Origin of the sequence: Glaciihabitans tibetensis, assembly GCF_003003265.1 — a bacterium.
Lineage (GTDB): Bacteria > Actinomycetota > Actinomycetes > Actinomycetales > Microbacteriaceae > Glaciihabitans > Glaciihabitans tibetensis.
Genome location: NZ_PVTL01000008.1, coordinates 57,132 through 170,237 on the forward strand (window position 1 = coordinate 57,132; position 113,106 = coordinate 170,237).

Genomic DNA, 113,106 nt, shown 5'->3' on the forward strand with positions numbered 1-113,106 from the left:
CGCGAGCACCGAGCGCGTTTCCAGATACACCCAGAAGGTCAGGGCGAACCAGAGAAAGCTCGTGGTGATGTTCGCGACAGCCGTGTTCACGAGCACCTGCGCGAAGGTGCGTGCACCGCCGGGCGGCGGCTCCTGGGATGCGACGGATGCCCCGGCGCGTGTCTCGGACTCGGCGGGTGTCTTGTCTCTCACCGCTGACTCGTCCGGGGCGGGTGTCTCGTCTGCGGTGGCCATGCCGTTCTCCAATCGACGCGCTAACGCTCGTAGGCTGAGGGCGAATGGGTAATGCCGGATCGACAGTCGCCGCAATGGATCGGACTGATGTCGTCCAGTGTAGGGAGATACCGCAGCCATGTGGAGCCGCCAAACGGACAGCGTCGTCCCATGAATGCGCCTCAGCCACGCGTGTCGGTGCTCGTCGCGCCGGATAAGTTCAAGGGCAGTCTCACCGCTGGCGAGGTGGCGCGCTGGATCACGGAAGGGCTCCTCGAGGGTCCGCACGGTCGGCTCCTGTCCTGCAGGCAGCTGCCGCTGGCGGACGGCGGAGACGGCAGCGTCGCAGCCGCCCTGTTCGCTGGATTCGAGCCTCTCGCCCTGACCGTCACCGGTCCGACCGGGCAGCCAGTCTCGACCACCGTGGCCCTGAACGGAACGATGGCACTCGTCGAAGTGGCGACCACCTGCGGGCTCAGCGTGTTGCCGGGCGGCCGCACGGACGCGCTCGGCGCATCCAGCTATGGTGTGGGCGAGGCTATCCGGGAGGTGGTCGCGCGCGGAGCGCGGCGGGTCGTGATTGCCCTCGGGGGCAGCGCGACCACCGATGGGGGAGCGGGGATGCTGGCGGCACTCGGTGCGCGGTTCCTCGACGCCGACGGCGCCACACTCCTTCCCTCCGGTGGCAATCTTTCGCGCGTCCGCTCAGTTGATACCGCCGAACTGCTTCCGTTGGCGGGGGTGGAACTCATCGGAGCCAGCGACGTCACGAACCCCCTCACGGGACCGAATGGCGCGGCGCACATCTTCGCGCCGCAAAAGGGCGCCGACCCGGCGACTGTGATCGAACTCGATGCCGGCCTGTCCCACCTGGTCACGCGTGTCGACACCGCCGGATTCCCTCAGGCCCGCGGCGCGGCACTCGTTCCCGGCGCGGGTAGCGCCGGCGGGTTGGGGTTCGCGATTGTGCTGCTCGGCGGCCAGCTCGTGTCGGGAGCAGACTTTTTCCTCGACCTGCTCGGGTTTGACGGTCATGTCGCCGCCTGCGACATCGTCATCACCGGGGAAGGCTCCCTCGACGCGCAGACATCCCAGGGAAAACTGGTCTCCGTCGTCGGCAAGCGTTCGGGCGGTAAGCCCGTCATCGCCGTAGTCGGACGCAGCGAGCTCGGCGAGGCAGAAGCGGGCGCTCTCGGGCTGTCCCGCGTGTATGCGCTCGCGGACCAGACCGGCCGGGACACCTCCCGCGACCCCGCACTCTCCGCCCGACTTCTTGTGCAGATCGGTCACACGATTGCGGCGGCGCTCGCCGCGTCCGCGGCTGACGGCAGCCCGCCGCGGTAGGGCCAGAAATCTTGTAACCCGCGAGAAACATGAGGGAAACACTCGCTCGAACTACGCGGTCTAGAGTCAGGATTCCTGCACCACATCAGCGCGTTGTCCCGATCACCACTTCGCCAGGCCGTATCGCTCTGCTCCTCGATCGTCCCCGGACGGCGCCGCGCACCGCGGTTATTCCGGCGCGCCCAGCCGAGACGACGGCGCTGTTCCGCGATGAAAGAAGGAATCCTCCCGATGCATCACCTTGCCCCGCGCCGGTCGCGCCTGCGTATGGCCACGGCGGCCATTGCTCTCGCCGTAGGCTTCACGATGGTGAGCGCCGGTTCGGCGTTTGCCGCTCCCGCCCCCGCGATAACGATCACCACCACCGCAAGCGCCGAGGTCGGCCAGCCCGTCGACGTAGCCGTCACCGTTACCGACACCACCGACGTGTTCAGCTACGCGATCACACTGAGCTACGACCCCGCGATCTTCGCGTACAGCGACAACAGCGCGACCGACGGCCCAGCCGGTGGTTTTGACAGCGTCGTAGAGGACGAGGGCGCGGTCACCCTGGTCCACAGTCGTCTCGGGACGTCGCCCGCCCTCGCGGGGAGCCTGCCAGCGTCGTTGTCCTTCACCACCATCGGCAGCGGAACGGGTTCCATCACTGCATCCGTAGCTCTCGTAAATTCAAGTGGTGCCGCGAGCGCAGCCGTTCCTGCTGTAACGAGCGCGCCCATAGTCGTCACGGCGGTGCCCGTGCCCGTGCCGAGCGACACGGCGTCGCCGACCGCCTCGCCCACCCCGTCTGCCGCGCCCTCTCAATCGCCTTCCCCGACTCCCACGTCGAGCGCCGCACCGGCTGCGAATGCCGCACCGACGGGCATCCTGGCCCTCACGGGTGTCGCCGGCGGAGCCTTGGTCTACGTCGCGATCGGAAGCATCCTTGCGATCGCCCTGGGTGTCGTCGTGTACCGCCGCCGAGTAGCGAGCGCCCGATGACCCACTTCAATCAGACTCCTACAACTCGTATCGGGGCCGTACGTCCCCCCTTCTCCGTGAGGAAAAACCCAGTGGCTTTACGTCGCACACGCACGACCGCGGCCGCAGCGACGGGCATCGTCTCGATGCTCGCCGTCAGCGCCTTCGTGGGAACACCAGCGGTCGCCGAACCGATCAACACGGCGGCCTCAACCGGCGTCTTCCTGGCGCCGTACTATACGGAGCTTGACCTCACGGGCGACGAGCAGGTGACTTCCGCGGATCTTGAACTTCTCGCGCAGGCTCTCGGCGCGACGGCGACATCACCCTCCTGGGCGGCCGTCTCCACCGCGGACGTCGATGTCGACGGAACTATCACTCTCACCGACATCGCGACGGTCTCCACCCGGATCATCTACGACGATGGTCCCTTCGACCTCATCGAGGCGACGACCATCGACATGCAGGCCGCGATGAACGCGGGTGTCACCTCGTCTGTTGAGCTCACCCAGGCGTACCTCGACCGAATCGACGCGTACGACCGCGTAAAGGTTGATCCCGCCACCACCGGACGGGCGCTGAACTCGATCATCTCGACCAACTCCACCGCGCTGGCAGCGGCGGCCGCGGCAGACGCAACCCGGGCGGCAGAGGGGATGACCAGCATGCTGCTCGGTATTCCCCTCGCCGTAAAGGACAACTACAACACGAAGGACATGCCCACGACCGCGGGCTGCAGCTGCTGGGACGGCAACCAGACCTCCGACGATGCGTTTATGGTCGAGGGACTTCGCGCTGCCGGGTCCGTCATTCTCGCCAAGGCGAGTCTCGACGAGTTCGCACTCGGGTTCTCGTCTGCATTCTCGTCGTTCCAGGAGCCCGGTGCGTCTCTGCTCGTCGCCAGCCCGTACAACACGACTCGTACCGCGGGCGGATCCAGCGGGGGAACCGGTGCCGCAATCGCAGCGAACCTCGCCGGGATCGGATTCGGCTCCGACACGGGCGGATCGATCCGTGTGCCGTCTTCGTACAACCAGCTCGTCGGCATCCGCCCCACGGTTGGTCTTTCCAGCCGCGACGGCATCGTTCCGCTCGCACTGACCCAGGACACGGGAGGCCCCATCGCACGCAGCGTCACCGACGCGGCGGTTGCACTCGACGCCGTCGTGGGAGTCGATCCCGCTGATCCGATCACGGCTGAGCAGACCGGGCTCGTTCCGGATTCGTACACGGAATACCTCGACCCGACTGCTCTCCAGGGCACCCGGATCGGATACGTGGCCTCCATGGTGGGCACCAACGCGACCGTGTTGCGCCTGTGGAACGAGGCGCTCGACAAGCTCCGGGCGCAGGGCGCGGAGATCGTGGTGATCCCGAGCTCGCCCACCCTCACGGCGACGCTCGACGAGAGCAGCGGAAGCACGAACGAGTTCAAACACGACCTCGCGATCTACACGCAGACCTACCTCAACCCGGCGGTCACGGCGCGGTCCATCCCGGAACTCCTCGCCTCCGGTCGGATGGTCCCTAACCGCAGCACCACGTACACAGCACGCGAAAACGTGACCGAAGAGGCGTACCAGAGATGGGCGGGGCCGACCGGTACACACACGGCCGCAATCGCGACGGGAAGCACCTTCGTGACGTCGTTGCTCGACGACAACAACCTGGACTCGATCATTTACCCGTCGACTGGCCAGTACACCACCATCAGCACCAACATGCGTCTGAGTCCCAATACCGGGATGCCCTCGGTGACGGTGCCGATGGGACAGTCGATACCCACTGACGCCGGTGCGGTCGCTGGCGCCGGCGTGAACCTGGAGTTCCTGGGACGCAACTACGACGAAGGAACGCTCATTGGGCTGACCTACGCGTTTGAGCAGGCCACGCACGCGCGCACCACTCCTGCGCTGTACGGAGCCCTGCCGACGAGGTAGCCCGAGCAAGTCGAATGCCCGCCCCAGCGCCGAACCGGTGCTGGGGCGGGCATTTTTCGTGGTCAGGGCTCGGATGGGGACGACGTGATGATCCCTCGATCCGGGCTATGTTAGATTAGCCTCACCTAACCTGGCGTCGGCCACAGCACCCGGTCCGTCGATCCGATTCCGCTCGGCCTCCCGGGTAGCGGCACGTTCTCCCTCACCGAAAGTCGAGTTTTCTATGCGTTCTCCCCGTTCCCTTGCCGTCACGGCAACCGCGCTCGCGGTCTCCGCTGTGCTCGGCCTCAGCGCCTGCAGCAGCACTGCCGACACCGCCTCTGACGACACGGCGACCGCGGAGGGGTACCCGATCACCATCGAGCACGCCCTCGGCACCACCACGCTGACCGAGAAGCCCGAGCGCGTCGCCACGGTTCAGTGGGAGAACCAGGAAGTGCCGCTCGCGCTCGGTGTCGTTCCCGTGGGAATGGCCGCGGCCAACTTCGGAGATGACGACGGAGACGGAATCCTACCCTGGGTGGCAGAAAAGCTGGACGAGCTCGGGGGCGAAGCCCCCGTCCTCTTCGACGAAACCGATGGAATCGACTTCGAAGCGGTCGCCGACACGAACCCCGATGTGATTCTCGCGGCGTACTCCGGCCTGACGCAGGAGGACTACGACACCCTCAGCGAGATCGCTCCGGTCGTCGGCTACCCGGACGCACCCTGGGCCACGTCGTGGCGCGACTCGATCAAGTTCAACAGCATGGGTATGGGCATGGCCGAGGAAGGCGAGCAGCTTGTCGCCGACATCGAGCAGGAAGTTTCCGACTCCGTTGCCGAGTACCCGCAGCTCGAGGGCAAGGCGACCATGTTCCTGACTCACATCGACCCGACTGACCTGAGCGAGGTCAACTTCTACACCGGTTTTGACACCCGCGGCGCGTTCTTCGAGGACCTCGGCCTGGCCACTCCCCAGAGCGTTGCAGATGCATCGGAAGACAACTCCTTCTCGGGCACGGTCAGTGCCGAGCAGGTCGACGTCTTCTCCGACGTCGACATCCTCGTCACCTACGGAGACGACGAGACCATCGCGCTGCTCCAGGGCGACCCGCTGCTCTCGCAGGTGCCCGCTATCAAGAACGGTGCGATCGTTGCGCTGCCCGACTCCAGCCCGCTGGGAACCGCAGCCAACCCGACCCCGCTCGCCATCTCGTGGGTCCTCGACGAGTACGTCGCGCTTCTTGCCGCGGCAGCCGACAAGGCTCTGTGAGCCTGACGCTGGCTCTGTAACCCAGATCACTCGGTAACCCAGACAACTCCGTACTCCAGACAACCCTGTGACCCAGACAATTCAGCGCCCCGATTCGGGCGTCGCCACCGTGCGACGCCCGAATCGCGTGCGGCTGTTGTGGCTGATTGCGGTGCTGGGGCTCCTCGCCGTCCTCGCGGTAACGTCGCTCGTTGTTGGCTCGCGGGATGTCTCGTTTGACGACCTTCTCGCCGGTCTGCGCGGGTCGATGGACAACCTCAGCCAGGCCGCCGTAGTGAAACGAATCCCCCGCACGATTCTCGCCGTGATCGTGGGCGCCGCGCTGGGGCTCTCCGGCGCGGTCATGCAGGGCGTCACCCGCAACCCGCTCGCCGACCCCAGCATCCTCGGGGTGAACATGGGCGCCTCCCTCGCTGTCGTCACCGGCATCGCCTGGTTCGGGCTGTCCACCGCCACCGGTTACCTGTGGGCCGCGATCGCGGGCGCGGCCGTGACCGCCGTCTTTGTCTACACGATTGGTTCGCTCGGTCGTGGCGGTGCCACCCCGCTCAAACTGGCGCTCGCGGGCGCTGCAACCTCGGCCGCGCTCGTTTCCTTCATCACCGCGGTGGCGCTACCCCGAGGCGACATCTCAGCCAACATCCGATCGTGGCAGATCGGTGGTGTGGGCGGTGCTTCCTTCGACAGCATCCAGCCCATGCTCCCGTTCTTCGTCGTGGGCTGCGCGATCAGTCTGATGTCGGCTCGAGGTCTTAATTCGCTTGCCCTGGGGGATGACCTCGCCGCCAGCCTCGGAGAACGAGTTGCCGTCGCCCGCGCTTTCGCCGCCGTCGGTGCGGTTCTGCTGTGCGGTGCCGCGACCGCTGTTGCGGGCCCGATCGGCTTCGTCGGCCTGGTTGTGCCGCACTTCTGCCGATTGTTGGTCGGCGTCGACCAGCGCTGGCTTCTCCCATTCTCAGCGCTGACCGGCGCGTGCCTGCTCGTCTTTGCCGACGTGATCGGGCGCATCATCGCTCGCCCCGCCGAGCTCGATGTCGGGATCCTCACCGCCCTCATCGGCGCACCGTTCTTCATCGCCATTGTTCGCCGCCAGAAAGTTCGTGCCCTATGACCATGCGTGCGCTATGACCGCGGGCACCGTCTTCGTCAAACCCTCCTCCACGCTCGACCTCGTCGTGCGGGGCCGTGCGCAGCGGGCATCCCGTCGCCGCCTCGTCATGGGGATTCTGGCTGCCTCGATTGTTGTGGTGTTCGCGGTCAGTCTGATGGTTGGCCAGACGTTGTACTCTCCCGCCGACGTGATGGGCGTTCTTCTGGGGCGGGATGTCTCGGGCGCCACCTTCACGATCGGGCGGCTGCGCCTGCCGCGCGCCGTGCTCGCGGTGGTCGCGGGGCTAAGTTTCGGCCTCGCCGGCGTGACCTTCCAGACCATGCTGCGCAACGCGCTCGCCAGCCCCGACATCATCGGAATCAGCGCCGGTGCGAGCGCCGCGGCGTCGTTCGCGATTGTGACCCTGTCGCTCAGCGGCGCCGCGGTGTCGATCTTCGCCATCGTCGCGGGACTCGGCGTTGCGTTGGCCATCTACGCCCTCTCGTACAAGGGCGGTGCGGCCGGCACCCGGCTGATCCTCGTGGGCATCGGAATCGCGGCGATGCTGGAGAGCGTCACGAATTACATCCTGTCGCGCGCGGGCCAGTGGGAGCTGCAGGAAGCGCTGCGGTGGCTGACCGGCAGCCTCAACGGCACCACCTGGCCGCAGGTGCTGACCGCGCTCATCGCCCTCGTGGTGTTCGGCCCGATGCTGCTCAGCCGCGCCGGGCTGCTCGGGGCGATGCAATTGGGCGATGACACCGCGGGCGCGCTCGGAGTACGGGTGGAGCGCACCCGCATCATCGTGATCTTCTCCGCGGTCGGGCTGATCGCGTTCGCCACCGCCGCGGCCGGTCCCATCGCATTTGTGGCGTTTCTGTCTGGGCCGATCGCATCGCGCCTGATCGGGCCCAACGGCTCGGTTCTCCTGCCGGCGTCACTGGTCGGGGCGTTGCTGGTGCTGGTTGCCGATTTCTGCGGGCAGTACGCCTTCGGCACGCGATTCCCCGTCGGGGTCGTCACGGGCGTGCTCGGCGCGCCCTATCTGATCTACCTCATCGTCCGAACGAACCGAGCGGGAGGCTCCCTATGACCTCGTCCCACACCCTCGTTGCCCAAGCCCTGACCCTGGGGTACGGCGACAGCACCGTGATCAACGGACTGGATCTCATCGTTCCGGGCGGCCAGATCACGGCCATCGTGGGCCCGAACGCCTGCGGCAAATCCACCCTGCTGCGGTCGATGTCGCGCCTGCTGGCTCCCCGCGATGGCCGGGTTCTGCTGGACGGAAAGTCCGTGCACAAGATCCCCGCGCGGGAGCTGGCCCGCACCCTCGGGCTTCTGCCGCAATCGCCGATCGCGCCCGACGGGATCACGGTCACCGACCTCGTCGGACGCGGGCGGCAACCGCACCAGGGGCTGTTCTCCCGCTGGACTCGCGAGGACGAGCAGGCCGTCGCGGACGCGCTCGACGCGACAGACACGGCGTCCCTCGCCGACCGTTCCGTCGACGAACTCTCCGGCGGCCAGCGCCAGCGGGTGTGGATCGCGATGGCTCTCGCCCAGCACACAGACCTGCTGCTGCTCGACGAACCGACCACGTTCCTCGACGTGAGCCACCAGATCGAGGTCCTTGACCTGCTCACTGACCTCAACCGCTCGCGCGGCACCACCATTGTCATGGTGCTCCACGATCTCAACCTGGCTGCCCGCTACGCAGACCACCTGATTGCCCTCGCCGACGGACGCGTGCATGCGGCGGGCGCACCCGCTGACGTGCTGACCGAGGAGTGTGTTCGCCACGTTTTTGGTATTGAGAGCAAGGTCATTCTGGACCCGACATCCGACAAGCCCCTCATGCTCCCCATCGGACGGCACCACATGAACGTGACGGTCTAAACGCTCAGTCCAGGACCGGAGAGACGCTCACACCAGGATCGGAAACGTCGCGAGGATGACGCATCCGGTCGTAGCCAGGGCGATCGCGAGCCCGAGGAGCACCCAGTCCACCCAGAGGAAACGGTTGCGGCTCGACATCGCGCTGAAGAACAGGACGAGCGCGAAGAGCACGGTCAGCAAAGAGTAGTTGTCGCCGCGCTGGTTGCTCACCAGCGCGCTCGCGAACTTCTGGTCGGCCTCGTCCGAGAACTTCTGCGCCTGCACCTGGCCCGCGGGCACGTAGGAGGGCTCGGCGAACGGCGACTTCGCCTGCTCGCCGTCCCGTTCCCAGTCGGCAAAGGCGACCGCGAACTCGGGGGTGAACCGTTCCTCAACGTAGGACTCGAGCGCAGTGTCGCCGGTGGCGCGGGCGTCGATCCACTGCGCGTAAATCGCCAGGTCGATCGAGCGTGCATCGCGGGCCTCGCTCGATGCGTCGGACGACTTGATGCGCGCGGCAGATGCCTGACTGAAGTTGATCGACATCTCGCCGCCCCACTTGGACGATTCGAAGCCGCACCAAGCCGTCAGGATCGCGGTGACGGACAGCACAAAGACGGCGAGGATCTCGCGGACCTCGGTGCTCCGTAGCTTCTCCTCGCGCTTTTCTGGCTTGGATGGGGATTTCGGTTCCGCCTGCACGACGTCTCCTTGGCTGACCGTTCGGCGGCGATCTCGTGCCCCGGCGTTCTCGTTCGGCGACGATCTCGTGCCCCGGCGTTCTCGTTCGGCGGCGTCAGTGGGTGAAGGTGGAGACGAGCCCCTCGGTGGGCATCGGCGACGTGAGGGCGTCGAGGTAGTCGACGGCGTCGCGAATGTCATGCATCAGGCTTTCTGCGAGGTTTCGGCTGAGCCCGTTGCGCACCACGATGCGCTGCACGACCATGTCGGCGAGGTCGTCGGGCATGGGGTACGCCGGTATCAGCCAGCCCTTGAGGCGGAGGCGCTCGGACAGGTGGTACAGATTCCACTTGTCTGTGTACTTCGCGGTCAGCTGCCAGGCGAAGACCGGGATGTCGGTGCCATCATTCCACAGGGTGAAGCACGGCGTGCTCGCAATCTCCCCGGCGAGGTAGACCGCGACATCCTGCGACGTCTTCTGCACCTTGTAGTACCCGTCCCATCCGAGGCGCAAAAACAGGTAGTACTGCAGCAGCACCTGCGCGCCCGGACGCGAGAAGTTCAGTGCGAAGCTCGGCATGTGACCGCCGAGGTAGGTGACGTCGAACACGAGATCCGCGGGAAGGTCGGCGGTCGTGCGCCAGACAACCCAGCCGAGACCCGGGTAGACCAGCCCGTACTTGTGCGCCGAGGTGCTGATCGAGGCCACGCGTTCGAGGCGGAAGTCCCAGACCAGTTCGGGCTGCAGGAAGGGCGCAATCATGCCGCCGGATGCCCCGTCCACGTGAATCGGCACGTCCAACCCGGTCGCGGCCTGAATGCGATCCAGCGCCGCCGCAATCTCGGCCACCGGCTCGTACATGCCCGTGTAGGTCACGCCCATGATGGCGACCACACCGATCGTGTTCTCGTCGACATACTGGTCGAGCGACGACCCGTCGAGAACCTTGTGTTCCTCGGAGATCGGCACGTAGCGCGGCTCGACATCCCAGTAGTTGCAGAACTTCTCCCAGCACACCTGAACGGCGCTCGACAAAATCAGGTTGGGCCGATCGGTCGGTTTGCCCGCGGCTTTGCGGTCCTGCTGCCAGCGGCGCTTGAGGGCGAGCCCGCCGAGCATGCACGCCTCGGACGATCCAATCGTGGAGGTGCCGATCGCTTGCTCCGCGTCCGGGGCGTTCCAGAGCGACGCGATCATTTTCCAGCATCGGGTTTCGATCGCCGCCGTTTGCGGGTACTCGTCCTTGTCGACCATGTTCTTGTCGGCCGTCTCGGAGTACAGCTTTGCCGCGTACGGGTCCATCCAGGTGCCGACGAAGGTCGCGAGGTTCAGCCGTGAGTTACCGTCGAGCATCGCCTCGTCGTGCACGATCTGGTACGCGGTCTCGGGCAGCGACTCCGTCGCCGGCAGCTCGTCCAGCGGAAAGTCGGTGGCTTCGCCCGCCCGCGCAAACAGCGGATTGAGCTGGTTCTGCGACCCGTCGCCCGTGAACCCGCGCGCTGTCTCGCCCGATTGCGCTGAAGCTGTCGATTTCGTCGCTCTCGATTTCGTCGGAGAAGTGGCCGAAGAGGTGGTTGTCGTCATGGCTTCGAGAGTAGGAATCGGCGGAGGGTGCGTCGTCATCCGAGGCGGGTGATGTACGGCGGATGCCACGGCGCCTAGCCTCGCTGCATGCCAGCCCCTCGAGCGCTACGTCTTCGTCGGGAGGCCTGGGGTTTCGCGATCGGCTCCGGTTTCTTCCTCGTGGGAGCCGTGCCCCTCTACGCTGACGCGGTCGGTCTAGTGGCCACCAACGTCACGTTCTTCGTGGGCGCGATCTTCTTCACCCTCGCCGCGTTCATCCAGCTTGCGCTGAGCGGGCGCCCGCCTGGCGGCGGGCGCGAACCTGGCGGCGGGCGCCAAGCGGGCGGCGGGTGGTCGAAGCCCGACCGGTACGACTGGTGGGCGTCTGTGGTGCAGTTCGGCGGCACCCTCTTCTTCAACCTGAGCACCACGCAGGCGCTGCTGATCGCGCTCAACCCCTCCACACGAGTGAACAGCGGGTGGCGGCCCGACGCGTTCGGCTCGCTGTTGTTCCTGGTCGCGAGCGTCTGCGCGGTGCTCGCCACGACTCAACGTGACGCGTTGTGGGATCCCAACGCGCGCGTCTGGCGGTGCACCTGGTTGAACCTGCTCGGGTCGGTATTCTTCGCAATCTCCGCCGTCGGCGCGTACGTCCTTCCTGCGAGCAAGGATCTCATCAGCCAGTTCTGGGCCAACGCGGGGACATTCTTCGGTGCCGCGTGCTTCCTGATCGCGGCGCTGCTCAGCCGAGCGGGGGCAACGGATCGGCGGGACGAGCCGCGCTCCGCCGCCTGAGCCGCGCGCACTGTCTGAACCGCGCGCACTGTCTGAACCGCGTACGCTGTCTGAACCGCGCACGCTGCGTGGACACCGCGCGTGACTCAGGCCTGGCTGTCGGCCCAGCCGGCGATGTCGACGCCGTGATTGTCCGGCGACGCAATTGTCCACCACTTCGGAGCTTCGCTTTCGTCGACCATTCGGCCTCCCGCTGCGATTGCGGCCTGCACACGCTGATGCGCCTGGTCGGCCGGCACCGAGATGTCGATGTGGGTGCGCCCGCGTCCGGGCCGAGGCGGTCGCACGCGATGGAACCACAGATGCGGGCCCCGCCGAAGTGGGTCCACGAGGTCTTCGTCTCCAACCCTCTGGTAGCCGAAGGCCGCTTCCCAGAATGGACGGGTGTCCACATCGGCATCCTGTGCGACGGCGATGCCCACAACCTGCACCGCACCTGGGTCGGGACGCAGCCCCAGCTTGTGCGCCGCGGCGCTGATCGCGACGGCAAGCTCAGCGTCTTTCCTGCTCAGCGCTCCGTCGGCACGGGAACAGCAACGAATCGTGACCCCTTCGGGCCGCAGATCCACGTCAGGATCGTGACTGACCACCGACGCTGCATCTGCGATCGCCGACACGAACTCGGCGGCTTGGGCGAAGGAACCCGTCCGGTAGAAGGCGTGTGCACCCCAGAACAGCACGCGCCAGTCCTCGACGCCCGGGGTTGCATGAAACTGCAGCGGCAGGAGCTGTTCGAACGCGGGCGTGGCGCCCGGTGCATCCGTTTCATCATCGTTCATTGCTTTTCTCCCTCGGGCTCGCGGGTCGGCTGTGGGGACCTCACACCCGAAAGAATGCCATGGGCGCAGCCGGCGAGCAGTGCCAGGAGGAGAATTTTGTGCTGGACGCCCGGATGCCGGTCCCAGAAACCCGGATCTCGCATCCAGCGACCCGGATTTCGCACAGAGCGACCCGGATTTCGCACCGAACACTCCGATTCACGCACTCAGCGGCACGATCCTCCGCCCACCGGACAGTTGTCGACTCGACGACCTCATCCAGACCATCGAGAGGCCAGCAATCGACCGATTCGAGAAGAAACTGCCACGGGACTGCCCGCTGGGTGAGACGCGGGATCGATAGGTGGCCGGTGGGCCGTGGGAGGGATCGAGAACTGGCCGGTCGGCGCTGGGAGGGATCGAGGTGGGCAGTGGGAGGGACCGAGAACTGGCCGGTCGGCGGATTGCCGCGATGGTCGGCCGCGCGGATCCGAGTTAGCCGGAGCGGGGCTCCGGGTGGAAGGCGCCGCGGTGGAGTTCGTACGCCCGGGCCTGCCCCGGAGAGGCGGGGTCGTCGGCGATCGGACGGTCGGCCATGAACTGGCGGATGACATTGGCCAGCTCGCCGGGGTTGCTGAAGTTGATCGCGTGGGCAGCACCCTCGATGATGACCAGCAGAACGTGGTTGCTGGTTCTGCTGGCGACCTCCTGCACGCGCGCGGGACCGGGCATCAGGGGGTCCCGGTCGCCGATGACCACGAGCGTGGGAATCTGCAACGCGAGCAGCCGGTCGAGAGAGGGGTACTGGGTCAGCGCATGGAACATCTTGAACGTGCTGGGGACGCCGAAACGGAGGTAGTCCGGTGCTGCCACACGGATCATCCGGGCGGGCTCGCGCATGCCGTCGACGGCGAGCTGACGCACGGCGCGAAGGAGCGGCTGATTGGTCACGCCGCCAGCCGGTGACACCAGCACCGCCCGATTGACGCGCTTGGGGTAGTGGTATGCGAACTCGCAGATGACCGGGCAGCCCATCGAGTTGCCGACCAGTGTCGCGGACGCCACCCCACGGTCATCGAGAAAACGGGCGGCCGCGTGGGCGAGTCCCGGCACGTCCAGAGGGCGCGGCGGGTTGCCGCTGCGACCGAACCCGGGCAGATCGGGAACGAGGGTGTGGAAATCGTCGCGGAGCAGCTCCGCAGTGGGGAGAAGGTAGCGGCCCGACAGGCCGAACCCGTGCAGGTGCACCATGGTCTCGGCCTGCGGTGGTGTGGGTGATTCCCGATAGAAGACCCGGATGCCGTCGACGGTCGTCCAGCGCTCGGCAAGGGCTGACGCGGGTTTGGCGGGATGTCGGCGAGTTCGAGGCACGAGGTCGAAAATAGTGCGGCGGAGCAGGTTGTGCATCATGCTGGCGGGGTGATGTTGCCCGCGTCACCCAGTGCAAGGAGTTACCCGAATGGCCACACCCATCCCCGCACCAGCCCAGGTAAACGATGCCACAGCGCTCGACGCTGCGGATCCGCTCGCAGAGTTTGTGTCGAGGTTCGTCGCGAGCTCCGACGTGGTGTCCTACCTCGACGGCAATTCTCTCGGGCGTCCGTTGCGAGCGACGGAGGAACGGTTCGCGTCGTTCATCCGGGCTCAGTGGGGTGGCCGCCTCATTCGCTCCTGGGATGAGGAATGGATGGAGTTGCCGCTCGTCGTGGGAGATCGGATCGGGGCATCCACCCTCGGAGCCGCCGCGGGCCAAACCGTCGTCGCCGACTCGACCACCGTCATGCTCTACAAGCTCATTCGCGCCGCGGTGGATGCACGCCCGGGTCGCTCCGAGATCGTGATCGACGACGACAACTTTCCGACCGACCGCTTCGTGATCGAAGGGATTGCCGCCGAGCGGGGACTGACCGTTCGGTGGATCCGCCCAGATAAATCCGCGGGGGTGACCGTCGAGCAAGTCCGTGACGCGGTCTCTGACTCCACCGCCGTGCTGGTGCTCAGCCACGTCGCGTATCGGTCGGGGTTTCTCGCCGATGTCAAAGAGATCACCGCGGTCGCCCACGAGAGCGGCGCGCTCGTGCTCTGGGACCTCAGCCATTCCGTCGGTGTGATTCCCACCGCACTCGACGAGTGGCGGGTGGACCTCGCGGTCGGCTGCACCTACAAGTACCTCAACGGCGGCCCCGGTGCTCCCGCATTCGGCTACGTAGCCCATCGCCTGCAGTCCGAACTCACCCAGCCGATCTGGGGGTGGATGGGAGCGGGCGATGTATTCGCGATGAGCGATGGCTACCGGCCCGCCGACGGGATGCGTCGCTTTATCAGTGGCACGCCGCCCGTCGTGGGAATGCTCGCGATGCAGGACATGCTTGACCTCATCGACGAGGCCGGGATAGACGCGATCCGCGCCAAGTCTCTGGCCCTCACCGACTATGCACTCCACCTGGTCGACCGCTGGCTCGCGCCGCTCGGCGTGGCCGTGGCCACGCCACTCGAGCACACCAGCCGCGGGAGCCATGTCACCATCACGCACCCCGCGTTCAAGGCCGTGACCGCGGAGTTGTGGAAGATCAACGTCATCCCCGACTTTCGCAACCCCGACGGAATTCGGATCGGACTGTCGCCGCTGAGCACGTCGTTCGAAGAACTGAACCGCGGGGTGACGGCGATTCGGAACGCCCTGGTCAGCCGGGAGAAGTAGTCGCAATTTCGCGCGCACGCTGCCCGACCGGGCGAGCGAATCGCTGCCCCGACCGAGCGAGCAAATCGCGGTCCCGCAAGTAAAGGCGTCGCCATAACACCCGGCGCAACATTGCCCGTTTGGGACCTTTGGCCCTGTGCCCCGAATGGGGGCCAAACGAACATCGCTGCTATACGGACGCAGTACCGATGCGTTCGAAACAACGATGTGGGGTCCCCGTGGGAAGACTGGTCTATGGTTTGGGTTCATTTGTCGCCGATTTCGACGACCGAGCCCTCGCCCATATAAAAGCAATCACACTGTCAAAGCTTCGACGCAACGAGAGTTTCGCGTTCACCTGTGAGATTCCGGTGGCTGCCGGGAGCGGGCATGTGTGCCTCTGGATGAACGCGGCCATACCGATCCAGTTCGAGTTTGTGGGGAGCAAGGAGCCCACACTCAACCGCGCCTGGCTGGAGGAACTCGTCCAGCTTTCCAACAGCCCAACGGGACTGCGGGTAACCCCAGAACCCGACCCCGTGCGTTCGGTGATGCACAGTCCAAAGCCGACCGACGAGAAGTTGCCCGGCGAACGAGTAGGTGCCCAGCGAGTGGGCGCAGGAAGGCTGAACCACTGAGAATCGTAATGTTCTGCTGAGTTTTTTTGCGTGTGACCTGACACGGGGGCTTAAGGGTGGCACGATCGATGTATGGCTGGAAAGCGGGTCGGCGCTGGTGTGCGCGGGGGGTCCTCGCGCGGCGAAGCTACGGGTAGAGCCGCTACGGGTAGAGCCGGACCGTCAGGCGGTATGCCGATGCCGGAGGAACCTCCCATGGACGCCGAATCCGGCTCTGCCGATGTCCCGAGGACACAGGATGTCTCGAGCACGCACGATCCCTTGAGTACGCACGATGCCGTGAACACGCAAAGTGCCCCCGGGCAACGAGACGCCTCCGGCACACAGCTCGACGAGCTAATAGAACGCCTCACCGATACCGGGGAGGCGGTGCTCGCCGCACAGGCCAGGCTGCGCGAACTGATTGTCGCCAACTCGAACGTCTCGAAACAGCTCAATCCCGACAATCTGTTGAGGGCCATTGCCGTGGAGGCGCGGAGGTTGGTGCGGGCAAAACATGCGGGACTCGGTGTCGTGGATGAATCGGGCCGGTTCTTTCGGTTCGTGAACGCCCACCCCGACTCCACCGAGATCGCCAGCACCGCAGAGGATGGTTGCGGGAGTGCAGCCCTTGGTCTCCTCGCCGACATCGACTTTCCCCTGCGGCTGGCCGACGTTCCCGAGTTTCTCGCGGCCGGATCATCCGCTTCGGGTCATCACCTTGAGAGCTTTCTCGGCCTCCCCATCCGGGTTCATGGCCACCTCTACGGCAGCCTGTATGTGGTGAACAGCATCGCCGGTGAATTCAGTGAGGAAGACGAGCAACTCCTCACCAACTTCGCCGCCAGCGCAGCGCTCGCCGTAGAAAACTCGCAGCTCTACCTCGAGTCGGAACGCCAGCGTATGTGGCTCAGCGCCTCCGCCGAAGTCACCGAGCACCTTTTCGCGCGCGACGGCTCGAGCCCTCTCGATCTCGTGCTCCACCACGCGGTCTCTGGGGCGAACGCCGACAGCGCGACGCTGGCCCTGCGCAATCCCGACGGGTCCTGGAGTGTCCATTCCGCAGCGGGCCAATGGGAGGCGAAGCTCGTCGGCCTCGCTCTCAACTCGTCCGACACCTTCATTGGGCGTGTTCTCGAGGGGGGAAAGCCGGCGCGAACGGATGATTACGGCCGCGACTATAGCGAAATCGTCGCTGCTCATGGCATTCCGCCACGTTACGGCCCGATCATGGGCGTGCCGCTGCGCACCCGCTCGGGCACCATTCTCGGAGCCCTCAGCGTGAGTCGGGGTCCGGGCAGTGACCCGTTCACCGCCGCCGACCTCGAGCATCTCGGCCGATACAGTGCCCACGTCGGCGTTGCGATGGAACTCGACCGTGCGCGCGACGCGGGCGAGGCGCGCCGCCAGGTGCGGGATCACGAGCGCATCGCCGCGGATTTGCACGACCATGTGATCCAGGAGCTGTTCGCGGCGAGCCTCGGGCTGAGCAACGTGGCCTCCACGATGGAGCCGGCGGAGCGTGTGCGGGTGCAGGTGTTCGCCGAGGCCGTCGACTCGGCCAGCACCCGCGTGCGCGACAGCATTTTTCACCTCAAAGCGCCCAAGCGCACGGCGGAGGGCCTGCGCCGAGCCCTGATGTTGGTTGCCGACGAAGAGTCACACGCGCTTGGTTTTACGCCGAGGGTCGCCTTCGCGGGCCAGCTCGACCGCGAAGTGAGCGGACAGTTGGCGGACGACGTTGTCGCCGTCGTGCGCGAGAGTCTCTCCAACGTGGCCAGGCACGCGCAGGCGACCGCGGCGAGCGTGCAGGTGGGCATCCTGGGCGACGAACTCGTCATCGACGTCAGCGATGATGGCCGCGGATTCGACAACGTTGAGCAGCTCGACAGCGATCCCGCCAGCAGTGGGCTCATCAATATTCGCCGGCGCGCAGAAACGCATGCTGGAACGATGCACATCAGGTCGGTGCTCGACGAGGGTACCCAACTCCATTGGACGGCCCGCATCGTTGCCGTCACCTAGGCGCCGGTAGAATCAGCCGGAGTTCGGTGGCGGATGTCGTGTGCCGAGACCATCTCCGGGGGACATCACTCTCCGGATGGCGCGAGAGGGGGACGCGTGTCTTCGTCCACCACGCCATCCGCAGGCCAGGCGGAAGGCGACGCCGCAGAGCGCGCGGCCGGACGGGAACGGGTCTACGAAGCCGCACGACGCATTAATCGCAATCCGTCGGTGCGCGCTGCGGCGCGTGGCGGACTGGCCGTTAACGGGATCGTGCACATGGTCACCGGTGCGCTTGCCGTCGGAATTGCCCTCGGCCTGGGCGGCAACGCCAACCAGGTCGGCGCGCTCGAGGCGATCGCGGCGACCCCGGGTGGACTGATCCTGCTCTGGTTCGCGGTTGTGGCGCTGTGGGGACTGGCGCTGTGGCAGCTCACCGATGCGGCGTGGATCACCGAACCCTTGCGTCGCACGCGGGTCGCCCGTCGGGTGCGCGACGGGGCGAAGGCGCTCGGTTTCACCGCGATCGGAGCCGCCATTCTGATCTTCGATGCGGGCGGCCGTGCAGACAGCGAGGAGGCATCCCGCGCGCTCAGTGAAAACCTGATCGCAACACCCGGGGGAGCCTTGCTCGTCGTCGCCGTGGGGATCACCATCGCGTCGATTGGTGGCACGTCGATCTACCGCGGGGTTTCGCGCACGTTCCGCGAGGAGTACACGGAACTGCGCGGCGCGCTGGGCGTGCTGGTCGAGGTGCTCGGCGTTTTTGGATACGTCGCGAAGGGCTTTGCGCTCATGGTCGTGGGTGCGCTCGCGATATTCGCGACGATCTACACCGACCCCGACCAGGTGGGAGGGCTCGACGGTGCGCTCAAGTACCTGGCGTCGCTTCCGTCGGGAACCGTGCTCTTGTTCGGCGTGGCCACCGGTTTCGTTTCGTACGGGTTGTACCTGCTCGCCCGGGCGGTGTACCTGCGCAAGGAACTCTGACCGGTCACCTATGGTTGCCGGTCACCTTTGGCTGCCGGTCACCCGACGGTCACCACACGGTCTCTTCGCGGTCATCGTCGAGCGGCGCAATGTCGTCGTCGCGATCCTCAAATCGCTCGTCCGGGTCCAGAGTTGGTGGGGGCGCAGCCGGTTCACCTTCGTCGCCGAAGTCAACGACCCGGTCGTCGTCTATGTTCGGTTCATACTCTCGCGCCATGACCGTTCCCTCCGTCACCGTCGGCTGCTCGCCGCATGTGTCCACCACGCTACGACCGGGCTAGGGCAAGTTCAATGGTTTGCACGCGACAGTGCCCGCGCGGCCGGAGGGCTGCGCGGGCACTGTCGTTTACCGAGGTGATCTTCGGGGAGTTAGTCTCCGAGGATCGAGCCGAGGTCGACGCTGTCGGTGACGTCGTTCACGATGCCGTCAATGTCGGCGATGTCCGAGATCTCCGAACCGAGGTCGGTGCCAACCTCGGGAGCGACATCAGAGCCAAGGTCCGTGCCGAGGTCCGCGGGGGCATCCACAACGTCAGAAACGTCGGTCGGGGCATCCGCCACATCGGTCACAACGTCGCTGACGTCGGCCGAGTTGCCATCGGCGGTGTTGCCATTCGCGCTGCCATTGCCCACGGCGGTGTCGTTACCCGAGCCGAGTGCGCTCTCGTTTCCCGAGGCGACGGGGGCGGTGACGGGCGCTGTGACCTCGTTGCCGGACGCGATCGGGTTGCCCGAGGCGACGTCGCCGACGGCAACGTCGCCGGTGTTCAGGTCGCCCGTGCCGATGTCGCCGATGCTCGGCGCAAGCACGAGCGGCGCGTTGGTGGTGAGGTCGCCGGCGCTGAAGGCGATGGTGCGCAGCGCCTGCAGGTCGAGGTCGTTCAGCTGCGAGACGCTGGAGTTGCTCGACTCGGTCGACGTGTCGCTGTCCGCCATGGCGGGAGCGGCGAATCCGCCGACGAGCAGTGCGCTGGCGGCGACGGTGGTGATTCCAAAAGCGGTCATCTTCGTGATGTTGTTCATAAGACTGAACTCCTTCATTCGGTTGAGCGGCCCGTGTTATCGGGCTGCAAGGAGTGGTCCGGAGTGTGTTGCCATTCGGTTTGGGTGGATGTCGTCAACGCGGGTCACCGGCGCGAGAACCTGTGAATGTCGTGCCGCTGCGATGCCTGCGGGCACGCGAAACTGGCCCCCGCGGCATCCGATTCCTGAGAAAAGTCGATTTGATCCCCGCGGGCGGCGGTGGTAGCGACGTCCGCTACGCGTCGGCTTCGGGGCGACGAGCGGCGTACTTGACGACGTCGTAGGCGGCGAGGGCCTCTTTGCGGGATGCCGCCAGGTCGACGATCGGCTGCGGATACAGCTCATCGCTGGGGATCCAGCGCGAAATGTAGGTGCGGCGCGGATCGAACTTTTTCTCCTGAAGAACCGGGTTGAAAACGCGAAAATAGGGCGCCGCGTCGGCGCCGCTCCCGGCTACCCACTGCCAGTTTGCCGGGTTGCTCGCCTCATCGGCGTCGACCAGGGTGTCCCAGAACCACTGCTCGCCGACCCGCCAGTCGATTAGCAGGTTCTTGATCAGGAAGCTCGCCGTGACCATCCGCACCCGGTTGTGCATGTACCCGGTCTGCCAGAGCTCGCGCATGCCCGCGTCGACGAGGGGGATGCCGGTGTTGCCGCTCTTCCACGCGGCGAGCTCCGTGCGGTGCGGCTCCTCATCGGGGTTCTCCCACGGGAAGGCGTCGAAGTCGGGCCGGTAGTTCGCTGTCGCCAGCGCCGGAAAGTTGTACAGGATGTTCCAGTTGAATTCGCGCCAGCCGACCTCGCTGAGAAACTTGGCGGCGTTGCTGCGCGCACCCGGGTCGAGGTCGCCGCGCACGCGGTGCCACACCTGAAACGGGCTGATCTCGCCGAAGCTCAGGTGCGGGCTCAGGTGCGACGTCGCCTCGTGGCCCGGCTCGTCCCGCCGGTGGTAGTCGGTGAGTACCTCGGCCGCGAAGGTGTCGAGCGTCTCGGCAGCGGAGGCCTCCCCGGGGATCCAGCGCTCGCGCAGGCCGCCCGCCCAGTCTGGTGCGGTCGGCAGCAGCGCCCACGAATCCAGCGTGTCGCTCGCAAACGAGGGCCCTCCCGTTTCCGTCGCGGGCGAGATGATTGCGTCCGGAGCGGGCAACGGTTGCCGCGGCTCTCCGGTTTCCTGGCAGGCTTTCCAGAAGGGAGTGAACACCCGATAGGGATTTCCCTCTCCAGTGGTTACCGTCCAGGGCTCGAACATCAGGTTGGCCTGGAAGCTGGTGACCTCGAGGCCCTCCCCGCGCAGCGCCACCTTCAGCGCTGCATCGATGTCGCGCGCGCCGGAGTACCGGCGGTTCCAGTAGACGGCACTCGCTCCCGTCTCCTTCGCGAGGCGGGGTATCTCGGTGTCCGCTCGCCCCCGCCTCAGTACCAGCCGGCCGCCGAGTTCGGCAATGGACAACGCCAGCGCGGTGAGGCTGTGGTGCAACCACCAGCGACTGGCTGCTCCCAGCGGCCGCACGCCCTCGCTCTCGTCGTCGAGGAGATAAGCCACCACCACGGCGCCCCGGCGCGTCGCTTCCAGCAGTGCCGGGTTGTCGGCGACCCTCAGGTCATTCCGAAGCCAGACGAGCGTGGTGGGAGTGGACACAGTTACCTCATTCTGGATTGCGCGGTGCGGGACAGCGACGCTGGCACGTTAACGGCTCGTCGCGTCGACGCTCCGGCGCAGTTTGTCGCTCAGCTCACGGAGAAGATTGAGTTCTTCAATACTCAGCGCGCCGCCGACGTGACGTGCGATCGATGCCGAGTGGCTGACAGCCACCTTACGAAATAATTCGTGACCGACTTCGGTGAGGCACACAAATGTTCCGCGTCCGTCACCCGGATCGTTCTCTTTACGAACGAGACCGCGCACCGTGAGGCGGTCTACAAGGCGACTCACGCTCGGCTGGGTCAGAAGCAGCTCGCGGTTGAGATCGCGGATGCGCAGCCTCCAGCCCGGGTGCTTTGTGAGGTTGAACAGCACGTCGTACTCGTTGAACGAGAGGTCGCCGTGCGGAAATTCAAGGTTCAACTGGCGTAAGACAGTCACCTGCGCGCGAAACAGGGCCTCCCATGAGGTGATTGCCGCGGTCGACTCTTTAGCCACACTCCACTCTAGGCAGTGGGGGCCGGTGGCGACCAATCGGTCGCCTTAAACAGGATTGAGGGTCGGATTCAGAGGCTTGAATCCGACCCTCTCCCTTGCACCAAGAGTGTCCTGCAATCACATTCCGCAGAAGCTGCCACAGCAAACAACTTCTGCCCTTGAAATATATAACGGGAAGGTAACGAAGCGCCAGTTATCGAAACGTTATTTTCCTGAAAGTTTGCCCGGCGTGCTTTTGAGACGGGTGAAGCAGGGGCTCCCGGCCACGCGGATCGGTCACTCCGCGCCGAGTTGCCGCTCGATCGGTACCGTTCGATCTGTTGCGACGTCGCCGGTGTGCGCGGTGGTGACCGTCTCGATCAGCACAATCCCGACCTCCTCGTCGGCGATGGGGTTGTGTCGAACGCCCTTCGGCACGATGTAGAACTCGCCCGCCGCCAGCGTGACCTCGCGACCGCCCTCGAGCTCGATGCGGAGGTGTCCGTAGATGACGAGGAACATCTCGTCTTCAGCGTCGTGCGCGTGCCAGACCAGCTCGCCCAGAAGCTTCGCCACCTTGACGTATTGGTCGTTGACCCTGCCGACGACGCGCGGAGTCCAATGCTCGGAGACCTGGTCGAGTTCGTGTCGGATGCGGGTCGGCTCAAGCAGGCTCATAGCTTCAGCCTAGGTGGCGGTGCACGTCCGTCCCGTCCGTCGGTGGACCAAGAACTCTACCGACGACGTGATGAATCAGTGCGGTTTCGTCTTGCCACGGGAATCCGGGGAGGGCTGGACGCAGGCTGGCTATTCCATGGAGGGCCGCGAAGAGAGCTTGCGCGTCACGCTCGATGAGGGATGAATCCGATTCTGTCTCACGGCTGGCGCGTTCGAGCGCCGTTACCAGCACACCGAACGCCTGGATGCCATCGGTATAGGCGTGGGGCGGGGAGGCGATGTTCCTGGTCGACCGTTCGAACAGAATCCGGTATCGCCCGGGAAATTCTCGGGCGTACCGGACGTAGGCAACGCTGATTGCCGCCACCTCACTCGTGCCGTCGGGGGCGGCATCGCCAGCGTCGCGACACGCTTGGGCGAGGTTTCGGAACGTGCGCGAGACCACTGCGTCCAGTATCGAGTCCCGGTCGGCGAAGTGTGGATAGATCGACGGCGCGGCGATTCCGGCTTCCCGGGCGATCGCGCGCAAAGTCACCGCGTCGCCGGGGCCGAACTCTGCGAGCAGGCGCTCGGCCGCCTCGATTATTTCTTCGCGAAGGTTTATGCCCAGCCCTCGCTTGTTGCTGACGCGTTTCGCCCGTGCCTCTTCGGTCATTCGCCCACTCTACCAAGCTCGGCCTAACACCTGTTAGCTGAAGTATGTATGCTGGACTTACATGTGTTAGCTGAACATGCCGCCGCAGAACGAGCCACCCACGCAGACAGGACCCCCATGAGAAAAACAATTGTCATCACCGGAGCCAGCGACGGAATCGGCGCGGCTGCTGCGCGCCGGCTCCACGCGAACGGACACGCAGTCGTTGTGGTGGGTCGCTCGGCAGAAAAGACTCGCCACGTTGCCACGGCAATCGACTCGCCCTACTTCGTCGCGGACTTCGCCAGCCTTGCGGCCGTGCGGGAGTTGGCGGCCGCGCTTCTGGATCGGTTCGACACAATCGATGTACTCGCCAACAACGCGGGTGGCGTTTTCGGTGACCGCCAGAAGACCGAGGACGGGTTCGAGAAGACCTTTCAGGTCAACCATCTCGCCCCGTTCCTGCTCACGGACCTCCTGCTCCCGACCCTGATCCGGAGCAAGGCGACCGTGATTCAGACCGCCAGCATCGCCGCCCGTCTCTACGGCAAGGTTGATGTTAGCGACCTAAACAACGACCGCCGATTCTCGGCGAACAAGGCTTATGGAGATTCGAAGCTGGAGAACATTCTCTTCACGACAGAGCTCCACCGCCGCTATCACCCCCAGGGAATCAATGCGGTCGCGTTTCACCCCGGCCTCGTCGAGTCGAGTTTCGCCTCAACAACAACGAGCTTGAGCATGAAGATGCTCTACGCGAACCCGTTCACAAAACGGATGCTGGTGACGTCGGAACAGGGGGCGGATCAGCTGGTTTGGCTCTCGGAAACTATGCCCGGGTCTGCCTGGCAGTCGGGGAGCTATCTCGAGAAGCGCTCGATTGCCACTCGTGTCAATCCGCAGGTGCGGGACGAACAACTTGGCCGGGACCTGTGGGCGGTGAGCGAGAAGATCACACGTTGATTTTCGCCCTCTCGGCGGATAGTTTTGGCCGGATAGGGGAGCAGTCCTTGGAGGTCTCGTGTGAACGTAACCCTCACGACCTGGTTGATCACGATCGCCGTGACCATCGCATTCTTCGTGTACGAGTTCTTCGCGCACGTCCGCACGCCACATGCGCCCTCCATCGGTGAATCCGCCCGGTGGTCCGTCTTCTACATCAGCCTCGCGCTTCTCTTCGGCGTGGGCATCGGGTTCGCCAGTGGGTGGCGCTACGGCGGAGAATACTTCGCCGGTTACCTGACGGAGAAGGCACTGTCGATCGACAACCTCTTCGTCTTCCTGATCATCATGACCGGGTTCGCCGTGCCCAAGGCCTACCAACAAAAAGTGCTGATGATCGGCATCATCATCGCGCTCATCCTGCGCGGAATCTTCATTGCCGTGGGTGCGACGCTCATCGAGAATGTGTCGTGGATCTTCTATATCTTCGGCGCCCTGCTGCTGATGCTCGCCTGGCGTCAGGCATTCAGCACCCACGAGAGCGACCCGGCGCACGGGCGCGTCGTCGGTCTGGCGCGCAAAATCCTTCCGATCACGGACGACTACCACCGCGATCGCATCATGGTTAAGGTCAACGGCAAGCGTTTTTTCACCCCGATGCTGTTGACCATCCTGACGATCGGCGTCGTCGACCTGGTGTTCGCCGTCGACTCGATCCCGGCGATCTACGGCCTGACCGAAGAGGCGTACATCGTCTTCACGGCGAACGCCTTCGCACTGATGGGACTGCGTCAGCTGTATTTCCTCATCGGCGACCTGCTTGAGCGTCTCGTCTATCTCGCCCAGGGGCTCGCCGTCATTCTCGCGTTCATCGGGGTCAAGCTCATCCTGCACGCACTCCACGTCAACGAACTGCCGTTCGTGAACGGCGGGGAACACGTGGAATGGGCGCCTGAGATCCCGATCTGGTTCTCGCTCCTCTTCATCGCCGCCACTGTCGCGGTGGCGACCATCGCGAGCCTGCGTAAGACGCGCGGTCTTGAGAATAAATCCGTGTAGTTCTCCGGTAGTTCACCCGGCGGCCGTAGTGGCTGCGCGGTCGGCACGCCAGACTGGGCGCAAGCGGTTCACGGCCGGCAACACGTGCGGTCTGTTCCATTCACGATCGGCACGGGGCGGGGAGCAGATGCGTATTCTGGGGATGTCGTGCATGGTGGTCACGGCAATCACATTCCTTCTGGGAATGGTCGTCTTCTTCGTCGGCTACGACATCGGGATTCTGATACTGATCTTCGCGTTCGGGGTGATGACGTTCGGTACCGGTGCGTTGGCCGCCGACCGCCGGCTGTAACACGCCACAGTTCCGACCGGTTGCGAGTTCACGACCGCGTCATGAATCGGCTACCTGAGTGAGCGGTGAGCGTTTGCTAGCATGTGCTCATTGCCGCCGATTCAGTGCTTCTGGGCCGTACCGTCGAGTTGAGAACGCTCGGCCACCTTGTCGCGTCCGCGCGAAACGGACTCAGCAGTGTTCTCGTGGTAAACGGCGAGCCGGGCGTCGGTAAGACCGCACTCTTCGATGCCTTCGCGAGCGGACTTGTCGGTGCCAAGCTCGTGCGCCTGGCGGGCGTGGAGTCGGAAGCCTCGCTCTCCTACGCGGCCGTGCATCGGCTGGTTCTCCCCGTGCAATCCGCGATCGCCGACATTCCACCGGGCCAGCAAGAGGCCCTGAACATCGCGCTCGGGCGTGCTTCGGGTTCACCTCCCGACCGGTTCCTGGTCGGGCTCGCGGTGATGTCCCTGCTTGCGGCCACGGCGGGTGATACGCCCCTCGTCGTGATTGTCGATGACATCCAGTGGCTTGACCCGGAGTCCTTGTCCGCGCTCGCGTTTGTAGCCAGGCGCCTGCAAGCCGAGGCCATCGTGTTCCTGTTCGGCCTGCGCGACAACAGCGTCGACGAGAGCGAGCTCGCCGGTCTGCCCCGACTGGCCGTGTCGGGCCTTGGCGACAACGACGCGCTTTCTCTGCTGCACCGGGCAGTGACGACACGGGTCGAGCCCCGTGTCGCGCGCCGCATTGTCGCGGCGACCAAGGGAAATCCGCTGGCACTGCTGGATCTGGGGGCAGAACTGACCGAGGGGCAACTCGTTCTCGGCCCACTCGGCGTCGAGCCCGGCCCGATCGGAACGCACCTCGAGGCACACTACCTGCGCCAGACGCGCGAGCTGCCTGCCGATACGCAGCTGTGGCTGCTCGTTGCGGCCACGGAAACGCGGGGACATATGGAGACGGTGGATGCCGCGGCGGCGGCACTGGGCCTGCATCACAGCGCGGGGGATGCGGCGGAGCTCCATCGGCTTGTTGTGCTGTCATCAAGAATTGACTTCCGCCACCCGCTGGTGCGCTCGGCGGTCTACGGCGGCGCGGCGGACGCCGACCGTCGTCGGGTGCACCGTGCGCTCGCGACCGTGCTGGTGACGGCGCAGGACGAAGACCTCTGCGCCTGGCATTCCGGCGCGGGTACCCGAGGGCAGTCCGAGTCGGTGGCGGCACAGCTCGAGGCCGCGGCCAATCGGGCGGGGGAGCGCGGAGGGTTCACCTCTCGAACAACGCTCCTGGTGCGGGCGGCAGAGCTGTCGCCACCCGGCCGCGCGCGTGAGGCGCGGGTCATCGCCGCGGCCGAGTCCGCGGCGATGGCCGGAGCCGTCACCCTCGCAATGGCGCTGATTGAGCAACTGGTGCCGGAATTTCTCGACGATGTCACCCGAGGGCGCGCGCTTATGGTGCGGGCCTCGACTCGGGCGCTGAGCGGTGTGCGCGCGGCCGTCACCGAAGGACCCGCCTTGTATCTCGAAGCCGCCGCGGCGTTCGAGTCCGCGGGCAGCGATCTGGCGGCGTCCGCGGTGCTGCGCGCGGTGGAGGGATCCATGACCGCTCACTGGGCGATGCGCGACACAACGCTCGGCGAAATAGGGGAACGCGCGCTAGCGATAGCGGCGGAGGCGACGTCTCTCGAGGCAACGGTGCTGCGCGCCATCGGGCTGTACATCCGCGGACCGATCGAGCAGGCGGCGCCCGCGCTGCGCGAGGCTCTGCGCAGGATCCTCGACCCCGACCTCGCCGACACCGACCTGCTGCGGTTCGGATTTGTTGCGGTTGTGGTCACCAACGGGCTATGGGAAGAGAGGTCCTGGCAGCAAATCCTCCGGCGGGCGGTGGCCGTGGCGCGAGCGGCCGGCGCGCTGTCGCTGCTCGACTCGTTCGCCTACATGCTGTCGCTCAGCCACACCCAGCTGGGCGAGCTCGGCCTCGCCGAGGAGGTGATGCAGGAAACGAATGAGGTGCGCACCGCGCTCGGTTTCACCACCGAACAGCTCGAGTTCTTGCAGCTGGCGGAGTTCCTCGCCTGGCGCGACGGCTCGAGGCAGACAATCGAGCAGATCGAGCGATCCGCCGCCGCCGCCGCCCAGCTCGGGTTTGGGGGTTCGCAGACTCTGGCCGACTTCGCGCTCGCCATGATCGCGCTCGCCGACGGATCTTACGACCGCGCCTACGCTCTGCTCGAGCCGATCCGAGCCGAGAACTTCATCCAGGTGAGCGACCGCACACTCCCGCACATCGTCGAGGCCGCGTGGCGTTCCGGGCGCACGGACGAAGCGCGTGCGGCCGAACGCCAGATGGCGCGTATCAGCGCCGCCACCGGATCGCTGCGGGCACGCGGTCTGTCCGCGCGGTCCGCGGCCATCGTGGCGTCCGATTCGCAGGCGGAGGGCCTGTACCTCGATTCGATCGCCCTCCTCGGCGGACTCGACGCGGCGCGTTCGCGGCTACTCTACGGCGAGTGGCTGCGGCGGATGCGCCGGCGGCGGGAGTCCCGCTCCCACCTGCGCCAGGCACTCGACGCGTACGAGCAGATCGGTGCCGCACCTTTTGCCGACCGGGCCAGGCGCGAGCTCGCGGCAACAGGCCAGCTCATTACTGCCCGGACGAGGGCCGCTTCCGACCTGACACCCCAGGAGGCCGCAATAGCCCGTCTCGCGGCATCCGGTTCAACAAATTCCGAGGTCGGCGCCGCCCTGTTTATCAGCCCGAATACGGTCGATTACCACCTGCGTAAGGTGTTCAGAAAGCTGGGAATCACCTCGCGCCGCCAGCTTGCCGCCGCGCTCGATGCGGGCAGCACGGAGTCGTAGCGCGCTCATGACTACGCGCACCACGTGATTCGGCCGCCATAGCCTGCCGGTCACACTCGGATCGAGAGATCGAGAGATCGAGACACCGAGATGAAAGGGCGGCGGTATGAGCTTCATCACAACGGAAGACGGCACCCAGATCTTCTACAAGGACTGGGGAACCGGCACACCCGTGCTTCTCAGTCACGGTTGGCCCCTCAACTCCGATGCCTGGGAGGCGCAGGCGCTCTTCCTCGCCGAGCACGGGCACCGCGTGATCGCGCACGACCGGCGAGGCCACGGTCGTTCGACCCAGAGCTGGGACGGCAACGACATGGACACGTACGCCGACGACCTGGCCACCCTCATCGAGACCCTGGACCTGACGAACCTCACCCTGGTCGGCCACTCCACCGGCGGTGGCGAGATCGTGCGGTACATCGGCCGGCACGGCACCGCTCGCGTCGCGAAACTCGTACTCGTGTCAGCGGTTCCGCCATTTATGCTCCGCACCAACGACAACCCCGAGGGGCTGCCGATCGAGGTGTTCGACGGCATCCGTGCGGGGGAGGCATCCGCGCGGGCGCAGCTCTACCGCGATCTGGCCGACGGCCCATTTTTCGGCAACGACGGCGCCGGAACCGTGCCGCAGGGCATCCGCGACGCATTCTGGCTGCAGAGCATGGCGGCTGGCCACCGGGGCGCGTTCGAATGCATCGCGGCGTTCTCCGCGACCGATTTCCGGCCTGATCTTGCCGAGGTGGATGTCCCGACACTCGTGATTCACGGCGACCACGACCAGATCGTGCCCTTCGACGTCGGAGGAAAACGGTCGGCCCAGCTGGTCAGCGGAGCCCAACTGAAGGTGTACGAGGGTGCACCCCACGGCATTACTGACACCCACAAAGACCAACTCGCGAACGATTTGCTCGCGTTCATCGACTCCTGAGCCCCCGGCATCCCCCTACCGAAAGGAAAAAAGCCATGTCACAGAATCCCGTCACGCCCGACACGATAGTGCTCATCCACGGACTCTGGATGACTCGCAGAAGCTGGGAGCTCTGGGTGCCGTACTACGAGGCGCAGGGCTACAAGGTCATCACGCCGACGTATCCGGGCTTTGAGATCGAGGTGGAGGCTCTTCGCGAGAGCCCTGACCTCATCGCGCACCTCACGGTGCCCGAGACGGTCGACTACATTGCCGCGGCCATCGAGAAGCTCGACCGCCCGCCCATCATCATGGGGCACTCCTTCGGCGGCACCCTCACGCAGCTGCTCGCGGCCCGGGGGCTCGGCGCCGCCGCGGTGGCGATCAACTCCGCGCCCACCGAGGGTGTCTACGTGACGCCGCCCTCGCAGATCAAGTCGTTCATTCCCATCATCGCGAACCCGGCCAAACACCACGGGGCCGCCGGGTATACGGCCGACGAGTTCCACTACACCTTCACGAATACCCTCACGAAGGAAGAGTCAGACAAGGTGTACAACCGCTACCACATTCCCGCGCCCGGCAACTGGGTCTGGGCGTACGGGGTGCTGGCAAACTACACGCCGGGCAAGCAGGAGACATGGGTCGACTACTCGCTCGACGAACGAGCCCCATTGCTGTTCATCGCCGGTGGTGCCGACCACATCATGCCGCCCGCGGTCAACAAGGCGAATGCGAAGCACTACAAGAAGTCCGCAGCCCTGACCGAGTACCACGAGTTTGCGGGTCGGTCGCACTGGACCTGCGGCGAACCCGGCTGGGAGGCCGTGGCCGACTATGCGCTTGAGTGGGCGCTGAAGCACGCCAGCACCGCACACATCGCCGCGCGCGAAACCGCGTGAGTGCGGCCGCGCGAAACCGCGTGAACTCGGCCGCGCGCAAAACCGCGTGAGCTCCGCCGTTCGGCTGTGGACACACGGCCGAACGGCGGAGCTGGAGCGCTGGATTTCCGCGTTAGCGGCGGGCGGCGGTGCGGCTACCGAAACGCAGCCAGAGCAGCAGAACGATGATTGCGCCGATGATCGATCCGATGATGCCGGCGGGCTGGAAGAAGCCGTCGGTGGCGTCGGCGTTGAACAGCAGGAAGCCGAGGAACCCGCCCACGAACGAGCCCACGATGCCGATCAGCAGGGTCATTCCGAGTGAGATGTTCTGGCGTCCGGGTACCACGAGCCGGGCGATTGCTCCGGCGATGAGGCCGACAACGATGATGCTGATGATGAGACCGATCATGGTCCGCTCCTTTGACTGATGCACGTCTATGACATGCGGTGCACGGCCCGGAATTGGGCCGTAAGTCGACTCAACCACCCGTAGGGGTGTGCCACTACACCCCTACGGGTGAAATACTCGGGGTATGACCGAACCCGATGAACGCCCCGCGCTGACGGTCGCGCTGGTGGACGACTACGACGTCGTGCTCATCGGCCTTGCGCACATGTTCGATCAATACCGCGACAGGGTCGTCGTCGCCGAGATCGACGCGAACTCCTCGCTCAGCGACACCATCGACATCGTGATGTACGACTCGTTCGCCCAGCCAGAGTCTGACCACGAACAGATCGCCGAGCTGGTCGCCTCCCCACGCGCGGCCAAAGTCGTGGTCTACACCTGGAACTTCCAACCCGCCCTGGTCGAGCACGCGCTCGAGCAGGGCGTGCGCGGCTACCTGTCGAAGACTCTCCCGGCGCGCGACCTCGTCGCGGCGCTGGAGGCGGTTCACAACGGTGAACTCGTGGTGAGCGAGCCGCCGCGCCGCACCAGCAGCGCGATGGGACTCGACTGGCCCGGCCGCAAGGAGGGCATCACCGACCGGGAATCCGAGATTCTCGCCCTCATCACGCAGGGCAAGAACAACGCCGAGGTGGCGACGCTCACCTACCTGAGCCCCAACACGGTCAAGTCCTACATCCGCAGCATCTACCGCAAGATCGATGCGTCGAGTCGCACGCAAGCGGTGCTCTGGGGAGTGGGGCACGGCTTCACGCCCGACCACCACCGCATCGACCACTGGCGCGGCGGCCCGTAAGGTCCCCGGAGCGTTTACCGGGTGCGTCTAGCGGGCATCCGGCTCGAGAGCCAGGACGACCCAGCCGTGCGGGGGAGTGTCGAGCGTTGTTCCAGCGGGATGCCGCGTGGCCGACGCTTCACCCGCGACGATGTCACCGTGCTCTGGCAGCTGCAGCGTGCCCGCGGCATCCCCCAGATTCAGACTCACCACCAGGCGCTCATGCCCGTCGGTGAGCTCGTAGACATAGTTTTCGTTCGTGAGTTGCAGCGTTCGCGCGGCGGCGGTGTGTAGCCAGGGGTGGCGGCGGCGCAGGCCGATGAGTTCCTGGTGCACGTGGAAGATCGCCCAGCCCTCTGGCGCGAGATCGCCCCTGCCGCCCGCAGGAAACTCCGGGCGGACCGCGTCGTCCCCGCCGGCGCGTTGCTCTTTGACGCCGACAAACGCCTGCTCGTCGCCGTAGTAGATGCTCGGCGTGCCCCCGACGGTGAACAGGACGACGAGCGCGTGCGGGAGGTGGCGCGCGTCGCCGATCGCCGAGGCGATGCGCGTGACGTCGTGATTGCCGACAAAGGTCAGCGGGGTGAAGCTCTGCAGGAACTCCGAGTGGCGGTCCAGCGCCCAGGCCAGTTCGAAGAAGTTCGCCTCGCTGACCGCGCTCCAGATCGCCTTCCAGAGTTCGTACTGGGTGACGGAGTCGACGCCGGATTCGGCAACGAAGGCCGCGTAGTCGCCGTGCAGCACCTCGCCGACGATGTAGGCGCCCGGGTGCGCCGCGCGAACCCGGGGGAGCACGGTCGCCCAGAACTCGGGTGCCACCGCGTACGCCGCGTCGAGGCGCCAGCCGTCGGCTCCGAGGCCGAGCCAGTGGGTCATCACGTCAACGACGAAGTCGACGACGGCCGGCTCGAAGTGATTCAGCTCGACGAGGGCAGAGTGGCCCTCGAACGACGCGAAGCCGCCGTTATGGGCGTCGACGTCGGAATCAGTGCGGGTGAACCAGTTGCTGGCGGCCGTGGCATCCGCCCCCTCAAGCACGGCCTGGAACCGGGGAAAGCCGCGCCCCACGTGATTGAACACGCCGTCGAGGAGAACCCGCAGTCCGCGTGAGTGCGCCTCAGCGATGAGGCGGCGAAAGTCGGCGGTGTCGCCGAGGCGGGAGTCGATCGCGAAGTAGTCGGTGGTGTCGTAGCCGTGGGTTTCGGACTGGAAGATCGGCCCGAGTGCGATTCCCGAGGCACCCAGCTCGATCGCGTAGTCGAGCCAGTCGGTGATGCGGTCAAGCCGATGCTCGCTGACGTGCTGCGCGCCGTTCGGGCCAGCATCCTGCTCGCCAGCAGCCTGGCTCTGCGGCGCGCCGACGAAGCCGAGGGGGTAGATCTGCCACCATACGGCGTGGGTGACCCAGTCCGGTTCGGTGCGTTCCGCAACGGGCGAGTTCAGCTCAGCGTCAGTCATGGGGGCCTCTCGTCGTCGGCGTATTTCGTCGGGGGGGTATCCGACGGGGTGTGTCCGACGTGAAGAAAAGTCTTGCAGACCGAGATGAGAGGCGGGGTCAGGAGAGTGTGATCCGGGCTCCGGGCTCCGGGCGGCGTGCGCGGAGCTGCGGGTCAGATGAAGTCGGGCGACGGGGTGCTGGCCTGGCGGATGGAGACGTCGGCGTGACGGTCGAAGCGGTAGCCGACCCCGCGTACGGTGCGCACGATGTCCTCATAAGCGCCGAGCTTGGAGCGCAGGCGCCGAACGTGCACGTCGATCGTGCGCTCGTTGGGGATCTCGTCGTCGCCGGCGGCCCAGAGCGACGCGATCAGCTCGGAGCGGTCGATGGTGCGACCCTCCCGCAGCACCAGGTACTGAAGCAGTTCGAACTCCTTGTAGGTGAGCGCGGCCGGCTCGCCGTCGAGCACAACGCGCTTGCGGGAGATGTCCACAACCACGCCCTCCTTGACGGTTGCGGGGGCCTCGTCCGCCTGGCGGTGCTTGGCGAGGGCGGCGGGGTCCTGCAGCGCGAGGCGCACGACGTCGACGTCTCGTCCACCGGCGCCGCGGGGTGCCAGGGCGACGGCGGCGTAGGTCTCAGACGACGGCACCAGCTGAGCGGCGAGGCTCTTCAGCTGCTCGACGATGTGGCCGAGGTCGGTTCCGGCATTCGCCGCCTTCAGCTCGTCGATTCCCACGTAGAGCACAAAGCCGCGGGCCTCGGTGCCGGTGGGAACCGCGCGAAGGCGGGGTGCCTCGGTGGGTGCGGCCGGGCGGGGTGCCTGCACTACGCGGGGGGCAAAAGCGGCGGCGGTAGAAGTGGCGGTGGGACGGTCGAGGGTTGCGAGTGACATTGGAGAGTCCTTTGGGGTGCGAAGGGCCTCGGAATCGAGGGGGAGATCCTTCGGAGAGGGTGGTGCGATGTGTGTGGTGTGGGACCGGCGATCTGCGCGATCTAAGATCTGCGCGATCTGAGATCTGAGCGATCTGCGGGTCCGGGAGTCGCGGCGTTTTCAGTCCGACACTTCGCGAAGGAAGCGACGGAATCCAGCGGAAGCGGGGCTTCTAGCTAGGTGAAAAGCGGGGACTCGGCGAGAGTGGGGCGCTTAGGCACACATTCGGCAACACATGACGGTACGCGTCGGCATCATCATGCCGGCAGTCCCAGGGGCCTCGAGGGAGGTCAGGGGGTGCGCGTGAACGGTCATGCAGCAACTATCTTGCACACACGCTCGCCCTGTCAAGTCTCACGGGCAAACTGGTACGAACTGGGAACTGGGAACGGGAACTGGGAACTGGGAACGGGGAACTGTGAACGGGGAACGGATAACGGGCCGGGCGCGGCTGGCCGTGGCGCGGTGTGGCGCGGTGAGGCGCTGCTCACGCCTCGGTGATGGCGCCGCGCACGGCCGCCGATTGCGTGGATCAGACGAGCCCGTACAGGCGGTCTCCGGCGTCGCCGAGACCGGGCACGATGTAGCCGAGCTCATTGAGCTTCTCGTCGACCGCGCCGAGCACGATCGTCACGTCACGACCGGCCATGGCTTTTTCTACGGCCGCCAGACCCTCGGGGGCGGCGATCAAACAGACGGCCGTGACATCCACCGCACCGCGTGCAAGGAGGAAATCGATCGCGGCGATCAACGACCCACCCGTGGCGAGCATCGGATCGAGCACGAAGCACTGGCGGTTCGACAGATCATCGGGCAGGCGCTCGGCGTAGGTCGTGGGCTGCAGGGTTTCTTCGTCGCGCACCATACCGAGGAATCCGACCTCGGCCGTGGGAACGAGGTTAACCATTCCCTCGAGCATGCCGAGCCCGGCACGGAGGATCGGAACCACCAGCGGGCGCGGCGAGCTGATCGCGAGTCCTGTGGCGGTGGCGACGGGGGTCTCGACCTGCACGGTTTCGACCCGCACGTTGCGGGTGGCTTCGTAGGCGAGCAGCGTCATCAGCTCCTCCGCCAGCGCACGGAAGGTCGGCGACGGAGTGTTCTTGTCGCGGAGCACCGTGAGCTTGTGCGTGATGAGCGGGTGGTCGGCTACGTGTACTCGCATAGGCTCAATCTATCGGAGGGGACTGGTGACTCAATACGAAAAGTGGATGCGCGCGGCGATTGCCGACGCCCACCTCGCGCTGGCGACCGGCGATGTTCCCGTGGCCGCGCTCGTTCTCGCCGCCGACGGAACCGTCCTCGGCCGCGGCCACAACGAGCGCGAATTGCACCAGGACCCCACCGCGCATGCCGAGGTGGTCGCGATTCGGGCAGCCGCGCGCGCAACGGGCGACTGGCACCTCACCGGGACGACCCTCGTGGTCACCCTCGAGCCCTGCGTGATGTGCGCGGGGGCGATTCTGTCCGCGCGTATCCCGCGGGTGGTGTTCGGCGCGTGGGACGAGAAGGCTGGCGCCGTCGGCAGCGTCTACGACGTGCTGCGCGATCGTCGGCTCAATCACTCGGTCGAGGTCGTTGCCGGGGTTGAGGCGGATGCCTGCGCGGCGCTGCTGCTCGAGTTCTTCGAGGTCCGTCGGTAGCTGGGCGCGTCGTGGCCGCCAGCGGTCTCACCGAAGGCTGGCACAGGGGGAACGGCGGGCGGATCGCCGCTGACCGGACACCAGTCGATGGTCACCCCGCTGCGGCCGCGTCGAGCGGCCAGTCCCGGCGCGTTTCGGTCGCGATCGGGCTCAGAGCTGCCCGGTCGGCGAGGCGGGAAATCGGCTACTGTCCGGTCGGCGGAGGTCAGCGACGGTTGCTGTCCGGTGGGCACGTGCGAGGCTTCGCGAGCGCGTCGCAGCACTCGCAAGCGTGTGTTCGCCGGCACGCCGACACCCGCTGGCTGGCGCTTGCCAGCCCCGCGCGTCCCGGTAGCGCTAGTCGGCCGAGCGGATCACGATCGATTCGGTCGGCGTGCTTCCCTCGCCGGGCGTGACGTACACGTCGGGCTCGATGTAGATGATCCGCGCTACGGGGACTACCTCACGGATGGCCGCTTCGACCGAATTGATCGACACAGCGACATCCGTCAGTCTGGCCGTGCTGGCAAAGGCAACCTTCGCGCCGACCAGCAGTTCCTCAGGGCCGATGTAGAGAGTTTTGATGTGGATGAGCGCCTCGACGTCGGGGTGCGCGTTGATGGCATCGCGAATTGCGACGATGTCGGTGGTGCTCGCTCCCTCACCCACCAGCAGGCTCTTGGTTTCGATTCCGAGGACTATGGCGACCAGGATCAGCAGCACACCGATGCAGAGGGTGCCGATCGCGTCGAAGACGCCGTCTCCGGTCAGCACGGTGAGGCCGACTCCGAACAGCGCAAAGACCAGACCGATGAGGGCCGCGAAGTCCTCGAGCAGCACGACGGGAAGCTCGGGGGCCTTGGCGCGACGGATGAACTCGATCCAGGACTGCTTGCCCCGCACATGGTTCGATTCCTTCATCGCGGTGCGGAACGAGAACGATTCGGCGAGGATCGCGATGAAGAGTACGAGCACCGGCAGCCACCAGTTTTCGAGCGGGTGAGGCTCTGCGAGCTTCTCGATTCCTTCGTAGATGGAGAACACACCACCGACCGAGAACAGGATGATCGAGACCACAAACGCGTAGACGTAGCGCTCGCGACCGTAGCCGAAGGGATGCGCGGCGTCTGCGTGCTTCTTCGCCTTGCGACCGCCCAGCAGCAGGAGGCCCTGATTGCCTGTGTCGGCGAGCGAGTGCACGCTTTCGGCGAGCATCGAACTCGATCCGGAAAACACCCAGGCGATGAACTTCGTGATCGCGATGGCGAGGTTTGCGAGAAGTGCCGCAATGATCGCCCGGTTACCGCCTGCTGTGCTCATGCGTCAATCCTAGGATGTGCTTATGGCTACGCTTCCCACAATCGCGATACTCGGTTCCGGCTCGATGGGCGGTGCGATTCTTAGCGGGCTCGTACAGCCAGGAGTGAGTGTCACCGGCGACATCCGGGTCACCAATCGCACCGAATCCAAGGCGGAGGCGCTGGCGGCTGAGGGCGTGCGTTCGCTGTCGCTCGAGCGTGACCCCGACGCCAATCTGATGGCAATCGATGGTGCTCGGATAGTGCTCGTCGGGGTGAAGCCGGCCATGGTCGGCGACCTGCTCCGTTCCATCGCCGGGCACCTCGCGCCGGACGCTTTAGTGATTAGCGTCGCAGCCGGCGTGCCGATCGCGGCGATGGAGGCGCTGGTGCCCGGAGCCGTCGCGCGCGCAATGCCCAACACCCCCGCTGTCGTTGGACTCGCGGTGACGGGTATCTCCGCGGGCACCCGCACCACCGCGGACGACATGGCGCTCACCCGCGCGCTGTTCGAAACGGTGGGCTCGGTTCTCGAGGTACCGGAGGCGAAGGTCGACGCGTTGAGCACGATCAGCGGATCAGGGCCCGCATACGTCTTCTACCTAATCGAGGAGTTAACGCGCACCGCCATCGATCTCGGGTTTACTCCGGAGGAGGCCGCGGTGATGGTCAACGGCACCTTCCGCGGCGCCAGCGAGCTGCTCGCCGCAGGCGATGTGCCACCCGAGGAACTGCGTCGCCGGGTAACCAGCCCGGGCGGCACGACCGAGCGGGCGATCGCGGAATTCGTTGACGCCGACCTCAAGGCCACGTTTGATCGGGCGACCGCGGCGGCGCTCGCGCGGGCTAAGGAGCTTGCCGCGGGCTGAGCTGCTGAGGCGCCCTTGACGTGTTGACGCGCCCTGGTGCTGAGGTGCCGACGCGCCCTGGTGCTGAGGTGCCTTCAGCGGTCGCCCTGTCCTTTCTTACGGAGTTCATAGCCCGCTTGGGGATGCTGGCTTCATCCGGCGGCGCCAGTCCGCCCCACTGACGGAATCCGCCCGCCCGCTGACGGAGCGATCCGCCCCATTGCGAAAGGACGCATGCCATGGCCTCCACCGACGGCTCACGTAACGAAGACACTGCTACGGCGCCTCAGCCAGACGCCGCGGCGCCGACCGCGCCCAACGCCGCTCCAGCAACGAGTGTGCCGACCGCGCGGACCGCGCCGAACACTGCTGCGCCGGCGTACGCTCTGCCCGCACCCGTGCGCACCCCTACACAACGGCGGATCACTATCGCCGCCCTCGGTGTGGCCGCCTTGATCGTCGCCGCGGAAATCTTAGGTGGTGGCGTGGCCCTCGGGGTCTACGCCAACTGGAACAACCCCAGCCAGAGCGTCACGACCGGCGAAACTCAAAACGGCGTCCCTCCGTGGCGCGGAGACGGCACCGCCCCATCCTTCCCGGGCGGTGGGCGCTAGCCGCACGCCGGCGCTGTTCGCGGAGTAACTAAGCGCAATGCAATCCGACGTGCTCCTCGATCACCATAGTCATTCGCACGCGTTGGTCACCATGGTCATTTGCACGCGTCGGTCGACGGCCATGGCCGCTCGAGCCACAACACGGGTGCCCGCGCTCGCCCTGCTCAGTCGACAGACGCTGCCACTCCACTTCGCTGCGGGCTCGCTGCGAGAACTCCGCGACCTCGTCCCGGCCATCGGTACCGCCGAAGGGACTCAGTGAGGCGCGCGGCATCAACTCGGGCCACCGACAAATAGTGACACCTCGCGCCCGCGACTGCAGCGCCCGTGCTGAGGTGGCGCAGGTGGTCGCAACTCGCGAAAGCGTTGCGACAACTCGTGACACGTCGGCGTGGACAATCGACGAATCGTGACACCTCAGCCAAGTCACTTCGACGAAAGGTGGCACCTCGGTTTTCGCGCAGCAACACATCATGACACCTGAGGCAATGTCACCCCGGCCGGCGCGATAGTCACCCCGCGCACGCACTGTCAGAGACGAATGGCGGCACTTCGTTTGGCCCGGCCGCCGCTCGCCCAGTAGCCGGCCCCTGCCCAGTGGCCCGCTCGTGCAGTAACCGGCCCCCGCGGCGAGCGATCGAGGGTCGAGCCGAAGGTAGCCAGGCGGTCCAGCTAACTCTGCAGCGCCGCGAATTTCTCGATATTCGCTGAGGTTCCGCTGACGATGATGAGGTCGTGGTTCGAGACAACGGTGTCCCCTTCGGCGTAGGTGAAGTCCTTGCCCGGGGCCTTCACCCCGACGACCGTGACGCCGTATTTCTTGCGAACAAGCGAATCAGACAGCGGGATGCCGCGGATCGGCTTGGGCGGAAACATCTTGACCAGCGCAAAACCATCGTCGAACTCGATGAAGTCGAGCATCCGGCCGGACACAAGGTGAGCGACGCGCTCGCCGGCTTCGGCCTCCGGGTAGATCACGTGGTTGGCGCCGATGCGGGCCAGGATTTTCCCGTGGGACTGGCTGATTGCCTTCGCCCAAATCTGCGGCACCTTGAGGTCTACCAGGTTTGCCGTGATGAGCACGCTCGCCTCGATGGACGAGCCCACGGCGACGACGGCGATGGCGAAGTCCTGGGCGCCCACCTGACGCAGCGCCTCGATATTGCGTGCATCGGCCTGCACGGCGTGGGTAATGCGCTCGGACCACTTCTGCACGAGTGTCGCGTCCGCGTCGACGGCGAGCACTTCGCGGCCGAGTCGGTCGAGTTGTCCCGCGGTCGCCGCGCCAAACCGTCCCAGCCCGACAACGAGCACTGGTGCGTCGTGGGGAATCCTGTCAACCAATGAATGGCCTCGTTTCTACCGTTACGGAGATGGCGGCGAAGACCCGGTGAATGGCGTCGCGAGGGTCACTGTATCAACGCAACCGAAAAACCAGCGCAACCGAAAAAACATGGTGCCCGATTGCCGGTGTGCTGCGAGAGGATGCAGCCACGGCCTCGGTAACCTGAAACCATGGCTGACATCTTTGACGTAGTTGCGGATCCGACTCGTCGCGACCTGCTGTCCCTCCTGCTTGCCCGCTACGTCGCGACGGACTCGGACACCGGAGAGCTGCGTGTCGGCGAGATCGTCCAGCTGCTCGGCACCAGCCAGCCGACGGTGTCCAAGCATCTGAAGGTGCTGCGTGACCACGGCCTGGTGTCTGTGCGGGAGGAGGGCCAGCACCGCTATTACAGCCTTGAAGCGACCCCCTTGGAGGCGCTGGAAGACTGGCTGATCCCGTTCTTGAGCGCCGATTTCGATCCTTCGCGGATCGATCCCGATGACGCGGACGCGTCCCCCGCATTCACCGCGTGGGCCGGCGCACGGGTGGGCTCGCAGGTCGGCCGCACGGTTGCTGATCGGTCCTACAAAGCGACGACGGCACTACACAATGCGCAAGACCGGCTATCTCATGGATTGCGTCGAATCACGCGAAGGTAGACGGCGAGTCGTCCAACGCTCTATATTTACGAGTCACTCCCGTAACATTTTTGAGTGAAATTTCGTAAGAGCAAGGGGGCGCGAGTGTCGCAAGGTCTGATCGACGTGCGTTTCCTCACGGTGGCCGAAGTCGCCGAGATGATGCGGGTCTCCAACATGACCGTGTACCGCCTCGTGCACTCCGGTGAGCTCCCCGCTGTGCGGTTCGGACGGTCCTTTCGTATCCCGGAATCGGCCGTTCTTTCCGTAATTGGCGCTTCCGTCCCCAGAGTGGGGTAATCTTAGGAGTTATGTTTTTCCGCGGTTCTGATCGGACCGGTGGTCCAATCAGCATTCAGCGAGGTGATTTATGGGTTCCGTCATCAAAAAGCGCCGCAAGCGCATGGCGAAGAAGAAGCATCGCAAGCTGCTTCGCAAGACGCGTCACCAGCGTCGTAACAAGAAGTAGACCTCGAGTCCTCACAGACTTCGAGTCGTAAAAAGCGTTGGGCTCTCGGGCCCAGCGCTTTTTTATTTGCCCCTTCTCGCCGGACGCGCCACCCGGGCCTCCCGGCGCACCGTGCGCTGCGCGTCACGGATGCTCGATCGTTTGAGCTGCAGAATCGTCCAGCCCGCCGCCTTGGCGTGTTTGCTGAGCGCGGCGTCGGGGTTCACGACGACCCGGTTTCCCACGGCGGTCAGCAGTGGGATGTCGTTGCTCGAGTCCGAGTAGGCCCAACAATGGGCGAGGTCAACGTCGGTACCCGCAATGAGGTCTCGTGCCGCGACGGCCTTCTGTTCACCATGCAGCACGGGGCCGTCGAGGCGTCCCGTAAACATCCCGTCGACCGTTTCTGCGCGGGTGCCGAGGGCGCCGGTGAGGCCAAGTCGATCAGCGATCACCTGCGCGACGATCTGCGGCGAGGCGGTGATCAGCCACACGGAGTGCCCCTTGCGCAGGTGCTCCCGGGTTAGCTCGACCGTCTCCGGCCAGAGCCGGGGCTCGATGTCGCGGTCGAAGACCTCGTTGGCGATCACGACCAGCTCGGCCGCGGAGTAGCCGCTGAGCAATTCCAGGGCGCGATCTTTGATGGATGCCATGTGCCGCTTGTTCTCGCCCACCGACAAGAACGTCGCCTGATGCCATCCGAAGCGCACGATGTCTCGGACGCTGATGAGTCCCCGTCGACGCGCGGCCTTCGCGATGTGGAAGATACTGGCGCCGCGGAGCAAGGTGTTGTCTACGTCGAAGAACGCGACGATCGGTGCATCACCGGGCAGTGGACGGTCGGCATTGGGCATCTCGCCAAGTGTAGGGACATCGGCTGGGCGCAATCGGTGAGCGGCGCGACATCCACCTGCACGACATCCTCGTATAGTGCGCACGGAGTGCCCGTAGGCTTGCGGGGTGACCACAGTGACCCTTTTGACTCGGCCGGGCTGCCACCTCTGCGATGCGGCTCGTGGCGTTGTTGCCGGCGTGCTCGAGTTGTTTCCGGCGGTGAGCTTCGTCGAGACGTCGATCATCGACGACGCCGCGCTCACCGAGCGCTACGTCGAGGAGATTCCCGTGGTGCTCATCGATGGCGCGGTGCACAACATTTGGCGGGTCAACGCCGACCGCCTCGCCGCGGCGCTCAAGGAGAAGACGCAATGATCAAGCACATCGTGACCTGGAAGCTCAAGGCGGCCGACGAATCGGCCAAGGCCACGTCACACACCGCGGTTGCCGGCGCTCTGTTGCCGCTGGCTTCGAGCGTGCCCGGTGTGCTGGCGCTCACGGTCGCACGCAATGCGGCGTATCCGGAGTCCAACTGGGACATCGTTCTCGTCGCCGAGTACGCGACGTTCGACGACCTCGAGGCCTATCAGGTGCACCCTGAGCACCAGGCGGCGGCCGCGATTGTGCGGCAGCACGTGGCAGAGCGCGCGTCGATCGACTTCGAGTTCTAGTCGGGCGGCAGAACGCTACTTCTTGTCTTTGCCCTTGGGCTTGCTGGCGAGGGCATCCCGCTCGGCGACAAGTGAGGCGACGGTCGACGGCTCGAGGCCGTCCTGCCACAGCATCGGGAACGAGCTCTCGATGCCGGTCTTGGCCTCGACGAGAGCGGAATAGTCGATGGCGGCCTGGTGTACCTCGGTTACGGCGCGCTGGGCCTTCTTCAGCGACACGGCGGTGCCACCAACAACGGCGGCATGATTCTTCAGTGCCTTTGTGAGGCGCTTGCGCGCTGCATCAATCTTTTTAGACATAACCCCATCCTTGCGCATTCCGGCCGCAGCCGCTGGGTTGGAGGTGGGGAAAGCTCTGGTTTCGGTGCTATCCCGATAGGCTGATGGCGACTTCTACGAAAGACGGGTTCCATGGGTGGGCAAAAACTGTCTGTTGACACAACCGCGGTTCAGAGCTTGGGGCAAAATCTGGCAACGGTGCGCAGCACCCTGGAAGGCGCGTCCGCGTCCAGCGAGGCATTGGCTGCGATGGTCGGCCAGCCGCAGCTCGCGGGTGTGATTTCCGACTTCTCCGGGCAATGGGACAACCGACGCGAGGAGCTCATGGCGCAGATCGACAGTTTGAAAGAGAAGGCCATTGCCGTGGCCGACGGCTTTGAATCGATTGATAACGAGCTGGCAAAAGCACTGACGGACGGGGCCTGACATGTGGGGACAACCTCAGGGTGCTGCAATAGCTGAGCTCCCGGGAGATCCGTCGGGCATTCGGGTCGAGGCCAGCAAATACACCGCGACCGCGCTCGCCGTGCGAAGCGCCGCCAGCGAGATGCGCCGCCTGGCCGCCGACAGCGCGATGGGCGAGAGCGAGGCAATAACTGCGCTCGTAGAAGCATCCGACGAAGTCGCGACTCGCCTCGAAACCCTCGATGGGCGGTACGACACCGCGGGATCTGCGCTGACCACGTACGCGTCATCCCTCGAAGCCGCCCAGCAGCTCGCGGCCACCGCGGCGGCGTCTCGGGACGCAGCGCAGGAGGCGGCTGCGACGGCGAACAACTCGGCCGAGGTCCACGAAATGCAGGCGATGTCGGCGACCACGCCGGAGGAGCGGGCAGAAGCTGAGGAAAAGCAGCGGGCGTATGAGACCTCTGCGACCTCCGCGGCGGGCGACCTTGCGTCCGCGCAAGCGATGTATGACCGCGCCGTTGAGATGCGGGACACGGCAGCGCAGATCGCCGCAGATTCAATCTCCGCCGCGATCAATAGCGATGACCTCAATGACAGTGCCTGGGACAACTTCTCTGGGTGGGCCGGCGACCTCTGGGACGGCGCCGTCGACTGGATCAACGAGAACGCCGAAATGATAGCGATATTCAAGGACCTGCTCAGCACCGCCGCAACTCTCTTCGCGATCGCGAGCATTTTCTTCCCCATCTTTGGCCTCGTGGCCCTCGTTCTCGCCGGTGTGACCGCCGTGGTGAGCCTCGCCCTGTCGGCAACGGGAAATCAGTCCTGGGCCGAATTCGCGATTGACGCGATCGGCTTTGCAACCGCGGGCGTCGGCGCAATCGCGGGCAAGGCGCTGACGGGCACCATGACCGGGCTTAAGGCGTCCCGGGTGCAAACCGTTGCCGCAGCGGGTACACGCTCGAACCCGCTGCAGTCGGTGACCAACAGCATGAACGCTGTCATTCCCAGTCGGGCAGGGCTCAGCAACAAGCTCTCGTGGGGACTGGACATGGTCATCCACGGAGGTCACGAAACCGCGGTGGCGGCACGCGTCCTGAAGAACTCGATGATGGGCGCGGGCGGTGCAGCCGACGACCTGATTGTGCAGGCAGGCACGCGTCTGGTGAACACTCAGGTGATTGCCGGCGCAACGGGTGCTGTTGTCGAATGGGGAAATAAGGCCCTGGACGACATGGGCGACCGTCTCAGTTCGTTTCCTTCTGCGATCTCCGATCGCGCTGCGGGCGTGAGTGAGTGGTACGGCGGCGTGAAGGACAGCACCACGTTCGGTTTCGGGGGACGACCATGACGCCGGCGGGTCGGCTGAAGGCCGAGAAGCTCGCGGGCGCTGCGTTCTGGTGCGCCGGAATTGTGCTCGTCGCGGTCACTCTCCTCCCAGTCCTCGTCATCATGGCCATTGGACTGGTTACCGGGACCACCCCCTCGGAAGACGAGGGAGGGATCTACGGTGTTGCCAGTGGGTATCCTGCCTTCGACCCGCAGGCATGGCTGATCTGGATTCCCGCCATCGTCTTATTGGCTTTTTCGCTTTTCACGATTCCGCTTCCCATGCGGGGCATGAGCGGGCGCGGTTCTGCGGGGCTGAGCCGGCCGGTACTGACCTACGTGACGCTCGCGTTGTTCCTGATGGCCTTCGTGAACGGCGGGGCGTTTGTTGGCGCCCCCGGAATTGGCCCAGCGGGGCTGTACGCGTCCCTGGTCGTGGGCCTGACGTTCGTTCTGCTCTTGTTGCGCACGATCGCTGGTGCACTTCGACTTGTTCCAAAATCGTGGCGGGAAGGTACGCCCGTGCAGCCACGTTCACCCGGGGAAAAGGACATCAACGTTGCCTGAAATCACGTCGTCCATGAGCGACCCGACGCTTCTGCCCGTCGCCCGCCCACGCTCGTACCGCATCATCATCCCGCCCACCTGGGTCATGATCCCTGTGGGTGACGGCACTGACAAGGCGATCGACACGCTACTCGAAGAGCGTTTTGCAGGCCTGCCCATGGACAGCTATGGCCCCCGTAAAACACGCGTTGCCGAGTCTCTCCGCAAAGGAATAGCTTCTGCTCGCAAGGCTCACGCTGTAGACGTCATCTTCCCCGTTGAGACCCCGTGGGAGGTTCCCCTCTCGGCCGGAATCGTCATGAGCCAGGTGCCCACCAACGCACCCTCTGAGGTGGCGGCAAAAGCGTTGATCAAGCACATGCACGCCGCTCGTCCTGGCTCGACCATTGTCGCGACCCGCGCGGGTGACGCCCTGCGCGAGGTGGTTGACCACCCCGATCAGGTAGCCGACCACCCCGATCAGGTAGCTGGCGCTGGCGAACCGGCCCCCGTCAGTGGCGATGCGCCGATCAGCGCGGTTCGCACGCTCTATTACTCGTGGGCAGTGCCCGAACGCAACAGCGGCACCCTTGTCGCGGTATGCAGCATCTCGGGTGGGCATAACGCTGAGTATGCGCCTATCGTCGAGGCGTTCACCGAACTGTTCGACATCATGATGGAGACTCTCGCGTGGTCGAGGGTGAGCGAGGACGCCCGATGAAAACGATTGTCGCAAACTTCGACCAGAACGCTTGGCTGTACCTGCCAGAATCATGGCCATCGGGGGATTTTGCTGACATCGACGCACTCTCCGGCACCGTCGGCCGGCTGATGGCCGAATACCACGGCGTCAAAGCGAAGGCGGGTGAGGCGCTCTCTGCCGGAATTCGCACCCTCGCGCTTGAACAGAGTGAGTTCGAGAGCCGGTTCGTCTATTTGGCCAGCCCTTTCGAGTACGTGTTCTTCGTGAGTGTGCTGCAGGCCGAGTCAGCGCAGGAACTGACACTCGAAGATCTCGCGGCGGTGGGTGATCCCGCGGTAGTGCGTCCCCCCGAGACAGATGTATTTGTTTCACCGACGCTCGGAGAGGGCATCCGCTCGATTCGCTACGCCGACACCGGCGGGGATGAGCACAGCATCGCCGTGACCATCCAGTACGCCTGGCGGTCAGAGGGACTAGACGTGGTCGTGATCGCATCGAGCTTCGACGTTGTGCAGTTCATCGAATTGCGTCCGATCATTGACGAGTTCGCCCTTTCCATCGCCATAGTCGACGCGTAAGCAACCGAGTCACAAGTAACCATGACGCGACCCGCCCGCGCCACCGGTGCCGCGCTGCGTCAGCGCAGACGAGAATCAATCGCCCACGGTGTCTACACTGCGGCCGGAGTATTCTTCGTAGTGGTGTGCATGCTCCCCGTCGCCATCGTGATGATCATCGGCCTGGCGACGGGAACCGCCCCGACTGAAGCACAGGGCGGCGTATTCGGAGTAGCCGACGGATACCCCGCGTTCAACCCGCAGTCCTGGCTGCTCTGGATTCCTGCAGCTGCCATGATCTTCCTCGCGATCTGGACAGTCCCCCTCCCCATGCGTTCAAGAGTGGGATCGGGTCGAGCCGCCCTGGCAAACACGTCGCTTGTGATGTTCTTGATCTCCCTTTCACTCGGCATCGCCTTTGAGGGTGCTCCGGGCATCAACAATCAGGGGGTGTTTGCGGCCTTGATAATGGCGGTCGCGTTCGCTCTATTTCTGCTGCGGGCGGTCGCGGGATTAGTGCGCTTGGTACCGCGCGCGTGGCGCGAAACCGCTGTGGGCGAGGTCTGACGGTCATGGCGTTCACTCTGACTCGCGCCAAGGCACAGACGGTCACCGAGGTGCTCTTCGTGGGCGCGGCAGGGTTCTATTTTGTGGCACTTTTTGTTCCGCCGCTTGTGATCATGCTCATCGGGCTTTTCACGGGCACAGTGCCGACAGAAGCCCAGGGCGGCGTGTTCGGATTCGCAGACTCCTACCCGGCGTTCGATCCCCAGTCGTGGCTCATGTGGGTTCCCGCGGTGGTCATGCTCTTCCTCTCCATCTGGACGATTCCCTTGCCGCTCGCGAAGTTCCCCAGCATCAGCCGCGCCTCGCTGCTGAACGCCACCGCGCTGATGTTCTTTTTCGGCCTGATTTTCAGCACCGCGTTTGTGGGTGCGCCCGGCATCGAGGGCGAATCGGTCGTTGCGGTCATGGCCTTCGTTGTGGCGTTTGCGCTTCTATTGCTGCGCGCAGTGCTCGGACTATTCCGACTGGTGCCCCTGTCATGGCGGGAGGCGGCACCCGCTTCCCGCAAGAGCAAGAGCAAGAGCAAGAGCAAGAGCAAGAGCAAGAGCAAGAGCAAGAGCAAGAGCACGAGCACGAGCAAGAGCACGAGTGGGTCGAAGACCATTCACCTGGACTTTGACCGCGATGTGTGGCTGTACGCGCCGGAAACGTGGCCGTTCAACACGTTTGCAAATGTCGACGAGTGGGCAGACACCACCGGCAGACTCTTTGCCGAGTCGGCCGGTGTGGACGCGAAGGTGGGCGAGGCGCTGGCTGCCACGGTCCGTTTCATCGCGGTGGACACTCCCGATGATGAGAGCCGCTTTATCTACATGGGCGACGCGTTCAACGAAGTGCTCTTTGTCAGCATTGTCCAGCTGGCGACTGACGAGTCGCTCTCCCTCGAAGACCTGGCGTTGGCGGACGACGCACCCGTCGCTCGCCCGACCGAAGTTTTGACCCTGCACTCCCGGGGCATGGGTGACGGCCTGCGGTCGTTGCGCTACGTCGACTCCGGCGACAACAGCCATTCCGTCATCGCTATCGCCCAGTACGCCTGGCGCGCAGACGGACTCGACGTGGTGATGATCGCCTCGAATTACAACGTGGAGAGCCTGCTTGGTCTCCTGCCGGTCATCGACGAGCTCGCGCTGTCGGTCTCGGTCGTCACCGTCTAATCGATCGGTTAACGTACTCGACGACGTACCCACGAGCGGGGCACGTCGTCGAGAGTGCGTTTATTGATGAAGGGGGATGCCGCGCCCGCAGTTAGGGCAGCAGGCGAGTCGGCCCGCGGAACAGGTAGGTCGCCTCGCGCAGGTTCGGCAGGTGCAGCATCAGCATCAGCACGCGGGACAGGCCCATGCCGAAACCACCGTGCGGCGGTACTCCGTACCGGAAGAAGTCCAGGTAGAAGTCGAGCTCTTCCGGCTCGAGTCCCTTGTCCTTCGCCTGCTCGATCAGCACGTCGACGCGGTGCTCGCGCTGGGCGCCGGTAGAGATTTCCACCCCGTTGAAGATGAGGTCGTAGCTGTTGGTCAGCGCCGCGTCATCCGCATGCCTCATGTGATAAAACGGGCGGATGCTCGAGGCATAGTCCGTCAGGAATACAAACTCGTGGCCGAAGGTCTCCTTGACGTAGGCCGCGATCTGGCGCTCGCCCTCGGGGTCCATGTCGTCGTCGGCGCGGGGCACCTCGTAGCCACGCTCGGCGACGATGCGCTTGGCCTCCGCAAGGGGGATGCGAGGGAACGGCACGGTCGGAACCGTTACCTCGACGTCCCAGAGCGCGAGGATCTCGGCGCCGTGCTTGTCCTTGACAGCCTGGAAGCCCGCGACGAGCAGCTCCTCGTGCAGTTTCATTACGTCTTCGTGGCTGTCGATCCAGCTGATCTCGGAGTCGACGCTGGTGAACTCCGTGGCGTGACGGCTGGTGAATGACGGGTCGGCGCGGAACGCGGGCCCAACTTCGAAGATCTTGCCGAAGCCGGCGGGCTGCGCCATCTGCTTGAAGAACTGGGGGCTCTGCGCGAGGTAGGCCTTGCCATCGAAGTAGTCGACCTCGAACAGCTCAGCCTTGGACTCGGAAGCGCTGGCCATGAGCTTCGGGGTGTGCAGTTCGATGAAGTCGTTTTCGACCCAGTAGGTGCGCCACGCGTGCTCGAGTGTGGTCTGGATCTTGAATATGAGGGCGTTCTTCGGTACGCGCAGGTCGAGGAAACGCCAGTCCATGCGCTTGTCGACGCCGCTGTCGTCGGCGATCGGGGTCTCGGGGATGGCGCGCGATGCAACGTCGATCGACTCGACCTTGATTTCGACGCCGCCGAGCTTCACGCGCTCGTCGTGCTTCAGCTCGCCGGAGACGGTGAGAAAGCTGCCCTGGCTGAGCGAGGAGATCTCGTCGGCGATGGGGTCTTCTGCGGGGGTCTTGTCTTCGTTGAACAGTCGGGGGTGAACCAGCTGCACCGCGCCCGACTCGTCACGCAGTACAACGAACTGCACCTTCTTCTGATCTCGGACCGTTTCAACCCATCCCGAGACGGAGATCGGCCCGTCGGTGGAAGCGGCAAGGTTCTTAATCAGGGTGCGTGTAGTCACGAGTGACGAGTTTAGTCGTGCGCGGCGATTCTTCCGCTGCGAGTGAGCACCATCAGTCCCGACCGCGTCGGTCCCGTCCACTCGAGCAGCGGGCAACTTCTACGGACGTGCGAAAAGTACACTGGAAAGCGTGCCTGCCTCCCTCATTCATCTCGTCCGCCACGGCGAGGTCCACAATCCCACCAAGGTCCTGTACGGCCGCATCCCCGGGTTCGGGCTGAGCGAGCTCGGACACCGGATGGCGGCGGCTGCGGCCGAGTCCCTCGCCGGACACCCGATCACCCGCGTGTATGCCAGCCCGCTGCAGCGCGCGCAGGAGTCTGCAGAGCCCTGGGCGGCCGCGTTCGGCCTGCCGATCCACACCGAGGACCGCATCATCGAGCCGACCAACAAGTTCGAGGGGCAGAACTTCGAGTTTGGGCCGAAGGTGCTGACCCGCCCGAAGTCGTGGCCGTGGGTTCTCAACCCGCTCCGCCCGAGCTGGGGCGAGGCCTACGAGTCAATCGCGGCGCGCATGCTCGCTTCGATGGAGGATGCGTGGGATGCCACGGACTCAGGTGAAGTCGTCCTGGTCAGCCACCAGCTGCCCATCTGGACAACGCACCGCAAACTCTCCGGCGCGAAGCTGTACCACGACCCCCGCAAACGACGCTGCACGCTCTCCAGCATCACCACCTTCGAGAAGCGCGATGGCCGCTTCGTTGAGGTTGACTATCAGGATCCTGCGCGAGAGTTGGCTCAGAACGCCACCGATCTGGGAGCAGTGTGACCACAAGTACGAGGCAGCCGCGGGCTAGGCAGCACCCGCGGGCCGCGCGTCCGGCGCGCGCCGGACGCCGTTCGCGGGCCGTAGTTATAGGTGCCGCGATGCTCGCCGCGGTCGCGATGCTCGCTGGGTGCTCGAGCGACCCGCTCGCCGAGCAGTACGCCGACGGCACCGACACGAACTACATCTCCGGCGACGGCGTGTACAAGGAGTACGCGCCAGACGAGCGCGGCGAGCCGGTCAGCTTCGAGGGTGTGAGCGACGAGGGCGCCGCCATCTCGAGCGAGGACTACGCCGGCTCTGTCTACGTGGTCAACTTCTGGTACGCGGGCTGCCCGCCCTGCCGCCTCGAGGCCCCCGACCTGCAGCAGCTCTCGGTGGACAACGCGGAGGCCGGCGTCAACTTCCTCGGGGTGAACACCTACGACCAGGAAGCCACCTCGCAGGCCTTCGCCCGCAAGTTCGAGGTGACCTACCCGTCGATCCTCGACGCCAACGACGTCGCCGTGCAATTCGCGTTCGCCGAGAGTGTCGCGCCCAACGCCGTACCGACCACACTCGTGCTCGACCGCGAGGGACGGGTCGCCGCGCGGTGGTCTGGCCTGCTGTCCGAGCCGTCGATCCTGCAGTCCATGATCGATCGCGTGCTCGCCGAGGAGAGCTGAGTGGGCTCGATCGGCGAGATCGTTCTCGACGGTAACTTCGCCCTGGCTCTCCCGATCGCGCTCCTCGCGGGGCTGGTCTCGTTCGCGTCCCCGTGCGTCCTCCCGCTCGTGCCGGGGTACCTCGGTTACATCGGCGGGTTCACCGGCGACGGCAAACCTCAGGACCGCCGCCGCCTGCTCGCCGGGGTTGGCCTGTTCATCCTCGGGTTCAGTCTCGTGTTCGTGGCCACCGGGGTGCTCTTCGGAACGGCCGGGCTGCTGCTGCGTTCCTGGCTCGACATCATCACCCCCATCGCCGGCGTGGTCATCATCGTTATGGGGCTGGTGTTCGTCGGCCAGTTCACCTTCCTGCAGCGCACGCTGAAACCGCAGTGGACCGTGGCGACCGGCCTGGCCGGCGCCCCGCTGCTCGGTATCGTCTTCGCCATCGGCTGGACACCCTGCCTCGGCCCCGTGCTCATCGCCGTCAACGCGATCGTGTTCGACAACGGCGACCCCTGGCGTGGCGGCATCCTCGCTCTGGCGTACTGCATCGGGCTCGGGGTGCCGTTCCTCCTGGTTGCGCTCGGCGTCAGCTGGTTTGCCGGTTCGGTCGCGTTCCTCAAGCGCAACGTGCGTACCATCAACATCATCGGCGGGTCCGTGCTCGTCCTCATCGGTGTGCTGATGGTCACCGGCCTCTGGCGCACCCTCATCTCAAGTTTTGGAGCGGTCATCAATGGCTTCGTCCCGGCCCTCTGACCACTTCGACTCGCCGGCCCCGGAGCCCGGCGTCGCGCAGCCGAAACTCGGCTTCGTCGAGTACCTCCGATTCTTCTGGCGCCAGCTCACCAGCATGCGCACGGCGCTTTTTCTGCTGCTGCTGCTCGCGTTCGCCGCCATTCCGGGCTCGCTGGTTCCCCAGACCACGTCGGATCCCAACGGCGTGATCCAGTACAAAGAGGCGAACCCCGACCTGTCGAAGGTGCTCGACTTCCTGCAGGTGTTCGACACCTACAGCTCGATCTGGTTCTCCGCGATTTACCTGCTGCTGTTCGTGTCACTGATCGGCTGCATCATCCCCCGAACCAAACATCACCTGCAGTCCCTGCGCACCAAGCCGCCGAAAACGCCCGCGCGCCTCGACCGCCTCGCCGGGTACGCGTCGACGGCCGTGGCGCCGCTCGGAGCGACCGCCGCGGCGGACGGGATCGCCGCCGCCCAGCGACAGCTCAAGCGCGCTGGCTACCGCACCCGCCTCTACGAGACCGCCGCTCCGGGTGGCGCGACCGAGTTGTCGGTGAGCGCCGAGCGTGGGTACCTGCGCGAGACGGGCAACCTGGTCTTCCACGCAGCTCTCGTTGGTGTTCTGGTGGCGGTCGGCATCGGGGGAGGCTTCTCCTACAGCGGCAACAAGGTGGTTGTCGAAGGCCAGTCGTTCACCAACGTGCTCTCCGGCTACGACTCGTTCAATCCGGGCCGGTTCTTCTCCGACGACGCCCTCGTGCCGTACTCGATCACGGTCGACAAATTCACGGCGACCTACGAAGAGACCAACCTCGACGCCTATGGGCAGCCGATTGATTACACGGTGGATGTCACGACCGAAGTCCCCGGCGAAGACCCAGAGCAACAGACGATCAAAGTGAACGACCCGCTGCGGATCAGTGGCAGCAGCGCCTACCTGCTCGGAAACGGGTATGCCCCCTGGATCACCGTCCGCGACGGAGACGGCAACATCGCCTTCTCCCAGCCGGTCGCGTTCCTGCCGCAGGACGCCAACCTCACCAGCGTCGGTGTCATCAAGGTGCCCGACGCCCTGCCCGAACAGCTCGGCCTGCAGGGGTTCTTCTACCCGACCGTCTGCAGCGACGACGTCTGCGGCGACGGAGCCCTGACCTCGGTGCACCCGGACCTCCGGGATCCGACGCTCACCCTCCAGGTCTTCACCGGCGACCTCGGCCTCGATGAGGGTGTTCCGACCAACGCGTACGCCCTCAACATCGACAATCTCACCCAGGTAGCCGGGGGCGATTCGGATGCTGCGGCGCTGCTGTTGAAGGTCGGTGACAGCATCGACCTCCCAGACGGGCTCGGAAGCGTCGAGTTCACCGGAGTGCAGCGCTTTGTCTCCCTCGACGTGCACCACGACCCGACGCAGTTCTGGGTGCTCCTGTTCGCGATCCTTGTGCTCGCGGGGCTCCTCACCGGGCTCTTCGTACCCCGCCGCCGGGTGTGGGTGAAGGCGCAGCACGGCGCAGACGGCACCCGCTTCGAGTACGCCGGCCTTGCCCGCGGGGAGGACCCTCTGCTGGAAACCGCGGTTGGCGACATCGCTCGCAAACACTCGGAGTCTCTCGGCCTGACAACGGTTGCCGCTCCGTCGGCCTCGCAGCCAATTCGGGTCCCCCGGGCTCGCAGCTAATTCGGGTCCCTCTGGCTTAAGATGACCCAATGACCGCAACCCTTGTCACGTTCAGCCTGGTCGCGATTTGGTCGGCGATGGCCATGTACGCCCTTGCCTTTATCGCGTTTACCTTCGACCTCGCCCGCCGGGCCACCCCCGACGCGCTCAGCGTGCCCGCTTCGGTGTCTGCCGCGGCCACGCTCGAGGCGCGGGCGGCGGCGCGACGCGGCGGCACGGCAGTCATCGAACGCACCACCTCCGCGGTCGACGGCGCTATGCGGTCGACCAAGTGGATTCGTATCGCGATGGCCTTCACCGTCATCGCCTGGGTACTGCACGTCGGCGGAACGGTGCTTCGCGGTGCCGCAGCCGGGCGCGTGCCGTGGGCGAACATGTTCGAGTTCTCCCTCACCGCAACCGCGATTGTTGTGGGTGTGTTCCTCCTGGTGCAGTTCTGGCAGGACCTGCAGTTCCTCGGCGCCTATGTCACCGCCTTCACGCTGCTCCTGCTCGGAGTCGCAACGGTCAACTTCTACGTCGACGTGGTGCCGCTGCCCCCGGCACTCCAGTCGGCATGGCTGGTCATCCACGTCTTCGTAGCGAGCCTCGGCACCGGTTTCTTCGCGCTCGGCGCCGGACTGTCCATCGCCCAGCTCCTTCAGGCGGACGAGCGCAAGAACAAGCTCCGCTTTTTGTCCACCCTTCCGGATGCCGTGCGCCTCGAGAATATGGCCTACCGCCTGATCGTCATCGGGTTCGTATTCTGGACGTTCACGCTCATCGCCGGCGCGATTTGGGCTGAGCATGCCTGGGGTCGTTACTGGGGCTGGGACACCAAGGAGGTGTGGACGTTCATCATCTGGACGATCTTCGCCGGCTACATTCACGCCCGCGCGACGCGCGGCTGGCGCGGCTCGCGAAGCGCGTGGCTGGCGATCATCGGGTTTGTCGCCGTGATCTTCAACTTCACGATCGTGAACCTGTTCTTCAAGGGTCTACACGCCTACAGCGGCCTCTAGACCCGCGGAAGGTTCTGCGCCCGCCGGCGCCCACTCCTTCATCTTGCGCCGGCTGCGCAGATAGGCGAGCGGTCCCCGAGGGTACGCACGCATTTCGCGGGTCATCAGTTCGCGCGGAAAGTGCGGGTCGAGTGCGGCAGGCTCGTGCGCGGCAGGCTCCTGTGCACGCAGCTTCTCCGCATTCTGGCGGCGCATCCGGAAGAACGCGCTGGGCACGCCCGCCGCCAGCGCGGCCACGTGACGTCGGTCGTGGATGAGGAGTGACGTCAGCATCGCGGTGAAACCTATCCCGTTGCCGTGCATCTGGCTGAGCAGCTCGTCCAACTCCCGGCGGTGGCGGTGATGCACCACGGAAGACGGCTCGTAGCCGATCCGGCCGCCGTTCCACAGCAGAGAAATGACGGTCGCGAGGTCTTCCCCGCCCCGCGCGGGAGTTCCGGTGCCGAGCGCGAGGTCGAATCCGCCGAGCCGCTCGAGGGCGCTGCGACGATAGGTCATGTTGGCGCCCGTGGCGAAAGCGCCCGCGCCGTACACGGAGAATTCACGGACGCTCTCGCCGGCCGTGTTCCATACGGTCATCACGGAGTTGCGAAGCAGCCCGGACTGGCCAGGGCGGGCCTGTACGCTCAGCGGGGCAAAAATTCGTTCGCTGTAGAAACCACCGTAATAGCGCTCGAAGTAGATCTGCGCTGGCCGCTCCAGCTCGGCGGGGAGAACCAGCCCGGTGACCGCGTCGAGCTCCGGTTCGCGCACGTAGCGACTTCCGATCGCCCGAAGCCAGTCGGGTTCGACACGCACGTCGTCATCGGTGAACGCGACGACGTCGCCCGTGGCCGCCGCAAGACCGGCGTTGCGTGCCGAGGAAATTCCGGGGCGCTCCGCGCGCACGATCCGCAGTCGGGGTTCTGTCGCGACCAGTGCAGGCAGGGGATCCGGGTGGGGAATCGAGCGGCGGTTGTCGACGAGGAGAAACTCGACCCGAGGGTACTCGAGAGCGGTGAACGCCTTGAGTAGGACGACCAGATCGTCCGGGCGTTCGAACATCGTGGGCACGACCACCGAGATCGAGGGAAGCGCGGCGTCGGGCACGGCCTCCGGGGTCTCGACCGATTGCGTGTCCGCCCGCAGAGCCTCGAGTTGCGCACGCACGACCGCCGGATCCTGCCCGAGGTCGACGGTCACCGAACCGCACGGAACGCCGTGCCGCCACCCGATCACCATTGCAGCGCGGTAGCGTTCGTCGGCGCTGAGCGTCGGGAGGGGGTCGTCGAGATCGATCTGCACGATCCTGGTCGGTCCGGGGGCTGGGCTGGATGTCGCTGTGGTCACGATTGGCTCCTTGACGGGGTGGGGCCACGACGGGCGCGGCGGAGAACAACGAAGAACCACGGCAGGCAGGCAGCCGCGATGACGAATTTGCTGATATTCCAGGCGTCGGTCTGCGGGAGCAGGAGCGAGGCCGCGGCCAGCAGGATGCTCGCGCCAATGGACGCGAGCAGGGGTGTTGGCGTTCCCACCCACGCCGGTGTGCGGGGTAGCGCGAAGCGCTGCAGCAGCGCGACCAGCAAGAACGAGAGCACGGTCGCGGCAGCCGCGCCCGCGATTCCCATCACGGGCACCAGAACGATGTTCAGGCCGATATTTACCACCGCGGCCGTGAGCGTGATCGCCGCCACGGGTTTGCCGCGGCGCAGGGTGATCAGCAGGCGGGCAGTGGCTCCCGACGCGGCGACCGGGTAGGCGGATAGAGCGACCAAAAACACCACGGGGAGCAGCGTCTCCTGGTCGAAGCTGGGCGGCGCAACCAGCCGCAGCGCGACCGGTGCGGCGAGGGTCACCGCGAAGACAACCGGAATCAGGAGCCGGTACAGTTCGTCGCGAGACTGCGCGCTGAGGAGCCAGCGCTCCGCTTCATCCCGCACCGCAGCAAACCGGGGAAGCCATGCCGAACTGGTGAAGCTCAGCAGCAGCACAACCGTGTAGCCCACGACGTACGCAACCTGGTACCGGCCCACCTCTGCGGGTCCGAGCAGGCTCTGGATCACGATTCGGTCGCCGGCGTTGAGTACGAAGTAACCGAGCCCACCAATCGCGAGCGGCGCACCCAGTTTGATGGCGCGGGACGCGACTTTCCAATCAAACAGGCCGCGCAGCAGGGGGCGGCAGATCGCGATGCCGATGAACATCGCGAGGAACTGGCTGACCACACCGCCCCACGCATAGGTCGTCGCATCTCCGTGCACGAAGAACAGCAGGAAAAGTCCCACGAGCTGGCCGCCGACGGCGGAAAGAGCGCTGACGAAGGTGAACGCGCGCAGGCGATCTTCCGCGACCAATAGCGCCAGGATCGCCTGAACGACGGCGCCCGGAGCGGTCCAGAGGATCACCGCGAGCACGAGCGGGGTGAATCCTTCAAAGCCGAGAGCGGTCGCCCAGAGCCCGCCCGTCGCGGCGAGTACCAGGGTCACGGCGAAAGACAGGGCTATGCCCACGGAGAGCAGTCCGCGCGCTGTGCGGCCGCTCGGGTCTTCTGCGCGTTGCAGCACAATCGCCTGGTCGAGCCCGAGCAGGGCGAGAACGCTGAGCACTTGGTGCAGCGCAATCGCCGAGGCCAACGCTCCGAACTCGGCCGGCCCGAGCGCGTAGGCGAGGATCGGCGAGACGACGGTGCCCGCGATCAGCTGCAGAGCCCACACCACCACGTAGAGCAAGCCCCGGCCGAACAGGTGGTTACTTTCGGGCTTCTCGATCACCTCGATGGCGGCCGGTCCAGCGTGTGCTGGTGGCGGCGGAAGCTGTGGCGGAGCGGGCTGCGCGGGGAGCGGGGGCGAAGAGGTCGCAGACGCAGTCGCGGACACGGACGCAGAAGCGGACGCAGAAACGGATGTCCCGGTGGCTGCGGACTCGGACGCGGACACTATGGAGGTCGGCCCGGTGAGCAGCATCGTGCGGGCTCTGGCGGGCTCCTGGGGGGAGTCGGCGGACTCTCGCGATGCGGCGTGCACCGAGCTGCGCCGCCGAGTATCGATGGCGTCGAGCAGTTCCGAGCTGCGCTCGCTCGAGAACTTGCGGGCGAATAGCCGGGGAAAGGTCTGTTCGCCGTACTGCCGCCCCTCCAACAGCTCGTCCCGCATCTCGCTCCCGAGCCACGGCGGGCTCTTGGTCGGCGGGTTGGTCCACCCGATCCACCAGGCGCTGGCGTTCTCGTGTTCCTCCTGCCAGCCGGGCACAAACTGGGGCGTGCTGAGGATGGAGGGCACGAAGGTCTCGTCAGGGATCCAGCTTCGTCGCCAGAACGCGACGAGGTCGGGTCGGGCCTCGGCGGCGGCAACCACCGCGGCGGCGTGGCGCCGGGACAGGATCTTCAGCTGGGAGCCCCCGGCCAGCACGATGTCGCGCGGAATTCGCCGTGGAATCGGGAGGCGGATCGTGTGTTTGCGGTACGCCCAGTGGCGGTACCTGAGGCGTCCGATGCCGCCGCCCATGCCCCAGTCTTCGAAGGGCAACAGGTGCAGGTTGGCGATGGACTTGTCGTGGTATCCGCCGAGGATGCTGGTAATCTCTGCGGAGGAGGCGAGGGGGTAATCCGTGCCGGTCAGGACGGCAATGTGGCTGGCGTCGGTTTCAGCGAGAGCCGCCCGGTAGCCGGCAAGTTCTGCCTCAACGTTGCCCCACCGGGCCCAGCCCGTGGGGTAGCGGTCGAGCAGTCGACACCGCTCCGGGAGGCCCTCCACCATGCGGGCGAAGGTCTCCGGCGGGGTCTTGGGGTCACAGTGCAGAAAAACAGGAAACGGGTCGACCGCCTCGATGAGCCTGCGCAGCTGTGCGGGGTCGGTGTGGGCGAGGATGACGCAGGCCACAGTGGCGGGGGGTCCCGGGCTCGCCGCGGCGCGCCGAATAGCCGTGGTGAGCGTGTTTGAATCGGCTCCAGAATGCACGTGGCCTCAGTTCGGGTAAGGCTTATCGGGTCAATCGGCGCGAGGGCAACGCGGTGCCGATCGGGATAGTAGGTGAGAGTAGCTGCGCCCGTTCGCCGCCGTCAACCGTCCGGGGCAACATTGGTCTGACGGGCCGTTCCGCCCCTAGAATCCACGCATGCCACAGGTATCCCGAAATACTGACGGCCATCCCTTAGGTGGCGCTTGCCCGCTCCCGGTCTCGCACGGCCGAGTCCAACGGAGTCTGCCGTGAGTGGCCGCGCCGACACGGGCGGGCGCACCGCGCTCGCCGGACGTGGCGCAGCGCGTTCCGCCCAGGCGGGCCAGGCTGGCCCAACGGGCGTGACCGTCCAGGCCGGCGTGACCGTCGACGTGGTCACCAGCCTGCGGCGCGTGGAGATTGTGCTCGCGGTTCTCGGCGCCGTCGCAGCTGCCTTCATCGCGTTAGACGTCGGCGGGCCCATCCGGGTCGTGATCGCGCTCGCCGCCTGGCTGCTTGTCCCGGGGTGGAGCGTGGTGCGGAGGCTCGACCCGCGTGATCTGCCGCTGGCGCTCGGGCTGACAGTTGTGGCGAGCGCCGCGATCCACACCCTCGTCAGCCTGGTGCTCGTGTGGACAGAATTCTGGCGCCCTCAGATCGTGGAGGCCGCCGTGATTCTCGCCGCGTCGCTGGTCATCGTGCTGTGGCCGCCGCGCAGCGAGACCGCAGGATCACCATTGCTGGCCCGCTCGCGGGCACGCCCTCTCGCCCTGCACCCCACCGACACCCTGCTGTGGCTTCCCCTGCTCGCCGCCGCGGTGCTGTGGCCGATTTCCCTCGCCCAGACCGACGTCGACAACCTGGGTGACTGGGGACTTTTGCCGGCGTATCCGCCGATCTGGTTCGTGTCCGTCGCCCTCGTGTTCGCCACCCTCGTGATCGGGTTGCTCGAACGGCGAATTCCGCCCCTGCGCATGACCGCCGGTCTCGTGCTGCTCGTGGCAATTCTCAACGGTTCTGCGAGCCTTCTGGAGAATGTTCCGCGCCTCCCGTGGGCGTACAAACACCTTGCCGTGTCTCGCTACATCGACACCTTCGGCAGCATCGACCCGTCCATCGACCTGTACAACCGGTGGCCGGGGTTCTTCGCCATGAGCACGGCGCTCGAAGACGTGCTGGGGCTGCAGTCCACCGTCGGCTGGGCCTCGTTCGCTGAGCTCGTCTTCGCGTTGGTCGACGCCTGCCTCGTACTGGCCATTGCTCGCACCCTGTCCCGCAACGCGGGCGTCGGGTGGACGGCCGCGATCGTGTTCACCATCTGCAACTGGGTTGGACAGAACTACTTCTCCCCGCAGGCTTTCGGGCTCACCATCTACCTCGCGGTGGCGCTGCTCGCCCTGCGGTATCTCGGCCGTACACCCGCGCGGCTCCCCGGCGCCGTCGAACGTCTCATCGCCCGGGTGCTGCCCGTGAAACGAGGCCGCCTCGAGGAGCTTCCCTCGACCGTTTCACGCGGAACCCGCATCGGCGTTGTGGCGGGCATCATCGTGCTGCAATTTGTGGTGACGGCGAGCCACCAGCTCACCCCGTACCTGATCGTGCTTGCGCTCGCCCCGCTGTTCATCATCGGCTATCTGCGCCCGTGGTGGCTTGGCATCGTGCTCGTAGCAATCCCCGTTCTGTATCTGCTGCCGCACTACGCCTACATGCAGGAAAAGTTCGGGTTGTTCACCGGGTTCAACCCCTTCACGAACGTCACCTATAAGCCGGTGACGGTCGATATCCCCACCGCCGCTGGCGCCCTGCAGAGCCAGGGTGTTGTGCTGCTTTCTGCCCTGACCATCGTGGTCGCCTTCGCCGGCTTCGTGCGGCGCATCTTCGCGGGCCAGGTGCGCACCACGCTGATCGTCGCCTGGCTGGCCATGGCCCCGGCAGTGACCCTTCTTGCCCAGAGTTATGGGGGCGAGGCGAAGTTCCGGGTGTTCCTGTTCGGGTTGCCCTGGTTCTCGATGGGTGTCGCCTGGTTGTTCTGGCCGGCGGTGCGACTGACGCGACGGGCAGCCGTCGCCCTTATCTCGACCCTCACCGTCATGCTCGCCCTCTTCGTGGCGACCTACTTCCAGCCCGAGGCCGACCTTCGGGTATCGGCGAACGACGTCGAAGCGTCGAACTGGATCGATTCGCGGGTGAAGTGGGGCGACTCCGTCGTCACCTTCGGACCTCCGTTTCCGACGCTGACCGGGCCAAACTACGGAGACCTGCTCGCCACCCCCCAGGGGCTCGCGGTGCTGTCCGACTTCGGCAGCGGATTTCCCGGCGGCCTCAACGCGAGTGCCGTGCTTGACTACGTTGACGTGTCCGGGGTGCGCGGCGACACCTACATCGTCTTCTCCGATAGCCAGGAAGACTACGGTGTGCGCCACGACGTCTACGCCGAAGGCCAACTGGACTCGGCCGAGCGGATGGTGCAGCGAGACATCGACTTCGACCCGGTGTTCGGCAACGCCGGCGTGCGGGTCTACAAGCTCACCGCGCTGCCCATGGTTGGCGATGCAGACGGCGACGAGTGGCTACCCGGCCAACAGAGCGTGGCACCGCTCGACCCGAGCAAGCCACCAAGCAGTACGTTCAGCGCTCGCCGCGTGGCGGTCGAGTAGCTCGTCGCTGACATCCACCCTCCGCACCTCGATCTGGCCGTCCACCGCGACCAGCGGCGCGTCGGTGACGTCGGCGGCGAGGAGCGCGGCCGTTCCGAGCCCGCAATCGAAGTCCAGCTCGGGCACACTCGCGGCAAGGAAGGCGCCCATCGACAGGCCTACGGACGTGTCGAGTGCGCTGGAGATGACCACCGGCAGGCCGGCATCCCGCACGATATTCAACGCCGCGGCGACCCCACCGAGGGGCTGGGCCTTGAGGACCAGGATGTTGGCCGCGCCAGCACGAGCGACCAACAGCGGGTCTTCTGCCTTACGGACGCTCTCATCTGCGGCGATCGGGATGCCCATGTACTTGACGCGGACACGAATCTCGGCGAGTTCCTCGACCGAGGCGCACGGCTGCTCGACGTATTCGAGGTCGTAGGGCGCGAACGCGTGAATCGCCGTTTCGGCCTCGTCCACGTTCCAGCCTCCGTTGGCATCCACCCGGATGCGTCCGTCTGGTCCGAGAAGCTCACGAACACGGGCGACGCGCGCGACATCATCCGCCAACAAGCCTCCGACCTCTGCCACCTTTACCTTCACCGTTCGGCACCCGGGAAAACGGGCGAGCACCGCCTCGACCTCGGACACCCCGACTGCCGGAAGCGTCGCGTTGACGTGGATGCGGTCGCGCAGGGGAGTTGGTGTGGTGCCCCAGCCGAAGTCGATCGCGGCGGCGAGCCAGGACGCGGACTCCGCGTCCTCGTACTCAACGAAGGGCGAGAATTCGGTCCAGCCATTCGGCCCGTGAAACAGCACCGCCTCCCGGGTGTCAATTCCGCGAAAACGGGTCACAAGGGGAAGGGATACCACTCGCGCCGATGCGAGGAGGTCGTGCAGTGCAGGGTTCATGCCCTCAGTTTGCCGCACAGACCCTACGCTGGCACTGTGGGAACCGGGTATTGCCAAACACCACATACTCCGGGAGGCAGACATGAGTGCAGGCGATGACGACGTGGTCGCGTCCGACGGTCGATTCAGGCCGGGGGATGACACGCTGCCCACTCACACGATGGAGTTCCTCCGCATCGAGGGTAACGACGCCCTCATCAAGTACGTGCCGGGCGAGTACGTGCCGCGGGGTGCCTTACCCGCGGAGCTACCCGAGGACGAATCCGCCCCCGGCATCCGGCCCAGGACGCGCAACCGCCGACCGACTCCCATTCATGCCCTTCTAGGAATACTCTTCTGGGCAGCGACCGTAGTGCTTACCGCGGTGGGAATGAACCTCGCTCTCGGCGGAGATTATGCAACGTCGCAGGTGATCGCGTTCATCGCCGCGGGATGTTCTGTACTGGGGTTCATCCTGGGCGGAATTGCGGTGTTGCTGCGCCGCGGCGACGGTCTCGGCATTGTCGCGATGGTGCTGTGTCTCGTGTCAAACCCTCTGCTGCTCGCGAAGGTGCTCGGCTGGCTGAGCGAGCTCACGCCGTAGTCTTAGCGGTATGACTGCTGCGGTTTCCGACCTGTTCGATCCGGCCCTGTGGGTCGATGTTCCCGGCTTCGAGAACCTCACCGACATCACCTACCACCTCGACACGGCCGGCCGAGTGGCCCGGGTCGCGTTCAACCGTCCCGAGGTGCGGAACGCCTTTCGCCCGCATACCGTCGACGAGTTGTATCGAGCGCTCGACGATGCCCGGCAGAATCCGCGTGTGGGAGTCGTGCTGCTCACCGGCAACGGCCCAAGCCAGAAGGACGGCGGCTGGGCCTTCTGCAGCGGCGGCGACCAGCGCATTCGCGGCCGTGACGGCTACCAGTACGCCGACGGCACCGCTCCGGCGGGCCAGTCAGCGCCGGTCGGCCCGTTCGGTTCGGCGTCGAACGGCCGCCTGCACATCCTCGAGGTGCAGCGCCTCATCCGCTTTATGCCGAAGGTCGTCATCGCGGTGATCCCCGGCTGGGCCGCGGGCGGTGGCCACTCGCTGCACGTCGTCTGCGACCTCTCCATTGCCAGCGCCGAACACGGCAAGTTCAAGCAGACCGATGCGGACGTCGGGTCGTTCGACGGTGGCTACGGCAGCGCCTATTTCGCCCGCCAAGTAGGTCAGAAGTTCGCCCGCGAGGTGTTTTTCCTCGCCCGCGAGTACAGCGCGCAACGAGCGCTCGAAACGGGAGCGATCAACGCGGTGGTTCCCCACGCCGAGCTGGAGGCGACCGCCTACGAGTGGGCGAACGAGATCCTCACCAAGAGCCCGACCGCGATCCGCATGCTCAAATTTGCTTTCAATGCGGTGGATGACGGGATGGTGGGCCAGCAGGTTTTCGCCGGAGAAGCCACCCGTCTCGCGTACGGCACGGACGAAGCAGTCGAGGGGCGGGACTCCTTCCTCGAGAAGCGCGAGCCCGACTGGTCGCCCTTTCCCTGGCAATTCTGACGCAATGTATTCACCGCTGCACTCGCCGGTGCTGACCAAGCTGCTGAACCCATGACGCGCGAGTTGCTGCGCCTCCCCGCTGAGCCCGAGACGGTATTCGCGGCGCTGCGGGATGCACTGAGCGGAAGCGGGCCGGCGGTGCTGCCCGTTCCCTTGGCTGGCGCCGTGGCATCCGCTGATGCGCCTCGCGTGGCCCGCCGTGTCGCGCTCGTGGTCGAGACCAGCGGCTCAACCGGGAGGCCAAAGCGCGTTGCTCTCAGCGCCGACGCCCTGCTGGCCAGCGCCACCTTCTCGGACTCCGTGCTCGGGGGCGCGGGGCAATGGCTGTTGGCGTTGCCGGTGCACTACATCGCCGGGCTCAACGTGCTCGTGCGGTCGATCGCGAGCGACACCTCGCCCGTTGTCCTCGCTGCCGGACCGTTCGATCCGCTCCAATTCGCCACGGCGGCCGAGACGATGGACGCGCCGTTGCGCTTTGTGTCCCTGGTGCCCGCGCAACTGACCCGGCTGCTTGATACGCCCGAGGCGCTGGGGGTGCTGCGCCGGTTCGACCGCGTTCTGGTCGGCGGTCAGTCCACCCCGGGGCCCGTGCTGCAGCGCGCCGCGGACCTCGGCATCTCCCTTACCCGCACCTACGGCTCGAGCGAGACCGGTGGCGGTTGCGTCTACGACGGGGTTCCCATCGGCAACACAGAGGTGCGGGTGATCGACGGGCAGATCGAGTTGTCTGGCCGGGTGCTCGCAGAGGGCTACCTCGACGAGAACTTCGAGAGCGACGACGAGCGCTCCGCCGCCGCGTTCATCACCGAGCATGGCCAGCGTTGGTACCGCACCGGCGACGGAGGCGAGGTCGTCGACGGCACGCTCACCGTCACGGGACGACTCGACGATGTGATCATCTCCGGCGGGCTGAAGGTATCCCTGGCGGCGATCGAGCAGGCCATCCGTGCGCTGCCCGGACAGTCCGCCGCCGTGGTGGTGGCGGCCCCGAGCGATCGCTGGGGCGAGGTTCCCGTCGTGGTCACGACCGCGGACGTGCCTCTTGACGAACTTCGAGAGCGGATGTCACGGCTCCTCGGCCCCGCCGCCGCGCCCGATCGCGTGGTGGTAGTGGGGCAGCTGCCGGAGCTGTCCTCGGGCAAACCCGACCGTCGTGCCATTCATCGATTGGCTCAGTAGACTCCTCCCGTGGCATCTCCCAAGCAGCAGCGCATCGACCCCAAACGTGTACCCAACCCGCCGAAGTCGGGTAAGAGCGGACGCCCCGGTGGGCGTCCGAAGGCCGCAGCCGCCGCGAAAAAGGCCACCGCGGCCGACTGGATCTCGGGTGCACGTCTGCGCACGCTGCCCCTGGGTATCGCGCCGGTGGCGCTCGGCACGGGAGCCGCGCACCTCCTCGACGACAATGGCTGGCACTGGGTGCGGGCATTGCTCGCGCTGGTTGTCGCCGTCGCCCTCCAGATCGGCGTGAACTACGCCAATGACTACTCCGACGGCATCCGCGGAACAGACAACCACCGGGTCGGTCCCGCCCGGCTCACCGGGTCGGGCGCCGCCGCACCGCGAACCGTCCTCATCGTCGCGCTGAGCTTCTTCGCCCTGGCTGCCCTCGCCGGCCTCGTGCTGGTGATCCTGACGGGTTACTACTGGCTGCTCATCGTGGGCGCCGCGGCCATCGTCGCCGGCTACTACTACACCGGCGGCAAACGCCCGTACGGCTACAACGCGCTCGGTGAAGTGTTCGTGTTCGTGTTCTTCGGCCTCGTCGCCACCGCCGGAACCACCTACGTGCAGGAGGGTGAAGTCAACGTCGAGAGCTGGCTCTCCGGTGTCGCGATCGGATTCATCGCCTGTGCCGTGCTGATGGTGAACAACATCCGCGACATCCACCAGGATCGCCTCGCTGGCAAGCGCACGCTGGCCGTCGTCCTCGGGGACCGCGCCGCCCGCATCGTGTTCGTGGTATTCCTGCTGCTGCCGTTCGTTATTCTCGGGTTCTTCGCGATGTTCTACCCGAACGCTTACCTGGTGTTCTTCACGCTGCTGCTCGCGCTTCCCACGGCCGCCATCACGCTCACGGCGAAGACGCCGCAGGAACTGATCCTCGCGCTCAAGCTCACCAGCGCGCTCGCACTCGCCTACGGCCTCGGCCTGGGAGCGGCGTTCGCGTTCTAGAGCGTTAGTTCGGCCTCGCGTCAGACGTTGCGGTCGAGCGCGTCATCCTCATCTTCGTCGGCGTTGATCTCGCCGCGCTCGCGTCGGACCGCGATGCTTTTCGCCAGATCGTCCCGCTGCGGCCGGAAGAAGATGTACGAGACGCAGAGGCCGACGACGGCAGCGATGATGGCCGCCAGCCAGGAGGGCGCGGGCGTGAAGAGCATCAGAATTGCCAGCACGGCGGCGAACAGCGCGATGCGGATGAGGGTGTATTTGATCCAGGGTCGCACCCGTCAAGTGTAGGACGGCTTGCTGCGAGCAAACATCACAGCCGCCTCCGGGGCACTGTTCAGCCATTGGTAATACACTCGACATATGGCCCGACTTTTGGTGGTGCTCGTAGGCGTTCTCGTCGCGTTCACCGTCTTCGCTCTGATTGATCTCCTTATGACGGAGAAGTCTCGGGTGCGCGCGCTGAACAAGCCGCTCTGGGCTCTCGTCATCATTGTGTTGCCCGCACTCGGTGGCATTCTGTGGCTCGCGCTGGGCAAGTCCCGCAACGGCCCGTCCACCGTCGCCCGCTCCACGGCTCCCGACGATGACCCGGCCTTCCTCAAGGGACTTGGCCGCGACAAAGAACAAGACGAGCGCATCCGCCGCCTCGAGCAGGAGCTGTCCGAGCTCGACGATGACTCCAAGTCGGAGTAGTTCCCCCGCCACCGATTTCTCGCTGGCCCTCTTCGACGAATACCTGCGGCTCGGACTGCGCGACGTAATCGTCAGCCCCGGGTCCCGGTCGCAGGCGCTGGCGCTTGTGGCTGCCGAATACGAACGGCGCGGACTGCTGCGCCTCCGGGTGCGTATCGACGAGCGTGTGGGCGGATTTCTCGCGCTCGGCCTCGCCGTGGAGACGTCCACCCCGGTGCTCATCATCACCACCTCGGGCACGGCCGTCGCCAACTTGCACCCCGCCGTGCTCGAGGCACACCACTCCGGAGTACCGCTGATCGTGCTCAGCGCGGATCGTCCTACCGAGTTGCGCGGCATCGGCTCCAACCAGACTGCAGACCAGACCGGCATCTTCGGCGCGGCGATCACCCGCAGCTGGGAGGTCGACGCTCCTCGTGGACATGAAGGGGAGCGGGATGCCGCGGCCGGCCTAGCGCAGAGCAGCTGGCTCGCCTCCATAGAGGGACACGGCGGCAGGCCCACCCCCGTGCACGTGAACATCGGCTTCCGCGAGCCTCTGTCCGGGCCCATCGAGTCTGGCGAACCCGGGCGCGGTGCCGAGGCCTACGCGTCCCCACCCCACGTGTCTCCACCCCACCTGCCCCCACCCCACCTGCCCCCACCCCACCTGCCCCCACCCCACCTGCCCCCACCCCACAGAACCGCGCACCCAGATTCGGTGCACGTGCTGCACCCGTCTCCCGGAACCGTCGTTGTCGCCGGTGCCGGTGCCGGGGAGCAGGCGGAGGCGGTCGCGCGCGAGCTCGGGGTTCCGCTGTTCGCCGAGGTCAGTAGTGGGGCGCACTTCGGCCCAAACCTCGTCGTGACCTACCGGCAGCTCCTCGCCACCGAGGGGTTCGGCGACCGCATCGCGCGAGTCATCGTGTTCGGGCACCCGACGCTCAGCCGCGAGATCCCGGCGCTGATTACCCGCGGCGACGTCACCACAACCGTGGTGCGCACCCCGGGCGCGGACGACTACAACCCCGGGCACCGCGTCTTTGACTTCGTTGATGCGGTGCGCGTCGCCACTGCCGACGAGATCCCGGCCAGCGGCCACAGCGCCCTCGACGGCGACCGCGCCCGCAACGGCGAGGAGCCACCAACAGGCGAACAGGGCTCGGTGCGCGAACACGCCCCCGCCGGAAAGTCGCCCGCCGTGCAGTCGCCCGCCGTGCAGTCGCCCGCGGGCCAGTCGCCCGCCGTAGAGTCGCCCGCGGAGGTGCGGGCGTGGCTCGGCCGGTGGGTCTTCGCCTCGCGGTCGCTGCTCGAGCCCGAGACGGACGCGTTCCCGGTCGACCTCAGCAACGCCGAGTTCGCGCGCCGCCAGCTTGCCATCGTGCGCGCCCCGGTCACCCGGCCCGCCCTCGTCGAGGCGGTCTGGCGATCGACCTGGCCGCATGATCGATTGGTGCTCGGCGCCTCCCGCCTGATTCGCGAAGCCGACCAGATCGTCACGGGAAAACGAATCCGCGTGCACGCCAACCGTGGACTCGCGGGAATCGATGGCACCATCGCCACGGCGATCGGCATTGCTCTCGCCAGCCAGAATCCGGTCACGCCTGAACCTGCGCCCGAACCTGCGCCCGCGGTGCCCGAACCTGCGCGTGCGGCGCCCGAACCTGCGCCCGCGGCGCTCGAACCGGGCGAACCCGCAGTCACACGCGCCGCAGTGGCTGGTGGCGTTGCTGGGGCTGCCGCCGCAGCATCCGACAGATCCGCTTCGGGAACGACCCGGGTTCTGGTCGGCGACATCACGGCGCTCCACGACGTGGGTGCGCTCCTGTTCGGCGCGGGGGAGCCCCGGCCGCGGATCCAGGTCATCGTGGGCAACGACGGCGGCGGCACCATCTTCGACGGTCTCGAGGTCGCTACGTCCTCAGAGACGGCACCAGCGACAGTCTCGGAGGCCGCGACCACCACGTCCGCGGCGCCTTCCGCCTTCGACCGGGTGATGTTCACCGCTCAAAGCGTCGACTTCGAGAAGCTGGCCGCGGCTTACGGCTGGATCTACCTGCGAATCACCACCGTGGGCGAGCTCGATGAGGCCCTCGCGGCGTGCCCCGGGCCGATGCTGATCGAGGTAGCGCTCGCTCGCTGAATTAGCTGAACGCTTCGACCACCGGACGAAACTTCATCTTCGTCTCGGCCAGTTCCATCTCGGCGTCAGACTCCGCCACGATGCCGGCTCCCGCGTACGCCGTGATGTCCCCGTCGACCGACACCTCCGCGCAACGCAACGCAACGGCCCACTCGCCGTCGCCGTCGGCACCCACCCAGCCGACCGGCCCGGCGTAGCGTCCGCGGTCGAACGGCTCGAGTTCGCTGATCAGGTCGAGGGCGGTACGGGTGGGCGTTCCCGCGACGGCCGCCGTCGGGTGCAGCGCCGCGATGAGGTCGAGCGAGGTGGATCCGTCGGTGAGCGTGCCCTCGACGTCGCTCGCGAGATGCCACAGGTTCGGCAACTTGAGGGTGAACGGCAGCTCACTCGTAGTGACATTGCGGCTGTGCGGCCGCAGTGATGTGAGCAGGCTCTGCAGCGCGTACTCGTGTTCGTCTTGATCTTTGGTGGATGTCGCCAGCGCCACAGCCGCTTCCTGGTCAGCCAGCGCGTCGGCACCCCGGGCGGTGCTGCCCGCGAGCACCCGTGCACTGACGGTGCCGTTGTCGGCCCGCACCAGCGTCTCCGGGCTCGATCCGATCAGCCCATCGACCGCGAAGGTGTAGCAATCCGGGTAGCCGAGGGCGAGCTCGGCCACTACCAGGCGCAGGTCAGCGCCGATGGGCAGGTGCCCGATCAGGTCGCGCGCCAGCACGACTTTGCTCACGTCGCCCGCGCGGATGCGGCCGACCGCCGAGTTCACCGCGTCGAGGTAACCGGCCGGGGTCAGCGCGCCGGGGCGCAGGGAGATGCGGTACTCGGCGCCGATCGGGGTGGACAGCGGAGTCTTCGGCGGTGTGGCTTCGGTGCTGCCCGTGCTGATCCGGGTGATCCAGCTGGTGCCGTCGCGACGGCCGATCACCACGGAGGGAACGATGAGCACGCTGGTCGCGGCGGAATCGTCGGAGAAGCTGAAAGCGCCGAAGGCGACGAGGCCGGTGCCGGGCAGGCCGAGCGGGTCTTCTACCGTGGCGGCTGCGGCGACGCGCTTCCATGCGGCCGCGGCATCCACCATTCGATTGGGGCCTGTAAATTCCAGACGGAGTGCCTCACCGACCCCGGCGATGCCCTGTCCGCGGCGGCTGAAGACCAGCGGATTACGGGGATCGACCAGCGGAACGAGCGGGCGAATGCTGTCGAGGGGCTGCGTCAGAACGTTTAGGGCGGGCACCTGGCCCCCGGTGTCTACCACCCGCCCAGCGTACTCCGGAGATCCTCAACCTTTCTCACTACACTTGACCCTCGTGAGCAAGGCGAATCTAGATAAGCAACCCGACCAGGTCGCGGGAATGTTCGACGACGTCGCGAAACACTACGACCGAACGAACGCACTGCTGTCGGTGGGCAACGCCTATCTCTGGCGGATGCACACGGTTCGCGCCGTCGCGCCCCAGGCCGGCGAGCGCATCCTCGACATTGCCGCGGGTACCGGCACCAGTTCGGCGGCGCTCGCGCGTTCCGGCGCCCGCGTTGTCGCGGTGGACTTCTCGGCAGGCATGATTGCGGAGGGTCGCAAGCGCCACACGAACATCGAGTTCATCGAGGCAGACGCCGAGAAACTTCCGTTCGGGGACGACGAATTCGACGCCGTGACCATCAGCTTCGGCCTGCGCAACGTCAACAACCCCAAAGCGGCCCTCGGCGAGATGTACCGGGTACTCAAGCCCGGCGGTCGCTTGGTGATCTGCGAGTTCTCCAGGCCGCCGCGCGCTCTGCTGCGAACCGGGTACTGGGCGTACCTCAAATACGTGATGCCGAAGGTCGCGAGCACCGCGAGCTCAAACCCGGCCGCGTACAACTACCTCATGGACTCGATCAAGGACTGGCCAGACCAGGGCCGGCTGAGCCAGTGGATTCGGGGAGCCGGGTTCACCCGCGTCGCCTACCGCAACCTCACCGCAGGAATCGTCGCCCTTCACCGCGGGCGCAAGCCCGTCGACGCCGCTGTCCTCGCGTCCGTTGCCAAGCGCAGGGGCAAAGTGTCACGCCCGGCTCCCGCACAGCCTTCGAAGCCCTAGCTTCCCTCAACGATTGGTCCTGTAGTGAATCCGAGCGTCCCCCTTGCTCGACGGAGCAACACGCTGAGCTCGTCGCTCGGCCTGGCGGAGAAACTCTTCTCCTCCACGGACGAGAAGCGCTTTGCGATTGCCGTCGAAGCTGGCCTCGACGCCGTCGAGATTGGCCTCCTGCGTGAGATGTCGTTTGCGGACAATCTGGCGGATGTCACGAGCCGCTACCTTCTGGATGCGGGCGGCAAGCGCGTGCGCCCGACCCTCACGCTGCTCACCGCCCAGCTCGGCAACGGCAACAACGACGAAGTGATCCGCGCCGCCGAGGTGGTCGAGATCACCCACCTCGCGTCGCTGTACCACGACGACGTGATGGACGAGGCGCAGATGCGGCGCGGCGTACCCAGCGCGCAGGCCGTGTGGGGCAACTCCGTCGCGATCCTCACCGGCGACCTGCTGTTCGCCCGGGCCAGCAAGCTCGTCGCCGACCTCGGCGTGCGCGCAATCAAGCTGCAGGCCGACACCTTCGAGCGTCTCTGCCTCGGCCAGCTGCACGAAACGATTGGGCCCCGCCCCGACGAGGATCCGATTGACCACTACATCCAGGTGCTCGCCGACAAGACCGGTTCCCTCATTGCCCTCGCCGCAACGATGGGTGTCATTTTCTCGCAGGCTCCGGAGTCGTACGCTACGGCGGCGGAGGAATTTGGCGAGAAGATCGGCGTCGCCTTCCAGCTCATCGACGACGTCATCGACCTGTCGCCGCGCTCGGAAGACACGGGAAAGCTCGCCGGCACCGACCTGCGCGCCGGCGTTGCGACCCTCCCGCTGCTCTACCTACGCCAGCTCGCGGTCACCGACTCGAGCGCGGCACTGCTGCTGGCTCGTCTCGAAACCGATGCCGGATCCCGTTTTGCCGGCATCGTCGACGGTGACCTTGGGGCCGACGGCGCCCTGACGGCCGTGACCGAGGTGGATGATGCGGACCTGACCGCCGCGATCGCCGAGTTGCGCGACCACTCGGTCACCGCTCGCACCCTCGAGGAGGCGCACCGGTGGGCCCGGGAAGCCGTCGCCGCGCTCGCCCCGCTGCCTGACGGGCCCGTCAAGAAGGCACTTACCCGATTCGCTGACACGGTCGTCGAGCGCTCCAACTAGCGCGTGGCCGTCAGGGCCGATCGTCGTCACGCACGTGCAGCACGTTCAGCAGGTTTCACCAGCGACTCGTTTCAAAACAGATTCGATTCACAACAGACAGGGATCTTATGACCAAGCTTCGTTTGGCCATCGTCGGCGCAGGACCAGCGGGAATCTACGCCGCGGACATCCTCCTGAAGGCGGAGAAGCAGTTTGATGTCTCCATCGACCTGTTTGAGCAGCTGCCGGCGCCCTACGGGCTGGTTCGCTATGGCGTCGCCCCGGATCATCCGCGCATCAAGGGAATTATCACCGCGCTGCGCGAAGTGCTCGACAGTGGCGCGATCCGCCTGTTCGGCAACGTGCTTTACGGTCGCGACATCACCCTGGACGACCTGAAGAAGCACTACAACGCCGTGATCTTCTCCACCGGCTCGATCCGTGACGCCGACCTGAAGGTGCCCGGCATCGATCTCCCGGGTAGCTACGGCGCTGCCGAGTTCGTCAGCTGGTTCGACGGCCACCCCGACGTGCCGCGCGACTGGCCGCTCGAGGCGAAGGAGATCGTGGTCGTGGGCAACGGAAACGTCGCGCTCGACGTCGCCCGGATGCTCGCGAAGCACCCGGAAGACCTGCTGCCGACGGAGATCCCCGCGAACGTCTACGACGGCCTCAAGGCGTCGCCCGTCACCGACGTGCACGTGTTCGGCCGCCGCGGCCCGATGCAGGTGAAGTTCACCCCGCTCGAGCTCCGCGAGCTCGGCGAACTGCGCGATGTCGACATGATCGTGGACGACGAAGACTTCGACTACGACGAGGGTGCCCGCACGGCCATCGCCACCAACAAGCAGGTGATGGTCATCGACCGCATCTTCACGCAGTGGCGCTCACGCGAGACCGGCGCAGCATCGCGACGCCTGCACCTGCACTTCTTCTCCAAGCCGGTCGAGGTTGTCGCCGACGAGAACGGCACGGTCGGAGCGTTCCGGTTCGAGCGCACTGAGCCCGACGGACAGGGTGGCGTTCGCGGCACCGGCAAGATCCGCGAGATTCCCGCGCAGGCGATCTACCGCGCGGTCGGCTACTTCGGCTCGCCCCTCGACGGGATCCCGTTTGACGAGAAGCGCGGTGTGATCCCGAACCGCGAGGGCCAGGTTCTCGATGATGAAGACCAGCAGGTGCACGGCGTGTACGCCACCGGCTGGATCAAGCGCGGTCCGGTCGGTCTCATCGGCCACACGAAGAGCGACGCCATGGAAACCATCAAACACGTCATCAACGACCAGCCGAACTGGTGGACCCCGACCCACCCCGAGGAGGAAGCCGTCACCGAGCTCCTCGCGAGCCGCGGTGTCGAGTTCACCAACCTCGACGGGTGGCACAACCTCGATGCCCACGAGCTTGCGCTCGGCGAGCCCGAGGGTCGCGTGCGCATCAAGGTCGTGGCGCGTGACGAGATGGTGAGCGTCTCGAACGCGACGACGCGCGGCCGCCACGCGCTGCCGGTCCCGGCCGAGTAGTCGCGCCGCCGCGGACGCGTGTGCCGCGTGCGCCAGTGTTGCGGCGTCCGCGCTTGTGCCGCGTGCCGATGAATGCTGCCGCAGAGGCGCCCAGGTAGAGCTGCCGCGGCCGCCCAGCGGCCAGGGTCGACGGCCTCGAGCTACTTCCCCGCGCCGAGAGGCCACCGGTCGACGGTCTTTCGCTACTTCCCGTCGCCGAGCGGCCACATATTGATGCCGGGCAGTATTTCGCTCCATCGACCGGGCGGTTGCGTCGTCTTCTCGGCCAAAAACCGTCGATTCGAGCCCGCTCGACGAGCACGATGATCGGTTTCTGTCCGGTCGAGCGGGCCTCCCCGGCGACACGTCCGGCGGCGCGCGGAACCCGGCTGGCTCGACTGCCGCACGCCGAGGCCGCAAGATCGGGCCGCAATCCCACCGCCGCGGTCTCGTGCGGCAAACCCGCAACGCATTCTCGCGCAGCAGGCCCGCCGCGGAAAGCTACTGCACGGCGGCGGTCAGGCGCGCGAGGTTGTCGAGCACCGCGCCGGGAACCGGACGTGTCATCCACTCATCCAGGGTCAGCTCCCGGGACTCGTTCCGGTACGACTGCTCCAGCTCCCGGATCGATTTCACGAAGTCGCGACCACGCACCATCACCGAGATTTCGAGGTTGAGGCTGAACGAGCGCATGTCCATGTTGCTTGAGCCGATGACGGCGACCTGGTCATCGATGGTGAAGTGCTTCGCGTGCAGCACCGTGGGCGCCTTGTAGAGCCAGATGCGCACACCGGCCTTCAGCAGCTCCTCGTAGTAGCTGCGCTGGGCGTGGTAGACGACGGGCTGGTCGCCGATCTCCGACACGAAGAGCTGCACGTCGAGACCGCTCTGGGCCGCGGTGGTGATGGCGTACAGCATCGACTCATCCGGCACGAAGTAGGGACTCGTGATGATGATGCGTTCCTGCGCCGCATACAGGAGAGAGTTGAACAGGCGAAGGTTGTTCTCACCCTCGAAGCCCGGGCCACTGGGCACCACCTGCGCGTCGAGCGGTGCACCGCTGAGGGTCAGCGGCTCCGGCTCGGTCTCGCGCAGCAGCAGCTCGTCGGTCTCGCTGTACCAGTCGGTGACGAAGAGGGCGTTGATCCCGGCGACGATGGGTCCCTCGAACCGCACCATGAGGTCTTTCCACTTGAGCCCGCGGCGCTTGTTTCCGCGCTTGTTGTAGCTGCGGTCGACCATGTTCTGCGAACCGGTGAACGCGACGACGCCGTCGAGGATGAGGAGCTTGCGGTGGTTGCGCAGGTCGGGGCGCCGCCACTGTCCACGCCAGGGTTGCACCGGCAGCATCAGGTGCCAGGAGACACCGATCTTTTTAAGCTTGCGGATGGTGCGCAGGTAGTTCGGGGCACGGAGGCAGGCCACGTGGTCGAGAAGTACCCGCACGGTGACGCCGCGCTTCACGGCATCCTCCATCGCATCAAAAAACGGGGTCGTTGTCTCGTCCCAGGCGAAGATGTAGAACTCCGCGTGCACGTACCGCTTCGCGTCGCGCACGGCCTGGGTCATCGCCGCGAGGGACTCCTCGTAGTGGGGATAAAGCTTGGCGCTGTTTCCCCCGACGAGCGGCATCGCACCCAGCTTGCGGTTCAGCTCAACGATCGGCTCAAGCCAGGACGGCCACGGGTTGTCCTGGCTGACCCTGTCGATGCCCTCGGTGGTCTCGATGATGTAGCGGTTGATCTCGAGCTGCTTCTCCCGCCGGCGTTTGGGCAGGCGACGGCTGCCCAGCACCAGGAACAGAAAGATGCCGACGTAGGGGATCAAAAAGATCGCCAGCAGCCAGGCCGTTGCGGTCTGTGGTCGGCGGTTGCGCGGCACAACGATCAGCGAAATTATTCGCACGATGAAGTCGATACCGGCAAGCACCCCCACCCAGGTCAGGGCGAAAGTCGGCCAGTGCCATTCCCATGGCCAGCTCAGGTCCCAGCTCATGGGCGCCCCAATCGTCTGCTCCGGTGGTGTCTACTCTGGCGCCGACGGCACCGCCTGTGACGGTATTTGACTGTGTTAGCTGAGGTCTAGCGGAAGTTCACGAACTGCAGCGCGACGTCGAGGTCTTTGCCCTTGAGCAGCGCCATCACCGCCTGCAGGTCGTCGCGGCTCTTGGACTGCACACGAAGCTCGTCGCCCTGGATCTGCGACTTGACACCCTTGGGGCCCTCGTCGCGAATGATCTTGCTGACCTTTTTCGCGTCTTCAGACGAGATGCCGTTTTTGAGCGACGCCTCGATGCGGTATTCCTTGCCGCTCGCGTAGGGCTCGCCGACGTCGAGGCTGCGCAGCGAAATGCCGCGCTTGATGAACTTGGCCTCGAGCACCTCGAGGACGGCCTTCACCCGATCTTCGGAGCTCGCCTTGAGCAGGAGCTTCTCGCCACTCCACTCAACCGAGGCGCCGATGCCCTTGAAGTCGTAGCGCGACAGGATCTCCTTCTGCGCTTGGCTGAGGGCGTTGTCCGCCTCCATCTTGTCGACCTTGCTAACGATGTCGAATGAGGAATCTGCCATAGGGGCAGTTTAACCGGAAATGCTGGTTCAGCCGCGCCGCGCCGTGCTCTGTCGCACAACCAGTTCCACCGGCAGCGGAACGTTGAGCGCCAGCGTGTCTCCCGTGCCGGGGTGCAGCTCCTCCATGAGCATCTCGACCGCACGGCGACCCTGCTCCTGGGGAAACTGCGCAATCGTGGTCAAACCAAAGAAGCTGGCGAGTTCATGGTCGTCGATGCCTATGACCGAGACATCCCCTGGCACTGCCAGCCCCAACTCGCGGACGGCCAGGATCGCCCCAATGGCCATCTCGTCAGAAGCCGCGAAAATGGCGGTCGGACGGTGGGGCTGTGAGAGCAGGCGCATCGCGGCGCGGTGACCGCTCTCGATGGTGAAGCTGCCCGCCTCGAAGAGGGAGGGATCAATGGGGATGCCGGCGTCCGCGAGGGCCGCCTCGTACCCGACCCGGCGGCTGGTGGGCAGGTGAAAGTCGCGTTCGGACTCCTGGCTGCCTCCGATGTGCGCGATCGAGTGGTGGCCGAGGTCGATGAGGTACTGGGTGCAGCGGCGGGCCACCTCCACGTCGTCGACAGACAGCGTGCGCACGCCGGGCAGGGGACCGCCGATCCCGACGATGGGGGTGTTCATCGCCAGCATCCGACTGACCTCGCTGGGGGTGAGCTCGAGCGAGATCGCGATGACCGCGTCGACGCGTTTACGGAGCAGGAAATGCTCGAACACGCTTCGGCGCTCTTCGCCGCCGCCGCTCAGGTTGTAGAGGGTGAGGTCGTACCCGCGCTGCAGCAGCGCCGACTCGGCGCCCTCGATCACCGAACTGTAGAACCAGCGGTTGAGGAAGGGGATCACGACGCCGACATTCTTCGTGCGTCCCGTGGCGAGCCCGGAGGCGTTCGATGAAACCACGTAGCCGAGGCGAGAGGCGGCGGCAAGCACACGGTCCCGTGTCGGTCCCGAAACGGACAGCTTGCCGTTCAGTGCGCGGGACACGGTCGCCGTGGAAACTCCGGCAAGCCGCGCGACCTCGTCGATTCCGGGCACGATGACTCACCTCCTTTGGCATCCCGATCCTAGCGCCGCAGCGCTTTCCGGCAAGATAACCGTGGGGTTGGTCACGAAGTGCTCCGGGACCTTGTATTCTTGTTCCGCGCCTCTGGTCAGGTGATCACACGTGGTCGGAAGCGCTCTGGCTAGTTACCCAAGCGGCCAAAGGGATCTGACTGTAAATCAGACTGCATCGCATTCGGGGGTTCGAATCCCTCACTAGCCACCAGAGTCCAGACTGGAAACAAAAAAAGCTCCGAGCCTCGCTCGGAGCTTTTCTTGGTTTCGTAGCGTTCACGTGGGTGTGCGAAGCTGCGCTGTATGACTGACGACCTGCTGACGCTTGCCCGGGACACCGCACTTGCCGCGGGGGAGTTGGTGAAGAGGCGCCGGGCCGAGGGAGTGACCGTGGCCGACCTGAAGTCGTCCCCGGTTGATGTTGTGACCAACGCCGATCGCGAGTCGGAGGCGCTGATCCGATCGATTCTCGCGCGGGCCCGGCCGAATGACGGTTTCTTCGGCGAAGAGGGAGCGTCGGGCATCGCCGAGCAGGACGCGGGCACCAGCGGGTTGACCTGGATCGTCGATCCGATCGACGGCACCGTGAACTACCTCTACGACATCCCGCACTACGCCATCAGCATCGCCGTAGTAGAGGGGACTCCGGATCCGCTCACCTGGACCGCGCTCGCCGGCTGCGTGTTGAACCCCGCATCGGGCGAGCTCTACACGGCGACGCCGGGCGGGGGAGCATTCCTCGGAGAGCAGCGTCTGGCCGTTGCCCCGGCCGTCGAGCTGTCCCAGGCGCTCGTCGGAACCGGATTCTCATACAGTTCCCAGACGCGCGCGCACCAGGGGCGGGTCGTGGCTCGGCTTCTGCCCGAGGTGCGGGACATCCGTCGTATGGGCGCCGCCGCGCTCGACCTGTGCGCCGTCGCTTCCGGTCGCCTCAATGCCTACTATGAACGGGGATTAAGCCCGTGGGACCACGCGGCAGCCGCGCTGATCGCGCGAGAAGCCGGCGCTCTTGTCGTCGGCGAAAACGGTCGCCCGCCGAGCAAGGAGTTCATTCTCGCGGGCGAAGAAAGTGTCGTCCGCGCCCTTGAATTACGCCTGCTGCACTTCGGGGTCTAAACCGAAAGTGGCCAAACGGGCCATCTTTGGCTAGGCTAGGGAGGTTCCGTTATCTGACCGTGACTTTTACCGGCCTGATTCCACCCGCAAATCGAATCGCCTCCGTCACGGAAGCTTCGTGTTTAGAGGAGATACAGCCTTGCCGTTACGCCCCTTTCGCTCCCCACTGAGCCGCCCGCTTCCGTGCGCGGCTGACGGAGCGCAGTAGGCAGTGACAGACATCGAACAGGCCCCCCTCACCCGCCGCGAGCTGCGTGAGCGTGAGCGCGCCGCAGAAGCTAAGCGCACACCCCGCTCCTCGCCCACGCCCCACACCGTGCTCGGGTCGCAGAGCGTGCCGGTTGCCGCGACCGTAGCCCCGGACGCCATCCTTCCCGAGGGCGTCCTGCCCGTCGTTGATCTGCCCACGGTCTCGGCCCCCACCATCCCTTCGGCGTCTGCCTCGGCATCGCCCAGCGCTTCCGCTACCGCGCTCAGCGGTAGCGCCGCCGCGACCAGCTCCGCCGAGACATCCGCCCCCTCCCGCCGCAGCGCGGCCAGTGTGCGTGTGCGCAAGGTGCGGGCGGCAAAGTCTGCGACGGCTCCCTCCGCCACCCGGGTGGGTGCGCCGTCCCGCCTCCGGGCGTTTGGTGCGTTGCTGTTCGCCGGTGCCATGGTTGTTGCCGTGACCATCCCGGCGGCCGCATTTATTGTGGATGCCCCCACCGCAGTCGTCGCCGACGATCTACCGTCCACGGGCGAAGGCCAGGTCGTCGTTGCAGATTCGGCCAACCTCACCGAGGTCGTCGAATACGACAGCTGGGACGTGGCAAGCCCCGCCGAACTCAAGCAGGCGTCCGCGATTCGTGGCGACTCGTCGTACACGGTTTCCAACGAGGGCGCCATCCGCTGGCCGTTCCCCATCGCTGTGCCGATCAGTGACGGCTACGGAACCCGCGTGTCGCCCTGTAGCGGATGTTCCACCCAGCACAAGGGAACCGACTTCACCCCGGGCTCCGGAGCACCGATCACCGCCATCGCCGACGGCGTCGTCAGCCTGAAGACCACGTCCTCGTGGGGATTCGGCTACCACGTCTACATCGACCACATCATCGATGGCCAGAAGGTCACCAGCGTGTACGCCCACATGCAGCTCGGATCCAGCGATCTCGAGGTGGGCGATGTCGTCACCGCGGGCGACTTCATCGGACTCGTCGGCCAAACCGGCGCCGCTACGGGCCCGCACCTGCACCTCGAGATCCGCGTCGATGGCGTGCAGGTCGACCCGTTCCTCTGGCTGACCGTCAACGCGAGCTAGTCGCTCGACGCCTCGCTCGCCCGATCGCGCGTCGACCGGCCAGTGACCGATGCCAGCCCGAACCGACCGGCCAGTAACCGATGCCAGCCAGAACCGACCGGTCGCCAGAACGGGCCGCGTCGCCGACTGGACGGTCGGCGCCGCGGCCCCCTGACGGGGTGGACCCCGGTCTGCTAGTCGCGGCGGGTGAGCCAGACGGTCGTGTCCGGCGGCAGCGCAGCCTCCGACAGAGCCTCGCTCGAAATGACGATGTCACCGACCGGTAATTCGACAGGAACGGCTCCCGTGTTGGCGATGACGGTGATGTCGCCATTGGTGAACGCGACCACGTCGTCACCGTAACCGTCGAGCCAGACCAGCGCTCCGGTGCCGAGTTTGTGCGTCGCACGCTCGCGCAGCGCGAGTGTGTAGAGCTCCAGCGTGCTCCCGGGCACTCCCACCTGCGCGTCGCGGGCGAACGGCGCCCAGTCGGCGGGCTGCGGTAACCAGCTCCGCCCGTCAGTGCTGAAGCCGTAGGCGGGTGCGTCCGCGGTCCAGGGGATCGGCACCCGGCATCCGTCTCGCCCATATTTTTCGCCATTGTGACGGAAGAAGGTGGGATCCTGGCGCGCCGAATCGGGCAGGTCGATGACCTCGGGAAGGCCGAGCTCCTCGCCCTGATACACGTACGCGCTGCCGGGCAGAGCCAGCATCAGCAGGGAAGCGGCACGGGCTCGGGTCAGGCCGAGGGCTTCGTCTGGCTTGACCGCGCTGAGGGGGCCGAGGCCCGCACCCTGTGGCGGCGGCGAGGCGAGACCAAATCGCGAGGTGTGGCGGATGACGTCGTGGTTCGACAAAACCCAGGTGCTCGGTGCTCCCACCCCGTGAAATGCCTCGATCGACTCGTCAATGATGGCGCGCAGCTCGGGCGCCGACCAGTCGGTTTCGAGGTAGCTGAAGTTGAACGCCTGCTGCATCTCGTCGGGGCGAACCCAGTTGGCCAGTTTGGTCAGCGGCTCGACCCATGCCTCAGCGCAGAGCACGCGGTTTCCCTCGAACTCCTCCAGAACGAGGTGCCAGTCGCGGTAGATCTCGTGCACGCCGGCCTGGCCCCAGTACGGAACATCCGCTGCGTCGCCGCCCATGGAGCCGCCGTCGCCGTCGGACTTCGGGGCGAAGTAGTCGGGGAGGCCCGCGGCCTTGATCATGCCGTGGGCGACGTCGACGCGGAAGCCGTCGACGCCGCGGCGGAGCCAGAAGCGCAGGATCTCGCGGAACTGTTCGCGCACCCATTCGTTGGTCCAGTCCAGGTCGGGCTGGGAGCTGTCGAAGAGGTGCAGGTACCACTGGCCGGGACGACCGTTGGGGTCGGTCGTTCTGGTCCACGCTGCGCCACCGAAGACGGACTGCCAGTTGTTCGGGGGCAGCTCGCCGTTCTCGCCCTGGCCGTCGCGGAAAAGGTAGCGAGCGCGCTCCTCGGAGCCGGGTCCGGCCGCGAGGGCGTCGACGAACCAGGCGTGGTCGCTGGAGGTGTGGTTGGGAACGAGGTCGACGATCACGCGGAGGCCGAGGCGGTGCGCCTCCCGCTCGAGGGCGTCGAAGTCAGCGAGCGTGCCGAAGATCGGGTCGACGTCACAGTAATCGGCGACGTCGTAGCCGGCGTCGCGCTGGGGAGAGGTGAAGAAGGGGGACAGCCAGACCGCATCCACGCCGAGGGTAGAGAGGGCGCCGAGCCGCTGCGTGATGCCGGGCAGGTCACCCACACCGTCGCCGTTGGCGTCGGCGAATGACCGGGGATAGATCTGGTAAATCACCGCGCTGCGCCACCATTCGGCGCCCGGAGCTGTGGTGACCTCCGGCAGCGGGGACACGTCGGTCGAATCATCTGCGACCGCGTCGGTGTGCTCGGGGGTGCGCTCAAGCGTGGAACCGTCAGGGGTCGGGAATTGGTTTTCGTTCGCGGTTTCGTCGGTGGGCAGCGACGATTCCGGTGTGCTCTCGAAAGTCATGCGCAAAACGATACGGCATGCCCCGTTGCGCGGACTGGGTCCGACCGGTAGAGAGGCTGGATCCGACTGACGTGGGGCCGACGTTGAGACTGACGTGAAGCCGACGTTGGGACTGACGTGGGGACGACGTCATAACGGCAAAACAACCCCCGCGCGGGTGCTAGTCTCTTATGGTGCCAAAACGGCGCCGCGCAGAAGTTCACCGCGCGGTTCAGGTGCGCACGCCCCCTTAGCTCATTGGTAGAGCACTTCCTTGGTAAGGAAGAGGTAGTGGGTCCGATTCCCACAGGGGGCTCCGTGCTCCAATCGGACGGCCTCAGGGCCAGCCGGCCGGAGAACGTGCGGCGGGGTAGCTCAGTTGGTTAGAGCACACGGCTCATAATCGTGGTGTCGCGGGTTCAATTCCCGCTCCCGCTACAAATAAAGGCCCTCCGACCAGGTATTACCTCGGTCGGAGGGCCTTTCTGTTTGGCAGTGTTAGTTCTCGTTGCCCACGATGATTCTTCTGATCGTTTCCATGGGCAGTTTGGGCACGCGATTGGCGTCGGTTAGTCCGTTCGTCTCCTGAAGCGTGTCAGTCAGCTGCGTGTAGCAAAATCCGGAGAGCATGCGGCTTCGACGGATGCTGCCCACGATGCCACCGACCCGACGTTCAAAGTCCTCGGCGCTGATCGCCGTTGAGTACCCCCACGAGTCCGCAGGGGCGTCGGGCGCGTAGCTCACTCCGCCAAACTCGGTGACCATTACGGCCTGCCCGTCGACCGGCCGCTCCACGAGCTGCAGCCTGCGCCCGGCCGGGCCAATGCCCTCGACGAGATCACGGATTGACGCGGTATCCCGATAAGACGCGTCAAGCTCGTTCGGGTCAGCCGAATAGTCGTGGATCGTGAGGATGTCCGACTCTGCGTGCTCCCAGCCGTCATTTGAAATGACGGGTCGGCTCGGGTCGAGCGCGCGGGTGAGGTGATAGAGGGATTGTGCGAACGCCAGCTGAGCGGCATCGTGCGCGATCTGCTGTACTCCCCAACTCTCATTGATGGGTACCCAGGTGACGATCGAGGGGTGTGAGCGGTCGCGGCGCACGACATCGGTCCATTCCCGGGTGACCCGAGACACCGCTTCGGCGGAGAACTCAAAGGTGCTGCCCATTTCACCCCAGATGAGGAGCCCGAGCCGATCGGCCCAGTACAGAAAGCGGGGATCCTCGACCTTTTCATGAATGCGGGCAGCGTTGAACCCGAGATCCTTGATCAATTGCACCTCGTCGCGCAGCGCCTGGGCAGATGGGGATGCGAGGTGGGACTCCGGCCAATAGCCTTGCTCGAGCACCGAACGCACGTAGTAGGGCCGGTCATTGAGCATAAATTGGCCGCCAGCGACCGCGACGCTGCGGAGCCCGAAATAGGAGCTGACCGAGTCGATCGCGGTGCCGTCCTCGGCGAGGATCGTGACGCGGGCGTCGATGAGGCGGGGATGCTCCGGGGACCAGAGCAAGTTTTCGAAGGCCTGGCCGTTGACCTGGTGCGCGATGTCGATAACCGTTCGCGACCGGGGACTCGCCGTTGCGTACGACTGACGTGCCAGAACGCGACCGTCGAACATCAGCTCGACCTGGATAGTCACCGCCTCCGCTGGTCGCGAGTACAGCTCCACCTCAATGGCAACGCTGCCGCAAGGCACGTTAGGGGTCCAGCTGAGCTGATCGATGTGCTGCGCCGACACCGATTCGAGCCAGACAGGCTGCCAGATTCCGGTCGTGCGGTGGTACCAAATGACGTGCGGATCTTCAAGCCAGTCCTGTTTGCCCCTCGGCTGCGCAACGTCGTGCGGGTCGTCCTCGGCTCGGACGACAAGTTGGTGGGGACCCTCTCCGGCGAGTGCCTGAGTGACGTCAAAGGAGAACGGCGTTTGTCCACCTTCGTGTGTGCCGATCAGGTGTCCGTCGATCCAGACCGTAGCGCGATAGTCGACCGCACCGAAATGCAGGAGCAGACGGCTACCGGGCTCCGCTTGTCCGTTGGCTGCGAGATCGGCTGCACTGAGGTCTCTCGAATACCAGACCACCGGGTGAAATCCCGGCTCGCCGACACCGGACATGGGGGATTCAGGAGGAAACGGCACCGTGATCGTTTGGCCGAACTGCGACGGGTCAGCGAACCACCCCGCGTCTTGGCCCAGGTCGTCGTCATCGTGCTCGAACCGCCATTGGCCGCCGAGATCGACCCAGTCAGGGCGGACCAACTGCGGTCGAGGATATTCGGCGCTGAGCGAGTGGGTGAAGGTCGACGAGTTCAACATTCCGCAATCATGTCGCTAATTTCTAGCGCTGTAAAGTGGTGGTGCCGAGCGACCGGGTTGCCGGGGATCGCTGGTTCACTCTCGGAGACGAGGCGCGCTGCCACGCATTGCGAGGGAGTGGCCGACGATCCGATGCCGACCGACGCCCTCGTAGCCGCCGATCCGCTCCTCAAGCAGGGTGAGCGCTTCGGTCGCGATGGCCAGCTTGTCCGGTGCAACCGAGGTAAGGGCGGGCGAGGTGTATCGGGCCAGCAGGGTGTCATCCCAACCCACGACCGCAACGTCTTCTGGTACCGACTTGCCCGCCGCCTGCAACGCCTTCAGCGCGCCGATCGCGAACTTATCGTCACGACAGACGACGCCGTCGAAGTGGAGGCCTCTTTCTAACGCGGCCTCTATCGCGGCGACCCCCGCTTCCGCGGTGAAGTCACGCGCGGTGAGTACCAGGTCCGGGCGAAGCGGTAGGCCCGCTTCAATCAGCGCCTGCTGGTAACCGAGAAGACGTTGGTTCGTGGAGCCGGTGATGTCGCCATCCATCACCGCGAGAAACGCGATACGCCGGCGCCCGGAGTTCAGCAGATGCCGTGTTCCGCCCAGGGCCGCGGCGACATTGTCGATCATCACGTGGTCTGTCATTACGGGCATCGCGGCTTCACCGAGCAGGACGAGGGGCGTGCCCGGTGCCAGTTTTGCGATATCGAGTGTGCCCATGCGCACCGGGTGAAAAATAACACCGTCGACGAGCCCGGCCTCGCGATCGCGCAGTACCGCTCGCTCGGCAACCGGATCACTCAGCGTCTGTTCAATGAGCACGCGATAACCGCGGCGCGTGGCTTCCTCGGCAATGTGGCGAGACAACTCAGAAAAGTAGGGGTGATCGATCTCCGGCATGGCGAGCGCGATCATGCCCGTCTTGCCGGTGGCGAGGCGCCTTGCCGTGAGGTTGGGGCGATAGCCGAGCTCGTTGATTGCGCTCTGCACTTTTTGTCTGAGTGCGGGCGCGACATGAGGGTAGTTGTGCACCACATTCGAGACGGTCTTCATCGACACGCCGGCGAGCTCCGCCACATCGATCAGTCGCACACGCGCCATCGTTATCCCATTCGGTCGGGTACATCCTATGCGGGGCCCATTGCGCGGACACGAGCCTGCACCTCTCCCAGCCCGGGGTGGACATCGCGTTTACAGCGCTGTACATTAACCGAACGTGTTCATCTCGCCGAGCAGCCGGGCGTAGTGGCACGTACACGGCGACGCGAGATGCCTGCGAAGCACAGTTTTCAATGAGGAGGACGACCATGACCAAGCCAAGAATGTCCGTCAGGCGCAGGTTTGCTGCTGCCACGGCACTCGGAACAGCAGCGATACTGGCGGTGACCGGATGCTCCGGTGGCACGCCAGAAACCGCGGGCGAAGCGTTTACCGGCGAGTACACCGGACCAGAAGTAGAGCTGTCGTTCTGGAACGGCTTTACGGGTGGCGATGGCCCCTTCATGGAGTCGATGGTCGAACAGTTCAACACCGAGCACGACAACATCACGGTGGTCTCGAACACTATGCAGTGGGTCGACTTCTACCAGCGCCTCCCTGCCGCGGTGACAGCAGGAGAAGGTCCCGACGTGGGGGTCATGCACCTCGACCAGCTTGCGACCAACGCGGCTCGCAGCGTCATCGTGCCGCTCGACGACCTCGCCGAAGAGCTCGAGCTGACCGCGGATGACTTCACCCCCGAGGTGTGGGACGCCGGTGTGTATAACGACGCCAGGTATGGGATTCCCCTCGACGTGCACTCCCTCGCGATGTATTACAACACCGAGCACTTCGCTGCCGCGGGTATCACTGAGCCGCCCGTTGACGCCGCGTCCTTCCAGGAAGCGCTCGACAAGCTCACCGCCGCAGGCTACGAGACACCGTTCTGGATGCCGACCAGATGGCCGAGCCACCTCATCGACCTTTCGCTCCTCTGGCAGAACGGTGGAGAGCCGTTCGGTGAAGAGGAGGCCACGTTCGGCTCCGAAGCGGGTATCACGGGTCTCGAGTGGCAGCGCGGCATTGTCGAGGACGGCTACAGCCCGAGCGACGTCGCGATCGACTCGCAGTACGTTGCGTTCAAGAACGGTGAGACATCCATCACCTGGGACGGCATCTGGCAGATCAATGACTTGACCCAATCGGGGCTGCCCTACGGGATGGCACCCGTTCCGACCATCGGTGAAAGCGAGGCGGTGTGGGCTAACTCGCACAACTTCTTCCTCGCGCGCCAGGCATCCGCTGACCAGAACAAGACTGATGCCGCCAAGGTGTTCATCGCCTGGATGAGTGAGCAGTCGGCCGAGTGGGCTGGATCCGGAATGATTCCGGCTCGCCAGTCCGTGCGCGACGCCGGTGCTCTCGACGGGCTCCCGCAGGAGCCGATCGCGGAGCAGATCGACGCGATGCGTTTCCTGCCGCCCATCCCCGGAATCGGAACCGTGGTGTCGGACACCCTCGAGATCGCCGTTGCCGACGGTGTACTCGGCTCGACCCCGCCCAGTGACGCGTTGACCGAGGCTGAGGGCAGAGCCACCCAGCTGATGGAAGACAACGCAGCATCGTTTGGTGGCTGATTAACAATGTCGACAAAGGCCAGCGCGGACGCTCTCCCCACCAGGAGGGCGTCCCGCCCCGCGGGCCGGCGCGGACAACCGGTAAAGCCCACCGCGCGTCAGCAGGGAGCGGCAACGCCGTGGCTGTTTCTCGCGCCGTATCTCCTTCTTTTCGGCGGGTTCGTCGTCCTGCCCGCCGTTCTCGGCGTGTGGATCAGCTTGCACTCGTGGGACTACACCCTCCCGCTCAAACCCTTCGTTGGTCTGGAGAACTACGTCTCACTCTTCCGCCCGGATTCCACGGTCTCCGGCCCTTTCTGGGGATCGATGCGGGCGACCGGAATTTTCACGCTCTTCAGCGTCCCCCTGCTCTTGACCATCCCCCTCGCGGTGGCGCTGCTGATGAGCAGGAAGTTCCCGGGAAGAAACTTCCTGCGCGCCATTTACTTCGCACCCTATGTGCTGGGCGTCGCGGTCGTCGCCGTGCTGTGGCGCTATCTGCTCGACAACAACATCGGGCTCGTGAACCACTACCTCGGCTTGCTCGGGCTGCCCGATGACACGGCGTGGACCACGTCAACACCCGCCGCCTGGGTAGCTCTGGTCGGCGTGACGGTGTGGTGGACCCTCGGGTTCAACGCGGTCATTTACCTGGCCGCGCTGCAAGACATCCCGATCGAGCTCTATGAGGCAGCTCGGGTGGACGGGGCGAACGCGTGGCAGCAATTCGTGCACGTGACCATCCCCGGGCTGAAACCCATTCTTTCCTTCATCACGATCATCACCCTGCTCGCCTCAGCGAACATGTTCGGCCAGTCCTATCTCATGACCCAGGGCGGACCGGGACGCGAGACGCGGACGGCGATCTACCAGATCGCGGAAACCGGACTCCGGAACTTCCAGATGGGGAGCGCCGCCGCGATGAGCTACGTCCTCACGCTGTTCCTTATGGCCGTCAGCGCGTTCGTGTTCTGGATATTCCGTGAAAAGAAAGAATCGACTGCAAAAGAGGCACGCTCATGACGACCGTTGAAAAAGTCGATAGCCCCGTTAGCGCAACCGAATCCCGTCCGGTCAGCCGTCGGGCCACCATCGCACGGGTTGTCATCCTCGGGTCCATCGCGATCGCATTCATCAGCCCGATCATCTTTATGGTGGTGACCTCGTTCAAGACTAGGGCGGAGGCGGCAGGGATCCCCCCCACCTGGATTCCCAACCCGTTCTCGCTGCAGGCGTACGAGTCGATCCTCGCGCCGGGCACCGGAACTCCCGTGTTGCAGTGGTTCGCGAACAGCATGATCGCCGCCGCGCTCAACGCGGCGCTCGTGGTCATCACCGCGTCGCTCGCCGCCTACCCGCTCGCGAGAATGCATTTTCGCGGCAAGAATGTCGTGTTCGCCGTCATCGTGGCAACGTTGTTGGTGCCGCCGGTGATCCTGGTGATCCCGAACTATCTGATCGTCAGCGAGTTGGGGTGGCTCAACTCCCTCCTTGCCGTCATCGTTCCGACCGCGGCATCCGCCTTCGGAGTCTTCTTTATGCGGCAGTTCTTCATCAGCCTGCCGGTCGAATTGGAAGAGGCGGCCCGGCTCGATGGAGCTAACCGGTTCATCATCTTCACGCGGGTGGTCCTCCCGTTGGCAAAGCCGGCGCTCGCGACGCTCGCGCTGCTGGCATTCCTTGGCAACTGGAACGACTTCTTGTGGCCCGTGTACGTGCTCTTCAGCCCCGAGGTGCAGACCCTGCCCGCTGGACTGTCGACGCTGCAGTCGGCTAACGCGGTGCGGTATGACCTGCTCATGGCGGGCGCGGTGGTAGCAAGTGTTCCGGTGCTCGCACTGTTCGTGTTCCTGCAGCGCTTCATCATCGAGGGTGTGTCGCGATCGGGCGTAAAGGGATGAGGCTGGGCACCGTCGGAGTGGCCGGCATGGCACTCGTTGTTGCCGCGCTGGGCCTCTCCGGTTGCTCCGCTGACTCCCCGCAAAGTGCGACGTCGACCGACCCGCAGCCCCCAGCCGACACGACCGGCACGGGTGCAGCGGTGCTCGATGCGAACTTCGCGGACCCGGATGTGCTCGAGGTGGACGGCGTCTACTACGCCTATGCGACGAACGACAACAACCGCAACGTGCAACTCGCGTCGTCAACGGACCTCCTCGAGTGGACCGTTCTTCCCGACGCGCTTCCGGATCTGCCCAGCTGGATCATCCCGGGCAAGACCTGGGCGCCGGAGGTCACCGAAATCACTCCCGGATCGTTCGCGATGTATTTCACCGCAACGAATTTCCAACCGACACTGCAGTGCATCGGGGTGGCGACGGCCACCGACCCCGCTGGCCCCTTCACCGTGCAGGGCGACAAGATGCTGATCTGCCCGGCAGACGAAGGTGGCGCCATCGACGCGAGCACGGCGATGATCGACGGCACGCTGCAGCTGCTGTGGAAGAACGACGGCAACTGCTGCTCACTCGACACCTGGCTGCAGGCCACTCCGCTGTCCGCCGACGGTCTGTCGACGGCTGGGGGCACAACGAAGCTCATCATGCAGACGGAAGAGTGGGAGGGTGACCTGGTTGAGGCCCCAACGCTCGTTGATCGAGGAGACCAGCTCGTACTTCTTTACTCTGCGAACGCCTACTCTGACGACCGCTATGCGGTCGGTGCCGCGACCGCGCCGACGCTGGGCGGGCCGTGGCTGAAGGAACCGGCCCCGATTCTGTCGACAGAGAATTCCGATGGCGCCTACCGCGGCCCCGGTGGCCAAGACCTGGTCGTCGGCCCCGATGGGGCGGACTACCTGGCCTTCCACGGGTGGGACGCGAACTACACCTACCGAGCGCTTTACGTCGCCCCGGTCGAGTGGGACGGTGACATCCCGCAGCTCGCGAACGCCGCGTCTACCCCTTGACCCCCACCAGAGCGGGAGCAACCCTGAGGGAACAACGAGGTGAGGGAGGCACGTGCGATGGAACAATCGCGCAACTCCAACTCGCAGCGCCTTGCGCCTTTTATGCTGCGCCAGGAGATCGAGATTGCAGCCCCGCTTGACGTCGTCTGGGACCTCCTGGTGCACGTCAACGAGTGGCCGAGCTGGCAGCCCGGCATCGAGGCGGCCACCCTCGACGGGTCGCTGTCGGTGGGTGCGCAGTTTCGGTGGTCCTGCGGCTGCCTGACCACCACGGCCATCGTCGACGCTGTCGCGCAGCACCGCCTGCTGCTGTGGCGCGCATCCGATGAGGGCGCCACCGGCGTGCACGAGTGGACCTTCGAGCCGGTGCGTCATGGCACCCGGGTCATCGCGACCGAGTTCCTCGAAGAAGCGGGGTGGCGGGATGATCTGGAGCCCAGTCACCGCACGGCCGACGAGTTTCTGTGCCTCTGGCTGGAGCAGCTCAAAGCAGAAGCCGAAGCGCGCACCTGACGTTCAGCCAGCGGCGGAACAATCCTCACCGAACTCGCAGGCGACACGCAGCCGAAAATTCTAGGCTGGAAATGCACACTAACGAAGGGGAGCACACCATGACGACCGTAGAACAGACCACCCACACCGCGAACGCGCCGGCCGACGCCGGGGCCCGCAAGACCAATCGCGAGAACGCCGAAAAGGGCTTCCAGGCGTCGAAGGCGCTCACCGACGCCCTGCAGAAGGTGCTCGTCGACCTGATCGAACTGCACCTGCAGGGCAAGCAGGCGCACTGGAATGTCGTCGGCAAGAACTTCCGGGACCTTCACCTGCAGCTCGACGAAATCATCGATGCGTCCCGCGAGTTCAGTGACGAAATCGCCGAGCGCCTGCGCGCGCTTCACGCCACGCCCGACGGCCGCAGCGACACCGTCGCCGCGACGACCACCCTGCCCGCTTACCCGAACGGCGAGATCGACACCATGGAGACGGTGGACCTGATCACCGCGCGCCTCGACACCACCGTTGCCCGCCTGCGCAAGGTACACGACACCGTCGACGACGAAGACCCGACCAGCGCCGATCTGCTTCACGCGATCATCCTCAAGCTCGAGCAGTACGCCTGGATGGTCAGCGCCGAGAACCGCGTCCCGGCAAAGAAGTAACCGCGACCGTGGCGACGACCGTCGCAGACCAGCTCGTTGCCCAGCTTGTAGACGCCGGTGTGCGGCACATCTACGGCATCGTGGGGGACAGTCTCAACCCGATAGTGGATTCCGTGCGCCGCACCGGAGGCTCCGCGAAGGGTGGAATCGACTGGATCCACGTGCGCAACGAGGAGGCTGCGGCGTTCGCCGCCGGGGCGGAAGCCCAACTCACCGGCCAACTCGCCGTGTGCGCGGGCAGCTGTGGCCCGGGCAACCTGCACCTCATCAACGGCCTGTATGACGCCCACCGTTCGGGCGCCCCGGTACTGGCAATCGCCAGCCACATCCCGACGCCGCAGATTGGCAGCGGCTTCTTTCAGGAGACCCATCCCGACCGCCTTTTTCTCGAATGTTCCAGCTACGCGGAGATGATCTCGTCGTCGGCGCAGGCGCCGCGCGTGGTGAATTCCGCGCTTCGCCACGCCGTTGGGCTCGGCGGAGTCGCGGTCATCACGATCCCCGGCGATGTGGCCGAGCTTGAGGCGACCGGCCCGACTCCCGCGTTTGTGCAGACGGCTCGTCCGACCCTCGTGCCGGATCCCGTTGCCGTACACGACCTGGCGAGCGCCATCAACGACGCAAAAACCGTCGCGATCTTTGCGGGTGCCGGCGTTGCCGGAGCTCACGACGAGGTCGTTGCATTTGCGGACCTCGTGGGCGCTCCGGTGGGGCACAGCCTGCGCGGTAAAGAGTGGATCCAGTACGACAATCCGTTCGATGTGGGAATGACGGGCCTCCTCGGCTACGGCGCGGCGCACGCGGGCATCCACGATGCCGACCTCGTTCTCCTGCTGGGAACCGACTTTCCGTACGACCAGTTTTTGCCGGACGGCGAGAAGGTGGTCATCGCCCAGATCGACTCGGACGTGTCCCACCTCGGGCGCCGCGCGAGCGTGACCTATCCGGTGCACGGCGACGTTCTGCCGACGCTGGCCGCCCTCACCGCGCTGGTGGAGAAAAAGGATGACCGCGCGTTTCTCGAGCGCACGCTGAAGCGCCACAACAAGCTTCTGACGTCGGTGGTCGGAAACTATACCGACGCCGCTAAGCGAGCCCCGATTCATCCCGAATTCGCCGCATCGGTACTCGATGACCTCGCCGCCGACGACGCGATCGTGAGCGCAGACACGGGTATGGGCAACGTGTGGCAGGCCCGTTACATCACGCCGAACGGCCGGCGCCGGCTGATCGGGTCCTACCTGCACGGGTCGATGGCGAACGCGCTGCCGCAGGCGATCGGTGCTCAGATCGCGTATCCCGACCGGCAAGTCATCTCGCTGTCCGGCGACGGCGGGCTCGCCATGATGCTCGGCGAGCTCGTGACCGCGGCCGCGTACAAGCTGCCGGTGAAGGTCGTGGTCTTCAACAACTCCACCCTGGGTTTGGTGAAGCTGGAGATGTTTGTGGACGGCATTCCCGATTTTGGGGTGGATGTCCCCGCGGTCGACTATGCGGCGGTGGCACGAGCACTGGGATTTCTCGCCGTGCGCGTTGAAGACCCGCAGGAACTTCGCGGTGCACTGATCGCAGCGTTCGAGCACCCCGGCCCCGCGCTCGTCGACATCGTGACCGACCCCACGGCCATGTCGCTGCCGCCGACGATCACGGCGGCGCAGGTGAAGGGCTTCGCCCTGGCGATGTCGAAGGTTGTGCTGACCGGCGGTGCTGGCGAAGCGATTCAGCTCGCGAAGAGCAACCTGCGGCATGTTCCCGGGCTCTGAGACGCGTCGTTACTCTCGTGCGCGTGACTCTCCTGCTCGCGCCGTCGCTCTCCTGCTCGCGCCGTCACGGCGGTGATTGGTCGCGATAATGCTGGGCCTCACCCGGAGGTGAGACCCAGCACCGGTCAGAGGCCGCCGAAATCCGGCTGGTAGGCGCTGTAATCCAGCTCCCTGACCGTGATCGGCCGGCCCTGGCGCGACAGCGACCGGATGCTCGCGCGCACTCCGCGCACCGCATCCTGAGCGCGATCTTCGTCCCAGGATCGGGATGGGTGAGCCACAACGGGCTCGGTGACCGAGAGCATGGCGCTCGTCGGGCTCAGCAGCAGCTGAGCGTGTCCGGTTTGGCCGTCGGGCAGCACAACCGGGATATCGATGGAAGTTGAGGCTCCCCGCGTGGCGACAACTTGAGCTAGATCCAAAATGGCATCCGCAATGTAATCCCCCGTGAGAACCGATCCGTTTGAGTAATAGATTCGTTTCACGTGAACAAACACTTCCTCACATTCCGCCGAACGATCTACCCCTGTTGCGCCAAGTAAGGGTGTGCTAAGACGACAGGTGTCGGGCTGCTTCTGCGCCGGAGGGGCTTCCGGATAAACTGTTCCGATGCCAGTGAACCCCGAACTGCAGGGACGCGTATTTCCCTCCACCCCGCCCTACCTCGTAGGTGTTGAGAAAGTGCGCGAGTTTTCGCGCGCCGTGTTTTCCTCCAGCCCGCTGAACTTCGACCGGGACGCCGCCCGCGCGGCCGGCTACGCCGATATCGTCGCGCCGCCGACGTTCGCCGTCGTCATCCAGGAAGCGACGCTCGCGCAGCTGCTCGCCGAGCCAGACGCGGGAATCGACTTCACCCGGGTCGTGCACGGCGACCAGCGGTTCACCTACACGCGTCCGATCGTCGCGGGCGACGAGCTCACCGCGACACTCACCGTCGCCAGCGTGAAGACGCTCGGCGGCCACAGCATGGTCACCGCCGAGTCATCCATCGTCGACGCAACCGGTGCGCACGTCGTGACTGCCATCTCCACACTCGTAGTTCGGGGCGACGAATGAATTCTTCAGCACGCGAAGCCAAAGCCGTTGACCTGACCGCCCTCGAGGTCGGTGAGGTCGTGGCGGAACGCACCTTCGGCCTCGAGCGCGACTCCCTCGTGCGTTACGCCGGGGCGTCGGGAGATTTCAACCCGATCCACTACCGCGACGATGTCGCCCAGAGCGTGGGACTCCCCGGCGTGCTCGCCCACGGCATGCTCACCATGGGACTTGCGGTACAACCCGTCATCGACTGGCTCGGCTCCGACGGCGAGGTGATCGATTACCAGGTGCGCTTCACCCGTCCCGTGCCCGTCGACGCCGTCGAAGGCGCAAGCCTCAGCGTCATTGCCAAGGTGGGTGTGGTGGATGCCGCGGGCGCCCGCATTGACCTGACCGTCACCTTCAACGGCGCAACCGTACTCGGCAAGGCGCAGGTGCGCGTGGGGGCGTCGGGCCTCGCGCCGGTCGCGCCGACGCCCACCGCATGAAGCTCGCTGAGCTGACGACCCTGCGCGTCGGGGGCGACGCTGCGACAGTACTCGCGCCCGAGACCTCCGAGCAGCTGGTCGCCACCGTTCGCGAGGTGTGGGCGAGCGGCGAGGACTGGTTGCTCCTCGGCGGCGGATCTAATGTTCTAATCGGCGATGACGATTTCGACGGGACCGTGGTGCGCGTTGTCACGCGCGGCATCGAGGCTGTGCAGGTGTCGAGTTCTCCCACTATCCATCTGCGGGTCGAGGCGGGCGAGCCGTGGGACTTCCTCGTCGAAACCGCCGTGGCGAACGGTTGGGCAGGCATCGAGGGTCTCTCCGGAATCCCGGGATCCTGCGGTGCAGCGCCCATCCAGAACATCGGCGCCTATGGACAGGAGCTGTCTGACTGCCTCGTCGCCATCGACTTCCTCGACTTCCTCAGCGGCGAGGTCGAGCGCATCACCGCCGCCGACCTCAACCTGGGCTATCGCACTTCCATACTCAAGCAGGGCCGTCAGGGTCTCGTGCTGGCGATCGAGCTGGAATTGACGGCGGATGACTCGGGCCTCAGTACCCCGATTCGCTACGCGCAACTGGCCTCGGCCCTCGGGGTGGAACTCGGGGCGCGTGTACCCCTCACGCAGGCCCGCGACACCGTGCTCGCTGTGCGCGCCAGCAAGGGCATGGTTCTCGATCCGGCCGACCCCGATTCCGTCAGCGCCGGGTCGTTCTTCACCAACCCCATCGTCACCCAGTCTTTCGCGCGCCAGCTGCCCGCCGCCGCACCGCGCTGGTCGCTCGCTCCCGAGGCCGCCGACGTGGTGGTGCCGCTGGATGCGCCCGCGGATTCAGGTGCGAGTCCACTCGCTGGCGGCGCCGATGACGGGGTGCCGGCGGTCCCGCGGCCCACGACCACTGCGGAGCCGACCCTGGTGAAGCTCAGCGCCGCGTGGCTGATCGAAAACGCGGGCATCACGCGAGGATTTTCGCTGCCGGGCTCGCGCGCGGCGGTCTCCTCCAAGCACACGCTCGCGCTGACCAACCGCGGCGGCGCGACCGCCACCGAGATCAGCGCGCTCGCGCGCTACATCCAGACCCGCGTGCTTTCGGAGTTCGGCGTGCGCCTGTACCCCGAGCCGGTAATGGTGAACGTGCAGTTCTAGGGCAGGTCAGGGCTGGGCAGGTCAGGCTGGGCGCCAGGTCCGAACGCGCCCAGCGCGACTGCGACCTAGCCCTGAGCGGCGAACAGGTCCGCGTAGCGCTCCTGTGGCGTGAGGGTCAGCGAGGACTTGGCGAACGTGGCGGTCTCGTCGGCGAGAACCTCGCTGGCGCCGGCTTCGAGTCCATCCAGCGCTGCTGTCACGAGTTCGGTCGGAGAGAGCTTCTCCGCCTCGTATCCCGCCGTCATGTCGGTGTCGACCAGTCCCATGTGGAGGCCAAGAACCTGGGTTCCCTGGCCAGCGAGTTCGAGACGAATGCCGTCGGTCAGGCTCCAGGCGGCTGCTTTTGTGGCGGCATAGACGGTGGCGCCCGGAGCGGAGAACCAGGACAGAGCCGAAACCACGTTCAGAATTGCTCCGCCGCCGTTGGCCGCGAGAATTGGAGCGAACGCACGGGTCATCGCCAACGGACCAAAGAAGTTCGTCTCCAGATCACGACGCACCGCGCCCAGATCGCCGCCGAGCAGGGTCGCACCCGACGAAACGCCGGCGTTGTTGATGAGTAACTGAACATCTCCCGCCAGCGCGGCCGCAGCTTCGACCTGTGTGTGGTCGGTGACATCGAGGGCAACCAGCTCGACGCCGTCCCCATCCATGCCTTCGATGCTGCGCGCGGCAGCGTAAATCTTGGCCGCGCCGCGGCGCTTCAGCTCGCGCACGAACTCCGCGCCGATCCCGCGATTGGCTCCGGTGACGAGGACAACTGATCCGTTGATCTGCATGACAAACCTTTCTGTAGTGAACGTTAGGTAATGGCTCACGAGACCGTAGCACAATTCGTAGTGGGCGTTATAGAATGGACGCACGATGGCAGGCAGACCCAGACAATTCGACCGCGAGGCGGCGCTCATCGTCGCGATGGAACAGTTCTGGCGCGACGGGTACGAGGCGACCACCGTCTCGAGGCTGACCGCCGAGATGGGAATCACGCCCCCCAGCCTGTACGCGGCCTTCGGCGACAAGGATCAGCTGTTCGACGCCTCCGCGAGCTGCTACTTCGATAACGTCAGCGCGCAGGCCGCCAAGGTTCTCGACCGGCCGACCGCGCGCGAGGCGATCACCGAGCTGATGTGGTCGACAGCCGCCGCGCATACCGACACGGCAACCCCACCTGGCTGTTTTATGCTCACCGAGCCCCGCCTCGCCGACCAGCGAAATCTTATGCGCCAACAGATTGCGCAGCGACTCGAGCGTGGCGTCACCGACGGTGACCTTCCGCCGCAAACGTCTCCCGGCGAGCTCGCAACTTTCATCATTGCCGTGATGGGTGGGATGTCGGCGCGCGCACGCGACGGCGGAACCCGGGAAGACCTGGGCGCCATAGTGAAGCTCGCGCTCGCAGTCCTGCCCGGCTAGCGTCAGACTATGGAACCCGGGGTGCACTTCATCACCTTCTCAACCCGTAGCCTCGACGCCGCGCGCGCCCTGTACGTGGATGGCCTGGGCTGGACTCCGCTGATGGATGTCGCGGGCGAGATCATCTTCTTTCAGGTAGCTCCCGGCGTGGTGCTCGGATTGTTCGACGCGGTGAAGTTCGCGGACGACCTGGGGGTGGACCCCGCGGCATCCACCGGTCTGAGCGGCGCAACGCTCTCGCGCAACGTGGGCAGCGCGGAGGAAGTCACCGCGCTCGCCGACGCGTTCGTGACTGCGGGTGCAACGATGCTCAAGTCGCCGCAGGCGGGAGCGTTCGGCGGCATCTTCCACGCGCACGTGCAGGATCCGAACGGGCTGATTTGGGAGATCGCGCACAACCCGGGTTGGCGCATTGACGAGGCTGGCACCGTCCACTTCGGATAGGTCCACGAATTTCAGTAAGCTCCGCCGCGTGCGACGCAACGGCTGGTTAGCATGTGACGGTGACGGATACTTCAGCGCGCACCTCGCTTCCGGCGGTCACCCGCGACTTTATGGCGCCGGCCGGCCGGATCGTCGGGTTCGTTGATGGTGACGTCGTGCGGGTGCTCGGGGTGCCGTACGCCGAAGCCGCCCGGTTCGAGCCGCCGCGACCCGTGGCTGTGAGCACGCCTGGCCCGTTCTTCGGCTTCCATAAAGCGCCGGCCTCACCCCAGCGCTCATCGCCCGTTCTCGACTTTCTGGTCGAGGGTGCCAACGACGGCATCACCTATTCCGAGAATTGCCAGGCGCTCTCGATCACGGTGCCATCCGACCTGGAGCCGGGCGAGCGGCTCCCGGTGATGGTGTGGATCCACGGCGGCTCCTACGTCACGGGCGCCGGCGACCTCGACATCTACGACCCGCGCGCGCTCGTTGCCGAGCAGCGAGTCATTGCGGTCAACGTCACATTCCGCCTGGGCATCCTCGGCTGGCTCGGGTTTGGCAACGGCTCCGCGCCCGCCAACCTCGGGCTGCTCGACATCATCGCCGCCCTGCGCTGGATCAACACCAACATCGAGGCGTTTGGCGGTGCGGCCGACGCGGTCACGCTGTTCGGCCAGTCCGCCGGCGGCGACGCCATCGCCCACCTCATGATCAGCGAGGGCGCCGCGGGGCTCTTCCAGCGTGCGATCGTGCAGAGCGCACCCCTCGGAATCAGTCGCGGTCGCTCCCGCATGTCCCGCACCATGGCCCGCGTGATCGGAACTCCGGCGCCCGGCGCCTCCGTCGACGCCCTGCTCGCGCTCCAGTCCACGGCCGAACGCGTGGCCCTGCCCTTCGGCCTGCGCGGCGGAATGCCGTTCGGAACCCAGTACGGTCACGCGCCGCTGCCCGCGGAGCGCGACCTCGACGCAGCCTGGTCGAAGGTCGCTCCCGCCATCGACCTGATGATCGGCACGACGGTCGAGGAGACGGGCCTCTACCTCGGCGCTGTGCCTGCGCTTGGCCGGTTCGTGCGGCTTCCCGGCATCCGCTCATCAATAAGGTGGATGCTGGTGCGCCCCACCACCCGCCTGACTTACACCCGCGACGCCCACCGCTTCGCTGCGCGGCACCGGGCCGCAGGGGGCAGGGCCGCGGTGTACGAGGTGACCTGGAAGCCGGTCGGCGCACCCGTCGGCGCGGTGCACATGATCGAGATCCCGCTGCTGCTCGGTTCCCGCCGGGCCTGGCAACGCACCTCGCTTATGGGCTCAACCCGCTGGGACGAGATCGACCGCCGCGGCAGGCGCGTGCGCGAGATCTGGGCTGACTTCGCACGCACGGGTCGGGTGCCGAGCGACGCTGCCGCGGGACTCGCCGGCACAATCCGGTTCGCGCGCGACTAGTTCGCGACTAGTTCGCGAGAACTTCCGCAAGCAGCGGGATGCGCTCCCACAGCGAGTCGATGATGATGTGCTCGCTGCGGGCATGTGCGCCGCCGCCGCGCGGGCCGAAACCATCAACCACCGCGATGTCGGAGCTGCCGAGCAGATTGGTGTCCGCAGCGCCGGCGGCCGGGGCGCACCCGACGGGGAGGCCGGCGGCGGTTGCGCCGCGCTCGCCTTCAGCCGCGCCACCGGAGATCGGTGCCTCCGCCGCGCAGCGCGCGATCAGTCCGGCCAATTCCTTGTCGGCAGCACGGGCTTTCCACGCGGGCCGATACGACAGCCGCGTCACCTCAAGGGTGGCGCCCGGGCGAATCACCTGCAGTGCCTCGATCTCGCCCAGCACCTCTGACTCGATTTCCGGATCGGAGAACCGGAATCCCAGTACCGCCGAAGCGCCGTCGGACACCACGTTCGCGAGCCCCGGCGCCTCGATCGAGCCGAGGTTGTAGAGCACGGTCGTGTCCTCGCGGGTGGCGGCGCGTTCCGTCGCCCGCGCGGCGATCGCGCGCACCGCGAGCAGCTGGTCGAGGATCTCCTCGGTCGCGGAGACGCCCTTGTCGGGGTCGAGCGCCGCGTGCGCGGGGACGCCGGTGACGGTCAGCTTGAGGCGGGTGCTGCCGAGGCGTCCACACTTGAGGTCGCCGTTTGGATGCGGCGACTCGAAGCCGATCGCGGCAGAACAGCCCACGGCGGTTGAGCGCAATAGCTCGGCCGAGCTGGGGGAGCCGATCTCCTCGTCGGCGGTGACGATGATGCGCACCGGACGGTGATCGGCGCCCGAGGAGCGCAGCAGTTCGAGCGCTTCCTCGATCACCACCAGGCCGGACTTCATGTCGTAGACGCCGGGGCCGGTGATGCGCGTGCCGTCGGTGGTCCACGGCACCTCGTCGGCGAGCGTGCCGCGAGCCCAGACAGTGTCCGAGTGCCCGATCAGCAGGATTGGCGGGGTGTCTGCCGCGGCGCCCCGTCCGGCGAGGTCCGCGACGAGGTGCGCGCCGCCGTCGACGTGGTGCAGCGTTACCGAAGCTCCGAGTTCCCGGTAACGGGCAGCGAGTTTCTCCACGAAGGAAACCAGTTCGTCGCGGTCGCCCGTGGGGGTTTCTTGGCGCACGTATGACTCGAGGCGGGCCAGTGCGCGGTCGCGTGCGGCGGCATCCCGCACCCAAAAATCGGGGTGATTCGTCACGCCTGCTCCGTTCCTTTGTTCGCGAAGATGCTCCGTGAACCAAAGATATGGTACCTATCTTTGGACTCTGTTCCCGTGATTATTCGTCTGCGCGTAACAATCAGGACACATCGGGTGCCTATGATTGGCGCAACACGCACCACAAACCCAAAGGACGCGAACCAGCATGGTCGACCCGCAGCTCACGGTGCAACCCACCCAGTCGCTCGCAGTGTTCCAGGCGGCGAACGCGCTCTACCTCCGGGTCTTCGGCTACACCGCCGCTGACCACAGCCTGAACCCGAAGCTGCTGTCGGCCATCGTGGGAAACGGGGGAGCGGCGGTCGCGGCGACCACCCCCGCGGGCGAGCTCATCGGATTCGCGTACGGCTTTGTCGGCTTCGACGGCGGCGCGCCCTACCTGTACTCCCAGGCGGCCTTCATTGATCCCGAGTACCAGGGACTCGGCATCGGGCGACTGCTCAAACAGGAGCAGGCGACCATTGCGACCCGTGCCGGCCTCACCTCAATGCGCTGGGCGTTCGACCCGATCCTTTCCCGCAACGCCCATTTCAATCTCAACGTGCTCGGAGCGGTCGGAGTGCGGTTCGCGCCGCACTATTACGACGAGCCCGACTCCGATCGCCTGATCGTGGAGTGGGGGTTGGATGCCACGGAGCCCAGCCACCCCGACGCCGCAGCGGCCACGCCCGCAGCCGCGATCGCGCCCGCCGACTGGGGTCACGCGCTGCCCGCGGACGCCGCCGGGGTGATTGCGGTGCCGATCCCGTCGGCCAGCCCGAAGTTGCTGGATCCCGCGCTGGTCGCAACGCTGCGGGTGAGCGTCGCTGACACTTTCACGGCCCTGTTCGCTCGGGGCTACACTGCGCAGTCCTGTGTGCGCGTTGACGACGCGACATCCACGTACCTCTTCGCGCCGCACCTCGCCGCGCCGCACCTCGCCGCGCCGCACCTCGCCTCGCCGGTCCACGTGGCGCCGGTCCACGTGGCGCCGGGAGTTCCCGGCGAAGGATTGGGCTCGCGATGACCGGCTCGAACAGCTCGCTCAGCAGCCCCGAGGACCGCTACGCCGCACGGCTGCAGAAGAAGTCGTCGTCGTCGGTGCTGCGCGCGCGCATCGTCGAGAGCGAGAAGAAGAACCTCGCCGAAACCTTCGCGCACCTGGGGGAGGACGACGCGCTGGTGCGTGCCCCCGCGCGCATCGTGGCTGCCCGCCGCCGCTACGTGCTCGGGTCGGGCAAGTCCTTCGCCTACGCCACCCTGTTCGCCTGGGACCTGTCGGCGGGCCTTGCGCAGGTTCTGCTTATCGACGAGGCGGCGGTGCGCTCGATCGAGGTGCTCAGTGACGTGCGTCCGACCGACGTGCTCGTGGTGTTCTCGTTCCGCCGCTACCAGCGGCAAAGTGTGCTCGTTGCCGAGAGGTTCGCAGCCGCGGGCGGTACGGTGATCGCCGTGACAGATTCGCCGGATGCCCCCGTCGCCGCCTTCGCGACCGAGACCGTCACGGTGCCCACTGCCAGCGCGAGTTACGCCGACTCGCCCACCGCTGTGGCCGCCGTCATCCACCTTCTCAGCACGCTCTCGATCGCCAGCGCCAAGGGTGCCCGGCGCCGGTTCGCCGAGCGGGAGCAGCTGAACCAGATTCTCAACAGCTACGTGGAGTAGGAGCATCATGAAAATAGTGGGCGTATCCCTGTTTGTGACCCGGCTCCCGCTGGTGCACGGCTTCGAAACCAGTTCGCATCGCAAGAGCCACCTCGACCACATCCTGGTGCGGTTCACCGACGAATCCGGCGCGGAAGGCTGGGGCGAGATTGCCTCGGCGACCGACCCGTTCTACTCATCAGAAACTGTCGACACCGCGTTGCTGGTGGCGAAGAAGTACATTGTTCCGGCCATCGTGGGCGTCGAGTTTGAGACCCCAGCCCAGCTCGCCACCACCTGGGCGCGGGTGCGCGGGCACGAGTTCGCCAAGGCCGGGTTCGACATGGCCGCGTGGAGTCTCTACTCGACCGTGCGCAACGAGCCCCTCGCCACCTCCCTCGGGGGTACCCGCACGGAGGTCGCCGCCGGGGTGTCGCTGGGCATCGAGGCATCCATCGACGCCTTGTTGGAAGAGGTCTCGCGCCACGTCGACGCCGGATATCGCCGGGTGAAGCTGAAAATCAAGCCGGGATGGGACCTCGAACCCGTGCGCGCCGTGCGGGCCGCTTTCCCCGATCAGGACGTGCACGTTGATGCGAACGGCATTTATTCAGATACGGATGCCACGACCGCACTCATGCGCAGCCTCGACGAATTCGGCCTCAGCATGATCGAGCAGCCCTACGCTCCGCGCAACTTCGTCGCCCACGCCACGCTGCAGGCGCGCCTCGACACCCCGATCTGCCTCGACGAAGCGGTCGTCGACCTCGACGACATCGGCACGATGGTCGCGCTCGGAGCCGGCAAGATCCTCAACATCAAGGTCTCGCGCATGGGCGGGTTGACGGTCGCGCTCGCCGCCCACGACCTGGCCCGCGACGCCGGGATTCCGGTGTGGTGCGGCGGCATGCACGAGTTTGGCATCGGCCGCGCGGCCAACGTCGCGCTGTCCTCCCTGGCGAACTTCAGCTACCCCTCCGACGTGTCCGCATCCGAAAAATACTATGAGAAAGACGTCATCTCCCCGCCCGTGACGGCGGAGGATGGGATGGTCACCGTGCCGGTGGCCGCGGGCCTCGGCTACACGGTTCTGCCCGACTGGATCGCCACCAACACCATCAGCCACGAGCACTATGGAGTCCACGCATGAGCACCGAAATGACCCACCCCGCCGGCACCCGTGTGCTGATCCTGCTCGATGACCCGACGGGGGATGATGCGTCGCGAACCCTCCCTCTCGCAGCACACCTCCGGCAGGTGGACGCCGACGACCTGCATGTGTCGGTGCTCGACCTCGGTGTAACCCGTGGCGACGGCATCTTCGAGACCCTCGACGCGGTGGAGGGATCCCCGCAGTCGCTCGAGCCGCACCTGGCCCGCCTGGCCAACTCTGCCCGCCTCCTCGACCTGCCCGCGCCGTCGCTTGACCTGTACCGCGAGGCGGTGCACCGCGCCATCGCCTTGTCGCCGTACCCGCGCATCTCGGTGAAGCTCGTGATGACGCGCGGCATCGAGGGCGCCGGCGCCTGCACCGGCTGGGTCTACGCGGAGGAGATCCCCGACTTCACCGCCGAACGCGAAAACGGAATTCGGGTGGTCACCCTCGATCGCGGCTACCGTCACGACGTGGCGCAGACGTCGCCGTGGCTGCTCCAGGGCGCGAAAACCCTGTCCTACGCGGTGAACAAATCCGTCTACCGGGAAGCCGCCCGCCGCGGGGCCGACGACGTGATCTTTCTCAGCCAGGACGGTTACGTCCTGGAAGGGCCCACCTCGTCCGTCATTCTCCAGTTCGGACAGCACTTCGTCACCCCCTCGACCGACCAGGGAATTCTCGCCGGAACCGCCCAGGCCGCGTTCTTCGAGTTTTGCGAGGCCAACGGCTACACCAGTGAGTACCGCCTGGTGCCCGCCGACGAGCTCGCACAGGCCGACTCCATCTGGCTCTCCTCGAGCGTGCGCCAGATTGTGCCCGTGCGGGAGCTGGACGGCACCGCCAGGTCGTTCGACGCCGAGGTGACGGCCGCCGCGCTCGAGCACCTGCTCGGCCGCCGCAGCTAGGTTTCGCCCGGCGGCTCGCCCGTCACGCGGTTTCAGTGCTTGCGCTTGCCGGCCTTCGCTTTCACGGTCGCCTGCACCCGGTTCCACAGCTCCGCGTAGGCTCGCGCCGCCTCGGTGGAGGGAGCGTAGCTGGCGAGAGGTGCCCGCGCGGTGCCCATCCGTTCGAGCTGCACCGTGGCGGGAACAACCACCGAGGTGACCGACTTGTGGGCACGCGGGAGTTGCTCAACCGCGTCCCGATGCTGCGTCTTGCGCCGGTCCACCATCGAGAGAAACGCGATGATGGGGGCGTGAGAGACCGAGGCGGCGACGAATTCTGTCACCTGCTCGAGCGACCGCATCGATAGCGGCGAGGGAACGAGCGGCACCACCACCGCGTTTGCGGAGAACACGGCGTTCTCGGCGACCAGCGAGGAGCCGGGTGGGCAGTCGAGGATGACCACGTCGTAGTCCCCGGACACCTGCTCGAGGATGCGCGCGACCCTCCTCTCCGATTTCTTGGAGTGATCGAAGACGAGGTCGAGGTCGCGGTAGCTGGCGTCGGCCGGAAGGACGTCAAGGTTGGGGTAGATGGTGCTGCGAATCGCGGCGTCGACCTTGGTATCTCCCGCGATCAGCGCGCCCACCCCACCCTTCACTTTGGGCTTGACCCGCAGCAGAAATGTCGCCGCGCCCTGCGGGTCGAGGTCCCACAGCAGCACTCGAAAGTCCTTCGCCGCCTCCCACGCCAGGTTGACGGCAGCCGTGGTTTTACCCACACCACCCTTGGTGCTGTAGACAGCGACTACCTTCATCGTGACGGCGACGAATCGAGCGCCGCGAGCAGCTCGGCCTTATTCATTCGGGAGTATCCGGGGATCTGTCGCTCCTTGGCCTGCTGGCGAAGCTGGATCAGGGTGGATGCCCCGGGATCTACCTTCATCGCCTTCGCAGTCACCCGATCGACCGACGTGCTGTGCTCCGCCGCCAGTTTCTTCGTCTGCTTCGAGAGCACGTGCGCCTTCTTCTGGAGCTTCTTGCGAGAGGCACGAACAGCCTTTTCGGCCGCTCGTACACTTTTTTCCGCGAGGGCGAGAGCTTTTTTGGCCTTCTTTTCGCCAGTTTTCTTGTCGCCCGGCTTGCTGCTCGGCTTATTGCTCGGTTTCTTCTTGCCCGGCGTCTTCAGGGCTGTCTTCTTATTGCTCGTGTTCGTCTTTGACACTGTGCACACCTCCATGAGTCGACCGCGATGGGCCTCTCAGTCCACCGTAGTGAACTTCAGCTGTCTACACGGTAAACAATTGGTGTGTCGCTCAGAGCGCGCCGGGCCCGAATCCGGGGAGAGAGGCGATGACGGCGGTGCCGTTGCCCACGGTCGAGACCACCGTAAGGCTGCCGTCAGCCAGATCGAGAACATCGCGCAGCGCATGCAATCCGTGGCCGGTCGCGGTGGTGCTGTCCCCGCCGGCGCCCCCGGCGGGCCGTTCGGCGGCGTGCTCCGACAGAGTGCCCGCGGCGAGAGCCGAGGTGTCAAAACCGCGTCCGTTGTCCGCAACTCGCAGAACCACGGTGCCGTGGGTGGTGCTGACGGTGATCGATGCCGCCGTCGCTTCGGAATGAATGTGAACGTTCGAGAGCGCGACTTTCGCGGCGCCGAGGAGCAGCGCCTCGACGTTCGGGTCGAGGCTGGCGGTGCCTCGCGCGCGCACGGTGACCGAAATGCCGGTGTCCCGCTCAAATGCTTCGCCGAGCTCGTCGAGCGCGATGGTTAACCCACCCTCAACGCCGACCGGCGCGCCGGAGGCAACCATCGCCCGCGTCTCCTTGAGCGACCGGCGCAGATTCTCCTCGAGAATGTTGAACTGCTTCGCCGCGCCCGGTGCATTGCCGGAGCGTAGTTCGCGACGGCCACGCTGGACGGCGAGCACCAAACTCGTCAATTCCTGGGCGATGGTGTCCTGGATGTCACGTGCGAGACGATCGCGTTCGTCCCCAGCTCCCACCCCCTCGGTAAGAGCCGCAACGCGTTCTTCCGCGATGCGCAACTCGTTCGCCAGGCGGTCCCGTTCGGCAAACAGAGCGATGCTCTCTCGCGAGCGTCGCCCGACATCCCACCATCGTTTTGTTTGCATGCCCCTATCTTGCGCGCTGCGCAGCCGCGACGCCCCAGCCGCGCCGGATTAATCGAGCACGCGACCGGCGCCGCGACGGTGAGGCGCGAGCAAGCGAACCGAGCAGGCGAACCGAACAGACTAGCCGAGCAGGCTGACGGCACGCGCGATGACCAGCGCGAGGATCACGAAGCCCGCAAACGATTCCAGCCCCATCAGCGCCTTCGCGCGGTGAGACAGCGGCATCGCGTCGGTGGGGCTGAACGCCATCGAATTCGACAGCGAAAAGTAGAGATAGTCGACGTAGCCGGGGGCCCAGTCACTCTTCGCCGACGACCGGATCGCGACCTCCGTGATTGCGTCGTGGTCCTCGTCCTGGGGAAAGCGGAAGTCCGCCGGGTCGAGGTCGCGGCGCTCCTCGTGTCGCCGCGCGACCGGGCCACCGCGGTCGATCTCCCAGTAGATGAGCGCGAACACAATGACGTTGGTGACCCACACTTGCACCGCCGCGATGAGCAGCGACGGGCCATCCTGCTTGCCCGCGTTCACCAGCAGGTAGACCAGCTGCACTAGGGCAATCTGATTTGCGGCGCCCAGCAGGAATGCGTTACTCACCGACAGCACCCGCGACCACCGCGTCTGTCTGGTCAGCCGGGCCGGGTTCAGAATCAGCACCGGAATCAACAGCAGGATGGCTATGCCGACGACGCCGTACCGGATCCCCGGGAGAAAGGTACTGGGCAATAGTGCGTAGAGAACGAGAACGATGACGATTGCGATGACGGCCGGCAGGCGATGCTCCGCGCGAACGACTCGTTTTGGTTCAGTTGCCATTGCAGCGAGTGTAGTTGCAGCCCGCTCGGTTCGTTGTAGGATTGGACGTCGTTGTTTCGGGTAACCGAAGCCGCGGGCCTTTAGCTCAGTTGGTAGAGCGCCACGTTTACACCGTGGATGTCATCGGTTCGAGCCCGGTAGGGCCCACCATAGAAAGCCCTGGTGGAAAGGCAGTTCCCGTTCTTTAAGCTGTTGTTGCGGCGAAAGCTGATGCCGGAGCGCCGGTGTGGCGCCGGTGTGTGGTTTCGAGATTTCATGCCGACGGATGAGTTCAGCAGGTCCACAAACGACGCCACAGGGTCAGCGGCGGCTGCGCGGTGGGTCGCGACAGCGTGAGCTGCCGAGCTGCTCTCGCTGTGGGTTTCATCGCTGGCGAGGATGCCAGACGAGGGTGCTTTTCGGGTCATGAAGAGCCCGATTTCGTGACTAGCGTCAACTACGTAAGCGTTGGCATCTACGGGTTGTTTGCCACCGGGCCGTATAATTTGGAGCGAGCACGCACCGACTTTTCCAATTGGGGTCCAACTGCCGTGTCCCATCACTGCAACTGGGGATGATCCGGCTGAGAGTGGTTGATCGATGAAACGTCTCTGGGTGTGGTTTGCTGCGCTGGCGGGCATCGGACTGCTTGTCGTCATTGTGCTCACGGTCATATCGGGGGCGCAGTATCGCTCCACGGAAGAGCAAGGCTTAGATCCCATCTACGCCGCCGATTGGATTGTCGCGGGGACCTACGCCGGCATGGCCCTCTTCGCAGTGGGTCTGATCGCACTTGCCGTTACCGGCATAGTCGCCTTTGTGCGACAGCGGCGTTCTGATGATCAGGCGGAAACGGGCCACTGAACACCATCCAGATGAACGCCCCGCAATTCACAGTTGGGGGGCGTTTGTCGTACCCGGGAGGCGATTGAAGCGATCACCTTTGCGGCTTTCACCGCGGTCGGCAGCCAGAGTCGGCTGCTCGAGCTCACTCATTCGGGCCTTACACGCGCTGCGGTCCGCTCGAGTCGGATCCCTCGAGCATCTCGCGGTGGTCAGGGTGCAGGTGTCCCTGTACATGTTCATGTTTTGTGTTTTCGAGGCGTCGAGCTGGACCCTCGCTGCCGAGAAACTGGCCGCAACTTCGATCTCACCTTGCGCAGGTCGTGACGGTCTGGCGCCGGTAGAGAGTCAGACAGCGTTCGTAATTATCCCAATGGCCAGAAAAACAGAGCGGCCAGTCTCACGAGATTTCCCGGTACTGCTGGGTACAGCGAACCAGAACGCTGCGTCCGACCACGTTTAGACCGTGGATGTCATCCGTTCGAGCCCGGTAGGTCCCCCATAGAAATCCCGGGTGGGGATTCAGCGTGACCATGCGGGTAACCGAAAAAATCGCCTCGAGTGGGAGTCGCGGTCATATGCTCGGTCTGTAGCCGCGATCACCCGCTCCCAGTCTGGTGATGGGTAGCGGCATACCGGAGGTGACGCAAATGCCCAAGAAGAGGATCCTAGTCATCGGCGTTATTGTCCTGCTCGCCGTAGGGGCACTGACCACCCTTGTCCTTCTCGCGTATGGTGCTAGCTCGTCCTAGGACTCTGCCGCTTGCTGGGCCGAAAGAACAAAGCGGCAGCCCGCCACTTCTGCGCGCGATGCGGAAGCAGACAGTCCGGTTGCACAGTCCCGGCGACATGCTCGATCGCAGTCAGCACGCGAAACCCGCCGGCGCGGAACCGGACTCCCGGCATCGCGGCCCACCTCGAACTACGGAGGGCGGACGAGCGGCAGAATCGTCCGGAGAGGTCGTTATTCACCCCGTCAACGGCTTGGGTGATTGGGCACTGAACCCATTCGGGGCGGCTGGCACGGTGGATTCGCAGCGCTGTCAACCGTGAGCGGCTCGAAGGGGATGACTGCGCTAGGGTGACGATTGACCTAGGTCACAAATTCTTGTAGGGGGGGGTCTGCGTGACCTCGAAGCTTTGGGCCTTGACCCCAGGGCGAATGCGGCGAGCAGCCCACGGCAAAGGAGTTCGGATGAACGCCACTACGCGGGTCGCTGTTGTTGACGACCACGAGCTGGTCGCGATCGGCGTGCGGAATCTGATCGAGTCTGCCGAAGGTCTCGTGTTCGCGCGCCACGCGACGTCGGTGGCCGAACTGGTACGACCGATGCGCGACGCCGAACTCGTTGTGCTCGATCTGAGCCTTCGTGACGGTATCCATCCGGAGGAAAACGTTCGCCAGATCCGCGAGTGGGGCGCGAACGTTCTTGTGCTGACCTCGGGCGAAGACCCGTATCTAGTGCGCAATGCGTCGCGTGCTGAGGTGCTGGGCATCGTTCGCAAGTCGACGCCGCGGGAGGCGCTGGTTGAAGCGCTACGCACGGCGGCACGAGGGGACCTGGTCCCGACGACTGAATGGGCGTCGGCGCTCGATTCCGACCCGCTTCTAGACGGTGCGCCGCTGACGGCGCGGGAACGTGAGGTGCTGAGCTTGTACGCATCGGGCCTGGGCGCCCGAGACGTGGCAGAGATGCTGTTCATCTCCGAGAACACAGTCAATGACCACTTGCGCCGGATCAGATCGGTGTATCACCAGATAGGCCGTCCGGCCACAACGAAGGTCGAGTTGTACCAGCGGGGCATCGAGGACGGTTTCGTGCAGGCGCCCAGACGTGGCTGAGGTCGGTCCGGGCGAACGGTCGGCACGCCGTGTTCTCGCCGTCGACTCGGCGCTACTCGTAGTGCTTGTGGTAGCGGTGTATCTCTCCATCGTCGCGCAGGGCGGGCAGGGCGATTTCCCGTTGTGGTCACTCAGCATTGGCATATTCGCGGCCAGCGTCACGGTTCTGGCGGGCGTCGTCGCCTGGAGGGTGTCGGACCGGTCGCTGCGCGTCATGGCGTCTGTTGCTGTCGGCGGGTACTGGGCCACACTCCTCACGTTTGCGGCAGCCGTTCCCGCGGAGGGAATTGATCGAATCCCCTGGACGCTGTCGGCGTCGGCCGCAGCGGCCGCAGCGGCACTCGCGGCCAGCGGACAGGGGCTGGCGTGGGTGACGGTCATCGCCGGGGCGATAGCAGGGCTGCTTTACCGTACGCTTTTTGGCGGTCTCGACCTCGACGGAGTTGTTAACGACGTGCAGGCGCTACTTACCGGCGCGGTGATCTGCGTAATTGGTGGGCACATCCTTTCAGTTGGGCGAGGGCTGGACGTTGCGGCTGTGTCGACAACTGCAGCCGCCGCGCGGGAGTCCGCCGAACGGGGGCGGCTCGCAGCCCGCACTCGCGCAGCGGCGGTAGTCCACGACGAGGTTCTTGCCACCCTCACCCTTGCCGCTTCTGGCCTGCCCGTCCCTCGGGACCGCCTTGCCGCGCAGGCGCGCGAAGCGGTCTCCATGGTGACTCGTCTGACAGAGAAACAGGCACGCGAACCAATGGCACTCGTCGCCTCGTTGGGCAACGAAGCGCGCCTCCACGGTGCCCGCTTTACAGTGCGGGGAGAGTCCACTGTGACGTCAGCCGTAGCGGTGCACGACGCGTTGGTCGGCGCGACCAGGCAGGCGCTGCGCAATAGCAGGCAGCACGCTCCCGATGCAGTTCTCACCGTTGTGCTTCAGCAGGTAAATGGGGAGATTCGTGTCGAGATAACCGACGACGGGCCGGGATTCGATCCGGCCGCGATCGCCCAGGACAGGCTGGGGATCCGCCAAAGCATCGTGGGACGAATGGCGCGTGTGCGCGGCGGCAGCGCAGAGATCGAGTCGGCGCCCGGCGCCGGAACGGTCGTCCGTCTCCTGTGCTCGACAGCGCCGGTGGGGGAGTTGACTCCTTCGGAGGGTCGGGGTGCACTACGTCGAGGCGTCACAGTGATCTCGGTTGCGTATGTGGTGTTGCAAACAATTTGCGCGATCCTCGCATCGATAGCGATGCCAGGCACCTGGCAATTACAGCTCGCAGTGCTGGGGACGGCGTTGTTCGCTGCCGAGGTCCTCAGACGGTCGCCGCGGCGGGTACCTTCCCCGTGGCGCACGGGGGTCGTCGTCGCATTGGCGTGCGGTGGGCTCGCCGTCGGGGCTACGGCGGTGTACCTGTCAGATCGAATGACGTTCAATTACGGCACGATGTGGTTCGCGGCGGCCTTCGCTTTCTTGCTTGTGCCGCTCGTTCTCCGCGGACGAATCCCTGCCGCGCTGGCTGGTGCGGGCGTAATCGTTGTGGTTCTCGTCATCGCGGGTGTCCTGAGCGGAGCGGCGGCCCCGCAGATCGCGCAGGTGACGTTCCGACCCCTCGTGCTTGTGGGGCTGGCGGCGGCGCTCGTGAGAGTCGTTGATCGTATGCAGCGAAGAATTACCGCCCTTCATCGTGATGCTCTGGCCTCCGCGGAGAGGGAGAGCTGGACTCTAGCCGAACGTTCGGAGCTGACCGGCAGGGTCGCGGAGCTTGCGCGCACGGCTGTGCCGATGCTGGAGCGGATTGGCACCCTCGGTGCCGTCACCGACGTCCAGCGGCGCGAGTACGCGAGGTGCGAGGGGGAGTTGCGCGACGGCCTGCGTGCCGGATCGTTGGCGCGGGAGCCGTTGGCCGCGACTGTGGCTGCTGCACGAGAGCGTGGCGTCGACGTGCTGCTACTTGATGACAGTGATGATGTCGGCGGTGACCGACAAATCAGGCTGATCCTGGTCTGGATGGCTGCGGCGATCAACACGGCGCAATCGCGCGCGGTCGGTCGGCTGCTCCCGGCGGGACGGGATGCCCGCGCAACCATCACCGTTGACGGTCGACACACCAAATTTCCGGCGTCACCGGTAGATCACCCGTCCGTGATGAGTTTCCACGGCGAGTAGTCGCGATCGAGAACGGACAGGCTGGGGTCCTTCGCCTGCGACCACCATCGTGCCTCATAGCCTGTCCCTTCGAACAGCACGCGGTCTCCCTGGTCGTACAGCGTTTTCTCGGACCACTCAGGGTATGTGCCCGGCTCGAGTTGTGGCAGAGCGAACGGAACGTCTGAGGCAAGTACGGGTCCGAGATAGGTCCACGCGGACCCTTCGGCGTCGAGGGACGGATCATCTGGTGTTGGACCATCCTCATTCCACCATTTGGAGGCATACACAGAGCCATGCCAGACGACCTTCACACCCGCGGAGTAGTAGGTGCGCGACGACCAGACTGGGTACGGGCTCGTCGTGGGATCATCTGAAACGACCTCCTCGTGTGTCGTTGCCGCGGGGCGACCGGAGGGCGTGCCCTCGTAGCCTTCGGTGAGGATAGTGGTGAAGCTCTCGCCGGCCTGCTCAATCCCGCTGCACGATGTTGCGACCACGGTGAGGTTGGGGTAATTGCTGCCGCACGTCTGGTCACGATTGAGCGACCACATCGAAAGGCGGGCGACGCCCTTCGTGGAAGCGAACTCGTTGAACGCGCGAGCATCGTCGGTGGTGAACACTTCACCGGCGACATCATTCTGACCGATCATGGGTGTCGCCCCCAGGAGCGACCACACTCCGCCCTCGGGCAAGGGGAGCTCACGTTCCTTCCAGATCGCGGTGAGCTGCGACGCGGTGGCTTGCAGCGCGTCGATGCTCAGCGAGGACATCGGAGCGGCGGTGCCATCGGTTCCGTAGTTCATGGTCATGACGTTGACGCCGGTGAGGTCGACTCGTTCGTCGAGCATGCCTTCGACCTGGAGGAGTCCATCCGGGGTCAGGCCATACGGTGCCACGGGAAGGGTCAGCCACACGTCGAGCGAACCCCCCGCTTCCCGACGTTCCGCCTGCAGCGCGGCAACCGACTGGGCGCGGCGGAGTGAGGCATCGGTATCCGTCAGCATCTCTCCCTCAATGTCGAGGTCCATTACGTCGATGCCGTACCGGTCCATCACAGTGCGGTAAGAGGCAGTGAGCTCGGTGGCGTTGCTGCAGGCAGACGCGAGCTCGGTATTGATCACGCCGCCGAACGACACAGCCAGCGGTCGGCCTTCGCGCTGCATCCGTTCGACCCGACGGTCGAGTTCGAAGAGCTGCGCGGCCTGATCGAGGCTGTAGGCCTTGCCCCAGGTCGGCGTACATTCGTCGTCTGCGGCGGCGACCACAAACGCGAGAACGGCCCCGCCCGCAGAATCGCCGAGCGGACTACGCGCAAGCTGCTCACCCGACTCAAGCGTGACGTCGTAGTATCCGGCGAACCAGCGGCTGTCGACGGGCGCACCATCAACCGGAGGCTGAAACGCTGGCAGCACCGCCGAGACGGCGACCGCGGCAGAAACTAATGACGCTGCAGCAACACTGAAAACGAGCCGTCCGACCGAAAGGCTGCGGCCCGCGAATCGCGACTTTGAGTGCGCGCGGATCGGGCTCATCGAAGGACCGCCATTGTTTCGAGCGGCCCATCATCGATTACGGTCGACCAGAATGGCGTGGTTATAGAGGCGACCGGTGCGGTGCGGGGAGAATCTACCCAGATCCAATTCAGCCAGCCAAACCACAGGTCACTGAGAGCGTGGCGTACCCCGATGAGCCGCCCGATACCCCAAGTAGCCGCGAGTGCCGTGACTCCGGCGAACGCGGTTGTTCCCCAGTCTCCGGTGAGACCAGCGCGCACAGCGATTACACTCGCCCCGATTACTACTACGAGGCCCGCAAGGATGAAAAGCGGGGGAGCGGGAGTACGCACGCTCACCTTGGGCGTGCGCACGAAGCGAGCCTTCCTGCCGGTGAGTGCCTGTCCGAGAGATGCGACGGTTCCCGCGAAGTTCACCGGCAATAGCAAAAGATTCAGCGCGTAGATGCCAAAAATATCCCGGCGCCGGTAGCCGAGGTACCGAAGATCGGAGGCCATCTCGAAGAAGTACGGCACAGCGATGAGCAGAAGCTGAAACGTGACCAGCCGCCCGCTCATGGGATTCAGTGTCAGCACGGCGAGAAGCCCAAAGGTAACCCAGGTGATCGAGCCCAGGTAATTTGCGCGCAGGAGGGTCTGGGCGAGTGGCAGTGGCTCGCCCTGCCTGCGGCGCATGTGAATGAGGTTGTACAGTCTCGGCAGAATGAGCAGACCACCGTCGGCCCATCGGTGGCGCTGAATAACAAGAGTTCCGAAGTCCGGCGGGGTGGCACTGTAGCTCAGGCGTTCCGGATAGTTGAAGAGCGACCATCCGTGCGCAGCGATCTCAATGGTGGACTCGGTGTCTTCGATCACCGTGCGGTCAGAAATATAGCGCACGATGCGCACGCCATCTTCCGTTGTCTCGCGCCGGAGGTCTTCAAGCGCGGTGCGGCGCAAAACGGCATTCGCGCCGACCCAGTACGTCGCTCCGAAAGCAGTCATTCCCTGATGCACGATGTGTTGGAGATCGGTTGTGGAGCCCGAGAGGCGCTCAAGTCGGGTGGGTGCTCCCCGGTAGGCGGAGTAGGGCGTCTGCGCTGCGGCGATCCGCTGATTCTCCGGCTGGTCAAGCACGTGGGTGAGACGCAGGCAGTACTCGGGCAGGAGCATCGAATCGGCGTCCAGCGTAAGGACGAAATCGTAATCGGGCACGTCGATGATTTCCGAAGGATTGATGGCGGATGCTGCGATCGCATCGATTGGCACGAGAGAGAGCCCGCGGCTGTCGCTCTTTTCGCGGTACATCCCCCCGAGGAGGCCAAGGTAGCTGTTCAGATTCATTGCCTTGTTCGGGGCGTGGGACAGCGAGACGTACCGCTTGCGCTCGAACACACTGATGGAGACGGTGAAGATGTTGAGCAAACGCCGAAGTACCTGTTCTGCGCGGCTCTGGGACAGCGGCGTCTCGCCGTTGTCCAACGCCGCCCGCAACGCGATGGCAGTGGCATCGAGACTCGTGGCGAGTGTGCGGAGCACCTGCTCGGCGAAGAAAACCTCCACGTGGTTGCGCGTCGGGGTAGCGTCCGCGAGCGTTCGGAGCCAGAGTGCTGCAACGGCGTGCTCGCGAATGACGATTTTCGTCGCCTCGGTCGCGTCGGGCCGCTCGCGTCTTGTGGCCGCAGGAGTGGTCAAGACAGCCCAGGCCTCTTCGACCCGGTTCCTCATGGGATCAAGCTGGGTCATGATCTC

The 113,106-nt window shown here is 65.7% G+C and carries 111 protein-coding genes and 4 tRNA genes (2 of these 115 running past the window's edge); 75 read left to right on the plus strand and 40 right to left on the minus strand.

Translation table 11 applies throughout. The features are described from left to right. Positions 1-234 carry the start of an MFS transporter gene (locus B0I08_RS14380; protein ID WP_106214055.1) on the minus strand. Its footprint begins 1,239 nt before the window's first position, so 234 of the gene's 1,473 nt are visible here — the first part of the coding sequence; it begins with the start codon at positions 232-234; its stop codon lies off the left edge, out of view. 150 nt (positions 235-384) lie between these two features. Between B0I08_RS14380 and B0I08_RS14385 the strand changes: the two genes are divergently transcribed. The 7 genes from B0I08_RS14385 to B0I08_RS14415 all read left to right on the plus strand — a co-directional run bounded on the left by B0I08_RS14385 (position 385) and on the right by B0I08_RS14415 (position 8,701). Further along, the gene (locus B0I08_RS14385; RefSeq protein WP_219905681.1) at positions 385-1,557 is read left to right on the plus strand and encodes a glycerate kinase; all 1,173 of its coding nucleotides are present in this window, start codon (positions 385-387) and stop codon (positions 1,555-1,557) included. Positions 1,558-1,788: 231 nt separating this feature from the next. Then, positions 1,789-2,538 carry a cohesin domain-containing protein gene (locus tag B0I08_RS14390; RefSeq protein WP_106214059.1) on the plus strand — a complete coding sequence of 250 codons (750 nt, stop codon included), beginning with the start codon at positions 1,789-1,791 and terminating at the stop codon, positions 2,536-2,538. Positions 2,539-2,609: 71 nt separating this feature from the next. After that, a complete protein-coding gene (locus B0I08_RS14395; protein ID WP_245884830.1) occupies positions 2,610-4,457 on the plus strand; it encodes an amidase family protein in 1,848 nt (615 codons plus the stop codon). A 223-nt stretch (positions 4,458-4,680) separates the two neighbouring features. Further along, positions 4,681-5,712 (plus strand): iron-siderophore ABC transporter substrate-binding protein, encoded by a 1,032-nt coding sequence (locus B0I08_RS14400; RefSeq protein ID WP_106214063.1) that lies wholly within the window; start codon positions 4,681-4,683, stop codon positions 5,710-5,712. Between the two features lie 67 nt (positions 5,713-5,779). Continuing rightward, a complete protein-coding gene (locus B0I08_RS14405) occupies positions 5,780-6,823 on the plus strand; it encodes a FecCD family ABC transporter permease (protein ID WP_106214065.1) in 1,044 nt (347 codons plus the stop codon). 13 nt (positions 6,824-6,836) lie between these two features. Continuing rightward, the gene (locus B0I08_RS14410) at positions 6,837-7,895 is read left to right on the plus strand and encodes a FecCD family ABC transporter permease (RefSeq protein ID WP_106214067.1); all 1,059 of its coding nucleotides are present in this window, start codon (positions 6,837-6,839) and stop codon (positions 7,893-7,895) included. Beyond that, complete coding sequence (locus B0I08_RS14415; protein ID WP_106214069.1) at positions 7,892-8,701, plus strand: ABC transporter ATP-binding protein; 810 nt, start codon at positions 7,892-7,894, stop codon at positions 8,699-8,701. The genes B0I08_RS14410 and B0I08_RS14415 overlap by 4 nt, the downstream gene beginning before the upstream one ends. 27 nt (positions 8,702-8,728) lie before the next feature. Here B0I08_RS14415 and B0I08_RS14420 read toward each other — a convergent pair whose 3' ends face one another. Then, on the minus strand, positions 8,729-9,382 hold the full coding sequence (locus tag B0I08_RS14420) for a hypothetical protein (protein WP_106214071.1): 654 nt from the start codon (positions 9,380-9,382) through the stop codon (positions 8,729-8,731). Positions 9,383-9,476: 94 nt separating this feature from the next. After that, complete coding sequence (gene gad, locus B0I08_RS14425; protein WP_106214073.1) at positions 9,477-10,946, minus strand: glutamate decarboxylase; 1,470 nt, start codon at positions 10,944-10,946, stop codon at positions 9,477-9,479. A gap of 87 nt (positions 10,947-11,033) precedes the next feature. Between gad and B0I08_RS14430 the strand changes: the two genes are divergently transcribed. After that, positions 11,034-11,720 carry a YrhK family protein gene (locus tag B0I08_RS14430; RefSeq protein ID WP_106214075.1) on the plus strand — a complete coding sequence of 229 codons (687 nt, stop codon included), beginning with the start codon at positions 11,034-11,036 and terminating at the stop codon, positions 11,718-11,720. Between the two features lie 86 nt (positions 11,721-11,806). On the opposite strand, the gene B0I08_RS14435 is transcribed toward B0I08_RS14430, so the two are convergent. Continuing rightward, a complete protein-coding gene (locus B0I08_RS14435; protein WP_106214077.1) occupies positions 11,807-12,499 on the minus strand; it encodes a VOC family protein in 693 nt (230 codons plus the stop codon). 474 nt (positions 12,500-12,973) lie between these two features. Next, positions 12,974-13,888, minus strand: coding sequence for an alpha/beta fold hydrolase (locus B0I08_RS14440; protein ID WP_245884831.1), 915 nt, complete (start codon positions 13,886-13,888; stop codon positions 12,974-12,976). 49 nt (positions 13,889-13,937) lie between these two features. Here B0I08_RS14440 and kynU point away from each other — a divergent pair, with 49 nt between their 5' ends. The 4 genes from kynU (at position 13,938) to B0I08_RS14460 (ending at position 18,769) form a co-directional block, all read left to right on the plus strand. Further along, on the plus strand, positions 13,938-15,179 hold the full coding sequence (gene kynU / locus B0I08_RS14445; RefSeq protein ID WP_106214079.1) for a kynureninase: 1,242 nt from the start codon (positions 13,938-13,940) through the stop codon (positions 15,177-15,179). Between the two features lie 188 nt (positions 15,180-15,367). After that, on the plus strand, positions 15,368-15,796 hold the full coding sequence (locus B0I08_RS18355) for a DUF7882 family protein (RefSeq protein WP_483866726.1): 429 nt from the start codon (positions 15,368-15,370) through the stop codon (positions 15,794-15,796). Between the two features lie 195 nt (positions 15,797-15,991). Then, positions 15,992-17,800, plus strand: coding sequence for a sensor histidine kinase (locus tag B0I08_RS14455; RefSeq protein ID WP_181243430.1), 1,809 nt, complete (start codon positions 15,992-15,994; stop codon positions 17,798-17,800). Between the two features lie 96 nt (positions 17,801-17,896). Further along, positions 17,897-18,769 carry a DUF1206 domain-containing protein gene (locus tag B0I08_RS14460; RefSeq protein WP_181243431.1) on the plus strand — a complete coding sequence of 291 codons (873 nt, stop codon included), beginning with the start codon at positions 17,897-17,899 and terminating at the stop codon, positions 18,767-18,769. Between the two features lie 49 nt (positions 18,770-18,818). Here the strand turns inward: B0I08_RS14460 and B0I08_RS17635 are convergent, their stop codons facing one another. The 6 genes from B0I08_RS17635 to B0I08_RS14485 form a co-directional block, all read right to left on the minus strand. After that, positions 18,819-19,034: a hypothetical protein gene (locus tag B0I08_RS17635; protein WP_146134436.1), complete on the minus strand. Its 216-nt coding sequence runs from the start codon at positions 19,032-19,034 to the stop codon at positions 18,819-18,821. Positions 19,035-19,138: 104 nt separating this feature from the next. Next, positions 19,139-19,792 carry a hypothetical protein gene (locus tag B0I08_RS14465; protein WP_106214085.1) on the minus strand — a complete coding sequence of 218 codons (654 nt, stop codon included), beginning with the start codon at positions 19,790-19,792 and terminating at the stop codon, positions 19,139-19,141. 235 nt (positions 19,793-20,027) lie between these two features. Next, complete coding sequence (locus B0I08_RS14470) at positions 20,028-21,431, minus strand: cryptochrome/photolyase family protein (RefSeq protein ID WP_106214087.1); 1,404 nt, start codon at positions 21,429-21,431, stop codon at positions 20,028-20,030. 48 nt (positions 21,432-21,479) lie between these two features. Continuing rightward, complete coding sequence (locus B0I08_RS14475) at positions 21,480-21,932, minus strand: MarR family winged helix-turn-helix transcriptional regulator (protein WP_106214089.1); 453 nt, start codon at positions 21,930-21,932, stop codon at positions 21,480-21,482. 276 nt (positions 21,933-22,208) lie between these two features. Next, a complete protein-coding gene (locus B0I08_RS14480; protein ID WP_106214091.1) occupies positions 22,209-22,589 on the minus strand; it encodes a cupin domain-containing protein in 381 nt (126 codons plus the stop codon). 4 nt (positions 22,590-22,593) lie between these two features. Next, positions 22,594-23,244 (minus strand): TetR/AcrR family transcriptional regulator, encoded by a 651-nt coding sequence (locus B0I08_RS14485; RefSeq protein WP_106214093.1) that lies wholly within the window; start codon positions 23,242-23,244, stop codon positions 22,594-22,596. 117 nt (positions 23,245-23,361) lie between these two features. On the opposite strand from B0I08_RS14485, the gene B0I08_RS14490 reads away from it, so the two are divergent. From B0I08_RS14490 to B0I08_RS14510, 6 genes are all read left to right on the plus strand, one after another. Then, positions 23,362-24,186: an SDR family NAD(P)-dependent oxidoreductase gene (locus B0I08_RS14490; protein WP_106214095.1), complete on the plus strand. Its 825-nt coding sequence runs from the start codon at positions 23,362-23,364 to the stop codon at positions 24,184-24,186. A gap of 60 nt (positions 24,187-24,246) precedes the next feature. Further along, positions 24,247-25,224, plus strand: a complete 978-nt coding sequence (locus B0I08_RS14495) for a TerC/Alx family metal homeostasis membrane protein (RefSeq protein WP_106214097.1) — start codon at positions 24,247-24,249, stop codon at positions 25,222-25,224. A gap of 151 nt (positions 25,225-25,375) precedes the next feature. Then, positions 25,376-25,516, plus strand: coding sequence for a hypothetical protein (locus B0I08_RS17840; RefSeq protein WP_181243432.1), 141 nt, complete (start codon positions 25,376-25,378; stop codon positions 25,514-25,516). Between the two features lie 104 nt (positions 25,517-25,620). Further along, entirely contained in the window at positions 25,621-28,359 is a 2,739-nt protein-coding gene (locus tag B0I08_RS14500; RefSeq protein ID WP_245884838.1) for a helix-turn-helix transcriptional regulator, read from the plus strand. Positions 28,360-28,465: 106 nt separating this feature from the next. Then, positions 28,466-29,287 (plus strand): alpha/beta fold hydrolase, encoded by an 822-nt coding sequence (locus tag B0I08_RS14505; protein WP_106214101.1) that lies wholly within the window; start codon positions 28,466-28,468, stop codon positions 29,285-29,287. Positions 29,288-29,322: 35 nt separating this feature from the next. Then, complete coding sequence (locus tag B0I08_RS14510; protein WP_106214103.1) at positions 29,323-30,168, plus strand: alpha/beta hydrolase; 846 nt, start codon at positions 29,323-29,325, stop codon at positions 30,166-30,168. Between the two features lie 112 nt (positions 30,169-30,280). Here B0I08_RS14510 and B0I08_RS14515 read toward each other — a convergent pair whose 3' ends face one another. Then, a complete protein-coding gene (locus B0I08_RS14515) occupies positions 30,281-30,559 on the minus strand; it encodes a GlsB/YeaQ/YmgE family stress response membrane protein (RefSeq protein ID WP_106214105.1) in 279 nt (92 codons plus the stop codon). A gap of 124 nt (positions 30,560-30,683) precedes the next feature. Here B0I08_RS14515 and B0I08_RS14520 point away from each other — a divergent pair, with 124 nt between their 5' ends. Continuing rightward, positions 30,684-31,355 carry a response regulator transcription factor gene (locus B0I08_RS14520; protein ID WP_106214107.1) on the plus strand — a complete coding sequence of 224 codons (672 nt, stop codon included), beginning with the start codon at positions 30,684-30,686 and terminating at the stop codon, positions 31,353-31,355. A 27-nt stretch (positions 31,356-31,382) separates the two neighbouring features. Here the strand turns inward: B0I08_RS14520 and B0I08_RS14525 are convergent, their stop codons facing one another. From B0I08_RS14525 to upp, 3 genes are all read right to left on the minus strand, one after another. Further along, positions 31,383-32,792 carry an alpha-amylase family protein gene (locus B0I08_RS14525; protein WP_106214109.1) on the minus strand — a complete coding sequence of 470 codons (1,410 nt, stop codon included), beginning with the start codon at positions 32,790-32,792 and terminating at the stop codon, positions 31,383-31,385. Positions 32,793-32,944: 152 nt separating this feature from the next. Continuing rightward, positions 32,945-33,667 carry a winged helix-turn-helix domain-containing protein gene (locus B0I08_RS14530; RefSeq protein WP_106214111.1) on the minus strand — a complete coding sequence of 241 codons (723 nt, stop codon included), beginning with the start codon at positions 33,665-33,667 and terminating at the stop codon, positions 32,945-32,947. Between the two features lie 571 nt (positions 33,668-34,238). After that, the gene (gene upp / locus B0I08_RS14535; protein ID WP_106214113.1) at positions 34,239-34,871 is read right to left on the minus strand and encodes a uracil phosphoribosyltransferase; all 633 of its coding nucleotides are present in this window, start codon (positions 34,869-34,871) and stop codon (positions 34,239-34,241) included. A 25-nt stretch (positions 34,872-34,896) separates the two neighbouring features. Between upp and tadA the strand changes: the two genes are divergently transcribed. Beyond that, the gene (tadA, locus tag B0I08_RS14540; protein ID WP_281260224.1) at positions 34,897-35,349 is read left to right on the plus strand and encodes a tRNA adenosine(34) deaminase TadA; all 453 of its coding nucleotides are present in this window, start codon (positions 34,897-34,899) and stop codon (positions 35,347-35,349) included. A gap of 336 nt (positions 35,350-35,685) precedes the next feature. Here tadA and B0I08_RS14545 read toward each other — a convergent pair whose 3' ends face one another. Continuing rightward, a complete protein-coding gene (locus B0I08_RS14545; protein WP_106214117.1) occupies positions 35,686-36,648 on the minus strand; it encodes a cation diffusion facilitator family transporter in 963 nt (320 codons plus the stop codon). A gap of 22 nt (positions 36,649-36,670) precedes the next feature. Between B0I08_RS14545 and proC the strand changes: the two genes are divergently transcribed. After that, complete coding sequence (gene proC, locus B0I08_RS14550; RefSeq protein WP_106214119.1) at positions 36,671-37,495, plus strand: pyrroline-5-carboxylate reductase; 825 nt, start codon at positions 36,671-36,673, stop codon at positions 37,493-37,495. Positions 37,496-37,713: 218 nt separating this feature from the next. Beyond that, entirely contained in the window at positions 37,714-38,088 is a 375-nt protein-coding gene (locus B0I08_RS14555) for a hypothetical protein (RefSeq protein WP_106214121.1), read from the plus strand. 672 nt (positions 38,089-38,760) lie between these two features. Here B0I08_RS14555 and B0I08_RS14565 read toward each other — a convergent pair. Next, positions 38,761-39,432, minus strand: coding sequence for a potassium channel family protein (locus B0I08_RS14565; RefSeq protein WP_106214125.1), 672 nt, complete (start codon positions 39,430-39,432; stop codon positions 38,761-38,763). A 171-nt stretch (positions 39,433-39,603) separates the two neighbouring features. Between B0I08_RS14565 and B0I08_RS14570 the strand changes: the two genes are divergently transcribed. The 3 genes from B0I08_RS14570 (at position 39,604) to B0I08_RS14580 (ending at position 40,522) form a co-directional block, all read left to right on the plus strand. After that, positions 39,604-40,074: an ArsR/SmtB family transcription factor gene (locus B0I08_RS14570; protein WP_106214127.1), complete on the plus strand. Its 471-nt coding sequence runs from the start codon at positions 39,604-39,606 to the stop codon at positions 40,072-40,074. Positions 40,075-40,158: 84 nt separating this feature from the next. Then, positions 40,159-40,353 (plus strand): helix-turn-helix domain-containing protein, encoded by a 195-nt coding sequence (locus B0I08_RS14575; protein WP_106214129.1) that lies wholly within the window; start codon positions 40,159-40,161, stop codon positions 40,351-40,353. 70 nt (positions 40,354-40,423) lie between these two features. Then, positions 40,424-40,522 (plus strand): 30S ribosomal protein bS22, encoded by a 99-nt coding sequence (locus tag B0I08_RS14580; RefSeq protein WP_003792170.1) that lies wholly within the window; start codon positions 40,424-40,426, stop codon positions 40,520-40,522. A gap of 62 nt (positions 40,523-40,584) precedes the next feature. On the opposite strand, the gene B0I08_RS14585 is transcribed toward B0I08_RS14580, so the two are convergent. Continuing rightward, positions 40,585-41,355, minus strand: a complete 771-nt coding sequence (locus B0I08_RS14585; RefSeq protein WP_106214131.1) for an HAD family hydrolase — start codon at positions 41,353-41,355, stop codon at positions 40,585-40,587. A gap of 106 nt (positions 41,356-41,461) precedes the next feature. On the opposite strand from B0I08_RS14585, the gene B0I08_RS14590 reads away from it, so the two are divergent. Together B0I08_RS14590 and B0I08_RS14595 are read left to right on the plus strand one after the other, a co-directional pair. Next, the gene (locus B0I08_RS14590) at positions 41,462-41,710 is read left to right on the plus strand and encodes a glutaredoxin family protein (protein ID WP_106214133.1); all 249 of its coding nucleotides are present in this window, start codon (positions 41,462-41,464) and stop codon (positions 41,708-41,710) included. Then, positions 41,707-42,006 (plus strand): Dabb family protein, encoded by a 300-nt coding sequence (locus B0I08_RS14595; protein ID WP_106214135.1) that lies wholly within the window; start codon positions 41,707-41,709, stop codon positions 42,004-42,006. The genes B0I08_RS14590 and B0I08_RS14595 overlap by 4 nt, the downstream gene beginning before the upstream one ends. Before the next feature lie 15 nt (positions 42,007-42,021). Here B0I08_RS14595 and B0I08_RS14600 read toward each other — a convergent pair whose 3' ends face one another. Next, positions 42,022-42,306 carry a hypothetical protein gene (locus B0I08_RS14600; protein ID WP_106214137.1) on the minus strand — a complete coding sequence of 95 codons (285 nt, stop codon included), beginning with the start codon at positions 42,304-42,306 and terminating at the stop codon, positions 42,022-42,024. 177 nt (positions 42,307-42,483) lie between these two features. Here B0I08_RS14600 and B0I08_RS14605 point away from each other — a divergent pair, with 177 nt between their 5' ends. The 7 genes from B0I08_RS14605 to B0I08_RS17845 are packed head-to-tail and all read left to right on the plus strand — an operon-like array spanning position 42,484 to position 47,552. Next, a complete protein-coding gene (locus B0I08_RS14605) occupies positions 42,484-42,711 on the plus strand; it encodes a hypothetical protein (RefSeq protein WP_146134437.1) in 228 nt (75 codons plus the stop codon). A 1-nt stretch (position 42,712) separates the two neighbouring features. Then, positions 42,713-44,044 carry a hypothetical protein gene (locus B0I08_RS14610; RefSeq protein WP_106214141.1) on the plus strand — a complete coding sequence of 444 codons (1,332 nt, stop codon included), beginning with the start codon at positions 42,713-42,715 and terminating at the stop codon, positions 44,042-44,044. Next, complete coding sequence (locus tag B0I08_RS14615) at positions 44,041-44,589, plus strand: hypothetical protein (RefSeq protein ID WP_106214143.1); 549 nt, start codon at positions 44,041-44,043, stop codon at positions 44,587-44,589. Before B0I08_RS14610 ends, B0I08_RS14615 begins: the two co-directional genes overlap by 4 nt. Then, positions 44,582-45,289, plus strand: a complete 708-nt coding sequence (locus B0I08_RS14620; protein WP_146134438.1) for a hypothetical protein — start codon at positions 44,582-44,584, stop codon at positions 45,287-45,289. The genes B0I08_RS14615 and B0I08_RS14620 overlap by 8 nt, the downstream gene beginning before the upstream one ends. After that, positions 45,286-45,849 (plus strand): hypothetical protein, encoded by a 564-nt coding sequence (locus tag B0I08_RS14625; protein WP_106214147.1) that lies wholly within the window; start codon positions 45,286-45,288, stop codon positions 45,847-45,849. Before B0I08_RS14620 ends, B0I08_RS14625 begins: the two co-directional genes overlap by 4 nt. A 21-nt stretch (positions 45,850-45,870) precedes the next feature. Further along, entirely contained in the window at positions 45,871-46,395 is a 525-nt protein-coding gene (locus B0I08_RS14630; RefSeq protein ID WP_106214149.1) for a hypothetical protein, read from the plus strand. A gap of 5 nt (positions 46,396-46,400) precedes the next feature. Beyond that, positions 46,401-47,552: a hypothetical protein gene (locus tag B0I08_RS17845; RefSeq protein ID WP_106214151.1), complete on the plus strand. Its 1,152-nt coding sequence runs from the start codon at positions 46,401-46,403 to the stop codon at positions 47,550-47,552. A 91-nt stretch (positions 47,553-47,643) separates the two neighbouring features. Here the strand turns inward: B0I08_RS17845 and aspS are convergent, their stop codons facing one another. Then, complete coding sequence (aspS, locus tag B0I08_RS14640; RefSeq protein WP_106214153.1) at positions 47,644-48,972, minus strand: aspartate--tRNA(Asn) ligase; 1,329 nt, start codon at positions 48,970-48,972, stop codon at positions 47,644-47,646. 130 nt (positions 48,973-49,102) lie between these two features. Between aspS and B0I08_RS14645 the strand changes: the two genes are divergently transcribed. The 5 genes from B0I08_RS14645 (at position 49,103) to ccsB (ending at position 53,808) form a co-directional block, all read left to right on the plus strand. Next, complete coding sequence (locus B0I08_RS14645) at positions 49,103-49,741, plus strand: histidine phosphatase family protein (RefSeq protein ID WP_106214155.1); 639 nt, start codon at positions 49,103-49,105, stop codon at positions 49,739-49,741. A 98-nt stretch (positions 49,742-49,839) separates the two neighbouring features. After that, a complete protein-coding gene (locus B0I08_RS14650) occupies positions 49,840-50,403 on the plus strand; it encodes a TlpA family protein disulfide reductase (RefSeq protein WP_106214157.1) in 564 nt (187 codons plus the stop codon). Then, entirely contained in the window at positions 50,404-51,144 is a 741-nt protein-coding gene (locus B0I08_RS14655; protein WP_106214159.1) for a cytochrome c biogenesis CcdA family protein, read from the plus strand. Continuing rightward, positions 51,122-52,807 (plus strand): cytochrome c biogenesis protein ResB, encoded by a 1,686-nt coding sequence (gene resB / locus B0I08_RS14660; protein WP_106214161.1) that lies wholly within the window; start codon positions 51,122-51,124, stop codon positions 52,805-52,807. Before B0I08_RS14655 ends, resB begins: the two co-directional genes overlap by 23 nt. Before the next feature lie 29 nt (positions 52,808-52,836). Beyond that, a complete protein-coding gene (gene ccsB, locus B0I08_RS14665; protein ID WP_106214163.1) occupies positions 52,837-53,808 on the plus strand; it encodes a c-type cytochrome biogenesis protein CcsB in 972 nt (323 codons plus the stop codon). Here the strand turns inward: ccsB and B0I08_RS14670 are convergent. Further along, positions 53,785-55,137, minus strand: a complete 1,353-nt coding sequence (locus B0I08_RS14670) for a glycosyltransferase family 2 protein (protein ID WP_106214165.1) — start codon at positions 55,135-55,137, stop codon at positions 53,785-53,787. The two genes, ccsB and B0I08_RS14670, sit on opposite strands and share 24 nt — an antisense overlap. Then, complete coding sequence (locus B0I08_RS14675; RefSeq protein WP_106214167.1) at positions 55,134-57,746, minus strand: oligosaccharide flippase family protein; 2,613 nt, start codon at positions 57,744-57,746, stop codon at positions 55,134-55,136. The genes B0I08_RS14670 and B0I08_RS14675 overlap by 4 nt, the downstream gene beginning before the upstream one ends. A gap of 249 nt (positions 57,747-57,995) precedes the next feature. Here B0I08_RS14675 and B0I08_RS14680 point away from each other — a divergent pair, with 249 nt between their 5' ends. Continuing rightward, complete coding sequence (locus B0I08_RS14680; RefSeq protein ID WP_106214169.1) at positions 57,996-60,383, plus strand: hypothetical protein; 2,388 nt, start codon at positions 57,996-57,998, stop codon at positions 60,381-60,383. Here B0I08_RS14680 and B0I08_RS14685 read toward each other — a convergent pair. Continuing rightward, the gene (locus tag B0I08_RS14685) at positions 60,297-61,277 is read right to left on the minus strand and encodes an o-succinylbenzoate synthase (protein WP_106214171.1); all 981 of its coding nucleotides are present in this window, start codon (positions 61,275-61,277) and stop codon (positions 60,297-60,299) included. The two genes, B0I08_RS14680 and B0I08_RS14685, sit on opposite strands and share 87 nt — an antisense overlap. 82 nt (positions 61,278-61,359) lie before the next feature. Here B0I08_RS14685 and B0I08_RS14690 point away from each other — a divergent pair, with 82 nt between their 5' ends. From B0I08_RS14690 to B0I08_RS14705, 4 genes are read left to right on the plus strand one after another with little or no spacing between them, the layout of a single operon-like run. Next, entirely contained in the window at positions 61,360-61,860 is a 501-nt protein-coding gene (locus B0I08_RS14690; protein WP_106214173.1) for a hypothetical protein, read from the plus strand. A gap of 10 nt (positions 61,861-61,870) precedes the next feature. Continuing rightward, positions 61,871-62,803 carry a 1,4-dihydroxy-2-naphthoyl-CoA synthase gene (locus tag B0I08_RS14695; RefSeq protein WP_106214175.1) on the plus strand — a complete coding sequence of 311 codons (933 nt, stop codon included), beginning with the start codon at positions 61,871-61,873 and terminating at the stop codon, positions 62,801-62,803. Positions 62,804-62,854: 51 nt separating this feature from the next. Beyond that, positions 62,855-63,982, plus strand: coding sequence for an AMP-binding protein (locus B0I08_RS14700; protein WP_106214177.1), 1,128 nt, complete (start codon positions 62,855-62,857; stop codon positions 63,980-63,982). Positions 63,983-63,991: 9 nt separating this feature from the next. Beyond that, positions 63,992-64,978, plus strand: coding sequence for a 1,4-dihydroxy-2-naphthoate polyprenyltransferase (locus B0I08_RS14705; protein ID WP_106214179.1), 987 nt, complete (start codon positions 63,992-63,994; stop codon positions 64,976-64,978). Between the two features lie 20 nt (positions 64,979-64,998). Here the strand turns inward: B0I08_RS14705 and B0I08_RS14710 are convergent, their stop codons facing one another. Then, a complete protein-coding gene (locus B0I08_RS14710; protein ID WP_106214181.1) occupies positions 64,999-65,250 on the minus strand; it encodes a DUF4229 domain-containing protein in 252 nt (83 codons plus the stop codon). A gap of 85 nt (positions 65,251-65,335) precedes the next feature. Here B0I08_RS14710 and B0I08_RS14715 point away from each other — a divergent pair, with 85 nt between their 5' ends. Then, positions 65,336-65,668: a PLD nuclease N-terminal domain-containing protein gene (locus B0I08_RS14715; protein ID WP_106214183.1), complete on the plus strand. Its 333-nt coding sequence runs from the start codon at positions 65,336-65,338 to the stop codon at positions 65,666-65,668. Further along, positions 65,649-67,790 carry a 2-succinyl-5-enolpyruvyl-6-hydroxy-3-cyclohexene-1-carboxylic-acid synthase gene (menD, locus tag B0I08_RS18105; RefSeq protein WP_245884832.1) on the plus strand — a complete coding sequence of 714 codons (2,142 nt, stop codon included), beginning with the start codon at positions 65,649-65,651 and terminating at the stop codon, positions 67,788-67,790. Before B0I08_RS14715 ends, menD begins: the two co-directional genes overlap by 20 nt. Position 67,791: 1 nt before the next feature. On the opposite strand, the gene B0I08_RS14730 is transcribed toward menD, so the two are convergent. Further along, entirely contained in the window at positions 67,792-69,042 is a 1,251-nt protein-coding gene (locus B0I08_RS14730; RefSeq protein ID WP_245884833.1) for an isochorismate synthase, read from the minus strand. A 52-nt stretch (positions 69,043-69,094) separates the two neighbouring features. On the opposite strand from B0I08_RS14730, the gene ubiE reads away from it, so the two are divergent. The 3 genes from ubiE (at position 69,095) to B0I08_RS14745 (ending at position 72,516) form a co-directional block, all read left to right on the plus strand. Further along, positions 69,095-69,868 carry a bifunctional demethylmenaquinone methyltransferase/2-methoxy-6-polyprenyl-1,4-benzoquinol methylase UbiE gene (gene ubiE, locus B0I08_RS14735; RefSeq protein WP_245884834.1) on the plus strand — a complete coding sequence of 258 codons (774 nt, stop codon included), beginning with the start codon at positions 69,095-69,097 and terminating at the stop codon, positions 69,866-69,868. A 24-nt stretch (positions 69,869-69,892) separates the two neighbouring features. Next, complete coding sequence (locus B0I08_RS14740) at positions 69,893-71,017, plus strand: polyprenyl synthetase family protein (RefSeq protein ID WP_106214185.1); 1,125 nt, start codon at positions 69,893-69,895, stop codon at positions 71,015-71,017. Positions 71,018-71,124: 107 nt separating this feature from the next. Next, entirely contained in the window at positions 71,125-72,516 is a 1,392-nt protein-coding gene (locus B0I08_RS14745) for an FAD-dependent oxidoreductase (protein WP_106214187.1), read from the plus strand. A 480-nt stretch (positions 72,517-72,996) separates the two neighbouring features. On the opposite strand, the gene cls is transcribed toward B0I08_RS14745, so the two are convergent. From cls to B0I08_RS14760, 3 genes are all read right to left on the minus strand, one after another. Further along, positions 72,997-74,490 carry a cardiolipin synthase gene (gene cls, locus B0I08_RS14750; protein ID WP_106214189.1) on the minus strand — a complete coding sequence of 498 codons (1,494 nt, stop codon included), beginning with the start codon at positions 74,488-74,490 and terminating at the stop codon, positions 72,997-72,999. 86 nt (positions 74,491-74,576) lie between these two features. Continuing rightward, a complete protein-coding gene (locus tag B0I08_RS14755) occupies positions 74,577-75,065 on the minus strand; it encodes a YajQ family cyclic di-GMP-binding protein (RefSeq protein WP_106214191.1) in 489 nt (162 codons plus the stop codon). Positions 75,066-75,092: 27 nt separating this feature from the next. Next, the gene (locus B0I08_RS14760) at positions 75,093-76,103 is read right to left on the minus strand and encodes a LacI family DNA-binding transcriptional regulator (RefSeq protein WP_106214193.1); all 1,011 of its coding nucleotides are present in this window, start codon (positions 76,101-76,103) and stop codon (positions 75,093-75,095) included. Between the two features lie 147 nt (positions 76,104-76,250). On the opposite strand from B0I08_RS14760, the gene B0I08_RS14765 reads away from it, so the two are divergent. The 3 genes from B0I08_RS14765 to B0I08_RS14775 all read left to right on the plus strand — a co-directional run bounded on the left by B0I08_RS14765 (position 76,251) and on the right by B0I08_RS14775 (position 78,537). After that, positions 76,251-76,335: transfer RNA gene (locus tag B0I08_RS14765), tRNA-Tyr, on the plus strand. Positions 76,336-76,427: 92 nt separating this feature from the next. After that, positions 76,428-77,240 (plus strand): inositol monophosphatase family protein, encoded by an 813-nt coding sequence (locus tag B0I08_RS14770; protein WP_106214195.1) that lies wholly within the window; start codon positions 76,428-76,430, stop codon positions 77,238-77,240. A 211-nt stretch (positions 77,241-77,451) separates the two neighbouring features. Next, positions 77,452-78,537 carry a M23 family metallopeptidase gene (locus B0I08_RS14775; RefSeq protein WP_106214197.1) on the plus strand — a complete coding sequence of 362 codons (1,086 nt, stop codon included), beginning with the start codon at positions 77,452-77,454 and terminating at the stop codon, positions 78,535-78,537. Between the two features lie 173 nt (positions 78,538-78,710). Here the strand turns inward: B0I08_RS14775 and B0I08_RS14780 are convergent, their stop codons facing one another. Further along, positions 78,711-80,525, minus strand: a complete 1,815-nt coding sequence (locus B0I08_RS14780; RefSeq protein ID WP_106214199.1) for a glycoside hydrolase family 13 protein — start codon at positions 80,523-80,525, stop codon at positions 78,711-78,713. 223 nt (positions 80,526-80,748) lie between these two features. Between B0I08_RS14780 and B0I08_RS14785 the strand changes: the two genes are divergently transcribed. Continuing rightward, positions 80,749-80,820 (plus strand) — tRNA-Thr (locus B0I08_RS14785). Positions 80,821-80,868: 48 nt separating this feature from the next. Next, positions 80,869-80,942, plus strand: a tRNA-Met gene (locus B0I08_RS14790). 60 nt (positions 80,943-81,002) lie between these two features. Here B0I08_RS14790 and B0I08_RS14795 read toward each other — a convergent pair. Next, complete coding sequence (locus B0I08_RS14795) at positions 81,003-82,823, minus strand: glycoside hydrolase family 2 protein (protein WP_106214201.1); 1,821 nt, start codon at positions 82,821-82,823, stop codon at positions 81,003-81,005. A gap of 75 nt (positions 82,824-82,898) precedes the next feature. Then, positions 82,899-83,915, minus strand: a complete 1,017-nt coding sequence (locus B0I08_RS14800; RefSeq protein WP_106214203.1) for a LacI family DNA-binding transcriptional regulator — start codon at positions 83,913-83,915, stop codon at positions 82,899-82,901. A gap of 206 nt (positions 83,916-84,121) precedes the next feature. Between B0I08_RS14800 and B0I08_RS14805 the strand changes: the two genes are divergently transcribed. The 7 genes from B0I08_RS14805 (at position 84,122) to B0I08_RS14835 (ending at position 91,239) form a co-directional block, all read left to right on the plus strand. Further along, positions 84,122-85,429 (plus strand): ABC transporter substrate-binding protein, encoded by a 1,308-nt coding sequence (locus B0I08_RS14805; RefSeq protein WP_181243433.1) that lies wholly within the window; start codon positions 84,122-84,124, stop codon positions 85,427-85,429. 6 nt (positions 85,430-85,435) lie between these two features. Then, a complete protein-coding gene (locus tag B0I08_RS14810; protein ID WP_106214207.1) occupies positions 85,436-86,431 on the plus strand; it encodes a carbohydrate ABC transporter permease in 996 nt (331 codons plus the stop codon). Continuing rightward, positions 86,428-87,309 (plus strand): carbohydrate ABC transporter permease, encoded by an 882-nt coding sequence (locus tag B0I08_RS14815; RefSeq protein WP_106214209.1) that lies wholly within the window; start codon positions 86,428-86,430, stop codon positions 87,307-87,309. The genes B0I08_RS14810 and B0I08_RS14815 overlap by 4 nt, the downstream gene beginning before the upstream one ends. Beyond that, entirely contained in the window at positions 87,306-88,316 is a 1,011-nt protein-coding gene (locus B0I08_RS14820; RefSeq protein WP_106214211.1) for a glycoside hydrolase family 43 protein, read from the plus strand. Before B0I08_RS14815 ends, B0I08_RS14820 begins: the two co-directional genes overlap by 4 nt. A gap of 57 nt (positions 88,317-88,373) precedes the next feature. Then, positions 88,374-88,829, plus strand: coding sequence for an SRPBCC family protein (locus B0I08_RS14825; protein ID WP_106214213.1), 456 nt, complete (start codon positions 88,374-88,376; stop codon positions 88,827-88,829). Between the two features lie 98 nt (positions 88,830-88,927). Further along, complete coding sequence (locus tag B0I08_RS14830) at positions 88,928-89,476, plus strand: Dps family protein (RefSeq protein ID WP_106214215.1); 549 nt, start codon at positions 88,928-88,930, stop codon at positions 89,474-89,476. Positions 89,477-89,484: 8 nt separating this feature from the next. Further along, positions 89,485-91,239 (plus strand): pyruvate dehydrogenase, encoded by a 1,755-nt coding sequence (locus B0I08_RS14835; protein WP_106214217.1) that lies wholly within the window; start codon positions 89,485-89,487, stop codon positions 91,237-91,239. Between the two features lie 125 nt (positions 91,240-91,364). Here the strand turns inward: B0I08_RS14835 and B0I08_RS14840 are convergent, their stop codons facing one another. Then, a complete protein-coding gene (locus B0I08_RS14840) occupies positions 91,365-91,724 on the minus strand; it encodes a hypothetical protein (RefSeq protein WP_146134441.1) in 360 nt (119 codons plus the stop codon). Positions 91,725-91,848: 124 nt separating this feature from the next. On the opposite strand from B0I08_RS14840, the gene B0I08_RS14845 reads away from it, so the two are divergent. From B0I08_RS14845 to B0I08_RS14855, 3 genes are read left to right on the plus strand one after another with little or no spacing between them, the layout of a single operon-like run. Continuing rightward, complete coding sequence (locus tag B0I08_RS14845) at positions 91,849-92,295, plus strand: FAS1-like dehydratase domain-containing protein (protein ID WP_106214221.1); 447 nt, start codon at positions 91,849-91,851, stop codon at positions 92,293-92,295. Then, positions 92,292-92,765, plus strand: a complete 474-nt coding sequence (locus tag B0I08_RS14850; protein ID WP_106214223.1) for a MaoC/PaaZ C-terminal domain-containing protein — start codon at positions 92,292-92,294, stop codon at positions 92,763-92,765. The genes B0I08_RS14845 and B0I08_RS14850 overlap by 4 nt, the downstream gene beginning before the upstream one ends. After that, complete coding sequence (locus tag B0I08_RS14855; RefSeq protein WP_106214225.1) at positions 92,762-93,913, plus strand: UDP-N-acetylmuramate dehydrogenase; 1,152 nt, start codon at positions 92,762-92,764, stop codon at positions 93,911-93,913. The genes B0I08_RS14850 and B0I08_RS14855 overlap by 4 nt, the downstream gene beginning before the upstream one ends. 65 nt (positions 93,914-93,978) lie before the next feature. Here B0I08_RS14855 and B0I08_RS14860 read toward each other — a convergent pair whose 3' ends face one another. After that, positions 93,979-94,692 carry an SDR family oxidoreductase gene (locus B0I08_RS14860; protein ID WP_106214227.1) on the minus strand — a complete coding sequence of 238 codons (714 nt, stop codon included), beginning with the start codon at positions 94,690-94,692 and terminating at the stop codon, positions 93,979-93,981. Between the two features lie 85 nt (positions 94,693-94,777). Here B0I08_RS14860 and B0I08_RS14865 point away from each other — a divergent pair, with 85 nt between their 5' ends. From B0I08_RS14865 to B0I08_RS14875, 3 genes are read left to right on the plus strand one after another with little or no spacing between them, the layout of a single operon-like run. Beyond that, positions 94,778-95,326 (plus strand): TetR/AcrR family transcriptional regulator, encoded by a 549-nt coding sequence (locus B0I08_RS14865; protein WP_106214229.1) that lies wholly within the window; start codon positions 94,778-94,780, stop codon positions 95,324-95,326. A 9-nt stretch (positions 95,327-95,335) separates the two neighbouring features. After that, positions 95,336-95,770, plus strand: coding sequence for a VOC family protein (locus B0I08_RS14870; RefSeq protein WP_106214231.1), 435 nt, complete (start codon positions 95,336-95,338; stop codon positions 95,768-95,770). Positions 95,771-95,829: 59 nt separating this feature from the next. Continuing rightward, the gene (locus tag B0I08_RS14875) at positions 95,830-97,197 is read left to right on the plus strand and encodes a carboxylesterase family protein (protein WP_342748186.1); all 1,368 of its coding nucleotides are present in this window, start codon (positions 95,830-95,832) and stop codon (positions 97,195-97,197) included. A 7-nt stretch (positions 97,198-97,204) separates the two neighbouring features. On the opposite strand, the gene B0I08_RS14880 is transcribed toward B0I08_RS14875, so the two are convergent. Beyond that, entirely contained in the window at positions 97,205-98,425 is a 1,221-nt protein-coding gene (locus tag B0I08_RS14880; protein WP_245884835.1) for a M20/M25/M40 family metallo-hydrolase, read from the minus strand. 166 nt (positions 98,426-98,591) lie between these two features. Here B0I08_RS14880 and B0I08_RS14885 point away from each other — a divergent pair, with 166 nt between their 5' ends. From B0I08_RS14885 to B0I08_RS14900, 4 genes are read left to right on the plus strand one after another with little or no spacing between them, the layout of a single operon-like run. Next, positions 98,592-99,452 carry a GNAT family N-acetyltransferase gene (locus B0I08_RS14885; protein WP_106214233.1) on the plus strand — a complete coding sequence of 287 codons (861 nt, stop codon included), beginning with the start codon at positions 98,592-98,594 and terminating at the stop codon, positions 99,450-99,452. After that, entirely contained in the window at positions 99,449-100,090 is a 642-nt protein-coding gene (locus tag B0I08_RS14890) for a MurR/RpiR family transcriptional regulator (protein WP_106214235.1), read from the plus strand. Before B0I08_RS14885 ends, B0I08_RS14890 begins: the two co-directional genes overlap by 4 nt. 7 nt (positions 100,091-100,097) lie before the next feature. After that, complete coding sequence (gene menC, locus B0I08_RS14895) at positions 100,098-101,219, plus strand: o-succinylbenzoate synthase (protein ID WP_106214237.1); 1,122 nt, start codon at positions 100,098-100,100, stop codon at positions 101,217-101,219. Beyond that, complete coding sequence (locus B0I08_RS14900) at positions 101,216-102,130, plus strand: aminodeoxychorismate lyase (RefSeq protein ID WP_245884836.1); 915 nt, start codon at positions 101,216-101,218, stop codon at positions 102,128-102,130. Before menC ends, B0I08_RS14900 begins: the two co-directional genes overlap by 4 nt. 32 nt (positions 102,131-102,162) lie before the next feature. Here the strand turns inward: B0I08_RS14900 and B0I08_RS14905 are convergent, their stop codons facing one another. The 4 genes from B0I08_RS14905 to B0I08_RS14920 all read right to left on the minus strand — a co-directional run bounded on the left by B0I08_RS14905 (position 102,163) and on the right by B0I08_RS14920 (position 105,054). Continuing rightward, the gene (locus B0I08_RS14905) at positions 102,163-102,924 is read right to left on the minus strand and encodes a ParA family protein (protein WP_106214239.1); all 762 of its coding nucleotides are present in this window, start codon (positions 102,922-102,924) and stop codon (positions 102,163-102,165) included. After that, the gene (locus B0I08_RS14910; protein ID WP_181243434.1) at positions 102,921-103,331 is read right to left on the minus strand and encodes a Rho termination factor N-terminal domain-containing protein; all 411 of its coding nucleotides are present in this window, start codon (positions 103,329-103,331) and stop codon (positions 102,921-102,923) included. The genes B0I08_RS14905 and B0I08_RS14910 overlap by 4 nt, the downstream gene beginning before the upstream one ends. Before the next feature lie 91 nt (positions 103,332-103,422). Continuing rightward, positions 103,423-104,241 carry a sensor histidine kinase gene (locus B0I08_RS14915; RefSeq protein ID WP_106214243.1) on the minus strand — a complete coding sequence of 273 codons (819 nt, stop codon included), beginning with the start codon at positions 104,239-104,241 and terminating at the stop codon, positions 103,423-103,425. A gap of 120 nt (positions 104,242-104,361) precedes the next feature. Further along, entirely contained in the window at positions 104,362-105,054 is a 693-nt protein-coding gene (locus B0I08_RS14920; protein ID WP_106214245.1) for a DUF1345 domain-containing protein, read from the minus strand. A gap of 74 nt (positions 105,055-105,128) precedes the next feature. On the opposite strand from B0I08_RS14920, the gene B0I08_RS14925 reads away from it, so the two are divergent. From B0I08_RS14925 to B0I08_RS14940, 4 genes are all read left to right on the plus strand, one after another. Then, positions 105,129-105,204, plus strand: a tRNA-Val gene (locus tag B0I08_RS14925). 429 nt (positions 105,205-105,633) lie between these two features. Next, positions 105,634-105,897 carry a hypothetical protein gene (locus B0I08_RS14930; RefSeq protein WP_106214246.1) on the plus strand — a complete coding sequence of 88 codons (264 nt, stop codon included), beginning with the start codon at positions 105,634-105,636 and terminating at the stop codon, positions 105,895-105,897. 1,174 nt (positions 105,898-107,071) lie between these two features. Beyond that, complete coding sequence (locus B0I08_RS14935; protein ID WP_106214248.1) at positions 107,072-107,719, plus strand: LuxR C-terminal-related transcriptional regulator; 648 nt, start codon at positions 107,072-107,074, stop codon at positions 107,717-107,719. Beyond that, on the plus strand, positions 107,712-109,880 hold the full coding sequence (locus tag B0I08_RS14940; protein WP_106214250.1) for a sensor histidine kinase: 2,169 nt from the start codon (positions 107,712-107,714) through the stop codon (positions 109,878-109,880). The genes B0I08_RS14935 and B0I08_RS14940 overlap by 8 nt, the downstream gene beginning before the upstream one ends. Here B0I08_RS14940 and B0I08_RS14945 read toward each other — a convergent pair. Together B0I08_RS14945 and B0I08_RS14950 are read right to left on the minus strand one after the other, a co-directional pair. Continuing rightward, complete coding sequence (locus B0I08_RS14945) at positions 109,847-111,394, minus strand: chitinase (RefSeq protein ID WP_106214252.1); 1,548 nt, start codon at positions 111,392-111,394, stop codon at positions 109,847-109,849. The two genes, B0I08_RS14940 and B0I08_RS14945, sit on opposite strands and share 34 nt — an antisense overlap. Further along, on the minus strand, positions 111,391-113,106 hold the 3' portion of the coding sequence (locus tag B0I08_RS14950; RefSeq protein WP_146134442.1) for a glycosyltransferase family 2 protein. The gene runs 579 nt beyond the window's last position; 1,716 of the gene's 2,295 nt are visible here — the last part of the coding sequence; the start codon falls outside the window, past its right edge — the gene reads right to left on this strand; it ends in the stop codon at positions 111,391-111,393. Before B0I08_RS14950 ends, B0I08_RS14945 begins: the two co-directional genes overlap by 4 nt.

Coding starts and splice junctions, on each gene's coding strand:
- B0I08_RS14385 (WP_219905681.1), top strand. CDS start 385: ATGAATGCGCCTCAGCCACGCGTGTCGGTGCTCGTCGCGCCGGATAAG.
- B0I08_RS14390 (WP_106214059.1), top strand. CDS start 1,789: ATGCATCACCTTGCCCCGCGCCGGTCGCGCCTGCGTATGGCCACGGCG.
- B0I08_RS14400 (WP_106214063.1), top strand. CDS start 4,681: ATGCGTTCTCCCCGTTCCCTTGCCGTCACGGCAACCGCGCTCGCGGTC.
- B0I08_RS14410 (WP_106214067.1), top strand. CDS start 6,837: ATGACCGCGGGCACCGTCTTCGTCAAACCCTCCTCCACGCTCGACCTC.
- B0I08_RS14415 (WP_106214069.1), top strand. CDS start 7,892: ATGACCTCGTCCCACACCCTCGTTGCCCAAGCCCTGACCCTGGGGTAC.
- gad (WP_106214073.1), bottom strand. CDS start 10,946: ATGACGACAACCACCTCTTCGGCCACTTCTCCGACGAAATCGAGAGCG.
- B0I08_RS14430 (WP_106214075.1), top strand. CDS start 11,034: ATGCCAGCCCCTCGAGCGCTACGTCTTCGTCGGGAGGCCTGGGGTTTC.
- B0I08_RS14435 (WP_106214077.1), bottom strand. CDS start 12,499: ATGAACGATGATGAAACGGATGCACCGGGCGCCACGCCCGCGTTCGAA.
- B0I08_RS14440 (WP_245884831.1), bottom strand. CDS start 13,888: ATGATGCACAACCTGCTCCGCCGCACTATTTTCGACCTCGTGCCTCGA.
- kynU (WP_106214079.1), top strand. CDS start 13,938: ATGGCCACACCCATCCCCGCACCAGCCCAGGTAAACGATGCCACAGCG.
- B0I08_RS18355 (WP_483866726.1), top strand. CDS start 15,368: ATGCGTTCGAAACAACGATGTGGGGTCCCCGTGGGAAGACTGGTCTAT.
- B0I08_RS14455 (WP_181243430.1), top strand. CDS start 15,992: ATGGACGCCGAATCCGGCTCTGCCGATGTCCCGAGGACACAGGATGTC.
- B0I08_RS14465 (WP_106214085.1), bottom strand. CDS start 19,792: ATGAACAACATCACGAAGATGACCGCTTTTGGAATCACCACCGTCGCC.
- B0I08_RS14480 (WP_106214091.1), bottom strand. CDS start 22,589: ATGAGCCTGCTTGAGCCGACCCGCATCCGACACGAACTCGACCAGGTC.
- B0I08_RS14485 (WP_106214093.1), bottom strand. CDS start 23,244: ATGACCGAAGAGGCACGGGCGAAACGCGTCAGCAACAAGCGAGGGCTG.
- B0I08_RS14490 (WP_106214095.1), top strand. CDS start 23,362: ATGAGAAAAACAATTGTCATCACCGGAGCCAGCGACGGAATCGGCGCG.
- B0I08_RS17840 (WP_181243432.1), top strand. CDS start 25,376: ATGGTGGTCACGGCAATCACATTCCTTCTGGGAATGGTCGTCTTCTTC.
- B0I08_RS14505 (WP_106214101.1), top strand. CDS start 28,466: ATGAGCTTCATCACAACGGAAGACGGCACCCAGATCTTCTACAAGGAC.
- B0I08_RS14510 (WP_106214103.1), top strand. CDS start 29,323: ATGTCACAGAATCCCGTCACGCCCGACACGATAGTGCTCATCCACGGA.
- B0I08_RS14515 (WP_106214105.1), bottom strand. CDS start 30,559: ATGATCGGTCTCATCATCAGCATCATCGTTGTCGGCCTCATCGCCGGA.
- B0I08_RS14520 (WP_106214107.1), top strand. CDS start 30,684: ATGACCGAACCCGATGAACGCCCCGCGCTGACGGTCGCGCTGGTGGAC.
- B0I08_RS14525 (WP_106214109.1), bottom strand. CDS start 32,792: ATGACTGACGCTGAGCTGAACTCGCCCGTTGCGGAACGCACCGAACCG.
- B0I08_RS14530 (WP_106214111.1), bottom strand. CDS start 33,667: ATGTCACTCGCAACCCTCGACCGTCCCACCGCCACTTCTACCGCCGCC.
- upp (WP_106214113.1), bottom strand. CDS start 34,871: ATGCGAGTACACGTAGCCGACCACCCGCTCATCACGCACAAGCTCACG.
- B0I08_RS14545 (WP_106214117.1), bottom strand. CDS start 36,648: ATGAGCACAGCAGGCGGTAACCGGGCGATCATTGCGGCACTTCTCGCA.
- proC (WP_106214119.1), top strand. CDS start 36,671: ATGGCTACGCTTCCCACAATCGCGATACTCGGTTCCGGCTCGATGGGC.
- B0I08_RS14555 (WP_106214121.1), top strand. CDS start 37,714: ATGGCCTCCACCGACGGCTCACGTAACGAAGACACTGCTACGGCGCCT.
- B0I08_RS14570 (WP_106214127.1), top strand. CDS start 39,604: ATGGCTGACATCTTTGACGTAGTTGCGGATCCGACTCGTCGCGACCTG.
- B0I08_RS14580 (WP_003792170.1), top strand. CDS start 40,424: ATGGGTTCCGTCATCAAAAAGCGCCGCAAGCGCATGGCGAAGAAGAAG.
- B0I08_RS14585 (WP_106214131.1), bottom strand. CDS start 41,355: ATGCCCAATGCCGACCGTCCACTGCCCGGTGATGCACCGATCGTCGCG.
- B0I08_RS14595 (WP_106214135.1), top strand. CDS start 41,707: ATGATCAAGCACATCGTGACCTGGAAGCTCAAGGCGGCCGACGAATCG.
- B0I08_RS14600 (WP_106214137.1), bottom strand. CDS start 42,306: ATGTCTAAAAAGATTGATGCAGCGCGCAAGCGCCTCACAAAGGCACTG.
- B0I08_RS14610 (WP_106214141.1), top strand. CDS start 42,713: ATGTGGGGACAACCTCAGGGTGCTGCAATAGCTGAGCTCCCGGGAGAT.
- B0I08_RS14615 (WP_106214143.1), top strand. CDS start 44,041: ATGACGCCGGCGGGTCGGCTGAAGGCCGAGAAGCTCGCGGGCGCTGCG.
- B0I08_RS14625 (WP_106214147.1), top strand. CDS start 45,286: ATGAAAACGATTGTCGCAAACTTCGACCAGAACGCTTGGCTGTACCTG.
- B0I08_RS14630 (WP_106214149.1), top strand. CDS start 45,871: ATGACGCGACCCGCCCGCGCCACCGGTGCCGCGCTGCGTCAGCGCAGA.
- B0I08_RS17845 (WP_106214151.1), top strand. CDS start 46,401: ATGGCGTTCACTCTGACTCGCGCCAAGGCACAGACGGTCACCGAGGTG.
- B0I08_RS14650 (WP_106214157.1), top strand. CDS start 49,840: ATGCTCGCCGCGGTCGCGATGCTCGCTGGGTGCTCGAGCGACCCGCTC.
- resB (WP_106214161.1), top strand. CDS start 51,122: ATGGCTTCGTCCCGGCCCTCTGACCACTTCGACTCGCCGGCCCCGGAG.
- ccsB (WP_106214163.1), top strand. CDS start 52,837: ATGACCGCAACCCTTGTCACGTTCAGCCTGGTCGCGATTTGGTCGGCG.
- B0I08_RS14685 (WP_106214171.1), bottom strand. CDS start 61,277: ATGAACCCTGCACTGCACGACCTCCTCGCATCGGCGCGAGTGGTATCC.
- B0I08_RS14690 (WP_106214173.1), top strand. CDS start 61,360: ATGAGTGCAGGCGATGACGACGTGGTCGCGTCCGACGGTCGATTCAGG.
- B0I08_RS14695 (WP_106214175.1), top strand. CDS start 61,871: ATGACTGCTGCGGTTTCCGACCTGTTCGATCCGGCCCTGTGGGTCGAT.
- B0I08_RS14700 (WP_106214177.1), top strand. CDS start 62,855: ATGACGCGCGAGTTGCTGCGCCTCCCCGCTGAGCCCGAGACGGTATTC.
- B0I08_RS14715 (WP_106214183.1), top strand. CDS start 65,336: ATGGCCCGACTTTTGGTGGTGCTCGTAGGCGTTCTCGTCGCGTTCACC.
- menD (WP_245884832.1), top strand. CDS start 65,649: ATGACTCCAAGTCGGAGTAGTTCCCCCGCCACCGATTTCTCGCTGGCC.
- B0I08_RS14745 (WP_106214187.1), top strand. CDS start 71,125: ATGACCAAGCTTCGTTTGGCCATCGTCGGCGCAGGACCAGCGGGAATC.
- cls (WP_106214189.1), bottom strand. CDS start 74,490: ATGAGCTGGGACCTGAGCTGGCCATGGGAATGGCACTGGCCGACTTTC.
- B0I08_RS14755 (WP_106214191.1), bottom strand. CDS start 75,065: ATGGCAGATTCCTCATTCGACATCGTTAGCAAGGTCGACAAGATGGAG.
- B0I08_RS14770 (WP_106214195.1), top strand. CDS start 76,428: ATGACTGACGACCTGCTGACGCTTGCCCGGGACACCGCACTTGCCGCG.
- B0I08_RS14780 (WP_106214199.1), bottom strand. CDS start 80,525: ATGACTTTCGAGAGCACACCGGAATCGTCGCTGCCCACCGACGAAACC.
- B0I08_RS14795 (WP_106214201.1), bottom strand. CDS start 82,823: ATGTTGAACTCGTCGACCTTCACCCACTCGCTCAGCGCCGAATATCCT.
- B0I08_RS14800 (WP_106214203.1), bottom strand. CDS start 83,915: ATGGCGCGTGTGCGACTGATCGATGTGGCGGAGCTCGCCGGCGTGTCG.
- B0I08_RS14805 (WP_181243433.1), top strand. CDS start 84,122: ATGACCAAGCCAAGAATGTCCGTCAGGCGCAGGTTTGCTGCTGCCACG.
- B0I08_RS14810 (WP_106214207.1), top strand. CDS start 85,436: ATGTCGACAAAGGCCAGCGCGGACGCTCTCCCCACCAGGAGGGCGTCC.
- B0I08_RS14815 (WP_106214209.1), top strand. CDS start 86,428: ATGACGACCGTTGAAAAAGTCGATAGCCCCGTTAGCGCAACCGAATCC.
- B0I08_RS14820 (WP_106214211.1), top strand. CDS start 87,306: ATGAGGCTGGGCACCGTCGGAGTGGCCGGCATGGCACTCGTTGTTGCC.
- B0I08_RS14825 (WP_106214213.1), top strand. CDS start 88,374: ATGGAACAATCGCGCAACTCCAACTCGCAGCGCCTTGCGCCTTTTATG.
- B0I08_RS14830 (WP_106214215.1), top strand. CDS start 88,928: ATGACGACCGTAGAACAGACCACCCACACCGCGAACGCGCCGGCCGAC.
- B0I08_RS14845 (WP_106214221.1), top strand. CDS start 91,849: ATGCCAGTGAACCCCGAACTGCAGGGACGCGTATTTCCCTCCACCCCG.
- B0I08_RS14850 (WP_106214223.1), top strand. CDS start 92,292: ATGAATTCTTCAGCACGCGAAGCCAAAGCCGTTGACCTGACCGCCCTC.
- B0I08_RS14855 (WP_106214225.1), top strand. CDS start 92,762: ATGAAGCTCGCTGAGCTGACGACCCTGCGCGTCGGGGGCGACGCTGCG.
- B0I08_RS14860 (WP_106214227.1), bottom strand. CDS start 94,692: ATGCAGATCAACGGATCAGTTGTCCTCGTCACCGGAGCCAATCGCGGG.
- B0I08_RS14865 (WP_106214229.1), top strand. CDS start 94,778: ATGGCAGGCAGACCCAGACAATTCGACCGCGAGGCGGCGCTCATCGTC.
- B0I08_RS14870 (WP_106214231.1), top strand. CDS start 95,336: ATGGAACCCGGGGTGCACTTCATCACCTTCTCAACCCGTAGCCTCGAC.
- B0I08_RS14885 (WP_106214233.1), top strand. CDS start 98,592: ATGGTCGACCCGCAGCTCACGGTGCAACCCACCCAGTCGCTCGCAGTG.
- B0I08_RS14890 (WP_106214235.1), top strand. CDS start 99,449: ATGACCGGCTCGAACAGCTCGCTCAGCAGCCCCGAGGACCGCTACGCC.
- menC (WP_106214237.1), top strand. CDS start 100,098: ATGAAAATAGTGGGCGTATCCCTGTTTGTGACCCGGCTCCCGCTGGTG.
- B0I08_RS14900 (WP_245884836.1), top strand. CDS start 101,216: ATGAGCACCGAAATGACCCACCCCGCCGGCACCCGTGTGCTGATCCTG.
- B0I08_RS14905 (WP_106214239.1), bottom strand. CDS start 102,924: ATGAAGGTAGTCGCTGTCTACAGCACCAAGGGTGGTGTGGGTAAAACC.
- B0I08_RS14915 (WP_106214243.1), bottom strand. CDS start 104,241: ATGCAAACAAAACGATGGTGGGATGTCGGGCGACGCTCGCGAGAGAGC.
- B0I08_RS14920 (WP_106214245.1), bottom strand. CDS start 105,054: ATGGCAACTGAACCAAAACGAGTCGTTCGCGCGGAGCATCGCCTGCCG.
- B0I08_RS14930 (WP_106214246.1), top strand. CDS start 105,634: ATGAAACGTCTCTGGGTGTGGTTTGCTGCGCTGGCGGGCATCGGACTG.
- B0I08_RS14935 (WP_106214248.1), top strand. CDS start 107,072: ATGAACGCCACTACGCGGGTCGCTGTTGTTGACGACCACGAGCTGGTC.
- B0I08_RS14945 (WP_106214252.1), bottom strand. CDS start 111,394: ATGAGCCCGATCCGCGCGCACTCAAAGTCGCGATTCGCGGGCCGCAGC.